The organism is Kaistia terrae, from assembly GCF_026344005.1.
GTDB lineage: Bacteria > Pseudomonadota > Alphaproteobacteria > Rhizobiales > Kaistiaceae > Kaistia > Kaistia terrae.
On sequence record NZ_JAPKNH010000004.1, the window covers coordinates 452611 to 543802 of the forward strand.

93 protein-coding genes and 1 riboswitch (1 of these 94 cut by a window edge) are annotated in these 91192 nt (G+C 64.8%); of the genes, 45 read left to right on the forward strand and 48 right to left on the reverse strand.

Annotated elements, in window-relative coordinates:
* The 4 genes from OSH12_RS14640 to OSH12_RS14655 all read left to right on the forward strand — a co-directional run.
* On the forward strand, positions 1–1758 hold the 3' portion of the coding sequence (locus tag OSH12_RS14640; protein WP_266344301.1) for a pseudouridine synthase. Its footprint begins 30 nt before the window's first position; only the last 1758 of its 1788 coding nucleotides appear in the window; its start codon lies beyond the left edge, outside the window; its stop codon occupies positions 1756–1758.
* Complete coding sequence (gene rsmD, locus OSH12_RS14645; protein WP_266344302.1) at positions 1739–2296, forward strand: 16S rRNA (guanine(966)-N(2))-methyltransferase RsmD; 558 nt, start codon at positions 1739–1741, stop codon at positions 2294–2296. The genes OSH12_RS14640 and rsmD overlap by 20 nt, the downstream gene beginning before the upstream one ends.
* 82 nt (positions 2297–2378) lie before the next feature.
* A complete protein-coding gene (locus OSH12_RS14650) occupies positions 2379–3854 on the forward strand; it encodes a M16 family metallopeptidase (protein ID WP_266344303.1) in 1476 nt (491 codons plus the stop codon).
* Positions 3855–3871: 17 nt separating this feature from the next.
* Entirely contained in the window at positions 3872–5179 is a 1308-nt protein-coding gene (locus OSH12_RS14655) for a M16 family metallopeptidase (RefSeq protein ID WP_266344304.1), read from the forward strand.
* A gap of 217 nt (positions 5180–5396) precedes the next feature.
* Here OSH12_RS14655 and OSH12_RS14660 read toward each other — a convergent pair whose 3' ends face one another.
* Positions 5397–7226 carry a monovalent cation:proton antiporter-2 (CPA2) family protein gene (locus OSH12_RS14660; protein ID WP_266344305.1) on the reverse strand — a complete coding sequence of 610 codons (1830 nt, stop codon included), beginning with the start codon at positions 7224–7226 and terminating at the stop codon, positions 5397–5399.
* Between the two features lie 219 nt (positions 7227–7445).
* Here OSH12_RS14660 and OSH12_RS14665 point away from each other — a divergent pair, with 219 nt between their 5' ends.
* The 6 genes from OSH12_RS14665 (at position 7446) to lpxK (ending at position 13065) form a co-directional block, all read left to right on the forward strand.
* A complete protein-coding gene (locus OSH12_RS14665; RefSeq protein ID WP_266344306.1) occupies positions 7446–8789 on the forward strand; it encodes a TldD/PmbA family protein in 1344 nt (447 codons plus the stop codon).
* Entirely contained in the window at positions 8776–9621 is an 846-nt protein-coding gene (locus OSH12_RS14670) for a 3'(2'),5'-bisphosphate nucleotidase CysQ (RefSeq protein WP_266344307.1), read from the forward strand. The genes OSH12_RS14665 and OSH12_RS14670 overlap by 14 nt, the downstream gene beginning before the upstream one ends.
* Before the next feature lie 37 nt (positions 9622–9658).
* The gene (locus OSH12_RS14675) at positions 9659–9895 is read left to right on the forward strand and encodes a DUF4170 domain-containing protein (RefSeq protein WP_266344308.1); all 237 of its coding nucleotides are present in this window, start codon (positions 9659–9661) and stop codon (positions 9893–9895) included.
* 80 nt (positions 9896–9975) lie between these two features.
* On the forward strand, positions 9976–10716 hold the full coding sequence (locus OSH12_RS14680; RefSeq protein ID WP_266344309.1) for a lysophospholipid acyltransferase family protein: 741 nt from the start codon (positions 9976–9978) through the stop codon (positions 10714–10716).
* A complete protein-coding gene (locus OSH12_RS14685; RefSeq protein WP_266344310.1) occupies positions 10709–12052 on the forward strand; it encodes a 3-deoxy-D-manno-octulosonic acid transferase in 1344 nt (447 codons plus the stop codon). Before OSH12_RS14680 ends, OSH12_RS14685 begins: the two co-directional genes overlap by 8 nt.
* Positions 12049–13065, forward strand: coding sequence for a tetraacyldisaccharide 4'-kinase (gene lpxK / locus OSH12_RS14690; protein WP_266344311.1), 1017 nt, complete (start codon positions 12049–12051; stop codon positions 13063–13065). The genes OSH12_RS14685 and lpxK overlap by 4 nt, the downstream gene beginning before the upstream one ends.
* A 375-nt stretch (positions 13066–13440) precedes the next feature.
* Here lpxK and OSH12_RS14695 read toward each other — a convergent pair whose 3' ends face one another.
* Positions 13441–13665: a DUF2093 domain-containing protein gene (locus tag OSH12_RS14695; RefSeq protein ID WP_266344312.1), complete on the reverse strand. Its 225-nt coding sequence runs from the start codon at positions 13663–13665 to the stop codon at positions 13441–13443.
* 226 nt (positions 13666–13891) lie between these two features.
* Positions 13892–15724: a DNA mismatch repair endonuclease MutL gene (gene mutL, locus OSH12_RS14700; RefSeq protein WP_266344313.1), complete on the reverse strand. Its 1833-nt coding sequence runs from the start codon at positions 15722–15724 to the stop codon at positions 13892–13894.
* A gap of 199 nt (positions 15725–15923) precedes the next feature.
* Here mutL and OSH12_RS14705 point away from each other — a divergent pair, with 199 nt between their 5' ends.
* Positions 15924–16388 carry a hypothetical protein gene (locus tag OSH12_RS14705; protein WP_266344314.1) on the forward strand — a complete coding sequence of 155 codons (465 nt, stop codon included), beginning with the start codon at positions 15924–15926 and terminating at the stop codon, positions 16386–16388.
* A 6-nt stretch (positions 16389–16394) separates the two neighbouring features.
* Here OSH12_RS14705 and OSH12_RS14710 read toward each other — a convergent pair whose 3' ends face one another.
* A complete protein-coding gene (locus OSH12_RS14710) occupies positions 16395–16619 on the reverse strand; it encodes an alkylphosphonate utilization protein (RefSeq protein ID WP_266344315.1) in 225 nt (74 codons plus the stop codon).
* A 50-nt stretch (positions 16620–16669) separates the two neighbouring features.
* A complete protein-coding gene (purD, locus tag OSH12_RS14715; protein WP_266344414.1) occupies positions 16670–17932 on the reverse strand; it encodes a phosphoribosylamine--glycine ligase in 1263 nt (420 codons plus the stop codon).
* Between the two features lie 216 nt (positions 17933–18148).
* Here purD and OSH12_RS14720 point away from each other — a divergent pair, with 216 nt between their 5' ends.
* Complete coding sequence (locus tag OSH12_RS14720) at positions 18149–18463, forward strand: hypothetical protein (protein ID WP_266344316.1); 315 nt, start codon at positions 18149–18151, stop codon at positions 18461–18463.
* Positions 18464–18527: 64 nt separating this feature from the next.
* Here OSH12_RS14720 and OSH12_RS14725 read toward each other — a convergent pair whose 3' ends face one another.
* Entirely contained in the window at positions 18528–19013 is a 486-nt protein-coding gene (locus OSH12_RS14725; RefSeq protein ID WP_266344317.1) for a GNAT family N-acetyltransferase, read from the reverse strand.
* Positions 19014–19154: 141 nt separating this feature from the next.
* Between OSH12_RS14725 and ubiA the strand changes: the two genes are divergently transcribed.
* Complete coding sequence (gene ubiA, locus OSH12_RS14730) at positions 19155–20081, forward strand: 4-hydroxybenzoate octaprenyltransferase (protein ID WP_266344318.1); 927 nt, start codon at positions 19155–19157, stop codon at positions 20079–20081.
* Positions 20082–20215: 134 nt separating this feature from the next.
* Entirely contained in the window at positions 20216–21241 is a 1026-nt protein-coding gene (locus tag OSH12_RS14735; RefSeq protein ID WP_266344319.1) for a class I SAM-dependent methyltransferase, read from the forward strand.
* Positions 21242–21253: 12 nt separating this feature from the next.
* On the opposite strand, the gene OSH12_RS14740 is transcribed toward OSH12_RS14735, so the two are convergent.
* From OSH12_RS14740 to OSH12_RS14750, 3 genes are all read right to left on the reverse strand, one after another.
* Complete coding sequence (locus OSH12_RS14740) at positions 21254–21835, reverse strand: DUF6101 family protein (RefSeq protein ID WP_266344320.1); 582 nt, start codon at positions 21833–21835, stop codon at positions 21254–21256.
* 593 nt (positions 21836–22428) lie between these two features.
* Positions 22429–23856 carry an FAD-binding oxidoreductase gene (locus OSH12_RS14745; protein WP_266344321.1) on the reverse strand — a complete coding sequence of 476 codons (1428 nt, stop codon included), beginning with the start codon at positions 23854–23856 and terminating at the stop codon, positions 22429–22431.
* A 166-nt stretch (positions 23857–24022) separates the two neighbouring features.
* Positions 24023–25774 carry a DUF3300 domain-containing protein gene (locus OSH12_RS14750; protein WP_266344322.1) on the reverse strand — a complete coding sequence of 584 codons (1752 nt, stop codon included), beginning with the start codon at positions 25772–25774 and terminating at the stop codon, positions 24023–24025.
* Positions 25775–26074: 300 nt separating this feature from the next.
* On the opposite strand from OSH12_RS14750, the gene fabI reads away from it, so the two are divergent.
* Entirely contained in the window at positions 26075–26893 is an 819-nt protein-coding gene (gene fabI / locus OSH12_RS14755) for an enoyl-ACP reductase FabI (RefSeq protein ID WP_266344323.1), read from the forward strand.
* A 17-nt stretch (positions 26894–26910) separates the two neighbouring features.
* On the forward strand, positions 26911–27495 hold the full coding sequence (locus OSH12_RS14760; protein WP_266344324.1) for a histidine phosphatase family protein: 585 nt from the start codon (positions 26911–26913) through the stop codon (positions 27493–27495).
* 119 nt (positions 27496–27614) lie between these two features.
* Here OSH12_RS14760 and OSH12_RS14765 read toward each other — a convergent pair whose 3' ends face one another.
* The 4 genes from OSH12_RS14765 to OSH12_RS14780 form a co-directional block, all read right to left on the reverse strand.
* On the reverse strand, positions 27615–27887 hold the full coding sequence (locus OSH12_RS14765; protein ID WP_266344325.1) for a hypothetical protein: 273 nt from the start codon (positions 27885–27887) through the stop codon (positions 27615–27617).
* A gap of 171 nt (positions 27888–28058) precedes the next feature.
* A complete protein-coding gene (locus OSH12_RS14770) occupies positions 28059–28316 on the reverse strand; it encodes a DUF1344 domain-containing protein (protein ID WP_266344326.1) in 258 nt (85 codons plus the stop codon).
* Positions 28317–28486: 170 nt separating this feature from the next.
* Positions 28487–28744, reverse strand: a complete 258-nt coding sequence (locus tag OSH12_RS14775; RefSeq protein WP_266344327.1) for a DUF1344 domain-containing protein — start codon at positions 28742–28744, stop codon at positions 28487–28489.
* Between the two features lie 730 nt (positions 28745–29474).
* Positions 29475–29732, reverse strand: a complete 258-nt coding sequence (locus OSH12_RS14780; protein WP_266344328.1) for a DUF1344 domain-containing protein — start codon at positions 29730–29732, stop codon at positions 29475–29477.
* A gap of 866 nt (positions 29733–30598) precedes the next feature.
* Between OSH12_RS14780 and aroC the strand changes: the two genes are divergently transcribed.
* Complete coding sequence (gene aroC, locus OSH12_RS14785) at positions 30599–31684, forward strand: chorismate synthase (protein WP_266344329.1); 1086 nt, start codon at positions 30599–30601, stop codon at positions 31682–31684.
* A 7-nt stretch (positions 31685–31691) separates the two neighbouring features.
* Here aroC and OSH12_RS14790 read toward each other — a convergent pair whose 3' ends face one another.
* A complete protein-coding gene (locus OSH12_RS14790; protein ID WP_266344330.1) occupies positions 31692–32447 on the reverse strand; it encodes a hypothetical protein in 756 nt (251 codons plus the stop codon).
* On the reverse strand, positions 32374–33060 hold the full coding sequence (locus tag OSH12_RS14795) for a hypothetical protein (RefSeq protein ID WP_266344331.1): 687 nt from the start codon (positions 33058–33060) through the stop codon (positions 32374–32376). The genes OSH12_RS14790 and OSH12_RS14795 overlap by 74 nt, the downstream gene beginning before the upstream one ends.
* 146 nt (positions 33061–33206) lie before the next feature.
* Between OSH12_RS14795 and OSH12_RS14800 the strand changes: the two genes are divergently transcribed.
* Complete coding sequence (locus tag OSH12_RS14800) at positions 33207–33494, forward strand: putative quinol monooxygenase (protein ID WP_266344332.1); 288 nt, start codon at positions 33207–33209, stop codon at positions 33492–33494.
* A gap of 103 nt (positions 33495–33597) precedes the next feature.
* Complete coding sequence (locus OSH12_RS14805; protein ID WP_266344333.1) at positions 33598–34170, forward strand: NADPH-dependent FMN reductase; 573 nt, start codon at positions 33598–33600, stop codon at positions 34168–34170.
* Positions 34171–34224: 54 nt separating this feature from the next.
* Here the strand turns inward: OSH12_RS14805 and OSH12_RS14810 are convergent, their stop codons facing one another.
* The 9 genes from OSH12_RS14810 to dxs form a co-directional block, all read right to left on the reverse strand.
* The gene (locus tag OSH12_RS14810) at positions 34225–34695 is read right to left on the reverse strand and encodes a DUF1203 domain-containing protein (RefSeq protein WP_266344334.1); all 471 of its coding nucleotides are present in this window, start codon (positions 34693–34695) and stop codon (positions 34225–34227) included.
* A gap of 162 nt (positions 34696–34857) precedes the next feature.
* Positions 34858–36129 carry a class I SAM-dependent RNA methyltransferase gene (locus OSH12_RS14815; RefSeq protein WP_266344335.1) on the reverse strand — a complete coding sequence of 424 codons (1272 nt, stop codon included), beginning with the start codon at positions 36127–36129 and terminating at the stop codon, positions 34858–34860.
* Complete coding sequence (locus tag OSH12_RS14820) at positions 36122–36877, reverse strand: TlyA family RNA methyltransferase (RefSeq protein WP_266344336.1); 756 nt, start codon at positions 36875–36877, stop codon at positions 36122–36124. Before OSH12_RS14820 ends, OSH12_RS14815 begins: the two co-directional genes overlap by 8 nt.
* Positions 36878–36987: 110 nt before the next feature.
* On the reverse strand, positions 36988–37716 hold the full coding sequence (locus OSH12_RS14825) for a class I SAM-dependent methyltransferase (protein ID WP_266344337.1): 729 nt from the start codon (positions 37714–37716) through the stop codon (positions 36988–36990).
* 79 nt (positions 37717–37795) lie between these two features.
* A complete protein-coding gene (dmeF, locus tag OSH12_RS14830) occupies positions 37796–38770 on the reverse strand; it encodes a CDF family Co(II)/Ni(II) efflux transporter DmeF (protein WP_266344338.1) in 975 nt (324 codons plus the stop codon).
* Positions 38771–38822: 52 nt separating this feature from the next.
* Positions 38823–39092, reverse strand: a complete 270-nt coding sequence (locus OSH12_RS14835) for a metal-sensing transcriptional repressor (RefSeq protein ID WP_266344339.1) — start codon at positions 39090–39092, stop codon at positions 38823–38825.
* Between the two features lie 253 nt (positions 39093–39345).
* Complete coding sequence (locus OSH12_RS14840; RefSeq protein WP_266344340.1) at positions 39346–39966, reverse strand: SCO family protein; 621 nt, start codon at positions 39964–39966, stop codon at positions 39346–39348.
* The gene (locus OSH12_RS14845; RefSeq protein WP_266344341.1) at positions 39963–40466 is read right to left on the reverse strand and encodes a copper chaperone PCu(A)C; all 504 of its coding nucleotides are present in this window, start codon (positions 40464–40466) and stop codon (positions 39963–39965) included. Before OSH12_RS14845 ends, OSH12_RS14840 begins: the two co-directional genes overlap by 4 nt.
* Positions 40467–40551: 85 nt before the next feature.
* A complete protein-coding gene (gene dxs / locus OSH12_RS14850; RefSeq protein ID WP_266344342.1) occupies positions 40552–42474 on the reverse strand; it encodes a 1-deoxy-D-xylulose-5-phosphate synthase in 1923 nt (640 codons plus the stop codon).
* Between the two features lie 156 nt (positions 42475–42630).
* Here dxs and OSH12_RS14855 point away from each other — a divergent pair, with 156 nt between their 5' ends.
* Positions 42631–42930, forward strand: coding sequence for a Dabb family protein (locus OSH12_RS14855; RefSeq protein WP_266344343.1), 300 nt, complete (start codon positions 42631–42633; stop codon positions 42928–42930).
* Positions 42931–43010: 80 nt separating this feature from the next.
* Positions 43011–44021 (forward strand): UDP-N-acetylmuramate dehydrogenase, encoded by a 1011-nt coding sequence (gene murB / locus OSH12_RS14860; protein ID WP_266344344.1) that lies wholly within the window; start codon positions 43011–43013, stop codon positions 44019–44021.
* Between the two features lie 334 nt (positions 44022–44355).
* On the opposite strand, the gene OSH12_RS14865 is transcribed toward murB, so the two are convergent.
* The 4 genes from OSH12_RS14865 to OSH12_RS14880 form a co-directional block, all read right to left on the reverse strand.
* Positions 44356–45285, reverse strand: a complete 930-nt coding sequence (locus OSH12_RS14865) for a pirin family protein (RefSeq protein WP_266344345.1) — start codon at positions 45283–45285, stop codon at positions 44356–44358.
* 115 nt (positions 45286–45400) lie between these two features.
* Complete coding sequence (locus OSH12_RS14870) at positions 45401–45649, reverse strand: exodeoxyribonuclease VII small subunit (protein WP_266344346.1); 249 nt, start codon at positions 45647–45649, stop codon at positions 45401–45403.
* Between the two features lie 79 nt (positions 45650–45728).
* On the reverse strand, positions 45729–46658 hold the full coding sequence (locus tag OSH12_RS14875; RefSeq protein WP_266344347.1) for a histone deacetylase family protein: 930 nt from the start codon (positions 46656–46658) through the stop codon (positions 45729–45731).
* A 45-nt stretch (positions 46659–46703) separates the two neighbouring features.
* Positions 46704–47465 carry an enoyl-CoA hydratase-related protein gene (locus OSH12_RS14880; protein WP_266344348.1) on the reverse strand — a complete coding sequence of 254 codons (762 nt, stop codon included), beginning with the start codon at positions 47463–47465 and terminating at the stop codon, positions 46704–46706.
* Positions 47466–47698: 233 nt separating this feature from the next.
* Here OSH12_RS14880 and OSH12_RS14885 point away from each other — a divergent pair, with 233 nt between their 5' ends.
* Positions 47699–48685 carry an L-threonylcarbamoyladenylate synthase gene (locus OSH12_RS14885; RefSeq protein ID WP_266344349.1) on the forward strand — a complete coding sequence of 329 codons (987 nt, stop codon included), beginning with the start codon at positions 47699–47701 and terminating at the stop codon, positions 48683–48685.
* Positions 48686–48711: 26 nt separating this feature from the next.
* Here OSH12_RS14885 and OSH12_RS14890 read toward each other — a convergent pair whose 3' ends face one another.
* On the reverse strand, positions 48712–49692 hold the full coding sequence (locus OSH12_RS14890; protein WP_266344350.1) for a DnaJ C-terminal domain-containing protein: 981 nt from the start codon (positions 49690–49692) through the stop codon (positions 48712–48714).
* Positions 49693–49804: 112 nt separating this feature from the next.
* Positions 49805–50242: an RT0821/Lpp0805 family surface protein gene (locus tag OSH12_RS14895; protein WP_266344351.1), complete on the reverse strand. Its 438-nt coding sequence runs from the start codon at positions 50240–50242 to the stop codon at positions 49805–49807.
* Positions 50243–50371: 129 nt separating this feature from the next.
* On the opposite strand from OSH12_RS14895, the gene pdxH reads away from it, so the two are divergent.
* Complete coding sequence (gene pdxH, locus OSH12_RS14900; RefSeq protein ID WP_266344352.1) at positions 50372–50974, forward strand: pyridoxamine 5'-phosphate oxidase; 603 nt, start codon at positions 50372–50374, stop codon at positions 50972–50974.
* 219 nt (positions 50975–51193) lie between these two features.
* Here pdxH and tldD read toward each other — a convergent pair whose 3' ends face one another.
* A complete protein-coding gene (tldD, locus tag OSH12_RS14905) occupies positions 51194–52618 on the reverse strand; it encodes a metalloprotease TldD (RefSeq protein WP_266344353.1) in 1425 nt (474 codons plus the stop codon).
* An 81-nt stretch (positions 52619–52699) separates the two neighbouring features.
* Complete coding sequence (locus OSH12_RS14910) at positions 52700–53056, reverse strand: lysozyme inhibitor LprI family protein (protein WP_266344354.1); 357 nt, start codon at positions 53054–53056, stop codon at positions 52700–52702.
* A gap of 206 nt (positions 53057–53262) precedes the next feature.
* Here OSH12_RS14910 and aroA point away from each other — a divergent pair, with 206 nt between their 5' ends.
* A complete protein-coding gene (gene aroA, locus OSH12_RS14915) occupies positions 53263–54534 on the forward strand; it encodes a 3-phosphoshikimate 1-carboxyvinyltransferase (protein ID WP_266344355.1) in 1272 nt (423 codons plus the stop codon).
* Between the two features lie 217 nt (positions 54535–54751).
* Here aroA and OSH12_RS14920 read toward each other — a convergent pair whose 3' ends face one another.
* Complete coding sequence (locus OSH12_RS14920; protein WP_266344356.1) at positions 54752–55363, reverse strand: pyridoxamine 5'-phosphate oxidase family protein; 612 nt, start codon at positions 55361–55363, stop codon at positions 54752–54754.
* 18 nt (positions 55364–55381) lie between these two features.
* Entirely contained in the window at positions 55382–55831 is a 450-nt protein-coding gene (locus tag OSH12_RS14925) for an invasion associated locus B family protein (RefSeq protein WP_266344357.1), read from the reverse strand.
* 396 nt (positions 55832–56227) lie between these two features.
* Between OSH12_RS14925 and coxB the strand changes: the two genes are divergently transcribed.
* From coxB to OSH12_RS14965, 8 genes are all read left to right on the forward strand, one after another.
* The gene (gene coxB, locus OSH12_RS14930; RefSeq protein ID WP_380224101.1) at positions 56228–57148 is read left to right on the forward strand and encodes a cytochrome c oxidase subunit II; all 921 of its coding nucleotides are present in this window, start codon (positions 56228–56230) and stop codon (positions 57146–57148) included.
* Between the two features lie 87 nt (positions 57149–57235).
* Positions 57236–58858 carry a cytochrome c oxidase subunit I gene (gene ctaD / locus OSH12_RS14935; RefSeq protein ID WP_266344358.1) on the forward strand — a complete coding sequence of 541 codons (1623 nt, stop codon included), beginning with the start codon at positions 57236–57238 and terminating at the stop codon, positions 58856–58858.
* 63 nt (positions 58859–58921) lie between these two features.
* Positions 58922–59854 carry a heme o synthase gene (locus OSH12_RS14940; RefSeq protein WP_266344359.1) on the forward strand — a complete coding sequence of 311 codons (933 nt, stop codon included), beginning with the start codon at positions 58922–58924 and terminating at the stop codon, positions 59852–59854.
* 11 nt (positions 59855–59865) lie between these two features.
* A complete protein-coding gene (locus tag OSH12_RS14945) occupies positions 59866–60027 on the forward strand; it encodes a hypothetical protein (RefSeq protein ID WP_266344360.1) in 162 nt (53 codons plus the stop codon).
* A gap of 7 nt (positions 60028–60034) precedes the next feature.
* Positions 60035–60631, forward strand: a complete 597-nt coding sequence (locus tag OSH12_RS14950) for a cytochrome c oxidase assembly protein (protein ID WP_266344361.1) — start codon at positions 60035–60037, stop codon at positions 60629–60631.
* A gap of 21 nt (positions 60632–60652) precedes the next feature.
* On the forward strand, positions 60653–61492 hold the full coding sequence (locus OSH12_RS14955; RefSeq protein WP_266344362.1) for a cytochrome c oxidase subunit 3: 840 nt from the start codon (positions 60653–60655) through the stop codon (positions 61490–61492).
* Positions 61493–61582: 90 nt separating this feature from the next.
* Complete coding sequence (locus OSH12_RS14960; protein WP_266344363.1) at positions 61583–61984, forward strand: DUF983 domain-containing protein; 402 nt, start codon at positions 61583–61585, stop codon at positions 61982–61984.
* Positions 61985–61998: 14 nt separating this feature from the next.
* On the forward strand, positions 61999–62802 hold the full coding sequence (locus OSH12_RS14965; RefSeq protein WP_266344364.1) for an SURF1 family protein: 804 nt from the start codon (positions 61999–62001) through the stop codon (positions 62800–62802).
* 11 nt (positions 62803–62813) lie between these two features.
* Here OSH12_RS14965 and OSH12_RS14970 read toward each other — a convergent pair whose 3' ends face one another.
* Entirely contained in the window at positions 62814–63425 is a 612-nt protein-coding gene (locus OSH12_RS14970; RefSeq protein ID WP_266344365.1) for a YqgE/AlgH family protein, read from the reverse strand.
* A 223-nt stretch (positions 63426–63648) separates the two neighbouring features.
* On the opposite strand from OSH12_RS14970, the gene OSH12_RS14975 reads away from it, so the two are divergent.
* The 4 genes from OSH12_RS14975 (at position 63649) to OSH12_RS14990 (ending at position 65690) form a co-directional block, all read left to right on the forward strand.
* Positions 63649–64392, forward strand: a complete 744-nt coding sequence (locus OSH12_RS14975) for a protein-disulfide reductase DsbD domain-containing protein (RefSeq protein ID WP_266344366.1) — start codon at positions 63649–63651, stop codon at positions 64390–64392.
* A gap of 92 nt (positions 64393–64484) precedes the next feature.
* Positions 64485–64967, forward strand: a complete 483-nt coding sequence (locus OSH12_RS14980) for a peroxiredoxin (protein WP_266344368.1) — start codon at positions 64485–64487, stop codon at positions 64965–64967.
* A gap of 46 nt (positions 64968–65013) precedes the next feature.
* Positions 65014–65280 carry a type II toxin-antitoxin system Phd/YefM family antitoxin gene (locus OSH12_RS14985; protein WP_266344369.1) on the forward strand — a complete coding sequence of 89 codons (267 nt, stop codon included), beginning with the start codon at positions 65014–65016 and terminating at the stop codon, positions 65278–65280.
* 2 nt (positions 65281–65282) lie between these two features.
* The gene (locus OSH12_RS14990) at positions 65283–65690 is read left to right on the forward strand and encodes a type II toxin-antitoxin system VapC family toxin (RefSeq protein ID WP_266344370.1); all 408 of its coding nucleotides are present in this window, start codon (positions 65283–65285) and stop codon (positions 65688–65690) included.
* Here OSH12_RS14990 and rnhA read toward each other — a convergent pair.
* Genes rnhA through ispH form a run of 3 tightly spaced genes read right to left on the reverse strand, consistent with a single transcriptional unit; the run spans position 65677 to position 68088 of the window.
* Positions 65677–66147, reverse strand: a complete 471-nt coding sequence (rnhA, locus tag OSH12_RS14995) for a ribonuclease HI (RefSeq protein ID WP_266344371.1) — start codon at positions 66145–66147, stop codon at positions 65677–65679. The two genes, OSH12_RS14990 and rnhA, sit on opposite strands and share 14 nt — an antisense overlap.
* Complete coding sequence (locus OSH12_RS15000) at positions 66144–67109, reverse strand: homoserine kinase (protein ID WP_266344372.1); 966 nt, start codon at positions 67107–67109, stop codon at positions 66144–66146. The genes rnhA and OSH12_RS15000 overlap by 4 nt, the downstream gene beginning before the upstream one ends.
* 10 nt (positions 67110–67119) lie before the next feature.
* Entirely contained in the window at positions 67120–68088 is a 969-nt protein-coding gene (gene ispH / locus OSH12_RS15005) for a 4-hydroxy-3-methylbut-2-enyl diphosphate reductase (protein ID WP_266344373.1), read from the reverse strand.
* A 183-nt stretch (positions 68089–68271) separates the two neighbouring features.
* Here ispH and OSH12_RS15010 point away from each other — a divergent pair, with 183 nt between their 5' ends.
* A complete protein-coding gene (locus tag OSH12_RS15010) occupies positions 68272–69069 on the forward strand; it encodes a hypothetical protein (protein ID WP_266344374.1) in 798 nt (265 codons plus the stop codon).
* A gap of 45 nt (positions 69070–69114) precedes the next feature.
* Here OSH12_RS15010 and OSH12_RS15015 read toward each other — a convergent pair whose 3' ends face one another.
* The 4 genes from OSH12_RS15015 to thrC all read right to left on the reverse strand — a co-directional run bounded on the left by OSH12_RS15015 (position 69115) and on the right by thrC (position 75578).
* The gene (locus OSH12_RS15015; RefSeq protein ID WP_380224091.1) at positions 69115–72003 is read right to left on the reverse strand and encodes an EAL domain-containing protein; all 2889 of its coding nucleotides are present in this window, start codon (positions 72001–72003) and stop codon (positions 69115–69117) included.
* A 134-nt stretch (positions 72004–72137) separates the two neighbouring features.
* Entirely contained in the window at positions 72138–72725 is a 588-nt protein-coding gene (locus tag OSH12_RS15020) for a GNAT family N-acetyltransferase (RefSeq protein ID WP_266344375.1), read from the reverse strand.
* 130 nt (positions 72726–72855) lie between these two features.
* Positions 72856–74130 (reverse strand): M16 family metallopeptidase, encoded by a 1275-nt coding sequence (locus tag OSH12_RS15025; protein WP_266344376.1) that lies wholly within the window; start codon positions 74128–74130, stop codon positions 72856–72858.
* Between the two features lie 41 nt (positions 74131–74171).
* The gene (gene thrC / locus OSH12_RS15030) at positions 74172–75578 is read right to left on the reverse strand and encodes a threonine synthase (RefSeq protein ID WP_266344377.1); all 1407 of its coding nucleotides are present in this window, start codon (positions 75576–75578) and stop codon (positions 74172–74174) included.
* A 167-nt stretch (positions 75579–75745) separates the two neighbouring features.
* Between thrC and OSH12_RS15035 the strand changes: the two genes are divergently transcribed.
* From OSH12_RS15035 to OSH12_RS15060, 6 genes are all read left to right on the forward strand, one after another.
* On the forward strand, positions 75746–76396 hold the full coding sequence (locus OSH12_RS15035; protein WP_266344378.1) for a hypothetical protein: 651 nt from the start codon (positions 75746–75748) through the stop codon (positions 76394–76396).
* A gap of 136 nt (positions 76397–76532) precedes the next feature.
* Positions 76533–76631: riboswitch (glycine riboswitch) on the forward strand.
* Positions 76632–76804: 173 nt separating this feature from the next.
* Complete coding sequence (gene gcvT / locus OSH12_RS15040; protein WP_266344379.1) at positions 76805–77953, forward strand: glycine cleavage system aminomethyltransferase GcvT; 1149 nt, start codon at positions 76805–76807, stop codon at positions 77951–77953.
* Between the two features lie 24 nt (positions 77954–77977).
* The gene (gene gcvH / locus OSH12_RS15045) at positions 77978–78349 is read left to right on the forward strand and encodes a glycine cleavage system protein GcvH (RefSeq protein ID WP_266344380.1); all 372 of its coding nucleotides are present in this window, start codon (positions 77978–77980) and stop codon (positions 78347–78349) included.
* Between the two features lie 102 nt (positions 78350–78451).
* Complete coding sequence (gene gcvPA, locus OSH12_RS15050) at positions 78452–79795, forward strand: aminomethyl-transferring glycine dehydrogenase subunit GcvPA (protein WP_266344381.1); 1344 nt, start codon at positions 78452–78454, stop codon at positions 79793–79795.
* Positions 79792–81372: an aminomethyl-transferring glycine dehydrogenase subunit GcvPB gene (gene gcvPB, locus OSH12_RS15055; RefSeq protein WP_266344382.1), complete on the forward strand. Its 1581-nt coding sequence runs from the start codon at positions 79792–79794 to the stop codon at positions 81370–81372. The genes gcvPA and gcvPB overlap by 4 nt, the downstream gene beginning before the upstream one ends.
* A 208-nt stretch (positions 81373–81580) precedes the next feature.
* Complete coding sequence (locus OSH12_RS15060) at positions 81581–82549, forward strand: formyltransferase family protein (protein ID WP_266344383.1); 969 nt, start codon at positions 81581–81583, stop codon at positions 82547–82549.
* 19 nt (positions 82550–82568) lie between these two features.
* Here the strand turns inward: OSH12_RS15060 and OSH12_RS15065 are convergent, their stop codons facing one another.
* The 3 genes from OSH12_RS15065 to OSH12_RS15075 form a co-directional block, all read right to left on the reverse strand.
* Positions 82569–82994 (reverse strand): DUF1284 domain-containing protein, encoded by a 426-nt coding sequence (locus OSH12_RS15065; RefSeq protein WP_266344384.1) that lies wholly within the window; start codon positions 82992–82994, stop codon positions 82569–82571.
* A gap of 17 nt (positions 82995–83011) precedes the next feature.
* Positions 83012–83692 (reverse strand): HAD family hydrolase, encoded by a 681-nt coding sequence (locus tag OSH12_RS15070; RefSeq protein ID WP_266344385.1) that lies wholly within the window; start codon positions 83690–83692, stop codon positions 83012–83014.
* 182 nt (positions 83693–83874) lie between these two features.
* A complete protein-coding gene (locus OSH12_RS15075; RefSeq protein ID WP_266344386.1) occupies positions 83875–85314 on the reverse strand; it encodes a vWA domain-containing protein in 1440 nt (479 codons plus the stop codon).
* A gap of 197 nt (positions 85315–85511) precedes the next feature.
* Between OSH12_RS15075 and OSH12_RS15080 the strand changes: the two genes are divergently transcribed.
* Positions 85512–86636, forward strand: coding sequence for a site-specific DNA-methyltransferase (locus tag OSH12_RS15080; RefSeq protein ID WP_266344387.1), 1125 nt, complete (start codon positions 85512–85514; stop codon positions 86634–86636).
* A 72-nt stretch (positions 86637–86708) separates the two neighbouring features.
* On the opposite strand, the gene OSH12_RS15085 is transcribed toward OSH12_RS15080, so the two are convergent.
* The 3 genes from OSH12_RS15085 to OSH12_RS15095 form a co-directional block, all read right to left on the reverse strand.
* Positions 86709–87617 carry an NAD(P)/FAD-dependent oxidoreductase gene (locus OSH12_RS15085; protein WP_266344388.1) on the reverse strand — a complete coding sequence of 303 codons (909 nt, stop codon included), beginning with the start codon at positions 87615–87617 and terminating at the stop codon, positions 86709–86711.
* Entirely contained in the window at positions 87607–88068 is a 462-nt protein-coding gene (locus OSH12_RS15090) for an Rrf2 family transcriptional regulator (RefSeq protein ID WP_266344389.1), read from the reverse strand. The genes OSH12_RS15085 and OSH12_RS15090 overlap by 11 nt, the downstream gene beginning before the upstream one ends.
* A 69-nt stretch (positions 88069–88137) precedes the next feature.
* A complete protein-coding gene (locus tag OSH12_RS15095) occupies positions 88138–88752 on the reverse strand; it encodes an HAD family hydrolase (RefSeq protein ID WP_266344390.1) in 615 nt (204 codons plus the stop codon).
* Between the two features lie 242 nt (positions 88753–88994).
* Here OSH12_RS15095 and OSH12_RS15100 point away from each other — a divergent pair.
* A partial coding sequence (locus OSH12_RS15100) for a hypothetical protein (protein WP_266344391.1) occupies positions 88995–91192 on the forward strand: 2198 nt, incomplete at its 3' end.

A 91192-nucleotide genomic window follows, 5' to 3' on the forward strand; every position in this document is an offset into this window, starting at 1 on the left:
AGCCCCGCGCAAGACGACGCACAGGACGACCGCATTGCCAAGGTTTTGGCACGCGCCGGACTCTGCTCGCGCCGGGACGCTGAAAGACTGATCGAAGAGGGACGCGTTGCCATCAATGGCACCGTCCTGACCAGCCCGGCTGTGAATGTCGGCCCGCACGACCGTGTCACGGTCGATGACGAGCCGCTTCCCACCAAGGAACGGACGCGGCTGTGGCTCTACCACAAGCCGAAGGGCCTGGTGACGACAGCGCACGATCCCGAGGGCCGTCCGACGGTCTTCGACGCCCTGCCGGACACCCTGCCGCGCGTCATCGCGATCGGCCGTCTCGACATCAACACCGAGGGGCTGCTGCTCCTCACCAATGATGGCGGCCTGGCCCGCGTGCTGGAATTGCCCTCGACCGGCTGGATGCGTCGCTACCGCGTCCGCGCCTGGGGCGACATCCTGCAGCCCGATCTCGACAAGCTGAAGGACGGCGTGTCGATCGAAGGCGTCATGTATGGCGCCATCGAAGGCATTCTCGACCGCGTCCAGGGCTCCAATATCTGGGCGACGATCGGCCTGCGCGAAGGCAAGAACCGCGAAGTGAAGAAGGTTCTGTCGAGCATCGGTCTCGACGTGAACCGCCTGATCCGCATTTCCTACGGTCCTTTCCAGCTCGGCGATCTGCCCGAGGGCGAAGCCGTCGAGATCAAGGGCCGCGTTCTGCGCGACCAGCTCGGCGACAAGCTGGCGCTGGAGGCCGGCGCCGATTTCGACGCGCCGCTGCGCGAAGAAGCGGAAGCTGCCCGTCGCAAGACGCGCAAGGCCGGCGGCAGGATCATCAGCCGGGGGCCGATCAAGCCGCTGGCGCAGGTCCGTCCCACCGGCGAACGTCCCGTGCGCATCGACAAGCGCCAAAGTGAAGAGTCGGAGACTGGCATGCGCCGCGAAGGTCGTTCGGGTGCGCCGCCGCGTGGCGGGCGCTCGTCTGAAGGCCGCCCCGCACGCGGCGAGCGTTCGGCTGAAGGCCGTGCTCCGCGTGGCGAGCGTCCGACTGAGGGCCGCGCCCCGCGTAGTGAACGTCCGTTTGAGGGGCGTGCCCCCCGTGGTGAGCGTCCCGAGGGCCGGGCTCCGCGTGCAGAACGTTCGTTCGAGGGACGGCCTCCGCGTGGAGATCGCTCCGAGGCGCGAGCCCCGCGCGGCGAGCGCACGTTCGACGGTAGTCCGCCTCGTGGCGAGCGTCCCGAGGGCCGTGCGCCGCGTGAAGAGCGTTCGTTCGAAGGTCGTGCACCGCGTGGCGAACGCCCAGCCGAGGGCCGTCGTGGCCGTGGCGAGCGTCCGACCGAGACGGAGGCACCGTCGAGGGCTTCGCATCGTGGCGCCGCCCGGGGCAGGGGCCGTGGCGAAGGCGTCGCCGAGGGCGGCGACAAGCGCGAGTTCCAGGATGGTCGCCGCTTCGAAGGCGGTTTGCGTCCGGCGCGTCCTGTCGGTCGCAATCTCGATGGCGAAAAGCCGGCGCGCGGTCCGCGTGGCGGCATCGTCAAGAGCGGCGGACGTCCCGGTTCCGGCGGCAAGAGCGGTGCCGGCAAGGGCGGTCCCAAGATGGGTCGTTCGTTCGACAAGCGCCCGGTAACGGGCCGCAATCCGGATGGCGACAAGCATCGTGGCGGACGTCCGGGCGGCAAGCCTTCGGGCGGCGGCGGTAAGCCGTCCGGTTCGGGCGGTGCGGGTGGCAGGTCAGGTGGAGCCGGTCGTGCGGATCGTCGCCGGTGAGTTTCGGGGCCGCGCACTCGCGGCTCCGCGTACGCAGACGATAAGGCCCACTGCCGACCGACTGCGCGAAAGCCTCTTCAACGTGCTGGCGCACGCGTATGACGACGTCGTCGTCGATGCGCGTGTGCTGGATCTCTTCGCCGGCACCGGAGCGCTCGGCCTCGAAGCCATCTCGCGAGGGGCGCGCTATGCGATCTTCGTCGAGGAGGGCGTCGAGGCGCGCGGTCTGATCCGCGATAATGTCGAGGCGTTCGGGCTGACGGGCCGGACCAAGCTGCTGCGTCGCGATGCGACCAAGCTCGGCCCCGCCGGCACGGTCGATCCATTCCAGCTCGTCTTCGCGGATCCGCCCTATGGCAGGGGCCTCGGCGAGGCGGCGCTGCAATCGGCCGTCGAGGGCGGCTGGTTGGCGCCCGGCGCGCTTGTCGTGCTTGAGGAAGAAGCGAAGGCCCAGATTGGCGAGATTCCTGGGCTTGAGCGGCTCGAAACCCGCCAGGCGGGCGAGAGCCAATTAATCTTTCTGAAATTTAATGTTTGAATGCGACATTAAAGTCGCATTCTAGCCACAGCTGCCGCATAAGCCTGATCCTCGAGTGGCACGCCGAGCAAATCGAGGGTCAATGGCCTCCATCTACCAGACTGGTCTGGCCGCGCGGAAGCGCGCGCCAGCCGCCGTGTTCATCGCCGTCGCGATCGGCATGGCAGCCCCGGCTTTTGCCGAGGACAAGCCCGCGGTTCCGGCCAAGGCCGAAATCAGCCAGGAACCTGCCAGCAAGGCAGATGTCAAAAAAGCCGAAGCCAGCCAGATCCCGCGCATCGCGCCGGATGCGAGCACGTTCCAGCTTTCCAATGGCATGACCGTCGTGGTGATCCCCGATCACCGTGCCCCGATCGTCACGCACATGGCCTGGTACAAGATCGGCGCGGCCGACGATCCGGCCGGCAAGTCCGGCGTGGCGCATTTCCTCGAGCACCTGATGTTCAAGGGAACCAAGAACCACCCGGCCGGCGAATTCTCCGCCAAGGTTTCCGAAGTCGGCGGCGTCGAGAATGCCTTCACGACGGCCGACGCGACCGCCTATTTCCAGACGGTGGCCAAGGAACAGCTCGGCATGGTGATGGGCTATGAGGCCGATCGCATGGAAGGGCTGCAGCTGACCGACGCGGTCGTGCTGCCGGAGCGCGATGTCATCCTCGAAGAGCGTCGCATGCGCACGGACAACAATCCGGCCGCGCAGCTCAGCGAGGCGATGGACGCCGCCCTGTACCAGAACCATCCCTACGGCATCCCGATCATCGGTTGGGAGCACGAGATGGCCGGGCTGACGCGCGAGGACGCCGTCTCCCAGTATGAGCGCTACTACACGCCGAATAACGCGATCCTGGTCGTCGCCGGCGATGTCACGGCGGACGAGGTCAAGAAGCTCGCCGAGAACACCTATGGCAAGCTGCCGCGCCGCGCCGAGCCGGGCGTTCGCAACCGTCCGAAGGAGCCCGATCCGCTGGCCGAGCGCTCGCTCGTCCTGCGCGACCAGCGCGTGAGCCAGCCGTCCTGGAGCCAGAGCTATCTGGTGCCGTCCTACGTTTCGGCCAAGCCGGCCGAGGCCGAGGCGCTGGATATCCTCGCCGATATTCTGGGCAGCGGCCCCACCAGCCGGCTCTATCGCTCGCTCGTCGTCGAGCAGGGCATCGCCGGCAGCGCCGGCTCCTACTACTCGGGCAACGGTCTCGACTATGGCCGGCTCGGCTTCTACGCCATGCCGCGCGGCGACGTTTCGCTCGACAAGCTGAGCGCGGCGGTCGATGCCGTCATTGCGGAAGTCCGCGAACATGGCATCACGGCCGAGGAACTGGCCCTTGCCAAGAAGCGCACCCGCGCCTCGACGATCTACAGCCAGGATAGCCAGTCGTCGCTCGCTCGCCTCTTTGGCTCGGCGATGATTTCCGGCCAGTCGCTGTCCGACGTGCAGGATTGGGCGCGCCGGGTCGATGCTGTCACCTTGACCGACGTGGCGCAGGCCGCCGCGAAATATCTCGATAAGCGTCGTGCCGTCACCGGTACGCTTTTGCCTGCCCCTGTCGAAACCCGCAGCTGACCGTCATAGGAACAACCATGATGACAAAACACATGGCGCGGCTCGGCCTCGCCCTTGTCGGACTGATGGCAATCATGCCGGCGAGCTACGCGATGGAAATCCAGCGCGTCGTCAGCCCGGGCGGCATCGAAGCCTGGCTCGTGGAAGATTACGCCGTGCCGATCGTGGCGGTGAACTTCGCCTTTGCCGGCGGCACCGCGCAGGACCCGGCCGACAAGCCCGGCCTCGCCAACATGCTCTCCGGCCTGCTCGACGAGGGCGCCGGCGATCTGGACAGCAAGGCGTTCCAGGCCAAGCTGGACGATCTCTCGATCGGCATCTCGTTCGACAGCGGCCGGGATGATTTCTTCGGCACGCTGAAGACCTTGGCCGAGAACAAGGATGAAGCCTTCTCGATGCTGGCTGAGGCGGTGCAGAATCCGCGCTTCGATGCCGAGCCGCTGGAGCGCATCCGCGCCCAGATCTCGATCTCGATCAACGAGGCGAAGAAGGACCCGGAATCGGTGGCGAGCGCTGCCATCCGCACCACGGCCTTTCCCGGCCATCCCTACGGCCAGCCGCCGGAAGGCACGGTCGAGTCGATCGCCGCGATCACCGCGAAGGATCTCGAGACCTATCGCCAGCATATCTTTGCCCGCGACGATCTGAAGGTGTCGGTCGTCGGCGCCATCGACGCCAAGGCCGTCGGCGCCATGCTGGACCAGGTCTTCGGTCCCTTGCCTGAAAAGGGCGAGCGGGTCGCCATCGCCGACGTCGTCCCCAAGGGCGGCAAGTCGGATATCGACATGCCGAACCCGCAGACCGTGATCAGCTTCGGCGGTCCCGGTCCGCGCCGCACCGATCCCGATTTCATGGCAACCTTCGTGGCCAACCACATTCTGGGCGGCGGCACCTTCTCGTCGCGCCTGTATGAAGAGGTTCGCGAGCGTCGCGGCCTTGCTTATTCGGTCGGCACCATGTTGCTGCCGATGAACCATTCCGCGGGTATCATGGGCAGCACGGCGACGCGTGCGGATCGCGCCGACGAGACGGTGGCGTTGATCAAGTCCGAAATGGGCCGGCTTGCCAAGGACGGCCCGACAGCGGCGGAACTGGACAAGGCCAAGAGCTTCCTGGTCGGATCCTACGCGCTGCGCTTCGACAGCTCTTCCAAGATCGCCCGCCAGTTGCTGGCGATCCAGCTCGACAATCTCGGCATCGACTATATCGACAAGCGCAACGGCCTCGTCGAAGGGCTGACGCTCGATGACGTGAAGAACGCCTCGCAGAAGTACTTCACCACCGGCACCGAACTGGTCGTTCGCGTCGGACCGCACGAGAGCTGAGTACGGGAACTGAGTACGGGAGTATCGTTCACCTCTCCCTGAGGGAGAGGTCGACGGCCGCAGGCCGGCGGGTGAGGGTTTACGGCCTCACCGGATAGTTCCCTAAACCCTCACCCGGCTCTTCGAGCCGACCTCTCCCTCAGGGAGAGGTGAAAAGGTGGCGAGTCAAAACAAAAAGGGCCGGGAAAAATTCCCGGCCCTTTTTGTTTTTCAGCAGCTATTCGACCGGTTCGGCCTTGGCCGGCTCGGCTTCCTTGTTGAGGGTGCGCGATTCGCGCTTCGGCACGGTCAACGGCTCGGGTTCCGGCTTGATCGCCTGCGTCACGAACAGGTCGCGCCCGGCGCTCAGCAAGCCGCCGGCCTGCTGGGCGGCCAGACGCGCCGCGTCGCGGGTGCGAAGATTTTCCGCAATGTCGGCGATCCGCTCCGGTGCGACGCCGAGACCATCCAGCGCCGCAGCGCCGAAGGTGAAGGCGGATTCCAGCGTCTCGCGCATCTGGTAGTTCACGCCCTTCTTGAGCAGCCGCAGGGTATGTCCACGGTCATAGGAGCGGACATAGAGCTGCACGAACGGGAATTCCGACTGGATCAGCTCGACGATCTTGTCCGTGACCTCCGGCTTGTCGGTGCAGATCGCGACGATCTGGGAATTCTCGATGCCGGCGGCGCGCAGAACGTCGAGCCGCGTCCCATCGCCGAAATAGACCTTGAAGCCGAATCGCGAGGCCGCCCGGATCATCTCCGCGTCGGAATCGATCGCCGTCACGTCGACGCCTTCCGCCAGCAGGAACTGCGCCGAGATCTGGCCGAAGCGGCCGAAGCCGATCATCAGCACGCGGCCGCCGGCGCCATTGAAATCTTCTTCGAGCTGTTCGGGCGTCGGCTTCGGCAGAACCCATTTCAACGCCAGCATGCCGAGCGGCGTCAGCACCATCGAGATGATGACGGTGGCGGTCAGCATGGCGTTGACCTCGCCGGTGAAGATGCCGGACGCGGTCGCCGCCGCATAAAGCACGAATGCAAATTCGCCGCCCTGCGCCAGCAGGACCGCGCGCGTCAGGGCCTCGGCATGGTCCGCCTTCAGCAAGCGCGCGATGACATAGATGCCCGCCGATTTCAGCACCATGTAGGCGACGACGGCAAACGCGATGGTCTGCCAGTGGCGGGCGATGACGCCGAGATCGAGCGACATGCCGACGCTGAGGAAGAACAGGCCGAGCAGGATGCCGCGGAACGGCTCGATATCGGCTTCCAGCTGGTGGCGGAAGCTCGATTCCGACAGGAGGACGCCGGCAAGGAAAGCGCCCATCGCCATCGACAGGCCGCCGATCTGCATGGCGAGCGCAGCCCCGAACACGACCAGCAGCGCCGCCGCCGTCATCACCTCACGCGCCTGCACGCTGGCAAGGACGCGGAACATCGGATTGAGCAGCCAGCGGCCGGCCGCGATCAAAGCGGCGAGCGAGCCGATGGCGATGACGATCGACATCCAGCGCGACGGACCGTCCGCCGCCGCGCCATGCGAGCCGAGCAGGGCGACGGCCGCCAGCAGCGGCACGATGGCGAGGTCTTCCAGCAGCAGGATCGAGATGACGCGCTGGCCGGCCGGCGTCGCCGTATCGCCGCGTTCCTCCAGGATCTGCATGACGATGGCGGTCGAGGAGAGGACAAAACCCATGCCGGCGATGAAGGCGACGGTGGGCGGGAAGCCGGCGACGACGCCAAGCCCCGTCAGCAACGCCCCACAGGCCACGACCTGCGCCACGCCAAGCCCGAAAATCTCGCCGCGCAGGCTCCATAGCCGCGACGGTCTCATTTCGAGGCCGATGATGAACAGGAACAGCACGACGCCGAGTTCGGCGACATGCAGGATCGACTGCGGATCGGTGAACAGTTTTAGGCCATAGGGGCCGATGGCCAGCCCGGCGGCGAGATAGCCGAGCACCGTGCCGAGGCCGAGCCGTTTGGAAATGGGAACCGCGATCACAGCCGCGCCAAGCAGCGCCACCAGCTGGACGAGATCGGTTCCTTGCGTGTCAACCGACATCGTGGGCTCTCTTGCTTCTATAGGAGGGAATTCACGATAGAAGGCCGGGCCGGGCCTTAGCAAGCGGCGGCGCGACGCGGCCGCGCTTTGCCGGCACCTGTTGCCGGATCGCCCGCCTTGGCAAGCGATCGCCCGCGTTGGCAAACCGCGTTGGATTGTCCCGCCGGGGTTGTCCGCACTCCGTCCGATCCCTACTAAAGGGAGCAACGGAGTAGAACCATGAACGCGCTGCCTGATCAGTCCCGCCTCGTCGAAACCGCCGCCAAGCTCGTCGAGGCCGCGAAGCGGGCCGGCGCGGATGCCGCCGACGCGGTCGCGTTCCGGCGCATCGGCCTTTCCGTCGATATCCGCAATGGCGCGGTCGAGGAAACAGGACGCTCGGAAGGCGATGAGCTCGCCTTGCGGGTCTTCGTCGGCAACCGCCATGCCAGCGTTTCGACCAACGGTCTGTCGCCGGCCGACGAGCTGGCGGTTCGCGCCATCGCCATGGCGAAGGTGGCGCCGGAAGATCGCTTCGCCGGGCTCGCGCCTGCCGAAAGGCTGGCAAAATCCTTCCCGGAGCTGGACCTGCTCGATAGCACCATTCCCTCGGTCGAAGATCTGATCGACCGGGCGACGCGCGCCGAGGAAGCAGCGCTTGGCGTGCCGGGTATTGCCAAGTCGGGTGGCACCTCGGCCGGCTGGTCGCTTTCCGGCGCGGTGCTGGTGACCTCGCATGGCTTTACCGGCGCCTATATGGGTTCCCGCCACGGCATTTCGGCGACCGCGATTGCCGGCGAGGGGACGGGCATGGAGCGCGACTATGACAGCGCCTCCAAGATCCACGCCTCCGACCTGCCGGACGCGGCCGAGATCGGCCGCAAGGCGGCGGAACGCGCCGTTCGCCGGCTGAACCCGACCCAGATGCCGACCGGCAGCGCCACCGTCGTCTACGACCCGCGCGTCGCCGTCAGCCTGCTCGGCCATCTCGCCGGCGCGGTCAACGGCAGTTCCATCGCCCGCAAGACCAGCTTCCTGCAGAAGGCGATGGGCGAGGCGATCTTCGCGCCGGGCATCCGCATCACCGACGATCCGCTGCGCGTGCGCGGACTGGCCTCGCGCCCGTTCGATGGCGAGGGCGTGGCCTCCGAGGCATTCGACCTGATCACCGACGGCGTGCTGCAGCGCTGGTTCCTTGACAGCGGCACGGCGCGCGAGCTCGGCCTCGAAACCAATGGCCGCGCGGTCGGCGGCGGCAGCAACCCGCATCCGAGCGCCACGAACCTGACCCTGCTGCCCGGCGAGAAGACGCCGGAAGAGCTGATCGCCGATATCGGCGAGGGAATTTACGTCACCGAGCTGATCGGCCATGGTGCCAATGGCGTGACGGGCGATTACAGCCGCGGCGCCGGCGGCTATCGCATCCGCGGCGGCAAGCTGGCCGAGGCGGTGAGCGAGATCACCATCGCCGGCAACATGCGCGACATGTTCCGCCGCCTGACCGTCGCCAACGACCTCGAATATCGCTACGCTTTCAATTCGCCGACCGTGGCGATCGAGGGCATGATGATTGCCGGACGCTAAAGGCTTTTCCGCCAAGGGCACGGATTGGGCTGCCGATCTGGCGCTTCTGGTCGAGGCGACGCGCGAGGCGGGGCGTATCGGGCTCGCCTTCTTCAAGCGCGATCCCAAGGCCTGGATCAAGGGTGTCAGTTCGCCCGTCACCGAGGCTGATATCGCCGTTGACGAGTATCTGCACGCGACGCTGACGACGGCGCGGCCGGATTATGGCTGGCTGTCGGAGGAGAGCATCGATACGCCCGACCGGTTGGTCCGGCAGCGGCTTTTCGTCGTTGATCCGATCGACGGCACGCGCGGTTTCATCGAGGGCAATCCGGATTGGTGCGTCTCGGTCGCGCTGGTCGAGGATGGGGTGACGGTGGCAGCCGTTCTGTTCGCGCCGGCGCGGCAAGAGCTGTTCGAGGCGGTGGCCGGCGAGGGCGCCCGTCTCAATGGCGAGCCGATCCATGTCAGCAACCGAGTGGTGCTGGAAGGCGCGAAAATCGCCGGCCCGGCGCGCCATCTGAAGGCGATGGCGGCGCATGGCATGGACCCGAGCGAGCGCCGCTTCACGCCGTCGCTGGCCTATCGTTTCGCGCTGGTTGCCTGCGGCCGTGTCGATGTCGCGACGGCACGCTCCGGCGCCTATGACTGGGATCTTGCGGCGGTGGACCTTTTGGTGCAGGAAGCAGGCGGAACGCTGCGCGATCTCGAGGGCGCGCGGCTCCGCTTCAATGGCGCGATACCGCGCCATCTGGCCCTGATCGCCTCGACGCCCGGGCTCGCTTCGGCGGCCATGACCATCATCGCTGAAGCCGAGGCCGCGCACGAGGCTTCGGCCCCCCGCGCGTCCTAGACGCGTACTATCAGCTTGGACAAGGAGATTTTGGCAAATGCCCGATACGGATAAGCAGCTCTTGCATCTGGTTTTCGGCGGTGAGCTGAGCGCGGTCGGGACGATGGAGTTCTCCGACCTGTCGAAGCTCGACATCGTCGGCATCTACCCCAACTACAAGACCGCCTATGATGCCTGGCGGCAGGCGGCGCAGGGTACGGTCGACAGCGCCCAGACGCGCTATTTCATCGTGCATCTGCACAGGCTGCTGGACCCCGACGCCACGGCGGGCTGAGCCACCGCTCCGCGCCTCGGCGCTTGCGGCGGAAATGGGAACCGCCGCGATCGCGGCGGCTGGAAGGGACAGATCGTATATTGTCGAACTCGCAGGCGAAGTGGCGCGCCAAGCGCCCCAGTCTCCTCAAGCGGATTGGAACGTCGGACGCGGTGACGCGGTTGGCCGGCCGGAGCGCGGCTGCCTATCTGCGTTTCGTTCGCCAGACCAGCACGCTCGAATTCGAGCCGAGCGAGCCCTATGAGTTCTTCGGCCATCTGCTGCCGGGCATCATCGCCATGTGGCATGGCCAGCACCTGATGGTGCCGTTCGTCCGCCGCGATGGTCATGATGTCCGCGTCATGATCTCGAAGCACCGCGACGGCGAGATCAACGCCATCGCTGCCGAAAGCCTCGGCCTCGGCACGGTGCGCGCTTCGGCGGCGCGTTCTGCCGATCGCGTCATCGAGAAGGGCGGCCTGCGCGGCTTCCTCGATATGAAGGCAGCGCTGGCGCAGGGCGCGACGGTCGCCATGACGGCGGATCTCTCCAACCAGAAGTCGCGCCGCGCCGGCCCCGGCATCATCAAGCTGGCGCGCGCTTCCGGTCGGCCGATCGTGCCGATCGCGGTGGCCACAAGCCGGCATTTCGTCATCAAGAACTGGGACCGCACGACGGTCAATCTTCCCTTCTCCAAGGGTATCTGCGTCTTCGGCGGGCCGATTTTCGTGCCGGCCGACGCCGACGATGCGATGGTCGAGCAGAAGCGCAAAGAGCTCGAGGACGAGCTCAACCGCGTGACCGAGCGGGCCTATCAGCGCGTCGGCAAGCCGAATGTCTGAGCGAAGCGGAGCAGCCCTGACCGCCTACCGGCTGCTCGGTTACGCCGCCATGCCGCTGGTGCCGCTGCTGCTCGCCTATCGCACCACCAAGGGCAAGGAAGACCCCGCTCGTCGCCAGGAGCGTTATGGCCGCGCGACGCTGCGGCGGCCGGCCGGGCCGCTGGTCTGGATCCATGCCGCCAGCGTCGGCGAGACCAACGCCGTGCTGCCGCTGGTGCGGCGCATCGTCGAGGAAGGGCTGAACGTCCTGTTCACGACCGTGACTGTGACGAGCGCCGATGTCGCCAAGCAGCGCCTGCCACGCGGCGCCTTCCATCAATATTCACCACTCGACATCGCCCCCTTCGTCAGCCGCTTTCTCGATCACTGGAAGCCGGATCTCGCCATCTCGGTCGAATCCGAGATCTGGCCGACCAAGATGGACCAGCTGGTCACCCGCGAAATCCCGCATATCTTCGTCAATGCTCGCATGTCGGAGCGCTCGTTCAAGCGCTGGGCCAAGATCGAAGCGGGCAGGGGCGGCCTGTTCGGCAAGGTGACGATGGCGCTGGCGCAGAGCGACGGCGACGGCGAAAGGCTGGCGGCTCTCGGCGTTCGCGGCGTCCACGTCACCGGCAATTTGAAATTCGACGTGCCGCCGCCGCATGCGACACCGGCAATGGTGGAAGACGTCCGACGCGCCGTCGAGGGGCGCTCGGTATTCCTCGCGGCCTCCACGCATGAGGGCGAGGAGGAAGTCATCGCCGCCGCGCACAAGGTGCTGCGGCATCGCCGGCCCGAACTCTTGACCATCATCGTGCCGCGACATCCCGTGCGCGGGCTCGCCATTCGCGACATGCTTGCCGCCAAGGGGCTGGTTGTCGCGCTGCGCAGCGCCGGTGACCCGATCACGGCAGAGACCGACATCTATCTCGCCGACACGCTGGGCGAACTCGGCATCTTCTATCGCATCGCGCCGATCGCCTTCATCGGCGGCACGCTGGTGCCGGTCGGAGGCCATAACCCGATCGAGGCGGCGCAGCTCAACGTCGCCATCCTGCACGGCCCGCATGTCCACAACGCCGCCGAGATCTACGCCGCCCTTGACCGCACCGGCCGCGCCGAGGTGATCCGCAGCTCCGAACAGCTGGCCAAGGTGCTGGGCGATCTGTTCGACGATCCCAACGCCATGCGCCGGCGCGCGACCAAGGCGGCCGAGGCGCTGGCCCCCTTCACCGGCGCGCTCGACGCGACGATGCGGGCGCTCGTGCCCTATCTGGAGCCGCTGGCGATCGCCGCCGGGCTGCAGGACCGCGAGCATCCTGATTCCGCTGGCCGCGAGAGGACGCCCCGATGATCCAGCCGCCGCGCTTCTGGTCGTTGCAGCGGATCTCGGTGCCGTCGGTGCTTCTCGCGCCTGTTGGCGGCCTCTATGGCTGGGTCTCGGGCCGGCGCATGCGCGGCAAGCCGAAGGCGGTGGCATCGGTTCCGGTGGTCTGCGTCGGCAACTATGTCGTCGGGGGCGCCGGCAAGACGCCGACGGCCTTGGCGCTGGCGCGGATTGCGCGGGCGCAGGGGCTGACGCCCGGCTTTTTGACGCGCGGCTATGGCGGGTCTGCCCGCGAGCCGCTTCTGGTCGATCTGGCGAAGCATGACTCGGCGCTGGTCGGCGACGAGGCGCTGCTTCTGGCTGCGGCCGGGCCGGTCGTTGTCTCGGCCGACCGTCCGGCGGGCCTGCCGCTCCTGGCGCAGGCTGGCGTCGATCTGATCATCATGGATGACGGCTTCCAGAACCCGTCGCTGAAAAAGGATCTGTCGCTGATCGTGGTCGACGGCGCGACGGGGATCGGCAATGGCCGGGTGTTTCCCGCCGGGCCTTTGCGCGCGCCATTGCGCACCCAGATCGTCCGCACCGATGCCGTGATCGTGGTGGGGGAGGGCAAGCCGGGTGACCGCATGGTCCGCCGGGTTTCGCGGGCCGGGAAGCTTGTGCTGAAGGCGAAGCTGGAGCCGGCATCGAAGCGGGTCTGGGGTCCGCGCTCGTTCCTCGCCTTTGCCGGCATCGGCAGGCCGGAGAAGTTTTTCAACACGCTCGACCGCGCCGGCGTGCCCTTGACCGATGTGAAGGGGTTTCCCGACCATCACGCCTATACGGCCGAGGATGCGCGAAAGCTGCTCGCCCGCGCCGAAGCCGACGGGCTGGACCTGATCACGACGAGCAAGGACTACGCCCGCCTGGCGCGCCAGGAAGGCGACCTCGCCAAGCTGCGCGAGGCAACGCAGGTGTTCGAGGTCCGGATGCACTTCGAAAATGAGGCGCGCATCGCCGCGCTGATCACCGAGACCGTGCGACGGGTCGCAACGCGGTAGTTGTTTGGTGGTGCTTGATTGGCGTTGGCGAACGGCGAGGCCTGCGACCCAAGCAACCTCGGATGTTCAGGCTCCCAATCTCATCCTGAAGAGGCCTGTAAGTCGAAAAGCTCGACCATCATCCTGAAGGTGTCCGGCGCAGCCGGGCCTCGAAGGGAACACCGTGATGCAGACGATTGGATCTGGACTGCTAGGTCGGAATGCCCAGCTGGAGCCTCCTTCGAGGCTTCGCTGACGCGAAGCACCTCAGGATGATGGCGGAGCGGGGCAATCGGCTTGGGGGATCAGAAGCCCGGCGGAACGGATCCCGGGTCAAGCCCGGGATGACGGCGAGGAGGGGGCAAGCTGCGCGAATGGAGGGCCAAAGGACAGGGCTCAGCCCCAGGTCAGGCCGAGCTGCTTGTGACGGGCGACGCAGGTGGCCGGGTCGATATAGGCCTCCTGATGCGCGACGTTCCAATATTTGAGTTCATCGATGGGAATCGCCGCACCTGTCACCGCGCAGCGCACAAAGTTGCCGGGGGACAGGATCTGGAAATCGCCATCGAGAAAACGTATGCGCGCTTCGCCGCCGCGCCCGGCTGGATCAATACGGTTCATGAGCGGAATATCGTGCGGAACGCCGCCCTATGCAACAGCGCCCGATGTCGCTTTGCGTTTTCCGGCGAAGATTCGTTGGCCAGGCGTTCGACACCCCCTCTGCCGTCATCCCGGGCTTGACCCGTGAAGGCACCGGCCGAAACCCTCGCCCGCTCGCGGGAGAGGGTAGGGTGAGGGGCTTGCTTGGGTTCCCGTGCGATCAGGCCCGCACGGCCATTGCCGAGGCCTATCGCCGTCCGAACAGGCGCTCGATGTCGGCGAGCTTCAGCTCGACATAGGTCGGGCGGCCGTGGTTGCATTGGCCGGAGCCCGGCGTCGCTTCCATCTCGCGCAGCAGAGCGTCCATCTCCTCGGGTCGCAGCCGGCGACCGGAACGGACGGAGCCGTGGCAGGCCATGGTCGCCGCGACATGGTCGAGCTTTTCGCGCAGCCGCGTCGTGTCGTCCCATTCGGCGAGGTCGTCGGCGAGATCGATGAGCAGCGAGCGGGTGTCGAGTTCGCCGAGCAGGGCCGGCGTCTCGCGCACCGCAACGGCGCCGGGGCCGAAGCTTTCGATGGCGAGGCCGAGCTCGGCCAGTTCGTCGGCGCGCTTCAAAAGCCGCGCCACGTCATCTTCCGGCAAATCGATGATGTCGGGGATCAGCAGGATCTGCCGCGCCACGCCGGAACGCGCCAGCGCCGTCTTCAGCCGTTCATAGACCAGCCGCTCATGCGCGGCGTGCTGGTCGACGATGACGACGCCATGCTCGGTCTGGGCGATGATGTAGTTTTCATGCACCTGCGCACGCGCTGCCCCCAGCGGCCGGTCGGTCGGGTCGCTGGCGGAAACCGTGTTGGCGCGCGCATCGGCCGAGGGCTGGTTGACGCTTGCGAAGGCGGGCTGCGCCGGTTCGTTGAAGCGTTGCGCCGGTACGTTGTTGTTCGCCCAGTCGCGCCAGGAAGGCGCCACGCCGGTGTTGGAAAAGGACGGCATCGGCGCGGACGAGCGCCAGGCAGAGGCGGCAGGCGTCTCGCCGGTGCGGAAGGCGGCGATGGTGGCGCCGCCACCCGTGGTCGCCGAGCGATGGCCGGCCTGGTGGATGGCGTTGCGCAGCGCGCCAACGATCAGCCCGCGCACCAAACCCGGATCGCGGAAGCGTACGTCGGACTTGGCCGGATGCACGTTGACGTCGACGCCGTGTGGCTCCAGGTCGATCCGGAGTGCTGCGACCGGGTGACGATCCCTGGACATCACGTCGGCATAACCGGCGCGCAGCGCGCCCATCAGCAGCTTGTCGCGCACCGGCCTTCCGTTGACGAACAGGAATTGCTGCAGCCCATTGGCGCGGTTGTAGGTCGGCAACCCCGCATAGCCGGAAAGGCGGATGCCCTCGCGCTCGGCTTCGATGGCAATGGCGTTGTCGACGAAATCCTGGCTCAGAATCTGGCCGAGTCGCTCGACGAATGGTTCGTCGCCATGCGCCACGGGATAATCAATGGCGCCGCGATCGCTGCCGTTGAGCGAGAAGCGGACTTCGGGATGCGCCATGGCGAGGCGCTTGACGATGTCGGTGACGGCGCTCGATTCGGCCCGCTCGCCCTTGAGGAATTTGAGCCTTGCCGGGGTCGAGAAGAACAGGTCGGTGACTTCGACCCGCGTGCCGGAATTAAGGCCGGCCGGGCGCGGCGGATGGACGAGGCCGCCCTCGACGACAATCTCCCAGCCATGTGGTTCGCTGGCATGGCGCGAGGCGATCGAAAGCCGCGCCACCGCGCCGATCGAGGCCAGCGCCTCGCCACGAAAGCCGAGCGTACGGATGTCGAGCAGATCGTCGGTGAGCTTGGAGGTGCAGTGGCGGTCGATGGCGAGTTCGAGGTCCTCGCGCGTCATGCCGCCGCCATCGTCGGTGACGCGGATCAGCGCCGCGCCGCCGCCGGCCGTGACGATCTCGACCCGCTTCGCCCCGGCGTCGATGGCGTTTTCGACCAGTTCCTTGACGACGCTCGCCGGCCGCTCGACCACCTCGCCGGCGGCGATGCGGTTGATCATCTCTTCGGTCAGGCGGCGGACGGCGGTCATGCGACTCAACTTGGCTGGTGGGCAGCGATCCTGCCGGATTCGGGCGGGCGAGGGAAGCGGAGGGGCGCGGCTTTGGTCGGCGGCAACAAGGGATGGATTGTCAATAATCGCGAATATTTGATGTGAGCAACGGTGCGCGGTCTACCGCAAGCAGGAGTATAGATTCGCAGTCGAGTGCTCTTTTGGGTAGGGGGCTGGCATGTCGCTGTCGCTCGATGAGTATATTCAGGCTTCGAAGAGGCTGGAGGAGGCTCAGCAACGGCGGGTCGATTCTTATCGGCCGTTCCTGCAGTTCCTGATCGGACATCTCACCTTCACCGGCATCATCCTCGTCGGCGCCTTGGCGTCGCTGCCAAAGACGGGCGCGGAGTTGACGCGGCCCATGGCGGCCGCGCTCGGCGGTGTTGTCGCCTGGATGGCGATTTCGGCGCTCGCGGCCAGTCTGGTCGCGCTGGTGGTCCAGGGAATGCGATTGGTTTTCCTTAAGCGCGGGCGCAAACCGCAGGATGAATGGACCAAGACCCTCTATGTTCTCTGCCTGGTACCGATCATTCCCGGCGTCATCGCGGTGGTCTATTGCGTCCGCGCCGGCGCGGTGCTGCTGGGCACGACGCCGGTCCTGCCGTCGATCTGCGACGCGCTGCGCAGCCTGCTGCTGTTCTGAGCCGCCTCAGGCTTTCTTGACGAACTCGGCCCGCAATACGAGGCCCTTCACCTGCTTGGTGCTGCATTCGAAGGTGTCGGGATCATCGGTCAGGCGGATGCTCTTCACGATAGTGCCGCGCTTGATCGTTTCCGACGTGCCCTTGACCTTCAGATCCTTGATCAGCGAGACGGAATCGCCGTCCTTCAGCTGAGTGCCGTTGCTGTCCCTGACGATGATCTCGTCCGACATGAGCTTTCTCCGGGTTCGATAAAAGTGTTGTGGCGATAGAGGCGGAGTGCCTAGACGGCGCGCCAGCCGATGTCGCGGCGGCAAAAGCCGTCCGGCCAGTCGATGGTATCCACCGCCTGGTAGGCGCGCTTCTGCGCTTCGCCAACCGTGGCGCCGAGCGCCGTCACGTTGAGGACGCGGCCGCCATTGGCGACCAGCTTGCCGTCAACCAGCGCCGTGCCGGCCTGGAAAACCTGCGTCTCCGGCAGCGCATTGGCTGCCTCGATGCCGGCGATCGGGGTGCCCTTTGCGTAGTCGCCGGGATAGCCGTTCGCCGCCATGACGATGGTCAGCGCTGCTTCCGGCCGCCAGCGCGTCGTGACGCCCTCAAGCTTGCCCTCGGCCGCCGCCAGCAGCAATTCGAGCAGATCGCTCTCCAGCCGCATCATCAGCACCTGGCATTCGGGGTCGCCGAAGCGGACATTGTATTCGATCAGTTCCGGTCCCTTGGCGGTGATCATCAGGCCGGCGAACAGCACGCCCTTGAACGGCGCGCCGCGCGCGGCCATCGCGGCCATGGTCGGGCGGATGATCTCGTTCATCGTGCGCTCGATCATCGCCTCGGTCATCACCGGCGCGGGCGAATAGGCGCCCATGCCGCCGGTGTTCGGGCCGGTATCGCCATCGCCGACGCGCTTGTGGTCCTGGGCGGTGGCGAGCGGCACGGCGTTGACGCCGTCACAGATGGCGAAGAAGCTCGCCTCTTCGCCAATCAGGCACTCTTCCACCACGACTTCGGCGCCGGCCGAGCCGAACGCGCCATCGAAGCAGGCGTCGATCGCTTCATGGGCCTCATCCAGCGTTTCCGCCACGACAACGCCCTTGCCGGCGGCGATGCCATCCGCCTTGACGACGATCGGCGCGCCCATCTTCGTCGCATAATCGCGCGCGGGAGCGGCTTCCGTAAAGCGCTGGTAGGCCGCGGTCGGGATGTTGGCCTCGGCGCAAAGGTCCTTGGTGTAGCCCTTCGAGCCTTCGAGGCGGGCCGCCTCCTGGCCGGGGCCGAACACCTTGATGTTGGCCGCGTCGAGCGCATCGGCGAGGCCGGCGACCAGCGGGGCTTCCGGGCCGACGATGACGAAATCGATCATGTTGTGGCGGCAGAAGTCGATCACGGCGTGATGGTCGAACGGATCGAGCCGGACGAGTTCGGCCAGCGCGCCGATGCCGGGATTGCCGGGAGCGGCAAAAAGCTGGCCGAGACGGGGCGATTTGCGCAGCGCCCAAGCCAGCGCATGTTCGCGGCCGCCCGATCCGATCAGGAGAATGTTGATGCGCGTCTCGGTCATGCTGCGGCCCGTCGTTGAATCTTGTGTCCGGCGCTTAGCAAGCGGATGGCGGAATGTCGAATCCGGCGGTCGCATTTTTCCGACTCTGCTGTCGCATGAAGCCGGCGTATGGATCGCCGAACGCCGTTCCGGTCACGCTCCGAATCTGCGACGTTCCGAGGCCACGCAATCGAGCCCGAGTGGATTCTAGTAAAGGTTGGCATGACCGAATACCGTCAACACATCGACAGCCTGCGCCAATTGATTTCCGGCGCCACCGCGACCGACGCCTGGGGACGAAAGCCGCAGATCGCCTTCCATGTCGAAATGTGCCTCGGTCATGTCGGCTGGAGCGAGGGGATCGGCGCGGCGGCGACCGACATGACGGCGCGCTGCTACGAATATCTGAAGATCGCCAGTCGTCCTTCGGCCGTCGAAGCCGAGGCCTTGGCGCTTGCCCTGCGAGAGGCGCTGGCGGCAATCGACGGTTTCGAGCGCGCGCTGGATGAAGCCGCAAGCGAAACGCGCGGCGCTTGAAGATCAACGCTGTCCTCGGCTTCAAGCCCGCGTTCCGACGCCCGCTTGCCGACCCTTTCGCGCCTCAGCGAAGCGCCCGCGCCATGAAGCGCGTGCCGGCGACCGGCGTTTCGTAATAGGGCGCTATGGGGGCGAAGCCTGCCTGTTCGTAGAGCGAGATCGCGGCCTGCATGCTCGGCAGCGTGTCGAGCAACATGCGCCGATAGCCGATCTGTTCCGCCGCCGAGACCACGGCCGTCAAAAGGGCACGGCCTACGCCAAGTCCGCGCCCGGCCGGCGCGACATAAAGCCGTTTCATCTCGCACTCTCCCGGATCCGGCAGCGGGCGCAAACCGACGCAGCCGAGCGCCGCGCCCTCGACGCCGCGTGCCAGCAGCAGCGCTCCGGCCGGCGGCGCGTATTTGCCGGGCATTGCCAGCATCTCGGCTTCGAAATCCTGAAAAGCGAGGTCGATCGGCAGCGAAGCGGCATAGGCGCGGATCAGCGCGACCGCGTCGCTCAAATCGCGTTCGGTGCCGATGGGATCGATGCTGAAGCGGCGCGGAAGCATGTCTGGAGCCTAGCGTCGCCGCGAAGGGGCAGCAATCACCGGATGCGGGCGGGCGCGAGACCTTGCAACAAGCGGTCGCGTGGGCGCGCGTGCCGAACTGGTGTATGAAAGGCGCTCCCACGACCGAACCGGATGCGCCTGATGAGCCTGAGCCATGGAACCGTTGCCGACGCTGACCGGGGCAATTGGGTCGATCATTATGCGCCGCTCTGGCTCCGGCCTTACGCCCGACTGGCGCGCTGGGATCGGCCGATAGGCTGGTGGTTGCTGTTGTTGCCCTGCTGGTGGTCGGCAGCGCTGGCCAGCAATGCCGCTGGCGCGACTTGGCCCAATTTCGCGCATCTCGTCCTGTTCCTGATCGGCGCGGTCGCCATGCGTGGCGCCGGTTGCACCTATAACGACATTGTCGATCGCGATCTCGACGCCGGCGTCGCCCGCACGCGCTCGCGGCCGATTCCAAGCGGTCAGGTCCGCGTCCGCGATGCCAAGATCTTCCTGCTGATTCAGGCGCTGGCCGGCCTTGCCGTGCTGTTGTCGCTGAACTGGTTTTCGGTGCTGCTTGGCCTCGGCTCGCTGGTGGTCGTCGCCGCCTATCCGTTCATGAAGCGGATCACCGACTGGCCGCAATTCGTGCTTGGCCTCGCGTTTTCCTGGGGCGCGCTGATGGGCTGGTCGGCCTGGTTCGGCAGCTTGTCGCCGGCGCCGATCCTGCTCTATGCCGGCGGCGTGCTGTGGACGATCGGCTATGACACGATCTATGCGCTGCAGGACATCGAGGACGACAAGATCATGGGCGTCCGCTCGACCGCGCGGCTGTTCGGCGACCGCGCGCCGCAGATTGTCGGCCTGCTCTATGCCGGTGCGGTGCTGCTGTTTGCCGGCGCCCTCTGGATGGTCGGTGTCGGTTGGGCGGCCTGGCTCGCTCTCGCTCTGTTCGCAGTCCATCTCGCCTGGCAGGTCGTCCGGGTCCGGCTCGACGACGAACCGCTGGCGCTGCGCCTGTTCAAATCCAATCGCGACGCGGGGCTGATCCTGTTCGCGGGCCTTGTGATCGACGGCTTGATCTGACGGCAGTCCTGCCGGCCGCTTTCGCGTTCACGAACAAATCACTTGAAGATCGAACCCATGTCGGGCGCTATCTGGCGCTCGCATTGCCTTCGATTGGAGATTTTCACAAAGGATTTGTTTGGGAGCGATAGCATATGTCCGCAGAACAGCTTGCATCCGCCTCCGATGTTAATCCCGCCGCCATCGTCGATGCCATGCTCGGCTTCCACAAGACAGCCGCGCTCAAGGCCGCTATCGAACTGGATCTTTTCACGGCGATCGCGGCCGGAAGCGATACGCCTGAACTGTTGGCCGGCGCGACCGGATCGGCCGAGCGGGGGGTGCGTATCCTGGGCGATTTTCTCACGACGGCGGGCTTCCTGACCAAGGATGGCGCGCGCTACGGGTTGACGCCATCGAGCCAGGTGTTTCTCGACCGCAAGTCGCCCGCCTATATGGGTGGGGTCGCCGATTTCCTGACCGCGCCGGAGAATCTGGAGCTCTTTCTCGATAATCCCGCCGCCTATGTGCGCAATGGCGGCTCGCCAGGCCTCGCCAACATGGCGCCGGATCATCCGGTCTGGCTGAAGTTCGCCGAGGCGATGATCCCCTTCGTCGGCGTCAGCGCCGCTGGCGTCGCCGCCGAGGTCGCTAGTTGGCCGAAGCCGCCGCGAAAAATCCTCGATATCGCCGCCGGACACGGCATGTTCGGCATTCTAGTCGCCAAGGCCTTGCCGAATGCCGAGATCACGGCGGTCGACTGGGCGGCAGTCCTGGAACTGGCGAGGCGCAATGCCGAGAAGGCGGGCGTCGCCGGACGTTATCGGACGATTGCCGGCAGCGCTTTCGATGTCGATTGGGGGAGGGACTACGATCTCATCCTGCTGCCGAACTTCCTGCATCATTTCGATGAGGAAACCTGCACCCTGCTTCTGCGGAAGGTGAAGGCGAGCCTTGCTCCCGACGGGCGGGTGATCGCGGTCGAGTTCGTGCCGAACGAGGACCGCGTCTCGCCGCCCTTCGCGGCGGCGTTCGCGCTGGTGATGCTGGCGACGACGCCGCGTGGCGACGCCTATACGACGAGCGGCTTGAGCGCCATGGCGCGAGCTGCCGGCTTCGGCGGCGTCTCGGTCCGAGCCTTGCCGCCAACGCCCGCCAGCCTGGTCCTGTTCGAGCCGTGAGGGCGCGAGAGTTTAGTCGCGGGCGATGATCTCGCGGGCGTAGAGCGTCTCGACTTCCTTGTAGAAGCCGGTCTTGCGGCGCTTCAGGAAGCGCGGGCGACGGCCCTTCAGCGAAGACGGCGACCGGCGGGACATGGGCTGGCCGACGACCAGCTGGCCCATCTGGTCGAGCGGCGCGCGGACGGTGCCGTCGCCATCGACGATCAGCAGCGGCAGTCCGAGCGCGCGGCCCCAGGCCTGCCAGTCGGCGGCGACATCCTCGCCATCGCCCAGGTCCTCAAGCACGACCAGCGGCAGCGACATCGACGGATCGCGGTGCATCAGTTCGACGACGGTGTGGATCGCGCCGGTTTCGGCATCGCCCGTCATGCGGACGGCGACGCCGCGAAAGGCGCTGACCGGGGTGGAGAGGGTGGTCGGGATGCCGCCGAGGCGACGCTTGACGATCGCCTGCTGGCGATCGATGTAGACCGACGGCGTGGTGGCGGAAGCGGGGCCGGCGAGGGCGGCGGAATAGCGAACCGGCAGCGCGAAGGGGTCGAGACGCAGGTCGTTACCAAGGGCGCCAGATGCCTGAACCGATGCGTTTGCCATTGCCTTGCACTCCATCACTGCCTCGCTTCGGTCCGGTTAACAGGACCTTAAGGGGTTGGCCCGGTTGGCTGGGCCCGCTCTCTGTTGAAGCGACAATGCCATGCGATCCGCCATATAGAGCTTAAGGGACATGGTTAACGCCCCGGCGATGATGGGCAGGGTTAGCGTCTGGTGATCGAAGACGGTTGACGAAAACTTGCTGAAATAAGGCACGCCACCCGGCAATGGCGGCAGCCCGCCAATTTCGCACGAAGCGGACGCGGCGCGTGTCGGCGGTGTTCGTGCAGGACGGGATCGACGAGGCTGTGCAGAGGTGGAGCATCCCGCTATGGGCGGGGTGGCGCGGCGGACAAGAGTGTCAACTTTTGCGACGGGTGCGATGCTCGGGGCGTCAATATTCGGGCGAGGGGAAGTCGCGCACTTTCGCGACAGGACGCCTCGGCCAGGCTCACGCAAGACCCTCACCCAACCCTCTCCCGCGAGCGGGCGAGGGCTTTTCGGCCGGCTTGGCGTCGATGGGGAGGCTGGGCGCGGTGCGCTCCCTCTCCCGCTCGCGGGAGAGGGTTGGGGTGAGGGGCTGTCGGCGAAGGCTCTCAGGGCAGCAGCATCTTGCCGGGGTTCAAGATCCCGTTCGGGTCGAGCGCCTGCTTGATCGAGTGCATCATCGCCATCGCGACAGGGCCTTTTGCCGCCGGCAGCAGGTCGCGCTTCAGGCGGCCGATGCCGTGCTCGGCCGAGATCGAGCCGTGATAGCGCGCGACGATGCCATGGATCAGCGCGTTGACCTCGTCCCAGCGATCGAGAAACGCCTGCTTGTCGGCGCCGATCGGCTGCGTGATGTTGAAATGGATGTTGCCGTCGCCGAGATGGCCGAACGGAACCGGCCGGCAACCGGGCACGAACGCCTCTATCGCCGCGATGGCCTCTTTCAGAAAGGCCGGCACGCTGGCGACCGGCACGGAAACGTCGTGCTTGATCGAGCCGCCTTCCGGCTTCTGCGCTTCCGACATGCCGTGCCGCATCCGCCAGAACGTGTTTCGGTCGGCCAGCGACTGGGCGATGGCGGCGTCGGCAACGACGCCTCGCTCGAAGGCGGTGGCGAGGATGTCTTCGATCGCGCCGGCGGCGGCCTCGTCGGAATGGCCCGATGAGATTTCCATCAGGGCATACCAGGGCGCCGGGGTGGTGAGCGGATCGCGCGAGCCGGGGATATGGCGCAGCACGAAATCGACGCCGATGCGCGGCATGAGTTCGAAGCCGGTCAGATCATGGCCGGCGCGGTCGCGCGCGAGGTTGAACAAGGCGAGCGCCGCCTCCGGGTCGGCCAGCGCCGCGAAGGCGACCGCCTGGCCTTTTGGACGCGGATAAAGCTTCAGGACGGCGGCGGTGACGACGCCGAGCGTGCCTTCGCCGCCGATGAATAGCTGCTTCATGTCGTAGCCGGTATTGTCCTTGCGCAGCGCGCCAAGACATTCCCAGATCCGGCCGTCCGCCAGCACAACCTCAAGACCCAGCACGAGATCGCGCATGTTGCCATAGGCGAGAACGGCGGTGCCGCCGGCATTGGTCGAAATATTGCCGCCGATCCGGCACGAGCCCTCGGAGCCGAGCGAGAGGGGAAACAGCCGGTCGGCCGCTTCGGCCGCGTTCTGCACGTCGGCGAGAATCGCGCCGGCTTCCGCCGTCAGCGAATATCCCTCGGCATCGACGGCGCGGATTTTCGTCATCCGGTCGAGCGAGAGCACGATTTCGTTGCCGCTGGCGTCGGGAACCTGTCCGCCGACCAGGCCGGTATTGCCGCTTTGCGGCACGATGGCGGTACGCGTCTCATTCGCCAGCGCGAGGATGGCCGAAACCTCGGCGGTCGAGCCGGGACGGAGCACCAGCGGCGTCTCGCCCAGATATTTGTCGCGCCATTCCATCCGGTAGGGATGGGTCGCTTCAGGGGCGGTGAGGGCGGCGCCCGGAGCCACAAGGGCGGCGAAGCGGGCGAGGAGTTCGGGCGTCGGGCGGTTCAACATGATGGCGGGATTCGATCCTAGCTGACGGCCAGCAGGATACGCATCTCGGGGCCCTTGTCGAAAGGCGGCAGCGCTCCGGACAAAAAAATATCGCCGGCCTGCATGGGCAGGCCGGCGATGGGTTCGATCGGTGGCGCGTCGCCGCGCCACCGTATTTCAGCCGAGACTAGCGGCAGTTCTGACCCGGCCGGCAATTGCGGTTGCGGTTCTGCTGCGGCCGGTTGCGGTTCTGGTCGTTCGACCGGGCGCGCTGCTGCTGTGGCCGGGCGTTCTGCTGCGGCCGCGCATTCTGGCGCCGTTGCTGCTGCGGACGGGCATTCTGGCCCGGACGCTGCTGTGGCCGAGCGTTCTGACCCGGACGCTGCTGCGGCCTGGCGTTCTGGTTCGGCCGCTGTTGCGGACGAGCATTCTGGTTCGGCCGCTGTTGGGGACGGGCGTTCTGGTTCGGCCGCTGTTGCGGGCGCGCATTCTGGTTGGGCCGCTGCTGCGGGCGTGCATTTTGCGCCGGACGCGACGGACGCGTTGCCTCGGGCCGGTTCGGACGATTGCCCGGACGGCTCTCGGCACCGGGGCGACCTGCCTCGGGGCGCGACGGACGCGTGTTCGCGGGCCGCTCGGGCCGATTCGGACGAGCATTCTCGCTGCCCGGACGGTTCGGGCGGTTATTTTCGCTGCCGGGCCGGTTCGGACGGTTGTTCTCCGAGCCCGGACGATTCGGCCGGTTGTTCTCGGAACCGGGGCGATTGGGCCGGTTGTTTTCGCTACCCGGACGGTTGGGGCGATTGTTCTCGGAACCGGGCCGGTTCGGACGGCCGTTTTCCGCGCCCGGACGGTTCGGGCGGTTGTTTTCGCTGCCGGGCCGGTTGGGGCGGTTGTTCTCGCCGGGACGATTCGGGCGATTGCCTTCACCGGGCCGGTTCGGACGATTGCCGTCGCCGGGGCGATTGCCATCAGGACGATCGGGGCGGTTCGGACGGTTGGGGCGATCCGGCCGATTCGGCCGATCGGGCTGCCAGGCGCCCGGCGGACGCGGACGGTGCGGGCGGTTATTCCAACCGGGGCTGCCATGCCAATGATGGTTGACCCACACATTGTTCCAGCCGCGGTTGTTCCAGCCCCAGCGATTGTTCCAGCTCGAGCCGACGAGAACGGCGGTGCCGAAAATCAGCGCGCCGGTTGCGGCGGTCGTGAACACGTCGGCGGAATTATAGACCGGGACATAGATCCGCTCCGGCTGGGCCGGGGCGATCGAGATGACGCGCGGCGCACTCGACGTCGCCGGCTGGACGGTGACCACCTGCTGCGGCGTCGTGTTCAGGTTGCCGACCTTCTCGGCCTGCGCGCGCAGCAGCTGGATGACGGTGGCGACATCTTCCGGCTGGCGGTCGAAGGCGAAACCGAGCGACTCGGTCCATTCCTCATGGTCGACCAGCATCTCGATCACGGAAGGGAAGCGCATCAGCGCGACGACAGGCGCGTCGAGGCCAAGCTTCTCGGCCTCGGTATAATCCTCGGCTTCGATCGCCTTCGGGTTGGCGCTAAGCCATTCATCGGCCTTGAGGAGTTGATCCGGCGTCGTGCTGGCCGAAAGCACCAGGGCGAGCAGCGGATCCGGATAAAGCGCGATCGGGCCGAGCAGGAATTCGAGATCGGAGACCGTGTAGAGATCCGCATCCTCGTCGGCCGTCGATGCGGCGGCGGCTTCTGCCGCGCCTGGCACCTTGTCGGGCAGGGCTGGAGCGGATTGCGGCGCGGCGGGGGCCGGCTGGGTTTCGTTCTGGGCGACCTTGATGGGCGCTACCAGGGTTTCTGCGAGCACGGGATAGATTGTCGTCGACCAGCCAAAGACGGCGGCGACCGCGAGTCGGGAATAATTGCCTGTTCCGAACCAGACCTTGTCTTTTAGTCTTGGCACCATGTCGGAGCCTCCTGTCGGTCTCGATTGCCGATTGATGGCACAATCAAGCAATCTTCGGTAGCTTTACCCATCGGCACCTAGCCCCATGGTTAAGTTTGGGATGGGGTGCCGGTCTTTGGGATCGGCAGCCTATATCGGGGCGATTTCAGCGTTTTGAGCAATTCCAATGCGCTAGTGTCCCGCGTTCCGCGACAGGCTTACATCTAGTGTGATGGGCGACGCCTTGCTTCGCCTTGAAGCGCAATGGACCGTGTGCGATAGGAGGCGCGCCTCCAGACGTACGAAGAGGGAAAAATAGGCATGATTGAAGCAGGCGGTTTGATGAAGGGTAAGCGCGGCCTCGTGCTGGGCGTCGCGAACAACCGGTCGATCGCCTGGGGAATCGCCAAGGCTGCCCACGACCACGGCGCCGAACTGGCTTTTACCTATCAGGGCGATGCGCTGAAGAAGCGCGTGGAGCCGCTCGCGGCTGAACTCGGCGCGCTGGTCGTCGGTCATTGCGACGTCACCGACGCCGCCTCGATCGACGCGGTGTTCGCCGAAGTCGAAAAGCAATGGGGCAAGCTCGACTTCCTCGTGCATGCCATCGGCTTTTCCGACAAGGACGAGCTGACCGGTCGCTACGTCGACACGACCGAAGGCAATTTCAACAAGACCATGCTGATCTCGGTCTACTCGCTGACCGCTGTGACCCAGCGCGCCGAGAAGCTGATGACGGATGGCGGCTCGATCCTGACGCTGACCTATTATGGCGCCGAAAAGGTCATGCCGAACTACAACGTCATGGGCGTCGCCAAGGCCGCGCTCGAGGCGAGCGTTCAGTACCTGGCCGTCGACCTCGGACCGAAGAACATCCGCGTCAACGCGATTTCCGCCGGTCCGATCAAGACGCTGGCCGCTTCCGGTATTGGCGATTTCCGCTACATCCTGAAGTGGAACGAATACAACGCGCCGCTGCGCCGCACGGTCACGACGGAAGAGGTCGGTGATTCCGGCGTCTATTTCCTGTCGGATCTGTCGCGCGCGGTGACGGGCGAAGTCCATCACGTCGATTCGGGCTACCACGTTGTCGGCATGAAGGCCGTCGACGCGCCCGATATCTCCGTCATCAAGGACTAGCCTGGATTTCTCGGAGCATGGCCGTGCCGACTATCGTCTTCATTCGGCACGGCGAAACCGACTGGAACGCCGAAGGGCGTTTCCAGGGCCAGCGTGACATTCCGCTGAATGCCCACGGCCGCACCCAGGCACAGCGCAATGGCCTCGTGCTCGCCGAGCGCATGCCCGAAACGGCAAACTTCGACTTTGTCGCCAGCCCGCTCGAACGCACACGCCAGACCATGGAAATCGCGCGCGGCGCCATGGGCCTCGACCCGTCCGGGTATCGCCTCGAGCCGATCCTGAAGGAAATCACCTTCGGTCGCTGGGAAGGCTATACCTTGGCCGAGCTCGAGCAGAGATGGCCGGATCTGGTCACGGAGCGCCACGCCGACAAATGGGGCTTCCAGCCGCCGGCTGGCGAGAGCTACGCGATGCTTTCGGTCCGGATCGGCGCCTGGCTTGCCGGCGTCACGCGGGACACTGTCGTCGTCTCGCATGGCGGCGTTTGCCGTGTCCTGCGCGGAATCCTGCAAAATCTCGACACCTGCGACACGCCCAATCTCGATGTTCCGCAAGATCGGATTTACGTCTGGAACGGCAGCGAAGCCTGCTGGATCTGATCCGCTGCCGGCTTGTCCGTCGTCCATCTCGCAATCCGCTTAGCCTGAAATCCGAACAAATAAAAACGACGCCCGAAGGCGTCGTTTGATCTTGCATTCGATGGATGAAATCGAAGCGATCAGCCCCGGCTGTTGTCAGCGCGGGCGCGGTTTGCCGTGAAGGCGCCGAGGCCCTCGCTGCCATTGTGGCTGACGCCGATCGACTGGCCCGGATAGATGCCGAGCAATTGCTTGCCATTGACGAAGTTGAACGTCTGGCCGCCCTGCAGGGTGAGGGTACCGGTCGAGGCGTTGACGCTGACAACCGTGCCTTCGGTCTGCTCGGCGGCGAAAGCGGCGGCGCCCGAAGCGAGGAAAGCGACGGAAGCGGCGGCGATGATGAGATTACGCATTGTTTTCATTCCTGGTCGAACCCGGTTCGACATTGTTGTGCCCGTTCGAGGGAGGGCAATTCCCGTCCGCCTGTCGCGGGGACGACCGGCGGGAAGTGGGCTGGTGTCCGGAGGGGGCCGGACGCCTGCCTTGGAGGTCAGTCAAGGTCGAGATGAGATCGCGAGGTGCGATCAATCGTTGGCGGGCGCCGGATTGAAAGCGCCGAGGCCCTGCGAGCCGGCATGGGTGACGCCGACGGTCTGGCCCGGCAGGATGCCATAGAGCTGCGTGCCGTTGGCGAAGGTGAACGTCTGGCCGTTCTGCAGGGCGAGCGTGCCATTCGAAGCGTTGACGCTGACAACCGTGCCTTCGGTCTGCTCGGCAGCGATGGTGGCGGCGCCCGAGGCGAGGAAGGCGACGGAAGCGGCGGCGAGGATGAGATTGCGCATTGTAAGTCTCCTGGTCGAACCACGTTCGACATGATTGTGCCCGGTCGGGGGAGGGCAATTCCCATCCGCCTGTCGGGGGGAATGACAGGCGGGAAATTCAAGCCGGCGTCCGGAAGGGGGAGGAAGCTGGACGCCGGCCTGACGGCTCAATTCGAGATCGCGACGTGCGATTAATCGTTGGCCGGGTTCGGATTGAAGGCGCCGAGGCCCTGCGAGCCGTCATGGGTAACGCCGACCGTCTGGCCGGGCAGGATGCCGTAGAGCTGGGTGCCATTGGCGAAGTTGAACGTCTGGCCGTCCTGCAGCGTCAGCGTGCCGTTCGAAGCGTTGACGCTCGTGACGGTGCCTTCGGTCTGCTCGGCAGCCATGGCGGCTGCGCCAGAGGCGAGGAAGGCGACGGAGGCGGCAGCAATAATAAGGTTACGCATCTTTTTTTCTCCTGGTCGAATCGGTTCGACCTCTTGCGGCGACGGCCCCCTTTTCGGTGGGGCGGTTCATTCATTTCGTCGCCGGTGAGCTGTAATTGGTCCTGATCGCCGCGAGTTGCAAGCGCGAGAATATTTTCAAAAAAGGCCTCACAGGCCCTAGAATTCCTAATTTCGAATACATTACAGGCCAATCTGGGTTCAAATTTCTCCAAAATTGCCAAAACAAGGAATTATTTGCGAACGAGCATCGCGATTGTTCACGCGTCGCTATCAGACTGTTCAAAATGGTGCTGTGCTTATTATTGTCAAAGCTCATCAAATTCGATTTGCCGGATAAGTTTCGCAGTCGTTGCAGGCGAATCGTATGTGTTTGGCGAGTTGATTTCGGTAAAAAATATAGTGACTGATTATTGTCCAAGCTCATTTAATGAGCGCTCGTGCTCGCGGGCGAGCCGGATTTGAGCGAGGCGGCCGCGCGCCGCTTTCGTCACGGCGAGGATGTCGGGCTGGGTGCGGCTGGGAGTTCGCGTCGCGCCGGCGCCTGGACGGCTGTCGTCCGGGTGCGCCGGTCGGCGGCCCGATGCAGGGGCACGCGGGGGCGTTGCCAGTCGGGAGAGGCGCGCAAACAAAAAAACGACGTCCGGAGGGGTGCCGGGCGTCGTTTTCGGGAGGTCAGTTCAGATAGTCAGGTCAGATAGCCGGGTCGAGATGAGACCCGACTTGACGTCAATCAATCGTTGGCGGGGGCCGGATTGAAAGCGCCGAGGCCCTGCGAGCCGTCATGGGTAACGCCGACGTCCTGGCCCGGCAGAATGCCATAGAGCTGGGCGCCATTGGCGAACGTGAAGGACTGGCCATCCTGCAGGACGAGCGTGCCGTTGGAGGCGTTGACGCTGATAACCTTGCCTTCGGTCTGCTCGGCTGCGATGGCAGCGGCGCCGGAAGCGAGGAAAGCAACGGAAGCGGCGGCAATGATAAGGTTACGCATCTTATTTTCTCCTGGTCGAATCTTCGTTCGACACCTTCCCGAGATCGGTCCGAACCATGGGGTTGGTTCGCTTCATTCCGTCTCCGGTGACCTGTAATTGGATCTTTGGGTGCGTGGATGCAAGTCGCCAAAAAGTGATGATAGTGTCGATTTTGGCTCTGGAATTCCAAAATCGGCGCACGTATTCGTCTTAATTGGCAAATAATTGCGAAAAACTGGCCAATTCCGGAATTACGTTCGATTCGCGATTGGTATTGTTCACGAATATCCCTGAGCTTGTTCAGTTAATTGCAGTGCTTATGATAGCCAAAGCTCATTATTAGCCGGCGACGCGGAAAAATCGATGCCGGGTCACGCCGATGATTGGCGATCGGACGATCGTTTCATCCGTTATAAAATGACCGGCTTAGATATTTTGGAGCGAGGCGGGGGCAAATGCGGGCGGCCGGGCCGGCGGCAGACCCATAAGCAGGCCCAGAAACGACAACGGCGCCCGGAGGGGTACCGGGCGCCGTTTTCAGAGAGTAGCGTCGACGGGGAGGTCAGTAATTTCCGTCGTCGCCGTCACTCCCCAGATGGGATCGAAGTTTTCCCGCCAATCCGCGCAGCGGCCCGAGTGAACCGCGTCAGGCTGGCGTTTGAATATGCGATCAAGTGGGGCCGTTTTCCGGCCGCATCCAGTCCCAGACTCAGGAAAGGCTTCGTTGCTGATGATAGCAAAGCTTACGATCAGTGCAAGTGATTATGTGTGATGCTCATTCGAGAGGCATCGTTTCCGCTTATCCGTCCCTGTGCGAAGCTGGCGTTTGACGCGAGGGCTCCGGCTTTCTAGAACCGTGGCCAGTCTTTCGGGAGCGCCTTCGCCCATGTCGCACAATACCTTCGGCCATCTTTTCCGCGTCACGACCTGGGGCGAGAGCCACGGACCCGCGCTTGGCGCGGTCGTTGACGGTTGCCCGCCGCGCATCGCCATCTCGGAGGCCGAGATCCAGGCCTGGATGGACAAGCGCAAGCCCGGCACCTCGCGCTTCACCACCCAGCGCCGCGAACCCGACGAGGTCCGCATCCTGTCCGGTGTCATGCCACAGGAAGATGGCACGCTTTTGACAACCGGCACGCCGATCGCGCTCGAGATCCAGAATGTCGACCAGCGCTCCAAGGACTATGGAGACATCAAGGATCGCTATCGGCCGGGCCATGCCGACTTCACCTATGACCTGAAATACGGCATCCGCGACTATCGCGGCGGCGGTCGTTCCTCGGCCCGCGAGACGGCGGCGCGCGTTGCAGCCGGCGCCATCGCCCGCAAGGTCGTGCCGGGCATGTCGGTGCGCGGCGCGCTGGTGCAGATCGGCCCGCACAAGATCGACCGCTCGCGCTGGAACTGGAACGAGGTCGACCAGAACCCCTTCTTCTGCCCCGACGCCGAGACGGCGAAAGTCTGGGAGGAATATCTGGACGGCATCCGCAAGGCGGGCTCTTCCGCCGGCGCGGTGATCGAGGTGATCGCCGAGGGTGTGCCTGCCGGCCTCGGCGCGCCGGTCTACGCCAAGCTGGACCAGGATATCGCCAGCCTGCTGATGTCGATCAACGCCGTGAAGGGCGTCGAGATCGGCGAGGGCTTTGATGCCGCCGCGCTCACCGGCGAGGAAAACGCCGACGAGATGCGGATGGGCAATGACGGCGAACCGCTGTTCCTCTCCAACCATGCCGGCGGCATTCTGGGCGGTATCTCGACCGGCCAGCCGATCGTGGCGCGCTTCGCCGTCAAGCCGACCTCGTCGATCCTGACGACGCGCCGCTCGATCACGGCACAGGGCGAGGAAGTCGATGTCATGACCAAGGGCCGGCATGACCCCTGCGTCGGCATCCGCGCCGTGCCGATCGGCGAGGCGATGGTCGCCTGCGCCGTCGCTGACCACTATCTTCGTCATCGCGGCCAGAGCGGATAGGGCAGGGTCAGCTGCCCTGGCCCCTCGTCAATTCATTGATATAGCCCGCGGACAAGCCGTTCAGCGTGTTCCAGTCGGCACGACCGGATACGGATAGCCCCGTGTCCTTCTGGAACTGGACCAGTGCGTCAACGCTGTCATTCGACAGCACATAGCGGTTCTGTCCCTTGTCGAACTCGATCGGATTTGTGACCTTGAGCGACTTGCCGACGGAGAAGAGCGCGACTACGGATGCGCTCTTGGCTAGAGCGCCTTGTCCCCCCTGGCGCGAACGCTCGGCAAGCTCGGTTGCTGCCGCCGCTGCGCGGGCGCTGTCGCCGGCATTGATCGCATCAATTAGCGAATTGCCAACCTTGGCGAGGTCGGGGGGGAGGGCTTTGTAGTCCGTCTTGAGGATCGTCTCGAAGTCGGTGGCGAACATCGACCGGGAGAAACGGAACACGATTTCCTGGTGCGAGCATTTCTGCCATTCGCTAGAGCCAACATAGAATACCAGTACGGGCTCGGCCGAGAAGCTGAGATTGGTGCCCGGCCGGCAGTCAAAGTGCGTCTGCTCATAGACGCCGTTCGAATCCGCCAGTGGCGCTGGTTGCTCCGTCGTGGTGCGAAGCGCCAGATGCGCCCTGATCGGCTTACCTGTCGATTCATCCAGCGTTCGGATCAGGAGGGTGCCGACATCTGTTGACGGATCAGCTGCCTCGCTCGTGCGAACCCCTGCCGTCGAAACGCAACACGACATCAAAACGAGAGCTGTCAACTTCATCCTTCGTCCCCTTCGGTTTGCCCCTGGAGAAGATCAGTACCAATAGATAAAGTATGACGAGCCCCAGGATCGACACCAGCATGGCCAACAAGATCGTCGTATAGTGCTTGGCGATGAGTGCCGTAAAGGAGCGTCCCCGAACGATTGAAAAGCTCTTTTCCTGGTCGGCCTTCGGACGGAAGGTGATGCCCGGAACGGTCGTTTTGTCAGCAAGCCGAATGTCGAACGTCATGCGCGATCCCGCGATAAGACTGAGCGAAATCTGGATGGCGCTTGCCTCGTCATTTACATTTTTGACGGCCTTTGGAGCGACCTCGTACAACGTCGTGCTGAAGAAGCTTAGCACGGCTGCGTTGGCGTTGACCGGCAGGAAGCAGTCGGACCCATTCGGGCAGGCGACGGCGACAACCAGATCGTCGATGGTTCCGCTCAACGAGGAGTTCTGCACCACGAGCCGGAACCGCGGCGGTGTGGTATCGGGATATATCGCCGTCTCATATTGGATGAAATAAATCGAACTCAGCCGGTCGATGGATTTGTCCAGTAGCCAGCCGACAGATGCCAGTAGAAGCACGAGAAGGGCGGGTAAAGCGGTGCTCCGAAGCGTGTCCATGCCACGAGTCTCCCCCGAGACTGGTATCGAACTGCTCAAGAAGGAATACAATGAAGGGAAGGGGAAGGAAAGGCGACGCCGTGCCTTCCACATAATGCAGCGTCGCCACGTTTTGCATTCAAATGTAGATGGCGGAGGGCGACGGCATGAGCGTCACGCGGATCGGTGAATTCAGGGCAGCTGATGGCAAGGGAGACGCGCTGGCGGACTTCCTTGCCTCGATCAAGGCGATCATTCTCGGCTCCGAGGGCGCGATCTCCTGCGAATTGTTTCGCGATCAGGCCGATCCCGCCCGCTTCTTCGTGATCGAGCACTGGCAGACGGCCGAGGCGCACCAGGCCTCGGTCAAGAACATCCCGCCCGATCTGTTCAAGGCGGCGATGGCGCTGTTCGGCGACGCGCCGAAGGGCAGCTATTTCGATAGCATTGGCTGAGGGGCAGGGCCCAAACGGTTGACGGACCGTTCACTGTGCGAGCGCCTGATAAGCTCTATATACAATAGAGAGTGCTTATCGGAATTTCACAGGACGTCTCGCCTTGCTCAAGCTTCTCACCATCGTCGCTTCGACCCGCCCGGGCCGCGCCGGCCTCTCGATCGGCACCTGGTTCCAGGACATCGCCTCCGCGTACAAGGACTTTCAGGCTGAACTGATCGACCTGAAGGCCGTCAACCTGCCGATGTTCGACGAGCCGCATCACCCGCGCATGCGCCAGTATGTGCATCAGCACACCAAGGACTGGAGCGCGACGATCGCCGCCGCCGATGCCTTCGTGTTCGTGATGCCCGAGTACAATCACGGCTTCACGGCGCCGCTGAAGAACGCCATCGATTACCTGTCGCATGAATGGGCCGACAAGCCGGTCGGCTTCGTCAGCTATGGCGGCGTCTCGGCCGGCACGCGCGCCGTTCAACTGCTGAAGCCGGTTGCCGGCGCGGTGGGCCTGGTCACGGCCGGCGAGGTCAACATTCCGTTCTTCGCCCAGTACCGCCAGGACGAGACCTTCGCGCCGCCGGAGAGTTTCGCCGATGCGGCAAACCTGATGCTGAACCGCGTGGCCAAGGTCGGTGCGACGCTCAAGGCGGGCCGCAAGGAACTGGTGGCCGCCTGAACGGCGCTCTCTCGCACGGATGAAAATGGCGGCCTCGAGCCGCCATTTTTCTGTCTAGTCGCGCTCGATGCGGCACTGGAAGCAGTTGTTGGTCGAGGACCGGACATGGACGAAGGCGATGTCGTCGCGCGCGAGCCGTTCGCCTGCCTCGACGCCGATCGCTTCGCGTGGCACGACCTTGCCGCTGCCATAGACGATGCGCTCATCGGCCGAATAGCCCCGGATAATATAGGCGTCCGATGTCAGCATCGGTGGCAGGGCGTTGCTCTCCTCGGCGCGGGTGCAAGCATCGGCGCACAGGAAGATCGGCCCCAGTTCGGCATAGGGGTTGATCGTCTCGAACGGCCGGTGCGCCACGATCAGATAGGGCGCCCCCGCCGACACAAGATCGAGGCAGTGGCGGCAGGGCACTCCCTTGCCGTCCGAAATCCGGCGCTCGGGCGGCTGGCCGTTGGCATCGAGCCCGCCGCTGCGATAGTCCGCGGCGACCGGGCTTGGAATGGCGATATAGCGAAGGGCGGGCATCGAAGCTTCCTCTTGGGTTGGGAAGCATCGATGGAGCGCCGGAGAGCGCAGAGGCGCTATCCGGTTCTTGCCGCCGAACTACGAAAGCGTCGCTGTCGGTCTTCGCCAACAGACCCGAGGGGCGTCTTGAGCTTCCGTCTTGAGGCAGGTGGTGCCAGACGATCAGCTCAAACGAACCGGCCGTCCCTTGCTGGCGCTCTTGCGGGTGAGCTCAAAATTGGCGACCACCTCGACATGGCCGGACCACAGGAACTGGTCGACCGGTGTCACGCTGGTCAGCTTGTAGCCGCCGTCGATCAGGATGCGGGCGTCGCGGGCGAGCGTCGCCGGGTTGCACGACACGCCGACGATCTGCGGAACGATCGACTTGGCCAGTGCCTCGGCCTGCGCCTTGGCGCCGGCGCGCGGCGGATCGAACACCACCGCCTTGTATTCCTTCAGCTCGACGGGAACCATCGGGTTGAGGAACAGGTCGCGGCGGCGCGAGGTTACCGCCTTGATCCCCTTGGAGAAGCGCATCGAGCGGTCCAGCGCCTGCAGCAGCTTCGTTTCGCCCTCGACGGCCAGCACCGGGAAGCGCTGCGCCAGCTTGAGCGTAAACGTGCCGATACCGGAAAACAGGTCGAGGACCGGGCCGGATTTTCCGACACCTGCGTCAACCAGATTGGCAAGGGCCAGTTCGGAAGGCGAGGTCGCCTGCAAAAAGCCGCCGGAGCTTGGATAGAGCACGATCGGATCGTTGCGGATTTCCGGGACGCGGCTCATGAAGATCTCCGCGCCATCGACCGTCAGACGCGAAATCGAGCCGTCAATGGCCGCGCGACCGAGCGCTTCATAGTCGGCGCGGCCGGGCTTGCGCGCGCCTTCCAGCGACACATCGAGGCCGGTATCGGTCGATACGACGGTCATGCGGGCGCGCTTGCCGCGATCCATCAGCCGGTCGGCCAGGGCGGACAGCTTGTCAAACCGCGTCTCGATCTCCGGCACGAGGAGCGGGCATTCCTCGATCGGCAGGATGTCGTGGCTCTCGCGCTTGTTGAAGCCGAGCACGACGCCCTGTTCGGTGCGCGACAGCGTGAAGACGGCGCGGCGGCGCGTATGCGGCTCCAGCGGGATCGTCGGATTGACTGGTGTCTCGATGCCGCGCTGGGCGAAGGCGTGGACGACGAGCTCGCGCTTCCAGGCCTGGTATTTCTCCGGCGCCCAGTGTTGCAGCGAGCAGCCGCCACAGACGGTAAAGTGCTTGCAGGCCGGGTCGATGCGGTCGGGACTTGGCGTGAGGATCGAGACCAGATGGCCGCGCTCGCCCTGGATCTCGGCGGTGACGACTTCGCCCGGCAGCGTGAACGGGACAAATACCTTCTGGCCCGACGCGGTCTCGGCGATGCCATCGCCTTCATGGCCGAGGGCAGTGATGGTGAGGGTTTCAGCCATGGGCTGTTTCTTTCCTAACGCCGAGCAGGAATTCATGATTGCCATCGCCACCGGCGATGGGGGAGGGGATGAGGCCGTCGACGACCCAGCCCGATTCCGTGGCAATCCAGTCAACGATGCGCTCGACGGCGGCCTCGCCTTCCAAGGGATCGCGAACGAGGCCGCTCTTGCTGATACCGTCCTTGCCGACCTCGAACTGCGGCTTGACCAGGATAACGCCCCAACTTCCGGCTTCCGCCAATTCGAGGGCCGGCGGCAGGGCAAGGCGGAGCGAAATGAACGAGACGTCGCAGACGATGGCGTCGAAGGGTTCGCCGATATCCTCGGCCGTCAGATCGCGGACATTGAGACCTTCGCGCATGGTGACGCGTGAGCGGCCAGCGACGCGCGGGTGCAACTGGCCATGGCCGACATCCAGCGCATGAACATGGCGTGCGCCGCGCTCCAGCAGCACTTCGGTGAAGCCGCCGGTCGAGGCGCCGAGATCGACAGCCGTGCGATCCGTCGGGTCGTAGCCGAAATGGTCCAGACCGGCGACGAGCTTCAGCGCGGCGCGCGACACATAGCGCTGCGCCGGGTCGTCGATTTCAAGCTCGGCATTCGGCCGGACCGGCGTGGACGGTTTGGTGATGGAGATGCCGTCGACGCGGACATGGCCGCGCAGCACGGCATCGCGTGCCTTGGCGCGCGAAGCGACGAGCCCGCGGGCGAGCAGAACCATATCGAGGCGAAGTGTGGTGTCGTTCATCGCGGAGTGATGGCGTGCGCAGCGGCCAAGCGCAAGGGTTATGGGGCCGCAGGGGCATTTCCGACCCCGGATCGGTGCATTTGCAGGCCGAAAATCCGACGTCGCCGTTCCTATCGATGGGCGGCGATCAGCATCATCATCGGCCGGTCGCGCTCTTCGGCCAGCGCCGGCTGTGCGGCAATCTCGGCATCGGTCGGACCCCATTCCTCGAAATGGGTGATGGTGAAGCCCTGCCGGATCATCATGTTGAGCTGGGTGCCGATGGTGCGGTGATGCTTGATGACGCCCTTGGCGAGCCAGTCGGTCGAGCGCGGGCCTTCGGCGCTGTAGCGATCGATCGGCCAGGTGCGGCGGCCTTCCGCATCGAACGACCAACCGGGTTTCGTCGGCGCCATGTAGATCGGATGCTCGATCGAGAAGACGAGCTTGCCGCCGGGCACGAGCGCGCGGTGGATCGTCGCCAGCAGCTTCTCGAGATCCTCGATGTAATGCAGCGTCAACGAACTGTAGGCGAAGTCGAACGCCGCCGCCCGCAGTTCCAGCGTCTCGAGATCGGCGCGCTCGTAACGGATTGCCGGGTCGGCGGTCATCGATTTCGCCCGCGCCAGCATCGCTTCCGAAACGTCGAGGCCGAGCACCGAGGCCGCGCCCTGTTCGCGGGCATAACGGCAGAACCAGCCATAGCCGCAGCCGAGATCGACGACGCGCTTGTCCTTGAGGTCCGGGAGGATCGCCCGGATGGCGGGCCATTCGCCCGCGCCGGCCAAGCCTTCGACGGATCGGCTCAACTGGCTGTAGCCTTCGAAGAAGGCGGGGTTGTCATAGATGTTCTGGGCCATGGCGCGCGATTCCCGTCCGATTTGCCAGCGGATCGGCGTCGTCTAGCACAAAACGGTCGCCTTCGCGCCCGAGACCGGTTCAGCCGGCCTGAACTGGCTGAACCTCTATCGTGACATGCGACAGGCCGGCGAGGCCGGACAGCCGGCGTCGGTAAGCTTCGGGCGTCGCGGGAGCGGCTGGGACGAGGCTGATCACCGCTGCGTTGTGGCCGGGGCCGACGCGCCAGAGATGCAGGTCGGTGACGTGGCTGCCGTCCTGTTCGAGTTTCGTCCGCATGTCGGCAGCCAGTTCTGGGTCGGGCACCGTGTCGACGAGGATGCGGCCGCTGTCGCGCATCAGCTGGATCGCCCAACTGGCGATCAGGACCGCGCCGAGAATGCCGACGGCGGGATCGAGCCAGACCCAGTTGAAAAGCTGACCGGCGACCAGCGCCGTGATGGCCAGCACCGATGTCGCCGCATCGGCGAGAACGTGGACATAGGCGGCGCGCAGATTGTGATCGCGGCCTGCGCCATGGTCGTGGTGATGATGCGAGTCGTGGTCGTGATGATCGTCGTCATGCGCGTGTGGCGCATGGCTGTGGCCGTGCGAGTGGCCGGATCCCTCATGCAGCAGGGCGGCGCTGACGAGATTGACGGCGAGTCCGATGACCGCGACCGCGATGGCTGGGCTGAAGTGGATCTCGACAGGGAATACCAGCCGCCAGATCGAGTCGACAGCGATCAGGATGGCGATCATGCCGAGGATGATGGCGCTGGCGAAGGCGGCGAGATCGCCGACCTTGCCGGTGCCAAACGTGAAAGCCGGATCATGCGCATGCCGTCTGGCGAAGCGATAGGCGAGGGCCGCGACCAGCAATGCGCCGGCATGGGTCGACATGTGGAAGCCGTCGGCGAGCAGCGCCATCGAGCCATAGACATAGCCGCCGACGATCTCGGCCACCATGGTCAGCGCGGTGATGCCGACGACGATCATCGTCCGGCGCTGGTTGCGATCGTGCGAGGCGCCGAGAAAGACGTGGTCGTGTCCGCCGAGGGCTTGGGTGGCGTTCATGATGGCTACTCCAGCGGGCTATTCGCCCGAACAAAGCCGGCAAGGCCTGGCTTCAGAGATACTTGCTGACTTCCTTGATCTCCTCGACGAGGGCGCGAGCCTCGGCGGCGGGCAATGCACCGGCAGCGGCGCCGAGATGCTCATCGATATGGTGATGGATCAGCGTGCGTTTGGTGCTTTCGATCGCCTTGATCACCGCCTGCATCTGCTGGGCGATATCAAGGCAATCACGTCCGTCCTCAACCATGGCGATGACGCTGGTCAGGTGGCCGGAGGCGCGTCGAAGGCGCTTCAGGATTTCAGGGTTTTGGGCGTGGCTCATGCATAGATCCTATCCTGGGGGAGGGGATATCGCAAGCAGGATGGTGCGTGAGGCGGGGCGCGTTTCCTGTCTCTACGCCCCAACACTCGAAGCAAGCCCTTCAACCAACCCTCTCCCGCGAGCGGGCGAGGGCTTCAGGCAGGTGCGATATCGTCGTGGAGGTTGGTGGTCGACGCTTGGTGCAGTACGCCCCCTCTCCCGCTTGCGGGAGAGGGGTGTTGTGAGGGTCTGCTCGTGCCGGAAGAACCTGACTTCAGCCGGCGACGAGGCGCTTCAGCTTGGCCATGATCGTCTCGTCCTTCTCGTGATAATCGGCCGTACCGACGAAATTGGCGTCGGAATCGAGCAGGTAGACGGCGGCGGCGTGATCCATCGTGTAGTCCTCGCCCTCGCCGACCTTCTTCGAATAGACCTTGAAGGCCTTCAGCATCTGGTCGATCTGCGGGCGGCTGCCGGTCAGGCCGATGATGCGCGGATCGAAGGCGTGCAGGTAGTTGTTCATCTGCTCCGGCGTGTCGCGCTCGGGGTCGACGGTGACGAAATAGACCTTGAGCTTGTCGCCGTCCGGGCCAAGCTGCTTCAGCCACTGCGTCGCCTGGAACAGGGTGGTCGGGCAGACATCGGGGCAGAAGGTGAAGCCGAAGAACATCGCCGACGGATGCCCCTTCAGCGCGGCTTCCGTGACCGGCTGGCCCTTCTGGTCGACAACGCTGAACGGGCCGCCGATCGAGCTCAACGTGAGGTTGCCGCCCTTCTTCTGCATCATCGCGAAGCCGGCAACCGCGATCACCGCGACGGCGACCAGGCCCCACAGGATGTAGCGGATGGTGCGCAGCGTGTTGCGGCCTTGGGCGGGCTTGCTGGTTTCGGTCATTGCGTGGCGCCGCCATGGTTCATGTTGTGCTTGGAATGATCGGCCGTCGGACCCGGCGCGCCCATCGGTGCGATGGAAAGCTCGACTTCGACCGCACCGGCCTTGGCGAAGGTCAGCGTCAGCGGCACGGTCTCGCCCTGAACGAAGGGAGCCTTCGGGCGGATGAACATGACGTGGTAGCCGCCGGGCTCGAGCGTCAACGTTGCTCCGGCCGGGATCTCGACGCCGTCGGTCGCCGGACGCATCGTCATGACGCCGTCCTTGGTCTTCATCAGATGAAGCTCGGTCTTTTCCGAGACAGGCGAAGCGACCGAGACGAGCGTATCGGGCTCGGCGCCGGTGTTCTTCACCGCGAGATAGCCGCCGCCGACGCGGGCGCCGGGCGGGGTCGCGCGCGCCCAGGCTTCGCTGATGACGAGGGGGCCTGCCGTGACGTCGGCGAGCGCCGGCGCGGCCAGCGAGGCGGCGAAAAGAAGGGAAAGGGCGATGCGCTTGATCATGCCGCAGAGATAACCCTGACCGCGACCGTTTGAAAGCGCGGCGGACTGCCGCGCAAGCGCTTCGGCCGGGTCGATGCCGGGCGGATCAGGCCAGCCGGAACGCCGCTGCTTCGTCGCCGCGGCCGAGCGCCTCGAACACCGTCGCGACGATGCCGCGCGCGTCGAGACCGCTGGAAACGATCATCGCTTCAGGCTTGTCCTGATCAACGAACTCATCCGGCATCACCAGCGTTCGGATCTTGAGGCCGCGATCGAACGCACCGGCGCCGGCAAGGAACGACAGCACCAGCGATCCAAAGCCGCCGACAGCGCCTTCCTCGACAGTGATCACGACTTCGTGATTGCGGGCCAGGTCCAGCACCAGATCCGTATCGAGCGGCTTGGCGAAGCGCGCATCGGCAACCGTCGTCGAGAGGCCGTAGGTGTCGAGCTCTTCCGCTGCCTTCATCGCGTCCTTGAGGCGCGTGCCGAAGGAGAGGATCGCTACCTTGGAGCCCTGGCGCACAATGCGGCCCTTGCCGATCGGCAAAACCTCGCCGCGCGCCGGCATGTCGATGCCGACGCCTTCGCCGCGCGGATAGCGGAAGGAGGAGGGCGCGTCGTCGATGGCAACCGAGGTCGCGATCATGTGGACCAGCTCGGCCTCGTCGGACGGGGCCATGACGATCATGCCGGGCAGGGCGGTCAGGAAGCCGGTGTCGAACGAGCCGGCATGGGTCGGTCCGTCGGCGCCGACGAAACCGGCGCGGTCGATGGCAAAGCGCACCGGCAGCTTCTGGATCGCCACATCATGGACGATCTGGTCGTAGCCGCGCTGCAGGAAGGTCGAATAGATCGCGCAGAACGGCTTGTAGCCTTCCGTCGCGAGGCCAGCCGCGAAAGTGACGGCGTGCTGCTCGGCAATGCCGACATCGAAGGTGCGCTTCGGAAAAGCCTGGCCGAACAGGTCGAGGCCGGTGCCGGTCGGCATGGCGGCCGTGACCGCGACGATCTTGTCGTCGTGCCTGGCTTCCTCGATCAGCGCTTCGGCGAAAACCCGCGTGTAGCTTGGCGCGTTGGGAGTCGCCTTGGCCTGCTTGCCGGTGATGACGTCGAAGCGGTTGACGCCGTGATACTTGTCGGGCGCGGCTTCGGCCGGGGCATAGCCCTTGCCCTTCTGCGTCACGACATGCAGCAGGATCGGACCATCCGGCGCGTCGCGCAGATTGCGCAGGATCGGCAGCAGGTGGTCGAGATTGTGGCCGTCGATCGGGCCGACATAATAGAAACCGAGCTCTTCGAACAGCGTCCCGCCGGTGAAGAAGCCGCGCGCATATTCCTCGGTCTGCTTCGCCTTCTCGTGGAAAATGCGCGGCAGCTTCTTGGTCAGCTGCTTCGCCACTTCGCGGAACGAGCGATAGGCGCGGCCGGAAACGAGGCGCGCCAGATAGGCCGACATCGCGCCGACGGGCGGGGCGATCGACATGTCGTTGTCGTTCAGGATGACGATCAGCCGCGAGCGCAGCGCGCCGGCATTGTTCATCGCCTCATAGGCCATGCCGGCCGACATCGCGCCGTCGCCGATCACGCAGACGACGGCATTGTCGCCCTCGGAAAGGTCGCGCGCCACGGCCATGCCGAGGCCGGCGGAGATCGACGTCGACGAATGCGCCGCACCGAACGGGTCGTATTCGCTCTCGGTCCGCTTGGTGAAGCCGGAAAGGCCGTGCGTCTGGCGCAGCGTGCGGATGCGGTCGCGGCGGCCGGTCAGGATCTTGTGCGGATAGGCCTGGTGGCCGACGTCCCAGATGATCCGGTCGGCAGGCGTGTTGAACACGTAGTGCAGCGCCACCGTCAGTTCGACGACGCCGAGACCCGCGCCCAGATGGCCGCCGGTGATCGAAACCGCATCGATGGTTTCGGCGCGGAGTTCGGCCGCCAGCTGCGCGAGCGCGCTCTCCGGCAGACGCCGGAGATCCTCGGGAGTGGTGACGGTGTCGAGAAGGGGCGTGTCGAGCTTGCCGGTCATCTATGAAACAAGGCTGTTAAGAGAAGGGGCACGGTTACACGACGCGGCGGCGGGTGGCAACGCGGTCGAATGGGTGGGGGAGTGCCATGTCCGCGCAGTTGCGTGCTTTTTCGCGTGCGCTACTGTGGTTTTTCCTCGAAATGGCAAGGCAAGCGCATGATCCGGCATACTGTCGTCTTCCGTCTGAAGCATCCCAAGGGTTCTGACCCTGAGGCTCGATTCCTTGCCGACGCACGCGTTTTGGCGTCGATCCCCGGCGTTGGCCAATTCGAGCAATTGCGCCAGGTCAGCCCCAAGAACGACTATGATTTCGGCTTCTCGATGGAGTTCGCCGACCAGGCCGCATATTCCCTGTATAACGACCATCCCGACCACGTCGCCTTCGTGCGCGACCGCTGGATCCCGGAAGTCGAGGCCTTTCTCGAGATCGACTACGAGCCGCTGACGACCGCCTGAGCGGCTGGAAAGGTCGACGGCGCGGCTGCAATCCGTCATAGGACATGCATGTTTCGACGGCCTTTGCCGGCAGGGTGAGAATGCACGAGATACTGACGGACTATCCGCTCGACGACTGCAACAGTTTTGGGTTCAGCGCCCGCAGCCGTTATGCGGTTGAAGTTCGCTCCGAGGACGACCTCCAGTCGGCGCTGGCCGATCCACGCCTGAAAAGCCTGCCGCGCCGCTTGCTCGGCGGCGGCAGCAACATTGTGCTGAGGGCCGATTTCGACGGCGTCACGCTGCTGATGCGCAGCCGGGGCCGCAGGCTGGTGGAAGAAGCGCCGGACGCCTGGATCGTCGAGGCGGCGGCCGGGGAAAATTGGCACGACTTTGTCCGCTGGACACTGGCCGATGGCTATCCAGGCCTCGAAAACCTCGCGCTGATCCCCGGTACGGTCGGCGCCTCGCCGGTACAGAACATCGGCGCCTATGGCATCGAACTCGCCGACCGTTTTGATACGCTTCGGGCGTTCGACACGGAGACGGGCGAGTTCGTCACCTTCGGCAAGGCGGATTGTGCCTTCGCCTATCGCGACAGCGTGTTCAAGCATCACCCCGGCCGCTATGTCGTCACCAGCGTGCGCTTCCGCCTGCCGCGCCCATGGCAGCCGGTGCTGACCTATCCCGATATCGCCGCCATTTTCCAGCATGGTGAAGCGGTGGAGCCCGAGGCGGTGTTCAACGAGATCGTTGCCGTGCGCGGGCGAAAACTTCCTGATCCGGCGGTGATCGGCAATGCCGGCAGCTTCTTCCAGAACCCGATCGTCCCGGCGGCGCAGCATGAGGCGCTGAAGGCGGATTATCCCAAGCTCGGCGGCTATCCGCAGCCGGACGGCCAGATCAAGCTCTCGGCCGCCTGGCTGGTCGAGCAGAGTGGGTTCAAGGGCATCCGCCTCGGTCATGTCGGCGTCTATGACCGCCACGCGCTGATCCTGGTGAATCACGGTGGCGGTTCAGCCGCCGAGATCACGCGGCTTGCCGGCGAGATCAAGGCGGGTGTGAGGGAAAAATTCGGCGTGCAACTGGTCGAGGAGCCGGTGTTTCTCTGAGGGGCTTTCTGTTCCTCTCTCGGAGGCGTCGCCTCGCTTGAGGCCTTGCCGCGACGCATCCGCACACTTGCCGTCATCCTCGCGAAGGCGAGGATCCATGCAGCTCAAGGCCGACATGCGTAAAAATCCCGAAAACCCGGATGAATGGATCCCGGGTCAAGCCCGGGATGACGCCGAGGTGGGGGTGGCAGGCGCGCTTTCACCTCTCCCTGAGGGAGAGGTCGGACCGCAGGTACGGGTGAGGGTTTACGGCCTCTCCGGATGTTTCCCCTAACGCCTTCGCCGTCGACCTCTCCTCAGGGAGAGGTGAGTTGCAGGTCTCGGTCTGAAGAGACTACGGCCCCTCCGGCAAGGGAATGAACTCGTTCTCGTCGCCAAACACCTTGTCGAAGCGGCCGGATTTCCAGTCGTTCTTGGCCTGCTCGATGCGGTCCTTCGACGAAGACACAAAGTTCCACCAGATATGGCGCGGGCCATCCATGGGCGCGCCACCGACCAGCATCAGCCGCGTCGGCGCGCGGGCCGTGAGGCTGATCCGGTCACCGGGGCGCAGCACCAGCAGGCGGCCCGCCTCGAACACGTCGCCTGCGATCTCGATCTCGCCTTCGAAGATGTAGAGCGCGCGTTCCTCGTGCTCGGCGTCGATCGGCAGCCGGCCGCCCGGCTGGAGCACGACGTCGGCATAGATGGTGTCGGAGAAGGTATGGACCGGCGAGGTTTCGCCATAGGCCGAGCCGAGGATCAGGCGCAGATCCACGCCATCTCCGCTGACGACGGGCAGATTGGCCTTGCCGTGATGGTGGAATTCCGGCGCGTCTTCCTCGTTCTGCTTCGGCAGCGCGATCCAGGTCTGCAAGCCGCCGACCTTGCGATCGTTGGCGCGATGGCGGAATTCCTGGCTGGAGCGTTCGGAATGCGCGATGCCGCGCCCCGCCGTCATCCAGTTCACGTCGCCCGGCTGGATCGCCATTTCGACGCCGGTCGAATCGCGATGCACGATCTCGCCATCGAAAAGATAGGTGACGGTCGCCAGCCCGATATGCGGATGGGGCCGCACGTCGAGGCCTTCGCCGGCCGGGAATTCGCCGGGGCCCATCTGGTCGAGGAAGATGAACGGGCCGACCATGCGGCGCTTGATCGTCGGCAAGGCGCGCTTGACCGCGAAGCCGCCAATATCGACGGTGCGCGGCACGACGACGAGTTCGATGGCGTCGCTGGATGCGGCGTCGCCAAAGACCGGATCGATATCGGGCAGGCGGCTCATGGCTCTCTCCTTTGCGTTCGGTGTTCTACCGATAATGGAGGCGCGCAGTATGAGCCGATAGACGCGGTTCTGGCGACGGATTGTTCATCGCCAGCGCCTTGCGCCGACGAGCGAGCTATTCGACGTCGAGCGGCTCGGTGCCGGTTGCCTGGCCATTGGCGCCGGTGCGGATCTTTTCGACCTTGGTCTCGGCCTGCTTCAGCAGCGCCTCGCAATGCTTCTTCAGCACTTCGCCGCGCTCGTAGATCTTGATCGATTCTTCGAGCGGGACATCGCCGCGCTCAAGATGGCCGACGATGGTTTCCAGCTCGGCCAGGGCCTTTTCAAAGGAGAGACCTTCAAGAGCGGTCTGGACGTCGGACATGGTTTGGTCTCCGGATTGTGCGGCGAACCTTTTCCGCCATCGGGCCGCGCGATGCAAGCCGTGCTCGGGCGTTGGCGGCTCAGCCGGCGCGCATCAGCGCCTCGACATGGGCGGCGGTCGAACTGGCGAGCGCCTTCAGATCGTAGCCGCCTTCCAGGATGCTGACGATGCGGCCGTGCGAATGGCGATCCGCGAGTGCCATCAGTTGCTCCGTCGCCCAGACGAAATCATCGTCGGAGAGTTCCAGTTCGCCGAGCGGATCGCGCGAATGGGCGTCGAAACCGGCCGAGATGAGGATCAACTCCGGCCGGAATGCGTCAAGCGCGGGCAGGATGCTTGTCTCGAAGGCGGCGCGGAAATCAGCTCCATCGGCACCGGGCGCGAGCGGCGCGTTGAAAATGTTGCCGACGCCCGTTTCGGATGCGGCGCCGGTACCGGGATAGAGCGGCATCTGATGTGTCGAGGCATAGAGGACGGACGGATCGTCCCAGAAGATAGCCTGGGTGCCGTTGCCGTGGTGCACATCCCAGTCGACGATGGCGACGCGTTCAATGCCGTGGCCGCGCTGGGCGTGGCGCGCGGCGATGGCAGCCTGGTTGAAGAAGCAGAAGCCCATGGCTCGATCCGGCTCGGCATGATGGCCGGGCGGGCGCATGGCGCAGAACGCGTTCTTCGCGTCGCCGTCCATGACGGCGTCCACCGCCTGACAGGCGCCCCCCACCGCGATCAGCGCTGCCTCCAGCGTCTTGGACGACATCGTCGTGTCGGCGTCGATGCGGATCATGCTTTCAGAAGGGCTGTAGTGGCGCATCGCTTCGAGATGCGAGAGCGGGTGGCAGAGCAGGATCATCTCGACATCGGCCATCCGCGCGACTTCGCGCTTGAGCGGGTCGAAGCGATCTTCCGCCAGCACGGCCTCGACGGCCTGGATGCGCTCGGGGCGTTCGGGATGGCCGAAGGGCACGAGATGCTCGGCGAACACCGGATGATGGATCAGAAGCGTTGTCATGGTCATCCCGGATCGATTGTCCAACAACGTCCGGCGGCGCCGGGCTCAGTACGCCTTGCGCATATAGGCTACCAGCGTGTCACGTGCGACCGGCGAACGCAGCCGGTTGAGAATATGACCGATTTCCTGGTCGATGCGCGTCAGCACCTCGCGACGATCTCCGCGCATGAGGCGGCGGGTCATCCCGGCCGCCTCCATCGAACGTCCGGCGAGTTTGCGGGCCACGGCCATCGCCGCGCTCTCGACATCGGCGGCCGGTACGATGCGGTTGACGAGGCCGGCCTGATAGGCGCGCTCGACGTCGAACCGCTCGCCAAGCGCCAGGAATTCGAAGGCGCGATGGTGTCCCATCAGACGCGGAGCCAGCAGCGTCACGCCACCGCTCGGGATAAGGCCGATCTCGACGCAGGTGGATTCAAAGGCCGACCATTCGCTGGCGACGACATAGTCGCAATGGAAGAGGATGCTGGCGCCCATGCCCATCGCCAGCCCGTCGACGGCGGCGATCATCGGCTTCTCTATGGTGGCGATCGTCTTCAGGAAGCGGGCGATGTTGTCGTCGATGCGGCCTTCATCGGCGAAGTGGATCAGTTCGCGCAGGTCGTTGCCGACAGAAAACACGCCGGGCGAGCCGATGAAGATGAATGCCTTGTTGCGGGCATCGCGCTCGCCGAGCACGAGCGCATCCGCCATGATTCCCAGCATTTCGACCGTCAGGGCATTCTGAGTTTCCGGGCTGTCGATTCGAATGACGGTTACGCCGCCCTTCGCCTCGATGCTGATCGGCAAACTCATACTGTCGCTCATGCGCTGTCGTTCTCCCCACAACCGGCGCGGGAGATTGCTCGCATCCCGGCGCTGAGTAAAGTCAATGTTCAATTTTGTCTTGAGTTTCAGAGGAATGGCAAGGGTGCAATCGACGCTTGTGGCCAGGGTCCGCACACCAAAAGTCGTTGTCCGCACTGTCGTTTCTTCTTGACTGCCCGGTCTCGACGGTCCTTTTGGCGTTTTCCGCTGCAACAGGTTTCCGGGAGACTGGCTTGGCCATTCATAATCCCCCCATCATACGTCCGGCCGATGACAGGGATGCGCTCGCCGAGGCTGTCGCGGCGCTGGCGGCGGGCGAATTGGTCGGCATGCCGACCGAGACCGTCTACGGGCTGGCGGCAGATGCCACCAATGGCGAAGCCGTGGCGCGGATCTACGCCGCCAAGGGCCGGCCGAGCTTCAATCCGCTGATCGCCCATGTCGCCGACTTGGCGGCGGCGGAGCGGCTGGTGTCGTTCGACCCGGTTTCGCGACGCCTGGCCGAGGCGTTCTGGCCCGGCCCGCTGACGCTGGTGCTGCCGAAGCGCGCCGATGCCGGCGTATCCGACCTCGCCACTGCGGGGCTCGACACGCTGGCGGTGCGGATGCCGTCGCATCCGGCGGCGCACGCATTGCTGCTGGCCTTCGGGCGACCGGTGGCCGCTCCCAGCGCCAATCGCTCCGGCCATGTCAGCGCGACGACAGCGGCGCATGTCGCAGCCGATCTCGGCTCGTCCGTGTCGATCGTGCTGGATGCCGGTCCAAGCCATGTCGGCGTCGAATCGACGATTGTCGCGATGACGGATTCCGGGCTGGTGTTGCTCAGGGCAGGCGGGCTGCCCCGGGAAGAGATCGAGGCGGTAGCCGGTGTGCGGCTGCAGGTCATCGACCTCGCAGATCCCGAAGCGCCGACCGCGCCGGGGCAATTGGCCTCGCACTACGCGCCCGGCGCGATGGTGCGGCTGGATGTCGAAGACGTGCGTCCGGGCGAAGCCCTGCTCGCCTTCGGGCCGGGCCTGCCGCGCGGCGCATCGGATGCGGCGGTGACGATCAATCTCAGCCCGCGCGGCGACCTGATCGAGGCGGCCGCGCGGCTGTTCTCGGCATTGCGCGAACTGGACGGCAAGGCGGCGACAATTGCTGTCGCGCCGATCCCGGCGACGGGACTGGGCGAGGCGATCGTCGACCGTCTGCGCCGTGCCGCCGCGCCGCGCCCATAGAACAGGGTGCAGCGCCGGTCAGCGCATCAGGCTTCGAATTCAGGCCCGCGTGCCGAATAGAACTTCTGCTCGCGCCAGCGCTCCATCAGCGCCTCGAATTCGGGGTCGATCTCGGTCGGCAGCATGATCTTGAGCGCGACGAGCAGGTCGCCGTGACCACCGACGGCGGTCGGCAATCCCTTGCCCTTCAGGCGCATGACGCGGCCGCCATCGGAATGGGCCGGTATCGTCATCGTGCCGGAGCCGGTCAGCGTTGGAACGCGCACCTTGGCGCCGAGGACCGCCTCGTCCAGCGTGACGGGGAGGTCGAGCCGCAGGGTTTCGCCGTCAAGCTTGAACAGCGGATGCGGGATGAACTCGATCGTCACCAGCGCATCGCCGGTCGGGCCACCGTTCGGGCTGGCCCAGCCTTGGCCACGCAGGCGGATCACCCGGCCGGGCTTGGTGCCGGCGGGAACGGAGATCTCGAGCGTACGGCCGGTCGGCAATTCGACACGGATTTTTTCTTCGCGCGCCATCTGTTCGAGCGTCACGGCAACCGTCGCCGAGACGTCTTCGCCACGCGAGCGCGCGTGTGCCGAGGAACGGCTGCCACTGCTGAAGCCGCCCTGGCCGCCACCAAAGCCACCCTGGCCGCCGCCAAAACCGCTCTGTCCGGCGAAACCGCCGAAAATATCGTTCAGGATGTCGTCGGCGCCTGCGCCGCCACCGCCGGATGACCAGCGGAAGCCGCCCCGGCCATCGCCGGTGCCGGCTGTGCGCGGATCGAAACCCTGGAATTTCGGCTTGCCTTCGGCGTCGATTTCGCCCCGGTCAAACTGGCCGCGCTTTTCTTCGTCGCTCAGGATTTCATAGGCAGAATTGATCTCCGAGAACTTCTCCTGGGCCTTGGAGTCGTCCGGATTTTGGTCGGGATGGTGTTTTTTGGCGAGACGGCGAAACGCCTTCTTCACCTCGGCCGCGGTCGCCTTCTTCTCGACGCCGAGCACCTGGTATGGATCACGCATGGGAAACCCCCTCTAAGGGCAGGATTCGTCCCGGCCCAAATGGCGGCACCGGAACTCTCCATAACATAGGGAGGCTAGGAATTGATTCCAATCGCCTCGAATCGTTTGGACTTTAGAGAAGTGCGCTGTCTTCGGGAACGACTTCGAACAGCTGCCACATGCCATCGGTGGCGCGACAGGCGTCGCCCTTGTAGCGGCGGATGCCGCGCACATCACTGACCGTCAGCGCGAAGGCGCGGCAGTTGCGGCCGTCGGGCTCGTTCTGCGCCGTGCGCACCGGCGAAAGGGTGCCGTTCGAGCCGGTATCGGGATTGGTCCAGTCGATGATGTCGCCGTTGGCAGAACTCGGGATGAAGGTCGAGGCCGTCAAGCGGATGTGCTCCCAGTCGGAAGGGGCAACCGCTTCGACGACGCTGCGCTTGGCGGTTGGTGCCGCCGGCGCGATCGAGCCGGTGGTCGTCATGTCGATCTCATTTTCCGGCCCGCCGGGCGTGAGCCCGCAACCGGTGAGCCCTGCACACAGCATGATCGGTCCGAGTCGGCCAATCATTCGCATTCCTGGTCGATCCCGTCCTGTCTGGTCATAGGCCGTCCGGTCGATATATGTCTGTCCCGTAGCAGCACGAATGATCCTCGGCGGCCGCCTCGTGGATCGCAGCATCGGAAAAGAAAATTAAGGATGAGTGACTTCACCGCCGCGACCGAGCCGTTTGCCCTCTTCGCCGCCTGGCTGAAGGAGGCGGAAGCGTCCGAAATCAACGATCCGAACGGCATGGCGCTGGCGACCGTCGACCCGGACGGGTTGCCTGATGTGCGCATGGTGCTGATGAAGGATTTCGACGAGGACGGGATCGTGTTCTACACGAACTACGGCAGCGCCAAGGGGCGCGAACTGCTGGCGAACCCGAAGGCAGCGGTGCTGTTCCATTGGAAGAGCCTGCGCCGTCAGGTCCGCGTGCGCGGGCCGGTCGAGCAGGTCACGGCGGCCGAGGCCGACGCCTATTTCGTCACCCGCGCTCGCCACAGCCGCCTCGGCGCCTGGGCGTCCAAACAGTCGCAGCCGCTCGAGTCACGATTTGCTCTGGAAAAGTCGGTGGCGGCGCTCGCAGCCAAATACGCCATCGGCGAAATCCCGCGCCCGGAGCACTGGTCCGGGTTCCGGATCAAGCCGACCCAGATCGAATTCTGGAAGGACGGCGCGTTTCGCCTGCACGACCGCGTCGTGTTCCGGCGCGATGTGCCGGGTGAGGGCGAATGGAGCCGTGAGCGGCTCTATCCGTGAGGTGGGCGGACGCCTTCTTTCCCACCGCGTCGGTAGCCGACGGCTATTCTGCGGGCCGTCGCCCCGGCGGAGGCCGGGGGCCCATAGACACAGGCCGGTGAAGCCACGGCGCAGGTTGCTGGCAACCGCCGGTGCGTCTGGATCCCGGCCAGCGCCGGGATGACGCTGGAGCGGGGTGAGCCGCTGCACGTCACGCCGGCACTGCCGAGAGACCTCCGCCTACGTCGCGGTGCCGCCGACCGTGATCTGGTCGATGCGGATGGTCGGCTGGCCGACGCCGACCGGCACGCCCTGGCCGCTCTTGCCGCAGGTGCCGATGCCGAGATCTAGCGCCATGTCGTTGCCGACCATGGAAACGCGCTTCATTGCGTCCGGCCCGTTTCCGATCAGCATGGCGCCCTTGACCGGCGCGCCGATCTTGCCGTTCTCGATCTTGTAACCTTCGGTGCAGGAGAAGACGAACTTGCCGCTGGTGATGTCGACCTGGCCACCGCCGAACGACACCATGTAGAGGCCGTTCTTCACCGAGCCGAGGATTTCGGCCGGATCGTCCTTGCCGCTCTTCATGATCGTGTTGGTCATGCGCGGCATCGGCACATGCGCATAGGACTGCCGACGTCCATTGCCGGTCGGCTTCATGCCCATCAGGCGGGCGTTCTGGCGATCCTGCATGTAGCCGACGAGCACACCGTCCTCGATCAGCGTCGTCGCCTGCGTCGGCGTGCCTTCGTCGTCGAAGGACAGCGAGCCGCGTCGGTCCAGGATCGAGCCGTCGTCGATGACGGTGACGCCCTTGGCGGCGACCTGCTGGCCCATCAGGCCGGCAAAGGCGCTTTCGCCGCGCCGGTTGAAATCGCCCTCGAGGCCATGGCCGACCGCTTCATGCAGCATGACGCCCGGCCAGCCTGGGCCGAGGACGACGTCAAAGGTGCCGGCGGGGGCGGGGACAGCTTCGAGATTGACCAGCGCCTGGCGCAGCGCCTCGTCGACGGCGAGATGCCAACGGTCGCTGGTGACAAACTGGCCAAAACCTTCGCGGCCGCCCATGCCATAGGAGCCTTGCTCCTGGCGGTCGCCTTCGCCGGCGATGATCGAGACGCTGACGCGGACCATCGGGCGGACGTCGCGACGATAGACGCCGTCGGGGCGCAGGATCTCGACCACCTGCCACGAACCGGCGAGCGAGGCGCTGACCTGGCGAACGCGCGGGTCCTTTGCCCGGGCGTAGGCGTCGATCTGTTCAAGCAGCGTCACCTTTTCGGCGAAGCTGGGGCTGCCGAGCGGATTCTCGTCGGTGTAGAGGATGCGATTGGTGCCCTGTGGCGGTTCGGCCAACGTGCCGGCATGGCCTCGCTTCACCGAGGCGACGGCTTCGCCGGCGCGGCGGATGGCCTCAATCGAAACCTCGCCGGAATGGGCATAGCCGACCGCTTCACCGGCGACGGCGCGCAGGCCAAAACCCTGGCGGGTGTCGAAGCTGGCGCCGGAAAGGCGGCCATTGTCGAAGACCAGACCTTCCGATTGCGCATATTCCAGATAGAGCTCGCCATCGTCCGCGCCCGAGAGGGCTTCGGCAACGACGCTGCGGGTCTGGTCGCGGTCGAGGCCGGCGCGCGCGAGAATGGAGAGATGTTCATCGGCCATGGGAAGCTCCGGGATCGTGTCTGAGGCGTTGAGATAGGGGATCGCGCGTCGTTTCGCACCCCCTGGTCGACTCCCGGCTGCTCATTGCTGGGCGGCAAGCGCATCCATCGCCAATGAGATTTCGGCTCTGAGAGCCGTGACCCGGGCCTGATAGACCCTGCCGAGACAGGCCGTGTCGCTGCCGCAGGCGGCTCTGAGCTTGAGAAAATCCGTCGCCGCGTCACGGCGCGCGGCGTTGGCGCCCATCAGCATCGGCACCTTGTTATAGGCGAACCAGAGCGCCGCCATTTCGGTGTCGCGCTCGGAAAGTTCCGGGTTCTGGCAGATGGCAACTTCATCCGCGGCAACGGCTTTGGCGCAATTGAAGCTGGCGGCCTGCGCCGGGAGGGCTGCCGTCAGGCCGAAAATCGTCAGGATGAGAAGAGCAGAACGTTTCATGACGATGCACCTTTGCTTGAACGGGCAGAGCTTGCTCGGCGTCCCGACGCTTGTCGAGAACCATCCGCGCGCCATCCCCCATTGCGTTCAGCCCCCCGAATGGCCCATACGCTGCGGCACGGATCAAGACGGGGGATCGCTGGCCGCCGCAACGTGCTGAAGCGCGTCCGCGCCGCGAACTCCAGGCAGGAAGGACAGCAAGAATCATGGCAACGGCATTCGGTCTCGATAAGCAGGCTCTGACCATCATCCCGGTCTCGGGTCCGCTGAACGGCCGCGTCACGCCGCCCGGTTCCAAGTCTATCACCAATCGCGCGCTGCTGCTGGCGGCCCTCGCCAAGGGAACCAGCCGCCTGACCGGCGCGCTGAAGAGCCTCGACACCAAGCTGATGGCCGGCGCCCTGCGCGCCATGGGCGTCACGGTGGACGAGCCCGACGACACCACCTTCATCGTCACCAGTTCCGGCCGTCTCAATCCTCCGGCTGAGCCGCTGTTCCTCGGCAATGCCGGCACGGCGATGCGGTTCCTTTCGGCCGCGGTGACGCTGGTCGATGGCGCGGTAGTCGTCGATGGCGACGCGCATATGCGCAAGCGGCCGATCGGTCCTCTGGTCGAGGCGCTGCGTTCGCTCGGCATCGATGCGACCGACGCCAACGGCTATCCGCCGGTCACCGTGCAGGGCAACGGCACGTTCGGCTCCGGCCGGGTCGAGATCGATGGCGGCCTGTCGAGCCAGTATGTCTCGGCGCTGCTGATGGCTGCCGCCTTCGGCAATGGCCCGATCGAAGTGGCGCTGACCGGCAGCGAGATCGGCGCGCGCGGTTATGTCGACCTGACGATCGCCGCCATGCGCGCCTTTGGCGCTGAGGTCGAGCAACTGGACGCGGCAAGCTGGCGCGTCCAGTCGACCGGCTACACGGCGACCGACTTCGTCATCGAGCCGGATGCTTCGGCCGCGACGTATCTCTGGGCGGCGGAAGCGCTGACCGGCGGAAACATCGATCTGGGCGTGCCATCCGACGCCTTCACCCAGCCCGACGCCAAGGCGCGCGAGGTCATCGCGATGTTCCCGAATTTGCCGGCCGTCATCGACGGTTCGCAGATGCAGGATGCGATCCCGACCATCGCCGTGCTGGCCGCCTTCAACAATACGCCGGTGCGGTTCGTGGGCATCGCCAATCTGCGCGTCAAGGAATGCGACCGCGTCAACGCGGTTGCGACCGAGCTTTCGCGCATCCGGCCGGGCCTCGGCACGGAGGAGGGCGACGACCTGATCGTCGCGTCCGACCCGTCGCTGGCCGGCCAGACGCTGCCGACGCGCATCGAGACCTACGCCGATCACCGTATCGCCATGAGCTTCGCGCTTGCCGGCCTGAAGATCCACGGCATCACGATTCTCGATCCCGGCTGCGTGGCGAAGACCTATCCGGCCTATTGGGAAATGATGCAGGGACTCGGCGTCAAGCTCGTCGATTGAGGCTGGCTACCAGCTTCAGGGCGGTCCCTCAGCACCCAATATCCATCATCCTGAGGCGCTTCGCGTGAGCGAAGCCTCGAAGGAGGATCCAGCGCGCACGCTGACTTGCAGACATAGCCCGGCGAGCCCTGTCTCTCCGTAGAGTTCACTGGACCCTCCTTCGAGGCCCGGCTTTGCCGGGCACCTCAGGATGACGGTCGGGCTGTGGGGATTTGGCTCAGTAAAGCGCCTTGGCGTAGCGGGCGAGCATTTCGGCCTGCGTCTCGGCCGGTTCGCCGGACCGGGTGTGGTCCTTGAGCATCTCGCCCATGGTCGGCAGCAGGCTGCGCTCGATCCGGCTTTCCTCCGCCCACAGCTTCGAGCGCATCAGCGCCTTGCCGCATTGCAGGTAAGCCTCGCGCACGGTGACGACGACGACGGTAGCCGGCAGCTTGTCGTCTGCTATGTGTGCCGCGCGCAGCGCCTCGTCATCATCGATGACGGCCGTGCCGTTGACCCGGAGCGTCTCGTCGACGCCGGGGATCAGGAACAGCAACCCGATGCCCGGCCGCTCGACCAAATTGGCGAGCGAGTCGATCCGGTTGTTGCCGGGACGGTCGGGGATGACCAGCGTGTTGTCGTCGAGCACGCCGACAAAGCCCGGATGATCGCCGCGCGGCGTCGCATCGCCGAAACCGTCCACGCCCTGGGTGGCGAGGATCAGGAACGGCGACAGTGCAATGAACGACCGGCAATGCCGGTCGAGCCTGTCGAGCTGCTTGGCGACGGACCGGCCCTTGGGCGCGCCATAGATGGCGCGCAGCGATTCGAGGGTTTCTATGCGGGCCATGTCGCGGTCATCCAGAGTTTAGGGCAGGGCGTCGAATCCCGGGCCGAAACCGGTCAGCGAGATCGGGATGCCGATACCTTCTTCCGGTGTCTGGAAGATGACAAACGTAGCCGTCTTGCCATTGCGCAGCTTGCCGATCAGGTCGTCGTCGAGAATGACCTCGGCGAGGCAGCCATCCGGCAGGCAGCGCACGAAGCCGGCGCGGCCCATCTCGTTCTGGTCGATCTTGAGGCCGAGGCCGGAGGGCAGCAGCACGCCCAGCGGCGCCAGCACCCGCATCACCTTCGACTTCTTGTCCGCTGTCTTCAGGACGATGACGGAGAGGCCGACATTATCGCGGTCCTCGGCCGTCACGAACTGCATCATCGAACAGATTTCGCCCTGCGCGCCCGGGGGCTTGTCGCAACGCGTTTCCCAGTCGCCATGCATGCCCTTGGAGACGCCCTGCGCGGACGCCGTCCCGGGCATGGCGGCTGCCAAAGCAGCGACCGCCAGCGCGTTTAGAACGATTCGCAGGGGCCGGAATGCGCCAAGACGCACAGTTGGATACAGCTTCACCTGAGCGATCTCCTCGATTCTCACAATTGTCGTACATCCATGCACGACGATGCTTGCCGCAGTAACCCTTGCAGGGCGCTTGAGCGAGCGCGATTTGCCGCATCTCATCTCACGATCCCCCGTTGCGAGGCAAAGGGTCATGTGGTTTGTCTCGGTCGATATTCGGCCGAATCCGAACTCTCCGCATGGCAGAAAAACGCCTTCGGCCTATAGTGTTGTGGAAAATGGCGCAACGGAGGCCGTTTTTCGAGCTTCGTTGCGCTGATCGGCTTCGATGCCGTTAAGGCATGGATAGGGAGTGTACACGTGACGAATGCGATCACGCGTCTCGGAACATTTTTGTCGCTCGGTGGAGCGTCTGCAGCGGCATTGAGCGGGCTGACGGGTGTGGCGCATGCCGCCCAGCCGACCCCTTGGGCGATGTGGATGCAGCCGGCGGCCTCGCCGATCATGACCATGATCGAGCGTTTCAATCTTGGCATCACCATCGCCATGGCGATCGTCGTGCTCGTCGTTCTGGCGCTGCTCGTCTACGTCGCCGTTCGCTTCAACGCGAAGGCGAACCCGGTGCCGTCGCGCACGTCCCACAATACGATGATCGAAGTCGTGTGGACGCTCGCGCCGATCCTGATCCTGATCGGCATTTCGGTCCCGTCCTTCTCGCTGCTTTTCGCGCAGGAAGATCCGGCCCGCATCGTCAAGGATTACGATCCCGCGAAGACGATGACCGTCAAGGCGACCGGCCTGCAGTGGTACTGGAACTACGAGTATCCCGACAATGAAGGCGTTGCCTTCGACTCGACCATGCTCGAGGACAAGGACCGCACCGACCCGGTCAACCAGCCGCGCCTGCTCGCCGTCGACAACGACATGGTCGTTCCCGTCGGTACCGTGGTTCGTCTCCAGGTCATCGGCGCCGACGTCATCCACTCCTTCGCTCTGCCGGCCTTCGGCCTGAAGCTCGATGCCGTACCAGGTCGTCTGAACGAGACCTGGTTCCTCGCCGAGCGCGAAGGCGTCTATTACGGTCAGTGCTCCGAGCTTTGCGGCACCAACCACGCCTTCATGCCGATCGCCATCCGCGTCGTCACGCCGGACCAGTTCAAGACCTGGGTTGCCCAGGCCAAGGACGACCTGCCGGGCGCCTACAAGACGCTGGCAGAGGCTCTCGCCAAGGACAAGGTTGCCAAGGCTTCCGAAACCGACGTCGAGGTGGCTGCCCGCTAAAGGCAGTCGCATCGCCCAAGGATTGCAATTGATCGGCTCCGGCGCGTCAGCGCCGTGATGCCGCAGGACACGAAAAGGGAGCAGGCCATGGCCACAGGTGCTGCACACGCTGCTGAACACCACGACCACCCGACGGGCTGGCGTCGCTGGGTCTATTCGACCAACCACAAAGACATCGGCACGATGTACCTGATCTTCGCGATCGTCGCGGGTATCATCGGTGGTGCCCTGTCGGTCGGCATTCGTCTGGAGCTCCAGCAGCCCGGTCTGCAGATTTTCGGCAATCCCTACGTCTTCAACACGTTCACGACCGCGCATGGTCTGATCATGATCTTCTTCATGGTCATGCCCGCGATGATCGGCGGCTTCGGCAACTGGATGGTGCCGATCATGATCGGTGCGCCGGACATGGCGTTCCCGCGCATGAACAACATCTCGTTCTGGCTGCTGCCGCCTTCGCTGCTGCTGCTCATCATCTCGCTGTTCATGCCGAGCGCGGCTGGCCAGGTCGGTGTCGGCGGCGGTTGGACGATGTATCCGCCGCTGTCGGGTTCGGGTCCGGAAGGTGCGGCTGGTCCGGCCGTCGATTTCGCGATCCTCGCCCTGCACATCTCGGGCGCTTCGTCGATCCTCGGCGCGATCAACTTCATCACCACGATCTTCAACATGCGCGCTCCCGGCATGACGCTGCACAAGATGCCGCTGTTCGCCTGGTCGGTGCTCGTGACCGCGTTCCTGCTGCTGCTGTCGCTCCCGGTTCTCGCCGGCGCGATCACCATGCTGCTGACCGACCGCAATTTCGGCACCACCTTCTTCAAGCCTGAAGGCGGCGGCGACCCGATCCTGTTCCAGCACCTGTTCTGGTTCTTCGGTCACCCGGAAGTGTACATCCTGATCCTGCCCGGCTTCGGCATGATCAGCCACATCATCTCGACCTTCTCGAAGAAGCCGATCTTCGGCTACATCGGCATGGCCTACGCCATGGTCGCGATCGGCGTCGTCGGCTTCATCGTGTGGGCGCACCACATGTACACGACGGGCCTTTCCTTCGAGACGCAGGCTTACTTCGTCGCCGCAACCATGGTGATCGCGGTGCCAACCGGCATCAAGATCTTCTCCTGGATCGCGACGATGTGGGGCGGTTCGATTGACTTCAAGGCGCCGATGCTCTGGGCGATCGGCTTCATCTTCCTGTTCACCGTCGGCGGTGTGACGGGTGTGATGCTGGCCAATGCCGGTCTCGATCGCTCGTTCCACGACACCTACTTCGTGGTGGCCCACTTCCACTACGTTCTGTCGCTGGGCGCCGTCTTCGCGATTTTCGCGGGCTGGTACTACTGGTTCCCGAAGATGTTCGGCTACATGTACAATGACACCATCGCCAAGGCTCATTTCTGGGTGATGTTCATCGGCGTAAACCTGGTGTTCTTCCCGCAGCATTTCCTCGGCCTCGATGGCATGCCGCGCCGCTACGCCGATTATCCGGATGCTTTCTGGGGCTGGAACTTCGTCTCGTCGATCGGCTCGTACATCTCGATGTTCGGCGTGATGATCTTCCTCTATGGCGTCATCGACGCCTTCCTGAAGAAGGTTCCGGCTCCGGACAATCCCTGGGGTCCGGGCGCCACCACGCTGGAATGGCAGCTGTCGTCGCCGCCTCCGTTCCATCAGTGGGAAGTTTTGCCGCGCATTGGTGACACCAAGCACTAAGCGCAATGATCAAGGGGCCGGGATGCGTCCCGGCCCTCCTTTTTGAGTAAGTTAGAACCCACGATGTCTGACGTGCCTTTAAACCGGATCGACACTGTGGCAGGCAACCTCGCCAGCCCCTCCGACTACCTAGCGCTGCTGAAGCCGCGCGTGATGTCGCTTGTCGTCTTCACAGCGCTGGTCGGCATGGTGATGGCGCCGGGCGGCATCCACCCGGTACTCGGTTTCACGGCTCTGCTCTGCATCGCCATCGGCGCCGGCGCGTCCGGTGCGCTGAACATGTGGTACGACGCCGACATCGACCGGATCATGAAGCGCACGCAGTCGCGTCCGATCCCGATGGGCAAGATCACCGAAGGCGAGGCACTGGCATTCGGCCTGACGCTCGCCTGCTTCTCGGTCGCGCTGCTCGGCCTGTTCGTCAACGTCGTCGCCGGCGCGCTGCTTGCCTTCACCATTTTCTTCTACGCCGTGATCTACTCGATGTGGCTGAAGCGCTCGACGCAGCAGAACATCGTCATCGGCGGCGCGGCGGGGGCGTTTCCCCCGATCGTCGGCTGGGCCGCCGTCACCGGCAGCGTCAGCTATGAGAGCATCGTTCTCTTCCTGATCATCTTCATGTGGACGCCGCCCCATTTCTGGGCGCTGGCAATGTTCAAGTCGGATGATTATCAGCGCGCCGGCATCCCGATGATGCCGGTCGTTTCCGGCATGGCGGAGACCCGCAAGCAGATCCTGATCTACTCGATCCTGCTGGCGCCGATCGGCGTCCTGCCTACCATTCTCGGCTTCGCCTCCTTCGCCTATGGCGTCGCTGCCTCGGCGCTGGGCGTCGGCTTCATCGTCCTTGCCATCCGGGTCTATCGGATGAGCGATGACGACAAGGTCATGCTGCCGGCCAGGCGTCTGTTCGGCTTCTCGATTCTCTATCTGTTCCTGCTCTTCGCCATGCTGCTTGTCGAACGCTGCCTTGGCCTTATGGGCTTCGTCGCATGAAGGACATCGCCATGAACGAAGAAGACGGCATCCGACTCACGGACGAACAGAAGCGGCGCCAGCGCGCCCGTTCGATCGCCATCGCCGCCGTGCTGTTCGGCCTCGTCGCGCTGTTCTACGTGGTCACCATCGTCAAGATGGGCCCCGGCGCCCTTCTCAACCGCTCGCTTTGAGGTCAGCATGAACCAGCCGCAAAAGAGGGGGCGCTCCTACGGTTTGACGGCCGCCGCTTGTGGCGTGTTCGTCGCGACGATGCTGGGCGCCGCCTTTGCGTCGGTGCCGCTCTACAGCATGTTCTGCCAGCTGACGGGCTATGGCGGCACGCCGGTGCGTGCCGATACCGCCCCGAAGACGGCCCTCGACCGCACGATCACCATCCGCTTTGACGGCAACGTCGCGAACGGTATCGGCTGGGCGTTCCGCCCCGAGACGCGGCAGATGAAGGTCAAGGTCGGCGCGATCAACGAGGTGAAGTTCTTCGCCGAGAACCGCACCGACAAGACGTCGACGGGCACCGCCGCCTTCAACGTCACGCCAGATATCACGGGCCAGTATTTCAACAAGATCGCCTGTTTCTGCTTCACGTCGCAGACGCTGAAGCCGGGCGAGAAGGTCGAGATGCCGGTGACCTTCTTCATCGATCCTGCGATCGTCGATAACTACCAGACGCGCAACATCGATACGATTACGTTGTCCTACACCTTCTTCCCGAGTTCGGAGCAGACCCCGGCGCCCGTCGCCGCGGTTACTGTGAAGGACGCGGGAAAGTCGCTTTGAGAAAGACCGGGGAGCATCTCCATGGCTGAGGCCCACGCCAAGCACCACGACTATCACCTCGTCAATCCGAGTCCCTGGCCGTTCGTGGCCTCGGCAGGCGCGTTTGCGCTGGCGCTCGGCGGCATCGCCTACATGCATGGCCACTCCTTGCTCTGGCTGGTCCCGGGCACGCTGATGGTCCTCTATACGATGTACGCCTGGTGGGCCGACGTCATCACCGAAGGCCAGCAGGGCCATCACACGCGCGTCGTGCAGTTGCACCTGCGCTACGGCATGATCCTGTTCATCGCTTCGGAAGTGATGTTCTTCGTGGCCTGGTTCTGGGCCTTCTTCGACGCCAGCCTGTTCGCCAGCGAGGCGATCAATGTCGCCCGCTACGATTTCACCGGCGGACATTGGCCGCCGAAGGGCATCGAGGTGTTCGATCCCTGGCACCTGCCGCTGCTGAACACGCTGATCCTGCTGACCTCGGGTACGACGCTGACCTGGGCGCACCACGCCCTGCTGCACAATGACCGCGAGGGCCTGAAGTGGGGCCTGGTCTGCACCGTCGTGCTCGGCCTGATCTTCTCCTGCGTCCAGGCCTACGAGTATACCCATGCGGCGTTCTCGTTCGGCGGCAACATCTACGGCGCCACCTTCTACATGGCGACGGGCTTCCACGGCTTCCACGTCATCGTCGGCACGATCTTCCTGATCGTCTGCCTGCTGCGGGCGCTGGCCGGTCAGTTCACGCCGAAGGAGCATTTCGGCCTCGAGGCAGCTGCCTGGTACTGGCACTTCGTCGACGTGGTCTGGATCTTCCTGTTCTTCGCGATCTACGTGTGGGGCGGCTGGGGCGCGACAATGCACGCCGGCTGATCCAAAGGACACAAACGGGCGGCTTTGGCCGCCCGTTTCATTTCCGGCGCAGCGTATCGTCTGCGTCTTCTCTGATTTCAGGAGCCGCGCGTGGCTGATACCGGCGCCCCCTACCGCGACAAGGCGCTTTACCCGCCCCTGACGCCCTCCAGCACGGGCCTGCGCGGACGCTGCCCGCGCTGTGGCGAGGGGCGGTTGTTCAGCGGCTATCTCGAGGTCGCGCCACGCTGCGGCAATTGCGGTCTGGACTATGCGTTCAGCGACGCCGGCGACGGTCCCGCCGTCTTCATCATGCTGATTGTCGGCTTCATCGTCGCCTTCCTGGCGCTTTATGTCGAATTCACCTTCCAGCCGCCCTTCTGGGTGCATGCGCTGCTCTGGATCCCGCTGGTTGTCGGGTTGGCCCTCGGCATGCTGCGACCTCTGAAGGGGCTGATGATTGCGATCCAGTATCGCCACAAGGCGGAGGAGGGGAGGCTCGAGCAGAGCTGACCCCACATCGTTCCATGTCCACTTCGAAGATGCCTTCCACGCCGGCTCTCGCGCCGAAGCCCTCAGCCAAGCCCCGCTCGGCCATGCGCAAGCTGGTCTGGCCGGCGCTGGCGACGTTGATCATGTTTGCCTTCCTGTGCCGGCTGGGCATGTGGCAGGTGGAGCGGCTGCACTGGAAGGAAGCGCTGATCGCGCAGGTCGATGCACGCCAGAAGCAGTCGCCCGTCCCGGCGCCCAGGCCAGGGGCCTGGAAGGCGCTGGACCTGACGGATGCCGACTACACGCCGGTCACCGTCTCGGGCGAATTCCTGCATGACGCCGAGGCGCATCTCTACGATTCGCTGATGGAGCCGCGCGGGCCTGTCGGTGGCGTCGGTTGGTTTGTCTTCACGCCGCTGAAGACGGATGAAGGCTGGATCGTCTATGTCAATCGCGGCTTCGTGCCCGTCGACAAGGAAGCGGCCTCCACGCGACCCGAAGGGCAGATCTCCGGCCGTGTCACCGTGACCGGCCTGTTGCGCCGCCCGGAAACGCCCGGTCGGTTCCAGGCTTCCGCCAAGCCGACGAGCCAGCAATGGTTTGCCCGCCAGCCGGACAAGTTCGCGGAACGCAGCGGTCTGCCGGCGGCGTCAGTCGCGCCCTACACGATAGACGCCGATGCGACGCCAAACTCCGGTGGCCTGCCGCAGGGCGGCGAAACGCGCGTCACCTTCACCAACAATCACCTGCAATATGTCGTGACGTGGTTTGGCCTCGCGCTGGCGCTTGTCGGCGTCTTCATCGCCTATGCGCGCGGCGTGCTGAAGCGGAAGGACTGACCGTCCCCGCCTCAGGCGTGTCCGGCTTCATCCGAGAGCATCGCGGGATCGATGCCGAGCAGCGCCATGGCGCGCTCATATTTCGTCGCCAGGTCCGCATCGAAGATCAGCTTGTCTTCCGCCGGGCAATGCAGCCAGCCATTGGACTGGATCTCGGCCTCCAGCTGGCCGCGCGCCCAGCCGGCATAGCCGAGCGCCAGCATGGCGCTGCGCGGGCCGGAGCCGGCGACGATTGCCTTCAGGATGTCCAGCGTGGCCGTCAGGCAGACATTGTCGGCAATCGACAACGTCGAATTCTCGATGAAATAATCGGCGCTGTGCAGCACGAAGCCGCGTCCCGTTTCGACGGGGCCACCGCGTTGCACGATCATCCGGTTTGCCTTGGGGGGCAGGCGGATCTCGGGGCCATCGGGGATGACGTCGAGTTGCACGAGCAGGTCGACGAAGTCGATCTGCGGTGCGATCTGGTTGATGACAATCCCCATCGCGCCATCCACGGAGTGGGCGCAGATATAGACGACGGAGCGGGCGAAGCGTCCGTCCTCCATGCTCGGCATGGCGATTAGGAATTGCCCGTCGAGATAGCTGGGCTCGACCGGCGCTCGAGGCTGTTTCGCGATCATGACGGGAATCCTAGCACGGGCGGCTCAAAAGAAAAGGTCGGGCATGGCCCCGAGAGCGGAACACGAACAAATGATCGGGGTTACTTTTGCCCGTCTGGAGATTGCCCCAAACCGCGGCTAGCCTGTCACAATGTGGATTCGAAAACTCACACTTGTCTGTCTTCTCGCCCTCGCTTCCCAGCCTGCTTTCGCCGTTATTGGTCCATGGGTTTCCTCGGACAAGGTGCGTGCGCGCCTTGTCGTGGCGGCTCCGGCGGCGGGCGGAGCCCTGGATGGAGCGATCGAGATCGAGCTGGCGCCAGGGTGGAAAACCTATTGGCGCTCGCCGGGCGACGCCGGCGTTCCGCCGCGCTTTGACTTCTCCGCCTCCACCAACGCCGAGGCCCAGCCGGTCGAATTTCCGGCGCCCGAGCGGTATGACGACGGCTTCGCCGCCTCCAACGTCTACCATGACCGGGTTGTTCTCCCGGTCCGCTTTGTTGTTGCGGATGACGCCAAGCCCGTCGCGCTGGATGTGAAGATGGATATCGGGATCTGCGAGGAGATCTGCATTCCCGTCAATCTCAACGTCCAGCTGGATGTACCCATCGGGGCTGGCGATTCGGCGGCCGCGGCGCTCGTCGCGACGGCGCGAGCGGACCTGCCGGGACCAGGGAGGCCCGGTCAGTTTGAGGTCGCATCGCTGCAGCGGGTTGGCGGCTCGGAGCAGAAGCCGGAATTCGAAGCCATCGTCGTGTCTGAGAAGGTGGACGACACTGTGCTGTTCATCGAGACGCCTGGCGACTGGTACGCTGCGGCGCCGAGGCCGGTAGCGATTGCTCCGGGCAAGAACGGCTTCCGCTTCACGGTCGATCGCCGGTCGGCCGCCGGCGGCATCGCCGGCGCGAAGATCCGCCTGACGCTTACCGAGGGCGAGGATGCGACCAGCCGGACTTTCACGCTCGACGCGAGCCATGCCACGCCCTAACGTGCGGGCAATGCTGCGTTTTGGCATTTCCTTCGACGCAATCCCTTACGTCCCTAAATTCCATCCTTGCCAATCAATCCATGGAGAACGAGATGAGCATCTCGGTCGGCGACCGTATTCCGGCAGCGAAGTTCCGCGTCATGACCCCCGATGGGGCTGTCGAAAAGTCCGACACGGACATCTTCGCCGGCAAGAAGGTCGTGTTGTTCGCCGTTCCCGGCGCCTTCACGCCTACCTGCCACAAGAATCACCTGCCGGGCTATCTGGAGCAGGCGGCTGCCATCAAGGCAAAGGGCGTCGACTCCATCGCCGTCGTCGCTGTGAACGATCATTTCGTCATGGGCGCCTGGGCCAAGGCAACGGGCGGCGAAGACAAGATCACCTTCCTCGCAGATGGTTCGGGTGAGTTCACCAAGTCGATCGGCCTGGAGTTTGACCTTAACGCAGGCGGCCTCGGCGTTCGTTCCAAGCGCTATGCGATGATCGTCGAGGATGGCGTGGTCAAGACGCTGAACGTCGAGGAAGCCGGTGGCGTCACCGGTTCCGGCGCAGCGGCTATCCTCGAGCTGCTCTAGTCCATATTGCTTCCGTAGCGGAAACCCGTTAGCTAGAAATCAGCTGATGGGTTTCCGTGCCATGATACGGGTCAAGATGCACGCAGCGAAGACGACACTCTCCAAGCTTGTCGCCCAGGCGCAGGCGGGCGAGGAGGTGGTGCTGTTGCGTGGCAACACCGAGGTCGCGCGCATCGTTCCGCTCGATCCCGCCCCTGGCGCCGATGCGCCGCTTCCCCCACGCATTCCCGGACGACTCCGAGGTTTGATCGATTTTGACGATCGCTTCTTCGATCCCTATCCGGCGACAGACGTTTCGCAGTGGGATCACTAGCGATGAAGCTGCTTCTCGACACGCAGGCCTGGTTCTGGTGGATGATGGGGAGCCCGAGACTCTCGCTACCCGCTCGCGCCGCCATTGCCGACGCCGGCAATGAGCCGCTGATCAGCGCCGCCTCCGTAATGGAGCTGCTGGACAAGCGACGGATCGGCATACTGCCCGACATGCAGCGGTTGGCGGACCATGTCGAGGACGAGATCGATGAGGCAGGGTTCGGTCGCCTGCCGATCACAACCCGGCACGCCGCGCATGCCGAGAAGGTCGCCGGGGCGCATCCGGACCCGTTTGACCGGATCCTGATTGCCCAGGCGCTGATTGAGGATATCGCGCTCGTGTCGAACGAGACGTTCTTTGACCGCTTCGGCGTCAGGCGTCTCTGGGACGCAGGTATCAGCCGGCGCTAAAACTCTTCTTCTTCACCTTGTAGGGCGCCATGCCTTCGCGGGCGAGTTGGTCGGCGCGCTCGTTGGCCTCGTTGCCGGCGTGACCCTTGACCCAGTGCCAAGTCACCTGGTGACGCTGCAGGGCGGTGTCGAGGCGCTGCCAGAGGTCGATGTTCTTCACCGGCTTCTTATCGGCCGTCTTCCAGCCATTGCGCTTCCAGCCATGAATCCAGCCGGTGATGCCGCCCTTCACATATTGTGAATCGGTATGGATATCGACGACCGAGGGACGCTTCAGTGCGTCGAGCGCCTCGATGGCAGCGGTCAACTCCATCCGGTTATTGGTGGTGTCAGCCTCGCCGCCCTTCAGATCCTTCTCGTGCTCGCCGGAAATCAGCACGGCGCCCCAGCCACCGGGGCCGGGATTGCCGGAGCACGCGCCGTCGGTCCAGATGGCGATCTTGTTTTCTTCAGTCAAAGGATCAATCCATACGCGCTGACATCCTTCACCGTGCGGTGGAAGCGCAGCTTACGCAAATACTCGAGCGGGTCTTTCGGCGCGACGAGCGCGCCGGGCGGAACGTTGAGCCAGTCATAGAGACGGGTCAGCAGGAAGCGGAGCGCCGAGCCGCGCGCCAGCAGCGGCAGCGCTGCCAGTTCTTCCGGCGTGAAGGGGCGCACTTTCTGGTAGCCGGAGAGCAGCGCGCGGGCCTTTGTGACATTCAGCGAGCCATCCGCCTCGAAACACCAGGCGTTGAGGCAGACGGCGACGTCATAGGCGAGGAAGTCGTTGCAGGCGAAATAGAAGTCGATCAGCCCGGACAGCTCTTCGTGCAGGAAGAAGACGTTGTCGGGGAAGAGATCGGCGTGGATGACGCCATGCGGCAGGCTCGAGGGCCAGGACTGCTCAAGAAGGTCGAGCTCGCCGGCAATGTCGGCGGCGAGGCCGGGCATGACCTCGTCGGCGCGGTCGGCGGCGCGCTCGAACAGCGGACGCCAGCCATCGACGCTGAGCGCGTTGCGGCGTGTCAGTTCAAAGCCCTCGCCGGCGATGTGCAACTGCGCCAGGGCGCCGCCAATGGCGAAGCAATGATCGGCGCGCGGACGGCGCACCCACATGCCCTGCAGGAAGGTGACGATGGCCGCCGGCCGGCCGGCCAGCGTGCCGAGCGCCTCGCCCTCGCGGTTACGCACCGGCAGCGGGCAGATGATGCCGCGGCTTGCCAGATGGTCCATCAGTCCGATGAAGAAGGGGAGGTCGTCCGGATCGACCCGCTTCTCGTAGAGGGTGAGGATATGCGGGCCGGCGTCCGTCACCAGCAGATAGTTCGAATTCTCGACACCCTCTGCGATCCCCTTCAGGGAAAGCACGGTGCCAATGTCGTAGCCAGCGATGAAGCTCGCGAGCTCATCGTCAGCGATCTCGGTATAGACGGCCATCAGGAAAAGCTCATTCTGCGGCTGGAAGGCGAAGTTCGCGGGGCAGGTTGAAGGCGATCGTCTCGATCGCGTTCTGGACGAGTTCAACCTTGACGCTGTAGCGCGCGGCAAAGGCGTCGATCACTTCCTCGACCAGGATTTCCGGCGCAGAGGCGCCGGCGGTGACGCCGACGCGGCGAATGCCGTCGAGCCGCGACCAGTCGATGTCGGAGGCGCGCTGGATCAGTACGGAGACGGCGCAGCCCTCGCGCTCGGCCACTTCGCGAAGGCGCTGCGAGTTCGACGAATTGGGCGCGCCGACGACGATCATCGCGTCGACGTCGCCGGCGATCCGCTTGACCGCTTCCTGACGGTTGGTCGTCGCATAGCAGATGTCTTCCTTGTGCGGCGCGGTGATGCCCGGGAAGCGCCTGGTCAGGACCGCGACGATCGCCGAGGTGTCATCGACCGAAAGCGTCGTCTGCGTGATGAAGGCGAGCGCTTCGGGATTCCTCGGCGTGTAGGCCTCGGCGTCCGCCACCGTCTCGATCAGCGTCACCGTGCCGTCGGGCAACTGGCCCATGGTGCCGATCACTTCTGGATGGCCGGCATGGCCGATCAGGACGATCTCGCGCTCGCGCTTGAAATGGATCTGCGCTTCCTTGTGCACCTTGGAGACGAGCGGGCAGGTCGCGTCGAGGAAGAACATCTGGCGCGACTTGGCGTCGGCCGGGACGGATTTCGGCACGCCATGGGCCGAGAAGACGACGGGCTGGCCATCATCGGGGATCTCGTCCAGTTCCTCGACGAAGATGGCTCCCTTGTCGCGCAGGCTGTCGACGACATAGCGGTTATGCACGATCTCGTGCCGGACATAGACCGGTGCGCCAAAGCGCTGCAGCGCCAGTTCGACGATCTGGATCGCGCGATCGACACCGGCGCAGAAGCCGCGCGGTGCGCAAAGCAGGATCTCCAGCGGGGGCTTGGGCACGTCGGCCATGGTATTTTCGTTCCGCGACATGAGACGGGAATAGAGGGATGGGGCGGGTCGCTGTCAAGCGTCGTGACAGGAAGCCGCTTGCGTGTGTTCGCTCACGACAACGTGTTTTGGTTGGTAGCCTTGTAAATATTTCTTGCTCATTCTGGCAATGGGGTGGGGGCCGCGCTCAACGGGGCAGCTTCCATGCAGATATGGGCCTTTCACGGAATGCGAAGGAGTGGCAATCACGCCGTTCTTAATTGGACTGGACTGCCACGATCAACGTTTTTTCTGAATGACATTCTTTCGCACGAACAGGTATCGGTCGTACTTGGCGATCCGTTCACGCCAAAAGGCTTCTGGGCCTGGTTTCTACGTCTTTCGTTGCGGAAGCGCATGCGAAAGCCACTGCTTAAAACCGGCAGGCGGCTGACGTCCGGCGGCCTTTGCGTCAGCCTTGAGGATTGGCCGATCAACGCGCCGATCTTTGACCCTTGGCCGCGACAGTGCCGGCACATCCTGCTGCTCCGCGACCCGATGAACATGTTTGCGAGCCGAATCCGAATGTGGGGCGGCCGCCTGCATCATTTCTATGGCAAGGACCGGGCGGACCTCTATTTCCATAACTGCATAGAACTCTGGAAAGCCCATGCCCGGGAGCTCCTGGGGGAGACCGACTGTTTGCCCGGCCATGTCGGCATCTACTACGATCGCTGGGTGGCTGACCCGGCCTATCGCGTCGAAGTCGCTGCCAAGCTCGGCCTGGTGCCAGACGAGCGGGCGCTGAGCCACGTGGCATCGGAGGGCGGCGGCAGTTCGTTCGAGGGCATGGCACCGCTCGGCGACGACGCCATCGCGCGACGCCTGTCACGCCACAGCCAACTTGAAGGCGATGAAAAGCGGCTGTTCGCCCGCGTCACCGACGACAGCGACCTGATGCAGCTTCGAGAGAGGGTGCTGGACCACGTGTTCGGCGACACGAAGCGCCTCATGGTCGCCTGATGGCCTGTCGAGGCTGGCGCAAACGTCAGCCTCGCCCGAGATCGGCTAGGCGATCATCGCTTCTTCTTCGCGGAAGATCAGCTTGCCGGCTTCCGGGGCCGTCATGGGCTGGCCGAACAGGAAGCCCTGCGCGAACTCGCAGCCGAGATCGTAGAGGTCGAGCGCGTCGTCTTCAGTCTCCGCGCCTTCCGCCACCACGTCCATTTCCAGCTCGTGCGCCAGGCCGATGATGGCGCGCAGGATCACGCGCTTCTGCTTGGCGGAGGGACCCCGGACAAAGCTTTGATCGATCTTCAGCGTCTCGAACGGGAAGCGCTGCAGATAGGAGAGCGACGAATAGCCGGTGCCGAAATCGTCGAGCGACAAGCCAGCGCCGAGCTCGCGGATGCGGGTCAGCACCTGCGCCGCATATTCCGGGTTCTCCATCACCAGGCTCTCGGTCAGCTCCAGCTTGAGCGAACCGCGCGTGACGGCGGAGCGTGAGAGCACCGACTTCACGTCGTTGATGAGGTCGTGGCGCAGCAACTGCCGGCTCGAGACATTGACCGAGACGAATAGCGGCACGTCGCGGCCGAGCTGTTCCTGCCAGTCCGAAAGCTGCTTGGCGGCACGCTCCAGCACGAACAGGCCGAGCGGGATGATCAAGCCGTTGCGTTCGGCGAGTGGAATGAACTCCGCCGGCGGAATGCGGCCATGCTGGGGATGGTCCCAACGCACAAGCGCTTCGAAGCCGGCGATGGTCCGGTCTTCCAGCCGTACGATCGGCTGGTAGAGAACCTTGATTTCCTCGCGGCCGATGGCGCGACGAAGATCCGCCTCCAGCGTCAGCGTGTCGGCACCATGCTGGCGCAGGGCAGGGCGGAATGCCTCGATGCGGTCGCCGCCAAGGCGCTTGGCGTAATACATGCCGATTTCGGCATCCTTGATGATCTCCAGCGCTTCGCTCTGCTTGCTGTCATGCATGGCGATGCCGATGGAGGCCGTCAGGAAGATTTCCTTGTCGCCGAACGAGATCGGCGCCCGCAGCGTACGGCGGACCGAATCGGCAAAGCCGGCGATGCGTTCGGGCTCGCTCTCGGAAATCAGCAGGAAGGCGAACTGGTCGCCGGAGATGCGGGCGAGCGTATCCTGCGGCTTCAAGAGTCGGGTGAGGCGACGCGCGATCGTCAGCAGGATGGAGTCGCCGACCGACAGGCCGAAGCCGTCATTGACCTGCTTGAAGCCGTCAATATCGAGGATAAACACCGACGGACGAGCGGCGCCCTCTGTCTGGGTGCGCGTCACCGCCGACGCGAGCCGGTCGACGAACAGTTCGCGGTTGGGCAGGCCGGTCAGATTGTCGTGCACGGCGTCGTGCAGCAGGCGTTCCTCGGCAGTCCGCTCCTCGGTGACATCGGAGAGCGTGCCGACGCAGCGCGTGACCTCGCCATCGGTGCCAAGCACCGGACGGGCGCGCAGATGGAACCACCGGTAATGACCATCCTCGGCGCGCAGGCGGAAATCCTGCGCGATGCGGCCACGGCGCTGCTCGATGACGGCGTCCAGTGTCGCCTTGAATCGGTCGCGGTCGGAGGGATGCAGCACGTCGAGCCAGTCGCGGGCAGGGCCCTCCAGCGTACCGTGCTTGAGGCCCAGAAGGTCCTCCGCATCGGGGCCGGTATAGATGCGGTCGCGAGAGACGTCCCAGTCCCAGACGATATCGCCAGCGCCGGTCAGGGCCAGCGCGCGGCGCTCGGTTTCGCCGATGGCGCCCGGTGCGATCGTTCCGCCGGCAAAGGCGTGCTGCATGACCGTGAAGCCGATCAGCAGGACAATCAGCACGAGGCCGCCATTCAGCGCCGGCTGGATCACGTCATTGGTCAGATTGCCCGTCACCGTCAGATAGGCGCCGAGGATCCAGACCATCAGCAGCACCCAGGTCGGGATCAGCATGATGGCGCGGTCGTAGTGATGCAGCGCCAGATAGATGATGACGACGAAGCCGAGCGTCACGGTCAGGCCGAAGGAGAAGCGGGCGACGCCGGCAGCGATGCCGGGCTCGAACACGGCGACGCCAAGCAGGATCAGCAGGCCAACCAGCCAGGCGATGGTCGCGTGGCTATAGCGGGCGTGCCATCGGTTCAGGTTCAGATAGGTGTAGGTGAAGATCAGCAGCGTCGCCGACAGCAGCACCTCGGCGAAGGCGCGCCACATCTTGTCGTCGCCGGGCGCGATCTGGATCACCTTGTTCCAGAAGCCGAAATCGATGGCGAGATAGATCAGGACCGACCAGGCTAGGCCGGCCGTCGCCGGGAACATCGCCGTGCCCTTGACCACGAATACGATGGTCAGGAACAGCGCCAACAAGCCGGAAATGCCCAGGACAATGCCGTGATACAGCGTGTAGCTGTTGATCGCGTCCTTGTAGTTGTCAGGCTCCCAAAGATAGAGCTGCGGCAGCACCGGAGTGCGCAGTTCCGCCACGAAGGTGACGACAGCGCCGGGATCCAGCGTGACGCGAAAAACGTCGGCTTCCTGGCTCGCCTGGCGCTCGGGTGCAAAGCCCTGGCTTGGCGTCACCGTCGCGATGCGCGAAGCGCCGAGGTCGGGGATCAGCAGGCCGGAATTGGCAAGGCGGAAATGCGGCGCCACCAGCAGCCGGTCGATCTGCTCGTCGCCATTGTTGGTGAGTGCGAACGAAACCCAATAGGAAGTGCCGCCCGCTTCGTTGGAACGCACCTCGATGCGGCGAACGATGCCGTCAGGGCCGGGCGCGGTCGAGACCTGCACGCGATCGGACGGGTCGCGCGAAGCGCGTTCGACGGCTTTGGTCAGGTCGAGCGTCGTGCCGTCCAATGGGACGTTGATCGCGTCGAGAGCCTGCACATGCGTAGCAGTGCCGACAACCGCGAACAGGACGAAAAAGACCGCGGCGACGAAGCGGTTAAGCAACAAACAAACCTCCAAGGCCCGAAGGCAGTCGAGCAGTACTATCCGGGCCGGGGCAGCACAAGAAAATTTCGGCTGCGTAGCAGGCTGGCAACAGTTCCTTACCCCCTGTCTGGCACGACCGGACGGGGCAAACGCTATCACGGTCGTGGATCATCGCTGACGATCGCGTAGAGGAGGTGGTCCTGCCACTGACCCTCGATGCAGAGATAGCGACGCGCGTAGCCTTCGCGCGTGAATCCGGCTTTTTCGAGAAGACGGATGGATGCCGCGTTGTGGGGAAGGCACGCCGCCTCGAGCCGGTGCAGACGAAGCGTGTCGAAGACGAAGGGAATGATGGCCCGGACCGCCGCCGTCATCAGGCCCTTGCCGGCGAAGGGCGCGCCCATCCAGTAGCCGAGCGAACAGCTCTGCGTGACGCCGCGCACGACATGCGACAGCGTCAGCCCGCCAACCAATTGCGTCCCGTCCGTTGTGAAGACGAGGAAGGGGAAGCCGGTGCTTTCGCGCATTTCGCTGTGGTAGCGGCGCAGCCGTCGACGGAAGGCGCTGCGGGTCAGGTCGTCGGCGGGCCAGAGCGGCTCCCAGGGCGCGAGGAAGCCGCGACTCTGCTCGCGAAGGCTGGACCAGCCGGCGAAATCCGACATGGTCGGGGCGCGCAGGATCACGGTGCCGGTGGAAATCACCGGCATCGGATGGAAAGGCACGACGGACCGCAGGAATTCCATTTGCCGCGCCGCGCCCCCGCTCCGCGTTGCTCGTCAACATGACCGCCCGGGTTGGATCGATCACGGTCCTCATTCTGTCGGTCAGGACGACCGGTTTTGGCCGGGTGCCGCTTCCGTCAGCATCGTCGCTTCAGACGGCGACCGGCGATCCCAAGCGTTCGCCGATCTTGCCATGGTTCACCAGCTTGTCGATGGGGCCGATCGCGGCGACCGTCGGCGAACTGCCGGTAAAGATGCGGTGGGCAAGTTCCCGCACGCGGGAGACCGAGACGTCGTCGATGCGGGCGACGATTTCCTCGACCGGGATCGGGCGTCCGAACAGCAGGAGCTGCCGGGCCACCTGACCGGCGCGAGCTGCCGGGCTTTCGAGGCTCATCAGCAGGCTGGCGCGCATCTGTGCGCGCGAACGGCTCAGTTCGGCTTCGGTGACGTCGAGGCTCGACCGCTCCAGCTCGCCGAGCAGGACTGGCATCAGCTCTTCAATATCCTCGCCGCCGGTCGCGGCATGGATGCCGAAAAGGCCGGTATCCGCGAAGCTCCAGTGGAAGGCATAGACCGAATAGCAAAGGCCGCGCTTTTCGCGCACTTCCTGGAACAGGCGCGACGACATTCCACCGCCCAGCATCGAGGCGAGGATCTGTACGGCGTGAAAATCATCCGACTTGTAAGGCACACCCTCGAAGCCGAGCAGGATCTGCGCTTCCATCAGGTCGCGCGTTTCGCGCATCTCGCCGCCGCGGTAATGCGCCGTCTCGCTGTGGGTCAGCTCGGCCGAAGGCAGGCTGGCGAACCGATCCTCTGCGAGTTTGACGAGCGCGTCGTGATCGACGTTGCCGGCCGCGGCCAGCACCATGTTGGGGCCGTGATAGTGGCGGTCGAGATAGGAGGAGAGATCCCCGGAGCTGGTGCGCCGAACGGTCTCCTCGGTGCCCAGAATGGTCCGGCCGATCGGCTGGTCAGGATAGGCGCTCTCGACGAAGAAGTCGAAGACGCGGTCCTCGGGCGTATCGAGCGAAGCGCCGATTTCCTGCACGATGACGTGCTGCTCGCGCTTCAGTTCGTCGGCGTCGAAGGCCGAGTTGCAGAGGATGTCGCTCAGGATGTCGACGGCAAGCTCGGCGTCCGGCTTCAGGATGCGGGCATAATAGGAGGTCGTCTCGACGCTGGTCGCTGCGTTCAGTTCGCCGCCGACCGCCTCGATTTCCTCGGCGATGTCGGTTGCCGAACGCTTGCGCGTGCCCTTGAAGGCCATGTGCTCGAGCAGATGCGAGATTCCGTGTTCCGAAGTCTCTTCGCGACGCGATCCGGCGCCGACCCAGACGCCCAGGGCCGCGCTTTCCAGGTGATTCATGTCATGGGTCGCGACGGTCAGTCCCGACTTGAGTTTCGTCACCTGTACTGTCATGCGCGGATCACCGGCATGAGAACTGCTTCGAGTGCCATGCTTCACACCTTTTCGTGGAGAGCGCGGGCGCGGGCTTCGACGAAGCGGGCGACGGCACCAATATCGTTGGGAAGAACGGTGAAGCGCTCCTCCCGCTGCATGAGGTCGCCAAGCCAGAGGGGCAGGGCGGGATGGACGCCGGTGGCAGCCTCCACGGCGGCCGGGAACTTGGCCGGATGGGCGGTCGACAGCGTCACCATCGGCGAGCCGGTCTCGGGCTGCCGGGCGGCAACGGCGAGTGCCACCGCCGTATGCGGATCTGCGAGGTAGCCGGTTGCGGCGAGCGTTTCGCGCATCGTCGCGTCCGTCTCGGCCTCGTTGGCGCGGCCGGCAACGAATTCCGTCCGGATATCCGCAAGGGCCTGTTCCGGCATCGTGAAGGCGCCGGACTGGCCAAGGCTGTCCATCAGGCGACGCACCGCATCTCCGTCGCGACCGGCTGCTTCAAACAGCAACCGTTCGAAGTTGGACGAAATCTGGATGTCCATCGACGGCGACTGCGTCGGCACCACGCCGGTCATCTCGTAGCGGCCCGATTCGAGCGTGCGGGCGAGGATGTCGTTGGTGTTGGTGGCGATCACCAGCCGGTCGATCGGCAGGCCGATCTTCTTGGCGACATAGCCGGCGAAGACGTCGCCGAAATTGCCGGTCGGCACGGTGAAGGAGATTTTGCGCGCCGGCGCGCCGAGCGAGACGGCCGCCGTGACGTAATAAACCACCTGGGCGACGATGCGGCCCCAGTTGATCGAATTGACGCCCGACAGCGAAACCCGGTCGCGAAACGCGTGGTCGTTGAACAGGCCTTTCACGATCGACTGGCAATCGTCGAACGTGCCTTCGAGCGCGATGGCATGGACGTTGGCGTCATGCACCGTGGTCATCTGGCGCTGCTGCACCGGCGAGACACGGCCATGCGGGAACAGGATGAAGATGTCGGTCGCGGCACGGCCTCGGAAGGCCTCGATGGCGGCGCCGCCCGTATCGCCGGAGGTCGCGCCGACGATGGTGGCGCGGCGGCCGCGCTCGGCCAGCACATGGTCCATCAGCCGCGCGAGCAGCTGCATCGCCACGTCCTTGAACGCCAGCGTCGGGCCGTGGAAAAGCTCCAGAATGAAGCTGTTCGGGCCGGTCTGCACCAAGGGTGCGACAGCCGGATGGAGGAAGGTCGCATAGGCTTCGGCGCACATCCTCCGCAGGTCGGCATCGGCGATTTCGCCGGCGACGAACGGATGGATCACCGCATAGGCGACCTCATGATAGGGCCGCCCCGCAAGGCGCGAAAAGCTCTCGGAAGAAAACGCCGGCCATGTCTCGGGTACATACAGGCCGCCATCGCGTGCGAGCCCTGCCAGAAGTACGTCAGAGAAGCCGAGCGCGGGGGCAAGACCGCGCGTGCTCACATATTTCACGGAAGAAACGCCTCCACATGCGGCCAGACTTGTCGCAAGCCGCCTTTGCTGCAACCCTATCGTCGCGGGATGCGACGGGCAAGGTGCGGCAGGCCGTCGGCCACTAAGTCGCCAAAGATCAATCGGACTGTTATAGACGTCGCGCACCAGCGTCGAGGATTATTGGGATGCATCGTTCTTCTTTCGGCGGCTCGGCTAGGCCGCGCCGCCTCATGGCACTTGTTTCGGTCGCCGCCCTGGCTGGCCTGGTTTCCGCCTGTTCAAGCGTGAGCGATGGCTCCTCGTCCGGCAGCGGCAATGTCGTCAAGAATGCGCTCTTCGGAGCACCGAACAAGAACCTGGAGAATGCGACGATCGTGTCGGCCGAGAACTTCGGCCAGGCGGTCGATTGTCCGCCGGTTTCGATCAGGCCGGGGACCGAGGAATTCAAGGTCTTCGCGGCCGGCAAGCCCGATCCCCTGACCGGCGCCAACCCTCCGGTGGTTTATCAGGTGTCGATCGTCGACACGGCGCGCGAGTGCCGGAAGGTGCCCGGCGGCGTCAATATCAAGCTCGGCATCAAGGGGCGCGTCGCGGCGGGACCGGCCGGCAAGGCGCAGACCATCAACGTGCCGATTCGCATCGCTGTCATGGAAGGACGCGACAAGGTCCTGAAGTCGGAACTGGCGCGCATCCCGGTCGTGCTGGCGGCTCCCACCTTCGCTGCGGATTTCACCAAGATCGACGAATCGATCACCGTGCCGATCAGCGAAGGCAACACCGATTTCCACGTCTATGTCGGCCTCGACGACAAGGCCTCCGGCAAGAGCGGTCGCTAGGATAGAGGCGCGGTCGCCAAGATTGATGTAAATCCGGGCATCGCGTCGATTGACGGGATGCCCGCGATCCTTCAGTAACGAGGGAGGCAGGATCCGTGTCGCGATCCTGTCGAGTCGATGCCTTCGGGTGCCGACTGAACGACCACCGGGAGAGACCGAAGGGGTGCAAACCCCGTCGGCGCCGAAGGAGCAACCGCCCCGGAAACTCTCAGGCCAACGGACCGGCTGGTCGGCGACGCTCTGGAAAGCAGCTTTCTGCCATGAAGCATGGCGAAAGCTCACCGAAGGAGTAGCCGTATCTGCCATCTTGGCAGAGCGGGAAATCTCTCAGGTTCTCAGACAGAGGGGGCGCGGAACAGGCCAGATTGGGCCTGCCCGTGTCACTGACTCTGTCGAGGATTCTGATGCATGGCTGATTTGGCCGCTAACGACCTTCTGCTCGAGACGCCGCTTGCCGGCCTCCATCGCGAACTCGGCGCCCGCATGGTGCCCTTCGCGGGCTATGCGATGCCGGTGCAATATCCCAAGGGCATCCTGACCGAACACAACTGGACGCGCGAAAGCGCCGGCCTGTTCGACGTCTCCCATATGGGCCAGGCCTATCTGGTCGGCCCGGACCACGCGACGACGGCCCGCGCGCTCGAAGCGCTGACGCCGGGCGATTTCCAGGCGCTGACGCCCGGCCGCGTCCGCTACACGCTGCTGACGACGCCGGAAGGCGGCATCATCGACGATCTGATGGTGACGCGCCTTGCCGATCCGAGCCTGGACGGCACGCTCTATCTGGTCGTCAACGCGGGCCGAAAGGCGATCGACTACGCCCATATTTCCGCCAACCTGCCGGAAGGCGTCACGCTCGAAGTCGCAGACGACCTGGCGCTGGTGGCGTTGCAGGGGCCGAAGGCGGCCGAAGTGATGGCGCGCCATTGCCCGGATGCCGCCACCATGGGCTTCATGACCGCGGCGCGCGTTGCCGTCGATGGCGTCGACTGCCACATCAGCCGCTCCGGCTATACCGGCGAGGACGGCTACGAAATCTCCGTTCCGTCGGACAAGGCCGAGGCGCTGGTCCGTTCGCTGCTGGCCGAGCCGGAAGTCGAACCTGTCGGACTTGGCGCCCGCGATTCGCTGCGGCTCGAAGCCGGGCTTTGCCTCTATGGCCATGACATTGACGAGGCGACGTCGCCGGTCGAGGCTGATCTCGGCTTTGCGCTCGCCAAGCGCCGTCGCGCCGAAGGTGGTTTTCCCGGCGCCGGTCGTATCCTTGGCGAACTCGCTACCGGCCCGGGACGGCTTCGCGTCGGCATCTTGCCGGAGGGCAGGGCGCCAGCCCGCGAGGGCACCGAGATCCGCGACGCTTCCGGCGCCATTATCGGCATCGTTACCTCGGGCGGCTTCGGCCCAACGGCCGGCGGCCCGATCGCCATGGGCTATGTCTCGGCCGAGCATGCAGCCCCCGGCACCCCCGTCACGCTAGTGGTTCGCGGCAAGGATCTTGCTGCGTCCGTCGTCGCCATGCCTTTCGTTCCGCACCGCTATTTCCGCAAGCAAGCCTGAACGGCGCCTCCAGGGAAGATCACCATGACCAGCTATTTCACCAAGGATCACGAATGGGTTCGCGTCGACGGTGACGCCGCCTATGTCGGCATCACCGACTATGCGCAGTCGCAACTGGGCGACGTCGTCTATGTCGAACTGCCGGAAGTCGGCAAGACCTTCGCCAAGGGCGACGACGCGGCGGTGGTCGAATCCGTCAAGGCGGCGAGTGACGTCTACGCACCGGTTTCTGGCGTTGTTGTCGGCGTCAACGGCGCGCTCGAGGCGTCGCCGGCCATGATCAACGAGGCGGCCGAGACGGATGGCTGGTTCCTGAAGCTGACGCTGACGGAGCCGGGCGAACTGGAAGGCCTGCTCGACGAAGCAGCGTACCGGGCGTTCGTCGAAACGCTGTAGTTGGGCGGCTCGCTGGCCCCTCAGACAAAGACGTAAACCCTCACCCGACGGCTTTGCCGTCGACCTCTCCCGCAAGGTGAGAGGTGAAGGAAAGACCAGACGATGCGCTATCTTCCCCATTCCGATACGGACCGGCAGTCGATGCTGGCGGCGATCGGCGTCGGATCGATCGACGATCTATTCGCCGATATTCCCAGGGACCTTCGGGTCCATGGGCTCGATCTGCCCAAGGCAGCCGGCGAGATGTCGGTCGAGCGCACGCTCGGCCGCCTCTCGGCTCGCAATGTTTCGGCGTCCTCCGTGCCGTTCTTCGTCGGCGCCGGCGCCTACAAGCATCATGTTCCGGCGACGGTCGATCACCTGATCCAGCGCTCGGAGTTCCTGACCTCCTACACGCCGTATCAGCCGGAAATCACCCAGGGCACGCTGCAGGTCCTGTTCGAATTCCAGACCCAGATCGCGCATCTGACAGGCATGGAGGTGGCGAACGCCTCGATGTATGACGGCTCGACTGCGACGGTTGAAGCCGTGCTGATGGCGCATCGTCTGACCAAGCGGAAGAAAGCCGTGCTTTCCGGCGGCCTGCATCCGCACTATCGCGCCGTCGTCGAGTCGCTGTCGCCTATGGCCGGCGATACCGTCCTGTCGTTGCCGGCCGACCCGAACGCGACCGAGGATATCCTTGGCCAGATCGACGCCGAGACATCCTGCGTCGTCGTGCAGTCGCCCTCCGTCTATGGCCATCTGATCGATCTGGCGCCGATCGCGGCGAAGGCGCACGAGGTCGGCGCGCTGCTGATCGCCGTCTTCACCGAGGTCGTCTCACTCGGCCTGATCGAGCCGCCGGGGGCGCAGGGCGCCGACATCGTCGTCGGCGAGGGCCAGTCGATCGGCAATGCGCTGAGCTTCGGCGGGCCTTATGTCGGCCTGTTCGCGACGCGAATGAAATTCGTCCGCCAGATGCCCGGTCGCCTCTGTGGCGAGACGGTTGACGCTGAAGGCCGGCGCGGTTTCGTGCTGACGCTTTCGACCCGCGAGCAGCACATCCGCCGCGATAAGGCGACCTCGAATATCTGTACGAATTCAGGGCTTTGCGCCCTGGCGTTCACGATTCATATGACGCTTCTCGGCCAAGCAGGCCTTTCGCGGCTGGCGCGGGTCAATCACGCCAACGCGGTGAAGCTGGCTGAATCGCTTTCTGCGCTACCGGGCGTAACCCTCTTGAATGACTCGTTCTTCAACGAGTTCACCATCCGCCTGCCCGGCAATGCCGCCGACATCGTCGAGAAGCTGGTGGCCAAGGGCGTGCTCGCCGGCGTACCGGCCTCGAGGTTGGAGCCCGGCAAGGGCGAACTCGCCGATCTCCTGATCGTCGCCTCGACCGAAGTGAACACGGATGATGACCGCGCCGCCTTGGTGGCAGCGCTTTCGGAGGTGCTCGCATGAGCATGAACAGCCAGGGTCGCCCCACCGTCGCCGCCAGCGCTGCGACATCCGATGCACCCAAAACCTTCACCGGCAATCGCGCGCTCCAGATCGAGGAAGCGCTGCTGTTCGAGGTCGGCCGCCACGACGTCACCGGAGTCGATCTCGACGAGCCGGCCGCCTTCAAGCCGCGCCTCGGCAAGCTCGCCCGCAAGCAGCCGATCGATCTTCCCGGTCTCTCCGAGCCGGAAACGATGCGCCACTATGTGCGCCTCAGCCAGAAGAACTACTCGATCGACAGCGGCCTCTATCCGCTCGGCTCCTGCACGATGAAGCACAATCCGCGCCTCAACGAGAAGATGGCGCGGCTGCCCGGTATCGGCGACGTGCACCCGCTGCAGCCGCTTTCCACCGTCGGCGGCGCGGTTGAGCTGATGGCCGAGCTTGGCCGCTGGCTTTTGGAAATGACCGGCATGACCTCGGTCGCCCTGTCGCCGAAGGCCGGCGCGCATGGCGAGCTTTGCGGCATGATGGCGATCAAGGCTGCCATCGCTGCCAAGGGCGAGACGCGCAACATCGTGCTGGTGCCGGAATCGGCGCATGGCACCAACCCGGCCACGGCCGCCCTGATCGGCTTCAAGGTCGTTACCGTGCCGGCCCGGCCGGACGGCACCGTCGCGCCGGAAGCGGTCAAGGCGCTGCTGTCGCCCGACGTTGCCGCGATCATGCTGACCAACCCGAACACCTGCGGACTGTTCGAGCGCGATGTCGTCGAGATCGCGGCGGCGATCCACGCGGCGGGTGCGTATTTCTACTGCGATGGCGCGAACTTCAACGCCATCGTCGGCAAGGCGAAGGTCGGCGATCTCGGCGTCGATGCCATGCACATCAACCTGCACAAGACGTTTTCCACCCCGCATGGCGGCGGCGGACCGGGCGCCGGTCCCGTCGTGCTGTCGGAACGCCTCGCCGCCTTCGCGCCGTTGCCCTTCGTGCGGGCAGGGGCCGATGGGCCGGTCCTGGTTGAGAGCGAAGAGGCTCTATTACCGGGTGAAACGCCTTTCGGTCGCATGACGGCGTTCCATGGCCAGATGGGCATGTTCGTCCGGGCGCTTTCCTACATGCTGTCGCATGGCTCGGACGGTGTGCAGCAGGCGTCGGAAGATGCCGTGCTCAATGCCAATTATGTCCGCGCCGGTCTTCGCGATTTGATGAGCCAGCCGTCCGGCGATCGCACCTGCATGCACGAAGTGCTGTTCGACGACACCTTCCTGGAAGGCACCGGCGTCTCGACGCTCGATTTCGCCAAGGCGATGATCGACGAGGGCTATCACCCGATGACGATGTATTTCCCGCTCGTCGTGCATGGCGCAATGCTGATCGAGCCGACGGAATCGGAATCGAAGGCCTCGCTCGACCTGTTCATCGCGACCTTGCGGGATCTGGTGATGAAGGCGAAGGCGGGTGAGCTGGAGTTGTTCCAGCAGGCCCCGCGTTTCGCCCCGCGCCGCCGCCTGGACGAAACGCGCGCCGCGCGCTCGCCCAAGCTCAAATGGGAAAAGCCCGAGCCGTGGACGGAAGCCGCCGCGGCTGAGTAAAACAGTCTAGCTCTTGATGGTGCTGGTAGCGGAGACGGCGGCAATCGCGCCGAGCGTCTCTGCCTTGACGATGACAGGCTTCTCATAGGGTTTGCGTTGTGTTGTCATGGCTGTCTCCAGTTTTAATGACACGACGCTAGCGGCAGGGTTCGGTTCTGTAAACCCTGCGACCAGCCGGGTGCCAGCTCAGGTTCGGGAAGGTCAAAATGTGGCGCTGACGGCACTGTTTCTCGGCAGTCCGTCGGTTGCTCCCGCCGCCGTGGTGGCGCGTTGGCTCGCCGGAGGTAACCGGATCGCCGCGTTCTGGACCGCGGACGGTCATGACAACCTCTGGGGTTACGATCGGCGCTTGGCGCGCGTGGCCCCACAATGGTCGATCGGACGACAGCTTGAAGCAGCTGAAGTCCCTGTCGTTAGGGTGCCGCGTCTCGCCGGATGGTCGGATGGCCCTCGGTTCGCGCGCGAAATGGGCGCGGATGTCCTGATCTCGGCCTATTTCCATCACGTTATTCCGTCCGCGATCCTGGATATCTTTCCCGGTCGCGCCTTCAACATTCATCCCTCTCTTTTGCCTCGCTATCGGGGCCCGACGCCGCTGCAGGGCATGATTCTCGATCGTGCGACGGATGCGGCCGGCGCAACGCTGCATCTGCTGGACGCCACGCTCGACACGGGAGCGATCGTTGCCCAGACGCCGGTTGCCTTCCCGGTGAAGCCGCCGGCGACGGGCTACGCAATCGCTCTGGCCCATGCCGCGGCCGGTCTGGTCGATCACATTCCCGCATTTCTGCAAGGGCGGATCGAAGCGCGCACGCAGGATGAGGCGGCTGCTTCCTACGTGAAGGTCGTTCCCGCCAAAGCTTTCGTCGTCTCGTCGGATTTGAGCGCCGACGAGGTTGCGTGGCGGTGCGGGATGATGCCGTATTTTCGACCGCCCGCGATCCGGGAACTGCCGGGGCGTGACGCCATTGGCTTCGACCGCGTGCTCGGCCCGCGTACAGGAGCAGCACCTCGCGCCCGATGGTTTTCCGGCGATTTCGACGCGGCCGACCAGCGCGTTCGCGTCCGGTTGCGCTGGAACGGATGGAGACGGATGGATCGCTGGAGGTTCTTCTGGCTATTGCGGCAAAGCCCCGTCGTGCTGAAGGCCCCCGAGGTTACAGCTCGCGCGCCGTAGAGGAGCGTATGGGGCAGGGCTAGGGATTGAGCAGGCGGGTGCCTTCAAAGCCGCTGCCGGCGATGCTGTCGCAAAGGCTCGACCATTCGCATCCACCACAGGCGATGCGTGACGTCCCTGCGGCGAACGCGGATCTGAACCGTGTCAGCGTCGCGGGATCGAGGGTGAGGCGAAATCCGGGGGCGACCGTTGCGCCGAGCAAATCCGACGCGGCGGCTGCCGCCTGGGCGTCGCGGACCAGCACGCTGTCATTGTGGCAATGCGGCGCTTCTGTCGAAAGAAGCGGGGCGCAGACATCGTCCGGGCCGGTGACGATGAGGATGTCTTCGCCGCGCGTCAGCCGCGCGACGATGCCGTCATAGTTGGTGCAGAACTCGGCCGTGTAGCCCTTGCCGACATAGGTCAGCATGCAGAGCAGATGATGGGCGCGCAGCCGGACCGTCATGCGGGAGCCTTTGAGGCCTATTCGTCGACGGGGTTCCAGGCGGCGAGCGCGTCGATCATCGCCGGCAAATCGGCCATGCGGTTGATCACGGTGACGGCGCCGGCGGCGGTTAGCGCATCGGCGTGGCCCGGCCAGGTATGCGAACCGCCGGTGAAGCCGATGACGCGCATGCCGGCGGCGCGGGCGCCGTGGATGCCATGCGTCGAATCCTCGACCACGACGCAATCGCGCGGGTCGACGCCGAATTCTTCCGCACCATGCAGGAACACGTCGGGCGACGGCTTCGGCTGGTTGTTGCGTACGGCGACGGCCGAGAAGATGTAGGGCCGGAAGCGGTCATACAGCTTCGTCTTGGTCAGCGAGAGCTTCAGTCGCTCGGGCGAGGAGTTCGAGCAGATGCAGCGCGGATAGTCGAGCTTGTCGAGCATTTCCTGCACGCCGGGAATGATCTTCAGATCCTTCGCGAGACGCTTGTCGAGCTCCGCGTTCGTTTCGGCGTGGAAATTCTCCGGCAGCGAATGGCCCAAATCGGCTTCGATCAGCTTGGAGATGCGGTCCCAGGTCAGGCCGGCGAACCGGTGCGACATTTCCTGGACCGAGATATCGTAGCCGATGGTGGCGAGCCGCTCGCTGTCAACGCGTGACGCGATGATTTCGGAATCGACGAGCACACCGTCGCAATCGAATAGGACAAGCATGGAGGACTTTCCGGTCAGTCTGGCGCCATCTCGAATGTCGTGGAGTTTACCGACCGAGATCGCGCGTTGCACGAAAGGGAAGGGGGCGGGATCAAGGGGGCCAAGATCCTGCCCATGAAATACGCGGGCTCTCTATCAGATCGCGGCGGGACTGTCTGCTGCGAAGACCCGATCGAAGGGTTCTAGCGTACGCGGAGCGGTGCGCGGGCGAAGATCGCCGTGCCGTCGCCGGCGATATAGCGCAGCTCGTAGCTGCCGGCTTCGGACGGCACCGCGATGTGAACGGTCGGCCGGTCCGGCCGAATCCGCGCCGTCGTAAGGTAGTCCTTGGCCGGCATGTCGACGCGCGCGATCACCACGTCGTCGAAGCGAGCCGCCGGCCCTTTCCATTCGACCGTGATGGCGCTTCCGGGCTTGGCGGTTTCGGGGCCGCTCAGGGACGCCATCGGCGGATCGACGGTGAAGCTCGCCTTGGCGGCAACCGTGTTGTCGACGGCCGAACGATAGCGCGCCTCATAGCGGCCGGGTGTGATGGGCGCCGTCAGGGTCAGCGCGCGACCGTCCTTGTTGACGTGCGCGACGGCCAGCTTGGTGTCCGCCCCTTCGGGCGAAATCTCGATGGCATCGGACGGGGCGGCCGGACCCGACCAGGCAACGCTGAACGGCGCACCCGCGCCGACGCGCTCGGGCGTGTTTACGGTCGTCGGCCGCACATCGACTTCGATCGACTGGGTGGCGAGGATGACGTTCAACTGCGGATGGTAATAACGGATCTCGTAGGTGCCGGGCTCGGCAGGGGCGCGAAGCTTGCGCATCTTGCCGTCCTGGGCGACCAGCACGCTGCGGATCTCCGAACCCGCCGGCAGGCCGGGCCAGACGATCTGGACGCGGTCGCCCTTCGCCTTCGGGCCGTCATAGGCAACGTCGAAGACGCTCGACTGGATCACCTTGGCCGGCGCTTCGATATGAGCGGAAGGAAGGTTCGGTGGCGGCGCCTTGGCGGCGGCCAGGGCGGCGGCGAGGCCACCGGCAACGTCGGTGCCGTCCTTCGCGTTGATGAACTTGCCGCCGGTCTTTTCGGCCAGGCAGGCGACGATTTCGATTTCCTTGTCGTCAAGGCCGAGGCCGATGACCTCAACAGTCAAGTCCTTGGCGCGCTCGGCAAGGGATTCGGCCAGCACGCAGGGGTTGGCGTCGCAGGCTTCGACCTTGTCGACGAAGACGATGACGGTGGCGCGCGCCTTCTTGTAGTCGAGGGCATTGGCAGCGCGTTCGACAGCAACGGCGAGCGGCGCCTTGCCGCGTGGCTTGAGCGTCGCAGCAGCTGCGGCGACCAGGTCATTGCCGTTGCGCTGCGGCCTGACGGCGATCTCGGCGTCGGTGCAGCTAGTCTTGCTCTTGGCGCCAAAGGCGAGAACGCCGATCCGCGCTTCGGTCGGGAAATCGGCCACCGCCGCTGCGACGCTGTCGGCGACGAGATCGATTTTACGGTCGCGTCCCAATTTTCCGGCCATCGAGGCGGAGGCATCGAGAACGAGCATCACGTCGTCGGCGAGCACGGTGACGCTGGTCGCGCAAAGAAGAGCCAGCGCAGCCGGCAGGGCAAGAAAACCGCGGATCATTATGGCCTCGATGGTGCGGCCCGGCGCCGGGCCCGTCTTGCGAAACCATAAACCAAGTCTTTCGGCGAAACGATGTCGAAGACGGAAAAAACCTGCAAATCGGCGCGGTTACCATTGATTAACCATGCTTCGTAACGGGTCCTTCACCCTGTTCGCTAACCATAGGCGCATGTTCTGTTGCGTCGGGGAGTTGGGAAATGAAGGCACTTGCGCGGAAGCCGGTAGAGGTCGCGGACCGGGCTCCCTGGCTGGATACCATCATCAAGGGCGATTGCATTGCCGCGCTGGAGAAGTTGCCTTCGGCGTCGGTCGATCTCGTTTTTGCGGATCCGCCGTATAATCTGCAGCTGGAAGGCGGGCTGACCCGCCCGGATCATTCCGTCGTCGACGCGGTCGACGATCATTGGGACAAGTTCGACAGCTTCGAGGCCTATGACGCGTTCACTCGCGCCTGGCTGCTGGCGGTTCGCCGCGTGCTGAAGCCTGACGGCGCGCTCTGGGTCATCGGCTCCTACCACAACATTTTTCGCGTCGGCACGATGCTGCAGGATCTCGGCTTCTGGATCCTGAACGACGTTGTCTGGCGTAAGGCCAACCCGATGCCGAACTTCCGCGGCAAGCGCTTCACCAATGCGCATGAGACGATGATCTGGGCGTCTCGCGGGCAGGGCTCCAAGTACACGTTCAACTACGAGGCCATGAAGGCCTTCAACGACGACGTCCAGATGCGTTCGGATTGGCTGCTGCCGATCTGCACCGGCGGCGAGCGCCTGAAGGATTCCGACGGCCACAAGGTTCATCCGACCCAGAAGCCGGAAGCGCTGCTGGCCCGCGTCATGCTCTCCTCGACCAAGCCGGGCGACGTCATCCTCGATCCGTTCTTTGGTTCGGGCACGACGGGCGCTGTGGCCAAGCGCCTCGGCCGTCACTTCGTCGGCGTCGAGCGCGAGCAGGTCTATATCGACGCGGCGCGTGCCCGCATCGATGCAGTCGAGACGGCGCCGGCCGCGGCCCTTGAACTGCTCAAGGGTAAGCGTTCCGAGCCGCGCATCCCGTTCGGGACGCTGCTGGAGCGTGGATTGATCGTTCCGGGCGCTGTGCTGACCGATTCACGCGGCCGCCATCAGGCCCGCGTGCGTGCCGATGCCTCGCTCGAATCCGGCCCGCTGATGGGCTCGATCCACCGGGTCGGTGCGCTGGTGCAGGGCTTTGATGCCTGCAATGGCTGGACGTTCTGGCACGTCCATCACAATGGCCGACTGACTTCCATCGACGATCTCAGGAAGATCGTCCGTGATGAACTGGCTGCAGCCGGAGGCTGAGCCGACGCCGCGAGGCCCCTGGTCTCGCGGTGTCCTGACAGGCCGCTGGCGTGCCCTGGATCGTATCTTGGATCAGGCCGCCAGCGGTTCGAATATCAGCGCCTGATGCAGCGCCGTGCCGGCCATGACGCCATCGGCCGAGGCAAAGGTAGCGTTGTGCATCGATCGGGCGATATCGCCGGCGGCATAGACGCCCGGGACCGTCGTCATCTTCATATCGTCGATACGGATCACCGGCCCCAGCATCCCTTCGTCGAAGGCGCATCCGAGTTGCTCGGCGATCGGGCTCGCCATCCGGGGCCGCGTGGCCGTAAACATTGCATCGAGCCCGACCACGCGGCCATTCGCGAGCCGCACGCCGGATAGATCCGTCTCCGTGCCTTCCAGAGACACGACCTTCTCCGGCTCGATCGTCACGTTGCGGCGACGCAGTTTTTCAAGGGTCTCCGCATCCGGCATTGCGCCGCCATTCAGGAAGAATGTCGTGGGTCCCCAGTCAGGGATCATCAGCGCCTGATGCACCGACTTTTCCATGACGTTGAGAACGCCCAGCCGCTGTCCCTTGAATTCATAGCCATGGCAATAGGGGCAGTGCAGAACCGACTTGCCCCATTTTCCAGCAAGACCCGGAATGTCGGGAAGCTCGTCGACGACGCCGAACGCCAGCACCAGCTTTGACGCCTCCAATGTGTCCCCCTCGGCCAGATCGATGGCAAAGCCCGCCGGAATCGCATGAGCGTGGATGGCCAAGCCGTCAATGAAACGGACATTTTGATAGGCGAGCAGCTTTTCGCGGGCTTGGGCGATCATGGCGCGCGGTGCTGCGCCGTCCTGGCCGAAGAAGCCATGCGAGGCGTCGGCGAAACGGTTGCGCGGGGTGTTGCTGTCGATGACCGCGATGGGGCGGCCGGCGCGGGCAAGCTGCATGGCGGCCGAGAGGCCGGCATAGCTGCCGCCGATGATGATGGCGTCATACGGCATGGCTGATGTCCTTCTTCGTTCCGCACTTGATGAGGTAGCGCTGATGGAAATCGGCGGCGAGAGCGGCCAGCGTCACTTCGCCGAGACGCTTCAGCAAAAGCTGTTCGGCATCGTGGAAGGCGCCCTCCAGCGATGCGTTGACCGCCTGCTCGACGAGGCAGGCCGGATTCTCCGACCGATGGCCGAGTGCGAAAACCGGCGGCGATCCGAGCGCGACGTAGATGTCGTCGAGCGTGACCGCGGCGGGATCGCAGATGACGGTCCAGCCGCCGCCATGGCCCTTTTCCGAATGGACGAAGCCCGCTTCGCGTAAGCCGGCCATGATCCGGCGGACGACGACCGGATTCGTCGACATCATCTCGGCGAGGCGCTCGGAGGTGATCGGCTCGCCGGCCTCGAGCATGTGAAGGAGGACGTGCAGGACGCCCGAAAGTCTGCTGTCGTGTCTCATGAAACAATTAATGTTACATGATATGCGACGCTGTCAAGCCGGATGCGGAAAGCGGGGAAAGGGGATGCGTCAGAAGACCCCGATGCCATGCCTTGCGAGATCGATCCGCATCGTCGCCGCGTCGATGAATCGCTCGGCCTTCCAGCCGGCGGCTCGAGCGGCTTCGACATTTGGAGCGCTGTCGTCGAAGAACAGCGTCGCCGCCGGGGTCAGGCCGAACGTGTCGGCATGCAGGCGGTAGATTTCGGGATCGGGCTTCACCAGCTTGACGCGACCGGAGACGGTGACGCCGCGAAACCGACGCAGATAGGGAAATCGTTCCTGCGCCTCGGCGAAGGTGTCCTCGGCGAAATTGGTCAGGGCCGTCACGTCCTGGCCGTCCGAGATCAACTGATCCAGGATGACGGTCGTCTCCTCCAGCGAACCGGGCACCATCTCGTGCCAATGCGCGCGCCAGGCGCGGATCAGCGCCGTGTGCTCGGGGAACCGGTCAATCAGCTCCGCTTCCGCATCCGGCCAGCTGCGGCCTCGATCCTGTTCGACGTTCCAATCCTGCGTGCAGATCTCGGCCAGGAAGCGCCGACGCTGCATATCGTCGGGGATCAGCCGCCTGAACGGGATCTCGGGATCCCATCTCAGCAGGACATTTCCGATGTCGAAGACGATGTGCTGGATTTCGCTCATGGCGGCTGCTCCTGACGTCCTGAAATCGTGATGTGGTCAGCCAGCATCCGAATTTTCGTGACGGTGTGAAGGCGATCACTGAGAAATCTGCAAACCTTAGTAATCTTCCCGCTGGCTGGAGGAGCTGCCGTGGCGTAGCTTTCAGCCTGAAAGATTGGCGTGCTTCGTGTCTGCGACCGTGGCCTTCTATCCTTTCTCTCGCCGCGACCCGCCCCACGAACGACGTTCCGGGAGAGGCGAACATGTCTACGGGCTCGATGGCGGCGCGCGGTGCAACCGGCGTGGTATCGACACGATCTCTGTCTCGAAGCTGGACGCGGCGCCTTTCGGGCGTCGTTTTGCTGTTTCTGGCCGGGGCGAGCGTCGCGGCCGAACCGGCCCAGGCGCAACAGGCAATCATCGGGCCGGAGGATGCCGTCGTCACCGGCTTTTCCGGCACGGCACCCGGCGCGCCGCCGAGCGGCGCCGATCCGCTTGATTATCTCGTCATCCCGCCGGATGGGGCCTCGGCCCGGGTCATCGACCTGTCGCAGCTGGGGCCCCAGGGCGCGCTTTCGCAGGTTCAAAAGCCCTTCACCATTACGGCAGGGCAGGTCGGCCAGGTCTTTGGCGTCGCGCTCGATGATGCGCCGGCGCCGTCGATCTATCTCGCCGCGACCTCCGCCTATGGCCTGTCGATCGGCCTCGCCGATGCGTCGGGCGGCGCATTCAAGCGGCTGCTGCATGGCCTGCCGGGCGCAACCTTCCTTCCCAACCAGTTCGGCCCGGCCGACCAGCGCGGTGGGCCAACCTCGATCTGGCGCGTGGATGGCACGACGGGGCAAACGGCCCTGTTCGCCAATATCGGCGACGAAGGCGTCAATGCCGCCGCCTCGCTCGGCGGTCTGGCCTTCGACCCACGCAGCCAGCAGATCTTCGTTGCCGACAGGGCAACCGGGCTGATCCATCGGCTCGGCCTCGATGGCGCCGACCGGGACAGTTTTGACCACGGCCTTGAGGCGCGCCCGGCCAACGGACTTGCCGAAGCGCCCCTGACGCCGGTCAACGTCGATATCGCCAGCCAGTCCTTTGACACCGAACAGCCCGCGACCTGGGGCTTTGCCGATCCTGAACGTCTCGTCTTCGCGCTCGCCATTCGTGGCGACCGACTGTTCTATTCTGTCGCCGCCGGCCCAGAGATCTGGTCGGTCGGTATCAACCGCGATGGTTCCTTCGCCAGAGATGCTCGATTCGAGACCTCTGTCGAAGCCCTCGGGCCGGGCATGGAAGTGTCCTCCATTGCCTTTGACAATCGCGGCCTGCTCTACGCGGCCGAGCGCGCGCCGCCAACTGGCGTCTATGACTTCACCAATGTGGCCGAGGGCGGCAACAGCCGTGTCCTCCGCTTCCGGCCGAAAACGAAGTCCGATTCCGAACCTGGTCTCTGGCTGCCGTTGCCCGAGCAATATGCCGTCGGGCTGCTGCCCGAATATCGCAATGCCGATGGCGGTGTCGCTCTGGGGCGAGGCTACGATTCCAGCGGCCGGATGCAGATGAACGCCTGCGGCGTCACGCTGTGGTCGACCGGCGAGCAATTGCTCGGCGACGCACCCAACGTCGAGCCCGTCGATGGCCTACAGGGCAATGACACCCAGCTGGTTCTTCCCACCAACGCACCGCCGACCAACAGCTGGTTCATCGCCTATGGCGACAAGGTCGGCGATCATGCTTCCTCGGGCCATATGGGCGCCGTCGTTACGCTGCCTTGCGAGGTCGCACCAACGCCGGGACGCCGCGCCATCCTGCCGCCGCCTCCGCCACGTTTCTCGGAGCCCTTGCCTCCGCCACCGCCGGTTATCCTCAGCTGTCCGGTTGGCACTTTCCTCGTCGGCGATGTCTGCCTGCTGCCGCCCAGTTGCCCATTCGGCACCCGGTTCCGCGACGGCTATTGCGTCGCCATCGGCTGTCCGCCGGACATGATCCGTGTGCGCGGCGAATGCCTGCCGCCGCCGATGCATTGCGAGCGCTACGAGACCTTCGTCGATGGCCGTTGCATTCCCTGGCGCTGCCCGCCGGAACTTGTCCGGTTGCCCAATGGATATTGCGGCTGCCCGCGCGACGAAATCTATGTACGCGGCCAGTGCATTCCGCAACGTTGTCCGCCGGACATGTTCATGACCCGCGACGGTCGTTGCCTGCCGCCCCAGGGTTGTCGCCCGCCCATGTTCATGGATCGCGATGGCCGCTGCGTGCCGCCGCAGGGCTGCCGCCCGCCGCTGTTCATGGACCGCTATGGTCGTTGTATCCCGCCGCAGGGCGAGTGCCGCCCGCCGCTGGTCCGTGATTTCAACGGCCGTTGCGTCCCGCCACAGGGTGAATGCCGTCCGCCGCTGGTGCGTGACAACAATGGCCGGTGTGTCCCACCGCAGGGTGAATGCCGTCCGCCGCTGATCCGCGACAA

Coding starts and splice junctions, on each gene's coding strand:
- OSH12_RS14650 (WP_266344303.1), top strand. CDS start 2,379: ATGGCCTCCATCTACCAGACTGGTCTGGCCGCGCGGAAGCGCGCGCCA.
- OSH12_RS14655 (WP_266344304.1), top strand. CDS start 3,872: ATGATGACAAAACACATGGCGCGGCTCGGCCTCGCCCTTGTCGGACTG.
- OSH12_RS14660 (WP_266344305.1), bottom strand. CDS start 7,226: ATGTCGGTTGACACGCAAGGAACCGATCTCGTCCAGCTGGTGGCGCTG.
- OSH12_RS14665 (WP_266344306.1), top strand. CDS start 7,446: ATGAACGCGCTGCCTGATCAGTCCCGCCTCGTCGAAACCGCCGCCAAG.
- OSH12_RS14675 (WP_266344308.1), top strand. CDS start 9,659: ATGCCCGATACGGATAAGCAGCTCTTGCATCTGGTTTTCGGCGGTGAG.
- OSH12_RS14685 (WP_266344310.1), top strand. CDS start 10,709: ATGTCTGAGCGAAGCGGAGCAGCCCTGACCGCCTACCGGCTGCTCGGT.
- lpxK (WP_266344311.1), top strand. CDS start 12,049: ATGATCCAGCCGCCGCGCTTCTGGTCGTTGCAGCGGATCTCGGTGCCG.
- OSH12_RS14695 (WP_266344312.1), bottom strand. CDS start 13,665: ATGAACCGTATTGATCCAGCCGGGCGCGGCGGCGAAGCGCGCATACGT.
- mutL (WP_266344313.1), bottom strand. CDS start 15,724: ATGACCGCCGTCCGCCGCCTGACCGAAGAGATGATCAACCGCATCGCC.
- OSH12_RS14705 (WP_266344314.1), top strand. CDS start 15,924: ATGTCGCTGTCGCTCGATGAGTATATTCAGGCTTCGAAGAGGCTGGAG.
- OSH12_RS14710 (WP_266344315.1), bottom strand. CDS start 16,619: ATGTCGGACGAGATCATCGTCAGGGACAGCAACGGCACTCAGCTGAAG.
- OSH12_RS14720 (WP_266344316.1), top strand. CDS start 18,149: ATGACCGAATACCGTCAACACATCGACAGCCTGCGCCAATTGATTTCC.
- OSH12_RS14725 (WP_266344317.1), bottom strand. CDS start 19,013: ATGCTTCCGCGCCGCTTCAGCATCGATCCCATCGGCACCGAACGCGAT.
- ubiA (WP_266344318.1), top strand. CDS start 19,155: ATGAGCCTGAGCCATGGAACCGTTGCCGACGCTGACCGGGGCAATTGG.
- OSH12_RS14735 (WP_266344319.1), top strand. CDS start 20,216: ATGTCCGCAGAACAGCTTGCATCCGCCTCCGATGTTAATCCCGCCGCC.
- OSH12_RS14740 (WP_266344320.1), bottom strand. CDS start 21,835: ATGGCAAACGCATCGGTTCAGGCATCTGGCGCCCTTGGTAACGACCTG.
- OSH12_RS14745 (WP_266344321.1), bottom strand. CDS start 23,856: ATGTTGAACCGCCCGACGCCCGAACTCCTCGCCCGCTTCGCCGCCCTT.
- OSH12_RS14750 (WP_266344322.1), bottom strand. CDS start 25,774: ATGGTGCCAAGACTAAAAGACAAGGTCTGGTTCGGAACAGGCAATTAT.
- fabI (WP_266344323.1), top strand. CDS start 26,075: ATGATTGAAGCAGGCGGTTTGATGAAGGGTAAGCGCGGCCTCGTGCTG.
- OSH12_RS14760 (WP_266344324.1), top strand. CDS start 26,911: ATGGCCGTGCCGACTATCGTCTTCATTCGGCACGGCGAAACCGACTGG.
- OSH12_RS14765 (WP_266344325.1), bottom strand. CDS start 27,887: ATGCGTAATCTCATCATCGCCGCCGCTTCCGTCGCTTTCCTCGCTTCG.
- OSH12_RS14770 (WP_266344326.1), bottom strand. CDS start 28,316: ATGCGCAATCTCATCCTCGCCGCCGCTTCCGTCGCCTTCCTCGCCTCG.
- OSH12_RS14775 (WP_266344327.1), bottom strand. CDS start 28,744: ATGCGTAACCTTATTATTGCTGCCGCCTCCGTCGCCTTCCTCGCCTCT.
- OSH12_RS14780 (WP_266344328.1), bottom strand. CDS start 29,732: ATGCGTAACCTTATCATTGCCGCCGCTTCCGTTGCTTTCCTCGCTTCC.
- aroC (WP_266344329.1), top strand. CDS start 30,599: ATGTCGCACAATACCTTCGGCCATCTTTTCCGCGTCACGACCTGGGGC.
- OSH12_RS14790 (WP_266344330.1), bottom strand. CDS start 32,447: ATGAAGTTGACAGCTCTCGTTTTGATGTCGTGTTGCGTTTCGACGGCA.
- OSH12_RS14795 (WP_266344331.1), bottom strand. CDS start 33,060: ATGGACACGCTTCGGAGCACCGCTTTACCCGCCCTTCTCGTGCTTCTA.
- OSH12_RS14800 (WP_266344332.1), top strand. CDS start 33,207: ATGAGCGTCACGCGGATCGGTGAATTCAGGGCAGCTGATGGCAAGGGA.
- OSH12_RS14810 (WP_266344334.1), bottom strand. CDS start 34,695: ATGCCCGCCCTTCGCTATATCGCCATTCCAAGCCCGGTCGCCGCGGAC.
- OSH12_RS14815 (WP_266344335.1), bottom strand. CDS start 36,129: ATGGCTGAAACCCTCACCATCACTGCCCTCGGCCATGAAGGCGATGGC.
- OSH12_RS14820 (WP_266344336.1), bottom strand. CDS start 36,877: ATGAACGACACCACACTTCGCCTCGATATGGTTCTGCTCGCCCGCGGG.
- OSH12_RS14825 (WP_266344337.1), bottom strand. CDS start 37,716: ATGGCCCAGAACATCTATGACAACCCCGCCTTCTTCGAAGGCTACAGC.
- dmeF (WP_266344338.1), bottom strand. CDS start 38,770: ATGAACGCCACCCAAGCCCTCGGCGGACACGACCACGTCTTTCTCGGC.
- OSH12_RS14835 (WP_266344339.1), bottom strand. CDS start 39,092: ATGAGCCACGCCCAAAACCCTGAAATCCTGAAGCGCCTTCGACGCGCC.
- OSH12_RS14840 (WP_266344340.1), bottom strand. CDS start 39,966: ATGACCGAAACCAGCAAGCCCGCCCAAGGCCGCAACACGCTGCGCACC.
- OSH12_RS14845 (WP_266344341.1), bottom strand. CDS start 40,466: ATGATCAAGCGCATCGCCCTTTCCCTTCTTTTCGCCGCCTCGCTGGCC.
- dxs (WP_266344342.1), bottom strand. CDS start 42,474: ATGACCGGCAAGCTCGACACGCCCCTTCTCGACACCGTCACCACTCCC.
- OSH12_RS14855 (WP_266344343.1), top strand. CDS start 42,631: ATGATCCGGCATACTGTCGTCTTCCGTCTGAAGCATCCCAAGGGTTCT.
- murB (WP_266344344.1), top strand. CDS start 43,011: ATGCACGAGATACTGACGGACTATCCGCTCGACGACTGCAACAGTTTT.
- OSH12_RS14865 (WP_266344345.1), bottom strand. CDS start 45,285: ATGAGCCGCCTGCCCGATATCGATCCGGTCTTTGGCGACGCCGCATCC.
- OSH12_RS14870 (WP_266344346.1), bottom strand. CDS start 45,649: ATGTCCGACGTCCAGACCGCTCTTGAAGGTCTCTCCTTTGAAAAGGCC.
- OSH12_RS14875 (WP_266344347.1), bottom strand. CDS start 46,658: ATGACAACGCTTCTGATCCATCATCCGGTGTTCGCCGAGCATCTCGTG.
- OSH12_RS14880 (WP_266344348.1), bottom strand. CDS start 47,465: ATGAGCGACAGTATGAGTTTGCCGATCAGCATCGAGGCGAAGGGCGGC.
- OSH12_RS14890 (WP_266344350.1), bottom strand. CDS start 49,692: ATGCGTGATCCATACCAGGTGCTCGGCGTCGAGAAGAAGGCGACCGCG.
- OSH12_RS14895 (WP_266344351.1), bottom strand. CDS start 50,242: ATGATTGGCCGACTCGGACCGATCATGCTGTGTGCAGGGCTCACCGGT.
- pdxH (WP_266344352.1), top strand. CDS start 50,372: ATGAGTGACTTCACCGCCGCGACCGAGCCGTTTGCCCTCTTCGCCGCC.
- tldD (WP_266344353.1), bottom strand. CDS start 52,618: ATGGCCGATGAACATCTCTCCATTCTCGCGCGCGCCGGCCTCGACCGC.
- OSH12_RS14910 (WP_266344354.1), bottom strand. CDS start 53,056: ATGAAACGTTCTGCTCTTCTCATCCTGACGATTTTCGGCCTGACGGCA.
- aroA (WP_266344355.1), top strand. CDS start 53,263: ATGGCAACGGCATTCGGTCTCGATAAGCAGGCTCTGACCATCATCCCG.
- OSH12_RS14920 (WP_266344356.1), bottom strand. CDS start 55,363: ATGGCCCGCATAGAAACCCTCGAATCGCTGCGCGCCATCTATGGCGCG.
- OSH12_RS14925 (WP_266344357.1), bottom strand. CDS start 55,831: ATGCCCGGGACGGCGTCCGCGCAGGGCGTCTCCAAGGGCATGCATGGC.
- ctaD (WP_266344358.1), top strand. CDS start 57,236: ATGGCCACAGGTGCTGCACACGCTGCTGAACACCACGACCACCCGACG.
- OSH12_RS14940 (WP_266344359.1), top strand. CDS start 58,922: ATGTCTGACGTGCCTTTAAACCGGATCGACACTGTGGCAGGCAACCTC.
- OSH12_RS14945 (WP_266344360.1), top strand. CDS start 59,866: ATGAACGAAGAAGACGGCATCCGACTCACGGACGAACAGAAGCGGCGC.
- OSH12_RS14950 (WP_266344361.1), top strand. CDS start 60,035: ATGAACCAGCCGCAAAAGAGGGGGCGCTCCTACGGTTTGACGGCCGCC.
- OSH12_RS14955 (WP_266344362.1), top strand. CDS start 60,653: ATGGCTGAGGCCCACGCCAAGCACCACGACTATCACCTCGTCAATCCG.
- OSH12_RS14965 (WP_266344364.1), top strand. CDS start 61,999: ATGTCCACTTCGAAGATGCCTTCCACGCCGGCTCTCGCGCCGAAGCCC.
- OSH12_RS14970 (WP_266344365.1), bottom strand. CDS start 63,425: ATGATCGCGAAACAGCCTCGAGCGCCGGTCGAGCCCAGCTATCTCGAC.
- OSH12_RS14980 (WP_266344368.1), top strand. CDS start 64,485: ATGAGCATCTCGGTCGGCGACCGTATTCCGGCAGCGAAGTTCCGCGTC.
- OSH12_RS14985 (WP_266344369.1), top strand. CDS start 65,014: ATGGGTTTCCGTGCCATGATACGGGTCAAGATGCACGCAGCGAAGACG.
- OSH12_RS14990 (WP_266344370.1), top strand. CDS start 65,283: ATGAAGCTGCTTCTCGACACGCAGGCCTGGTTCTGGTGGATGATGGGG.
- OSH12_RS15000 (WP_266344372.1), bottom strand. CDS start 67,109: ATGGCCGTCTATACCGAGATCGCTGACGATGAGCTCGCGAGCTTCATC.
- ispH (WP_266344373.1), bottom strand. CDS start 68,088: ATGGCCGACGTGCCCAAGCCCCCGCTGGAGATCCTGCTTTGCGCACCG.
- OSH12_RS15010 (WP_266344374.1), top strand. CDS start 68,272: ATGCAGATATGGGCCTTTCACGGAATGCGAAGGAGTGGCAATCACGCC.
- OSH12_RS15020 (WP_266344375.1), bottom strand. CDS start 72,725: ATGGAATTCCTGCGGTCCGTCGTGCCTTTCCATCCGATGCCGGTGATT.
- OSH12_RS15025 (WP_266344376.1), bottom strand. CDS start 74,130: ATGACAGTACAGGTGACGAAACTCAAGTCGGGACTGACCGTCGCGACC.
- OSH12_RS15035 (WP_266344378.1), top strand. CDS start 75,746: ATGCATCGTTCTTCTTTCGGCGGCTCGGCTAGGCCGCGCCGCCTCATG.
- gcvT (WP_266344379.1), top strand. CDS start 76,805: ATGGCTGATTTGGCCGCTAACGACCTTCTGCTCGAGACGCCGCTTGCC.
- gcvH (WP_266344380.1), top strand. CDS start 77,978: ATGACCAGCTATTTCACCAAGGATCACGAATGGGTTCGCGTCGACGGT.
- gcvPA (WP_266344381.1), top strand. CDS start 78,452: ATGCGCTATCTTCCCCATTCCGATACGGACCGGCAGTCGATGCTGGCG.
- gcvPB (WP_266344382.1), top strand. CDS start 79,792: ATGAGCATGAACAGCCAGGGTCGCCCCACCGTCGCCGCCAGCGCTGCG.
- OSH12_RS15065 (WP_266344384.1), bottom strand. CDS start 82,994: ATGACGGTCCGGCTGCGCGCCCATCATCTGCTCTGCATGCTGACCTAT.
- OSH12_RS15070 (WP_266344385.1), bottom strand. CDS start 83,692: ATGCTTGTCCTATTCGATTGCGACGGTGTGCTCGTCGATTCCGAAATC.
- OSH12_RS15075 (WP_266344386.1), bottom strand. CDS start 85,314: ATGATCCGCGGTTTTCTTGCCCTGCCGGCTGCGCTGGCTCTTCTTTGC.
- OSH12_RS15080 (WP_266344387.1), top strand. CDS start 85,512: ATGAAGGCACTTGCGCGGAAGCCGGTAGAGGTCGCGGACCGGGCTCCC.
- OSH12_RS15085 (WP_266344388.1), bottom strand. CDS start 87,617: ATGCCGTATGACGCCATCATCATCGGCGGCAGCTATGCCGGCCTCTCG.
- OSH12_RS15090 (WP_266344389.1), bottom strand. CDS start 88,068: ATGAGACACGACAGCAGACTTTCGGGCGTCCTGCACGTCCTCCTTCAC.
- OSH12_RS15095 (WP_266344390.1), bottom strand. CDS start 88,752: ATGAGCGAAATCCAGCACATCGTCTTCGACATCGGAAATGTCCTGCTG.